Below are 95,062 nucleotides of genomic sequence, written 5' to 3'. Positions count from 1 at the left end.
AAGGGCTCTTGCCCCACCACTCGGCACCTCGCTTAGGCTCGGTGTGCCCGTAATCCGCCAGTGATTTGGGGGGCCGCCGCCACGCGCCATCCATGGCGCGGGGCGGCTAAACCGGCATCCCTGCCGGTTTACCCCCCAAATCCCTGTCGAATTTCGGCCAGCGTGGTTTAACGGGGCGCCTGAGATCAAAAGCAGATCAAGATCAAGAGCGGCTCGCTTCGCATCGTGGTTACGGTTGGTGACTACAAACCAGGCTCAACGGGGCGTGCCCCCTCTCATATTTAGTCCGCAGAGCAGCATCTGACATGACGTTCGACTCGCCCCTCATTGCCTACCAGCACGCTATCGCCCAGCAAGGCTTCGTCTCCGACGACGCCCAGCGTCGGGCGGTGCAGGCTTTGCAAGCCTGTCACGAGGGGTTGCATCAAGGCCATTCGCCAGTTGCCGGGGTCTATCTGTGGGGGCCGGTGGGGCGTGGCAAGACCTGGCTGATGGACCAGTTCCACCAAAGCCTGCGTGTGCCCGCGCGGCGTCAGCATTTTCATCACTTCATGGGGTGGGTGCATCAGCGCTTGTTCCAGCTCACCGGAACCCAGGATCCTTTGCGGGCGCTGGCTCAGGAGCTGAGCCAGGAAGTGCGCGTGCTGTGCTTCGATGAACTGTTTGTCAATGATATCGGCGACGCGATCATCCTCGGGCGGCTGTTCCAGGTGATGTTCGAGCAAGGCGTGGTAATGGTGTGCACCTCCAACCAGCCGCCTGATCAGTTGTATGCCGATGGCTTCAATCGCGAGCGTTTTCTGCCGGGCATCGACGCGCTCCAGCAGCATATGCAAGTGGTGGCGGTGGACGGTGGCGAAGATCATCGCCTGCATCCGGGGGTGGGGCAGCAACGCTATTGGGTGAATCAACCGAATGCACTGGCTGCGGTGTTCAAGCAATTGAGCCAAGGCCAGGCCGTAAGCAGCGGGGCGGTGAGCGTGGGGTACCGCTCCATTGTGGCGGTGCAGGCCAGTGATACGGTGCTCTGGTGTCGTTACGCCGAACTGTGCGAGCAACCCCTGGCCGCGATGGACTTCATGCTGCTGTGCGATCGCTTCGAGGCCATCCTCCTGGGTGAGGTCCCGAACCTCAGCGCCCAACAGCGCCCGGGGCGGATTGCCCGTGGCACCGAGGACGGCGCCGAGCGTGTGATGGCCGGGGACCGCCAATTGCCGCAACTGTCGGTTCATGATGACAGCGTGCGGCGCTTTATCGCCTTGGTGGACGAATGCTACGACCGTAAGGTGCCACTCTTTATCGAGGCCCGGGCACCCTTGGAGTGCCTGTACACCGAAGGCTACCTGGAGTTTCCATTTCGTCGCACCCTGAGCCGCTTGCAAGAGATGCAACTGCAGCGCTTTGCTGTCTAGGAAAAATCCCCACTCCAGGGGCTTTTGCGCGATTTGATGCGAGCAACCTTCGCAATTTCCGTCAGATATTTGTAGTTAATCTCCTTCATCTACTGCCGACTCCACGCTTACAATCGAGGCTCTCAAAGGGGAACGAATCCCTGGTTGTCGTTATCGAGGAAGGAAATGGACACCCCAGACATCCTGGTGCTGCAAGCCAGCTATACCAACGAGGTGCACGCCAACGCCATCGGCTTGCTGCTCAACCACTATGCGCAAGACCCGATGGGCGGCGGCCACGCCTTGTCAGCCGATCTGTTGCAGCAACTGCCGGCTGAACTGGCCAAGCGTCCTCATGCGTTCAGCGTGCTGGCATTTGTCGGTGGCGAACCGGCGGGGTTGGTCAATTGTTTTGAGGGCTTCTCGACGTTTGCTTGCCGCCCGCTGGTCAACGTTCACGATGTGATGGTGAGGGAACAGTTTCGTGGCTTGGGCTTGAGCCAGAAAATGCTGCAGAAGGTCGAAGAAATCGCCCGCCAGAGGGGCTGCTGCAAGATTACTCTGGAAGTGCTTGAGGGCAATGAACTGGCGCAATCGGCGTATCGCAAGTTCGGGTTCGATGATTCAGTATTTGATCCGAAGTATGGCCATATGTTGTTTTGGAGCAAATCGCTGTCATAAATGACTGGCGAAAAAAAGGCGCCATTAGATGGCGCCCAATAAACCTTTGCCAACGGAGCGGGATGGCGCAGGGTATTACGGATTAACTAAGCATTAAATCAACTGTTCGGTTGTTCCTGGCTGACGGTATCGACTTTCAACGTCTTCCCGTCGGCAGAGGCCATTCGTTGCTCTGCTGTGCCGTGAGTTTGCTGTTGAATAAAGCTGAAGTTGTCGTAGAACTCCTTCGAACGCTCTGAACCGCCCTCTGCGAAGGCAGCGGCGGAGGTCAGGGTCATCAGGCTGGCAAGCATCAACGTCGAGATTTTCATCGCGGTATTCCCATTAAGAGTGATAGGTGTCTGGCCGTTCCTTGATCAGAATCATGGAGCGACTATGGCGCTATCTTATTAAGTGGGAATTAACTGACAGGCACTGCGAAGTTAACGATTTTGTTAACTTCGCAGGGAGCGACTACAGCTTCCAGTCCAATGCAAGCGTGATAGATCGCGGGTCACCCCAATACACACCATTATAAAAGCCGACACGTTCGTAATATTTTTTATCAAATAGATTGTTAACGTTAACCGAGGCGGAAACCTGTTCGTCGAACTGGTAGCGTGACATCAGGTTGACCACGGTGTAACCCTGTTGCGTGATCTTCGCCCGCGTGGTTATCGGCCGACCTTCGCTATTGCGTGCCCCTGTGGGCCGGTTACCGAAATCGTAGATTTCGCTTTGCCAGTTCACCGCGCCACCGACGGTGAGGTTGCGCCATGCGCCCGGCAGGCGATAGGCGCTGGAAACCTTCAACAGGTTCAAGGGCTGGCCCGTATTGGTACGTTTGTCTGAGCCATTAAGCGAGTGGGTGTAGGTGTAGCCGGCGGTCAGTTTCCAGTCCGGCCGGATTTCGCCTGCGGCTTCCAATTCGAAGCCGTTGACCTTGTTACCCTTGCCGCCAGACTTGTAGTACTCCTCGCCAGTGACGGGGTTGGGAGGGACCGAGTCATCGCGCTCTGCAACGTTGTCCTGGGTGCTCCAGAAATAGGCGGCCGCCAGGTTCAGACGTTCATTGAGCAGGCTGCCCTTGAGCCCCACCTCATAATTGCTGCCCACCACCGGTTCCAAGTACTTCTTGTTGACGTCACGCCTGTCTTGCGGCTTGAAGATATCGGTGTAGCTTGCGTAAACGGTGTACTGCGGGGTGATGTCATAGAGCAGCCCGGCGTAGGGCGTCCACATGTCGTTGTGGGTCTGGCGTGTTTTGCCGGCAGCCGTCAGTTGATCATTGTCGTTGTATTCAGGCGTGGCGCTTTCCAGCTCCCAGCTGCCGTAGCGGCTACCCAGCACGGCGTGCAAGCGGTCTGTAAGGCTCAGTCGAGTGGCGAGGTAGCCGGCTTTCTGCTGTTTTTTGCTGTGTTCGCCCTTGAGGTCGGTGACCGTGTCGGCGAACTTGCCGATATCGCCCATGTGCTTCCAATCCTCGATGGGGTAGTAGCTGGCAGGCAGGTCGTTACGCATAAAGGGCGAGACGTCCCGTTGGGCGGCCTCGCCATAGCCCATCATCAACCCGTGTTCGCGGCCCAGCAGGGTGTAGCTGCCGGCCAGGTTGAAGTCGATGGCTTCCATCCGCGACGTACCGCGCATATGACTGGCCCAGGCCGTCATGCCGCTGCGGTCCGCATTGGGAAAACCGGTGCCGCCGTAGTAGACCTTGCCGTCGGTGTCACTTTGGCGATGGGTATAGGCAGCCTTCAAATGCCAGTCGCCGCCGAGCCGATGGTCGAGGGTGGCGAAGGTGGTCTTGTCAGTCAGCGGCCAGGAGCTCCAGTGCGCCGCCATATTGGTGGAGCGAGGCAACCTTGCCTTGCCGCCCTGGCTGTTCCAGTAGGGCACAGTGCCCCAGGAGGTGCCTTGTACCTGTTTGTCCTGGTAATCAAAACCTACAGCCAGCACCGTATCGTCTGAAAGGTCACCTTCGAGAATGCCGTAGCCAACTGCGCGCTGCAGCCCATAGTTATCGCGAAAGGATTTGCTGTCACGGTAGGCCAGGACGCTACGCCCGCGCAGCTTACCGTCGAACGCCAAAGGCCCACCTACGTCGATGTAGCTGTAGTAGTTGTCATGGCTGGCGCCACTCACACCGGTCTGTGCCTGCCATTGGGCAGTAGGGCGCTTGCGCACCATGTTTACGGTGGCCGATGGGTCGCCCGCGCCTGTGGTCAGGCCCGTGGCGCCGCGTACCACTTCGATACGGTCGTAGATGATGGTGTCGGCGTCGGACTTCATGTAGCCGAATGTGTTGAGCATCCCATCAACCTGGAAGTTGTTGATGCCGTAACCGCGGGAGGAGTAGTAGACACGGTCCGAATCGTTATGTTGAACGTTGATGCCGGTGGTCTGGCGCAGCACTTCGGTCAAGGTGTTGAGGTTGAAGTCATCCATCTGCTGGCGTGTGATCACCGAGATCGATTGCGGGGTTTCCTTGATGGAAAGGTTCAGGCGGGTGGCGGTATTCATCGAACCGGTGGTGTAGGCACCGGTGTGCTCGGTGGTGGACCCAAGGCCGTCGGCGCTGATAGTGGTCGCGCCCAGCTCCAGGGCTTTGCTGGAGGCTTGTCCGGGGTCGATTTCAGCCAGCAGATCCGGGCTCAGCGCAAGACTGAACAGACCGAAGGTAATGGTCATGGAACGGGTAAAAGGCGCGAACATTGCGGCAGACTCCTTGTCGTCTTTTAACCCTCCCGGGGTGGGAGGGCATGGTTCAAAGACGAAAGGAGGTGTGGAACTTTAGGCTTAAACGAGAATGATTGTTATCTTTGTGTTGCAGCGCCCCTGCTTACTTCGCCACCACTTCGGCGCCATTGGCCTTCTTCGGCTTGATCAGGCTGAAGTCGATCAGGGCCTTCTGCTTGGTTTCGTAAGGGTTGCCGATCAACAAGGGCCGAGGCTTGAAGCTGTCGCTGACCAGGCTCTTGCTGTGGTCCAGTTCGTCAAAACTCAAGCCTGCCATGTCGGCCCAGGTATGGATCAACTGCGAACTGCTGTAAGGCCGTTGCAGGTCGCCGGCGAAACTCCAGTCGTGGCTTTCGCGCCACTTCGGTGAGGCGTAGGCCATGAACGGGATGGTGTACATCGGTGCAGTCGGCTTGCCTTCGTTGCGGCCCAGGGTGTCGTGGCCGGCGGAGTCGAACACGTCTTCGCCGTGGTCCGAGAGGTACAGCAAAAAGCCGTTGGGGTCGGTCTTGGCGTAGTCCTTGATCAGGCTGGAGACCACGAAGTCGTTGTACAGCACTGCGTTGTCATAGCTGTTGTAAGTCGGCAACTGCGCGTCGCTGACACCGGCCGGCACGCCCTGGCGGTCGGTGAACTTGTCGAACGTCGGCGGGTAACGGTACTGGTAGCTCATGTGAGTACCCAGCAGGTGCACCACGATGAACTTGCGCTCGGCGGTATCGGCCAGGGCCTTGGAAAAAGGCGCCAGCACATCGCCGTCGTACTGGCGGGCGTTCTGGTTGCGGTTGTTGTTCAGGTACACCTGCTCGTCGGCCTGTTCGGAAAAGGTCGTGAGCATGGTGTTGCGCTTGGTCATGGTCTGCTGGTTGGTGATCCAGAAGGTCTTGTAGCCGGCCTGTTTCATCACGCTGACAATCGACGGCGTCTTGAGGTACAGGTCCGGGTTTTCTTCATCGGCAAAGGTCAGCACCTGTTGCAGCGCTTCAATGGTATAGGGGCGAGGGGTGATGACGTTATCGAACACGGCCAGTTGGTCGCGCAGCTTGTCCAGTTCCGGCGTGGTGTTGCGCGGATAACCGTACAGGCTCATGCGCTGGCGGTTGGTGGACTCGCCGATTACCAGTACCAGCGTGGACGGCTGGCCGGCCATGCTGTCCTTGAGGTTCTTCAATGGCGGGATCTGGCTTGCGCTGTTGAGCATGCCCTGCATATTGTCCAGCTGTTCGGTGTAGCGACGGTAGGCGACGATCATCTGCCAAGGCACGGCAGGCTCGATACGGGTTTCGAAACGATCAATGGCCAATTCCATGGTTTCGCTGGTGGCGATTTGCTTGACCAGCGGGTAGCCCACAACCGCCAGGACAATGGCGATGGCCGCCACGATCGACTGGCCGCGAGGCAGGTACACCGGGCGCAGGCGCGTCCAGAGGAAGATAGCGAAGGCGGTGTGGGCTATGAACGCCAACACGATCCACCAGGCAAAATATTGGGTCGCGTATTCGCCCGCTTCGGAGATGTTCGACTCGAACATGATGAAGATGACGCTCTGGGAGAACTCCTGCTGGTAAATGAAGAAGTAACCCAGGCTGGCCATGGAGCAGGCCCACAACACTACACCGATCAAGGCGGCAAGCAGGCGTGTCTTGCGCGGGAACAGCAACATCGGCGCCAGCCACAGTGCACTCATGAAGAATGCCTGGCGGAAACCACTGAAGCCGGACGTGCCGGTCAGTTGGATAAGAAGCTGGGTAATACCCGAGAAATACCAGAAAAACAGGAATAGCCAACCAAGGCCGGCCCAATCAAAGCCTTTCGCAGTCGTCGTGCTGCGTTTGAACATCGCCATCCAGCGCCCCATCAGTCAATGATCGTCGCGCAGAGTCGCGCGACATCGGGCCGCTCAGAACGTGAGCGGCATCGCGGGCGGGAGTATCAGGATAAGTGTGTGAAAACTTTGTGAGTTTTCCGTAGGTATTGCCTTACAAACTGACCAGGTGCGTTCAGCAGAGCGCCGGCTTGGCCTGGGATGGCAGCTCGAGCTGGGCTTGAAGGTGTGAACGCAGACGCAGGACTTCCTGTTGCAACTGATCGCGCTCGTCCTTCAACTGGCGCAATTCATCGCGACGGATGCTGACGTAGAGGGTCTGTGGCGGGCGGGTCATCTGTGCTGTGCTCATTGCTTACCTCGCAAATAGCCGGTAGATCGCGCTGCTCAAACAGGGTTTGGGCAACAGTCGGAAGCAAGTTTGAATTCTTTTTTGCGGCAATGGAACTTTTTTATTTTTGGCGGTCGTGTGACTTTTCAGGCGGTGATGGTGAAACGATGGCAACTTTTTTGTCATGAAACTACACGGATCCGCTCTGGACTAACCCTCATTAGCCTCATTGCGCTATAAACTATGTCACACATTTTTTAGAAGTTAGGAGCATCAGCACATGCAACTGGGGATTATCGGACTAGGCCGCATGGGCGGTAACATTGCGCGGCGCCTGATGCTCAATGGGCATACCACCGTTGTATACGACCGTAACGAAGCCTTCGTCAAAGCCTTGAGCGAGGAGGGCGCCACTGGCGTCGCCGACTTGAATGCCCTGGTGGCTGGCCTGCAAAAGCCCCGTGCGGTCTGGGTAATGTTGCCGGCGGGCGCGCCCACCGAAGACACCATCAATGCCTTGAGCGAGCTGCTCGAAGACGGCGATGTGATCATCGACGGCGGCAATACCAACTACAAGGATGATGTACGTCGCGGCAAGGCCCTGGCTGAAAAGGGCCTGCACTACGTTGACGTCGGCACTTCCGGCGGCGTCTGGGGCCTGGAGCGTGGCTATTGCATGATGATCGGCGGCGACGTCGAGACCGTGCAGCGCCTGGACCCGATCTTCAAGAGCCTGGCCCCCGGCCTTGGCAATATCCCGCGCACCAAGGACCGTTCGGCCGCAGCCGACCCACGCGCCGAGCACGGTTATATCCATGCAGGCCCGGCGGGTTCCGGTCACTTCGTCAAGATGATCCACAACGGCATTGAATACGGAATGATGCAGGCGTTCGCCGAAGGTTTTGACATCCTCAAGACCAAGAACTCGGAAAACCTGCCGGAGGATCAGCGCTTTGACCTCAACGTTGCCGATATCGCCGAAGTCTGGCGCCGTGGCAGCGTGGTGTCGTCGTGGCTGCTGGACTTGACCGCCGACGCCCTGGCCACCGACCCGAAACTCGATGGTTACTCCGGTTCCGTAGCGGACAGCGGCGAAGGCCGTTGGACCATCGAAGCGGCCATGGAACAAGCGGTGCCGGTACCGGTGCTGTCGACGTCGCTGTTTGCGCGTTTCCGCTCCCGCCAGCAGAGCACCTACGGCGACAAAATGCTGTCTGCCATGCGCTTCGGCTTTGGCGGCCATGTGGAGACCTCCAAAAAATGACCGCCAACGGCAAGAAACCCAAGGCCGAACCCGCTCCACCTACCACGTTGTTTCTGTTTGGCGCCCATGGCGACCTGGTCAAGCGCCTGCTCATGCCGGCGCTGTACAACCTGAGCCGCGACGGGTTGCTGGGCGATGGCCTGCGTATTGTCGGCGTTGATCACAACGCCATCAGCGACGCAGACTTCGCCAAGAAGCTTGAGGATTTCATTCGCACCGAAGCCGCCAGCAAGGTCCGGGGCAATGCTGAACATGCCCTGGACCCTGCGCTGTGGGCGCAACTGGCCAAGGGCATCAGCTATGTCGAGGGCGACTTCCTCGACGACGGCACCTACGCGGATATTGCGCAGAAGATCGCCGACAGCGGCACCGGCAACGCCGTGTTCTACCTCGCCACTGCGCCGCGCTTCTTCAGTGAAGTGGTGCAGCGCCTGGGCAGTGCCGGTTTGTTGAATGAAACGGACGATGGCTTTCGGCGTGTGGTTATCGAGAAGCCGTTCGGCTCCGACCTGGCCACCGCCGAGGCGCTGAACGCGTGCCTGCTCAAGGTGATGAGCGAGAAGCAGATCTACCGCATCGACCATTACCTGGGCAAGGAGACGGTGCAGAATATTCTGGTCAGCCGCTTCTCCAACGTGCTGTTCGAAGCGTTCTGGAACAACCATTACATCGATCACGTGCAAATCACCGCGGCTGAAACCGTCGGCGTTGAAACCCGAGGTAACTTTTTCGAAAAAACCGGCACACTGCGCGACATGGTGCCCAACCATCTGTTCCAGCTACTGGCGATGGTCGCCATGGAACCGCCGGCAGCCTTTGGTGCCGATGCGGTGCGCGGTGAGAAAGCCAAGGTGGTGGGTGCGATCCGTCCTTGGTCGCTGGAAGATGCGCGGGCCAACTCCGTGCGTGGTCAGTACACCGCTGGCGAAATCGCTGGCAAGCCATTGCCCGGTTATCGCGAAGAAGCCAACGTCGCACCCGACAGCAGCACCGAGACCTTCGTTGCGCTCAAAGTGATGATCGATAACTGGCGTTGGGTCGGTGTGCCGTTTTACTTGCGAACCGGCAAGCGCATGAGCATCCGCGACACCGAGATCGTGATCTGCTTCAAGCAGGCGCCTTATGCGCAATTTCGCGATACCGAAGTCGATGAGCTCAAGCCCACTTACTTGAAAATCCAGATCCAGCCGAACGAAGGCATGTGGTTCGACCTGCTGGCCAAGAAGCCTGGGCCGACTCTGGAGATGGCCAATATCGAGTTGGGTTTTGACTACAAGGACTTCTTCGAGATGCAGCCCTCGACAGGTTACGAAACCCTGATCTACGACTGTTTGACCGGCGATCAGACGTTGTTCCAGCGTGCCGACAACATCGAGAACGGTTGGCGCGCCGTGCAGCCGTTCCTGGATGCATGGAAGGAAGACGACGGTATCCAGGCCTACAAGGCTGGCGAAGATGGCCCGGTGGCAGCGGATGCGTTACTCGCTCGTGACGGCCGCACCTGGCACAGCCTCGGATGAGTGACGTAACGATTCATCCCATCCGCTTTGTCCTCAGTGATGTAGACGGGACGCTGTTGCACCCCGACCACAGCCTCAGTCAGCGCACCGCCGACGCAATTGCTGCGATGCGTGAAGCCGGGGTGCTGTTCAGCCTCGCCAGCGGGCGTCCGCCCAAGGCGATGCTGCATTTGATCGAGACGTTTGGCATCGATGTGCCGGTGGCCGGCTTCAACGGCGGCACGCTGGTCAACCCGGATGGCAGTATCCTGGTGGCTCACCATTTGCCGGCAGACGCGGCACTGGTCACGCTGGCGCTGTTTTCTGCCGAGCCGGACGTGGAGGTGTGGGTGTTTGCCGACGGCGATTGGCTGCGCCGCGACCCGCCAGGGCCAATGATGCAGCGCGAAGCTGATGGCTTGGGCTATGGCCCGGTGGTCGTGGAGAGTTTCGAGCCCTACCTGGACCGGGTCGACAAGATTGTCGCGGCCAGTAACAACACGCAGTTGCTGGTGGAGTTGGAAGCGCAGTTGCAGCCCAAGGTACAAGGTTTGGCTCAGGTATCGCGTTCGCAGCCGGTGTATCTGGACGTGACCGCAATGCTGGCTAACAAAGGCGAAGCCTTGAAAACCCTGGCCGAGCACCTTGGCGTGCCGCTGAACCAGACCGCCGCCATCGGCGACGGCGGCAACGATCCGGCGATGTTTCACGTGGCTGGGTTGTCGATTGCCATGGGTCAGGCTGAAGAAACCGTCAAGCGTCAGGCCAATGTGGTGACCGGCAGCAACGTCGAGGACGGGGCTGCCGAGGCATTCGAGCGGTTTATTCTCGCGTCATGCTAAGTACTTGAAGTGTTATTGCACAACTTCCAGCCGATGTTTGACGTTGGCTGGAAGTTGTCGCATTGAATTACTTCGGCATTGCCCAGGACTGTAACTGGTAGCCATCTTTGTCGAGCTCGGCGCGAGCCTGCAACAACAGGTCTTCCAGTTGAGCCGGGTCGGTATAGGCAGTCGACGATAGCTGTTTTCTGCCGATACGGGTGTTGGTCCGGTCGATGACGCTCAGGCTGAGGGCGCCATTGCCATCGTGCCAGGCCACGCACTGAAAGGGTTGGAAGGCACGGTCTGCAATCAAAAGAGCTTCGTTGATGCGCAGCGGAGCGTTCATTTGGGTCTTCTCTCTGTATGCCCATTCAAGTGAGTACCGGCGGTTGGGCTGACCGTACGGTGGGTTACTTGTACTGATGCACGATGATGGGGTGCGGGTCACATGCTAGAGCAAGAAATTTTAACTTTCCCTGACTAACGTCATGTAAGCGGCTGTTTTGAAAGCTGATTGAAAGTTTCGGCAGCAGCAAACTTTTTGCCCCCGATTAAACACACATGGCTTTTTGCCCGCACTTATAGCGAAATAGTACAAGGTGAGCGTCAAGATCTTGCTAGGGTTAGCGCCAGGCGCCCCAAATCCTTGTTTCTAAATAACTTTAATAATCTGGCGCCAAGGAATCGTCATGATTGTGACACCTGTTCAACGCCGCTTGCTGGTAGTCGAGCCCTGTGATGACTGTCACAGGCTACTACCCGGCTTGCGCACTGCCGGCTGGGAAGTTGACAGCTGTGCATTGCAGGCGGTGGGGGATCGTTCTTGCGATGTGGGCCTGCTCCGCTTGCAGCCCTGCCATCTGGAACGCCCCGAGGCGGTCAAGGAGTTGATTGGCCGCAGCGGTACCGAGTGGATCGCCGTGCTCAGTCCTGAAGTCCTGCGTTTGCAGAATGTCGCAGACTTTGTCTGCGAATGGTTCTTCGATTTTCATACCTTGCCGTTCGATGTGGCTCGGGTCCAGGTGACCATTGGGCGTGCGTTTGGCATGGCGCGACTGCGGGGCAAGGGTGTCGTGCCGGTAGATGAAGCCCACGAGTTGTTAGGCGACAGCCGCCCGATTCGTGAACTGCGCAAACTGTTGTCGAAGTTGGCGCCCACCGAATCGCCGGTACTGATTCGTGGCGACAGCGGCACCGGCAAAGAGCTGGTCGCCAAGACCCTTCATCGACAATCCCAGCGCCACGCCAAACCGTTTGTGGCGATTAACTGTGGGGCGATCCCTGAACATCTGATCCAGTCGGAACTGTTCGGCCATGAAAAGGGCGCCTTTACCGGCGCACATCAGCGCAAGGTCGGACGGATTGAGGCGGCCCACGGTGGCACGTTGTTTCTGGATGAAATCGGCGATTTGCCGATGGAGCTGCAAGCCAACCTGTTGCGCTTTCTTCAGGAAAAACATATCGAGCGCGTCGGCGGCAGCCAACCCATTTCGGTGGATGTGCGGGTGCTGGCAGCCACCCATGTGGATCTTGAAGCCGCGGTGGAGAAGGGCGCCTTTCGCGAAGACCTGTATTACCGCCTCAATGTCTTGCAAGTAGTCACGGCCCCATTGCGCGAGCGCCATGGTGACGTGGCGATGCTGGCCAATCATTTTTCGCGTTTCTACAGCCAGGAAACCGGCCGACGCCCGCGCAGCTTCAGCGAAGAGGCATTGGTGGCGATGGGGCAACACCCGTGGCCGGGCAATGTGCGTGAGCTGGCCAACCGTGTGCGCCGCGGTCTGGTGCTGGCCGAAGGGCGCCAGATCGAAGCCGTGGACCTGGGGCTGCAAGGCCAGCAGGTACTTTCGCCGCCGATGGCGACACTGGAAGACTACAAGCACCGCGCCGAACGCCAGGCGTTGTGCGATGTGCTCAATCGGCACAGCGATAATTTCAGTGTTGCAGCCCGTGTGCTGGGGATTTCCCGGCCGACGTTCTACCGGCTGCTGCACAAGCACCAGATCCGCTAAGGCGGGTTGTGGAGGGTAATGCCGGTCACTTAAGCGCAGATCCCCTGTGGGAGGGAGCTTGCTCCCGATGGCGGCCTCAGGACCGGCCGGGATGTTGGATTAGACCGAGTACATATCCGTTATTTGGGTAACGGCTGCTACTGGTTCCGCTCTTACAGCGGTTCACTTTTGAAAAGAAGAGCCCAAAAGTAACCAAAAGGCTCTTGCCCCACCACTCGGCACCTCGCCTGGGCTCGGTGTGCCCGTAATCCGCCAGGGATTTGGGGGCCCCCCGCCACGCGCCATCCATGGCGCGGGGCGGCTAAACCGGCATCCCTGCCGGTTTACCCCCCAAATCCCTGTCGAATTCCGGCCAGCGTGGTTTGACGGGGCGCCTAAGATCAAAAGCAGATCAAGATCAAGAACGGCTCGCTTCGCATCGTGGTTGCCATTGGCGACTGCAAAGTTGTGTAGATACCTATGCCCCGATAGCGGTGGATCAACCAACATCAATGTTTGCTGGGCCGACGTCTTCGCGGGCTTGCCCCTCCCACTTTTTCGCGGTCAGAAGTAGTACGGGAATTTCAGGCTGAACGTAAAGTCCGGCGCATCATCGGTCATCCCGATCGCCAGGTTCGGCACAATGGTCAGGTTATCCGAGGCGGCAATCGTCATGCCTACGTTGAAATAACCCGCGTTGGCATCGCTGGACACCACCGATTGCCAGTCGCCGCCGTCCGGCTTGAGCTTGCTCTTGCGCTGCACCAGATCGGAAACCGAGAACGACATGCTCATCTTCTCGTTCAAGGCGAACGCCACACCGACACCGAACTGGAAGCTGTCGCCCAGGCGTACTTTGCCCCCCACCTTCTGGTTGACTTCACTGCTGATGTCATCGAACGAGTCTTCGAAGTTGTGGGTATACGACAGCGAACCGAACAGCACCGCCGGGTCGAAGGTCTTGACCAGGGAAATGCCCGGTGTAACCGACCAGACCCCGTTGCCCGTAGGCAGGCTTTCCGGCAAGTAGAGGTTGTCGTTGTTGGGTTGCCTGACCAGCTTGATGCCGAACGGCTCTTTACCCGTGGGCGCCTTGACGCGCACAGACACTACCGCATCCGGCAAGGTCGGCGTTTCGTCGAGGAACTTGTAGGCCACGCCAAAGTTGACGTCACCGATGGTAGGGTCGCGGGTCACCGAGGCTTCCGAGGTAGCGGTGGCATCGTTGCCGGCGCCGCCGGACTGGTAGGTCGAATCGCGGTACACCACGGGGACGTTCAGATCGAACTGCCAGCGGTTGTCGACGTTGTAGCGCCCGGTAAGGTCCAGGGTCCAACTGTCGGACTTGATCCGGTCCAGGTTGATATTGCCCAGAAAGATCGAGTCCAGCGCCAGGAAGCCATTGAGGGTCAATTGGCGTGCGTCGTAACGGGCATAGGTGATGCCGGTTTCCACGCTGAACTTGCCATTGCCGAAAAAGCCGCTGGCCTCGTTGTACAGGTTGCTCACACTTTGCGCAGGGGCCGAGTCGTCCTTGAGGGATTGGCCGTAGGAGCTGCCGCCACCGCCTGCACCACCTGACGCTGCGGCTGCACCGGTACCCGTGGCGGCGACAGCGTTAGCGCCTTGCTTGAAGTCGGCAGGTGATTTGGCCAAGCGCTTGGGGGCGGGCGCTGCGGGTTGATCCTCTACCTGACGCACGCGTTGCTCCAGCACGGCCAAGGCTTTTTGCTGCACGTCATAGCGTTGCTTGAGTTCCAGCAGTTCCTTTTTCAGGGTTTCGATATCGGCGTCTGGCGCGGCATACAGCAAGGATGCGGGCAAGAGCGTACTTAAACAAATCACCGCGCGTAGCGATAACGATCGATGCATGAAATAAGCCGTCCTGTTCTAATGCGAAAGTGTCGAGGGTCAGCGTAGTTCAATAACCGAGCGTGCGTAGGCCTTTGAGTTGATCCAAATTGCAGTTCAACGCGCCGTTGTTCAAGCCGTTATTGTTCATCACGACGTTGAGTTGGGTGATGTTTCTGACAAGGTTGCTGTTGCCGGTCAGCACCGTTCCCTGCAGCACATTGCCGCCGCCGATCTGCTGCAGGCTGTTGCCCTGGTTGTGGTTGGCCTGGATCGCCATCTGTACGCCGCCGTTGTTGGCCGAAACGCTGACGCGGCCCGCCGCGCTGTCGCCGGTCACGGTGCCGCCGGCCATCAGCACTTGCCCCGTTTGCAGGTTACTGGCGGGGGCGACACCATTCTCGATGCTGATGCCCACATCGTTGTAGGCGGTGTTGCCATCGCCTGCGGTGCGCACGCTTTGGGTTACGCCCTGGCCGCTGCCGAGGCCGGCGCCACCGACCACATTACCGGTGCCGGTGTTTGGCAGGCTGCCGTTACCCGTGGAGCCGGTGGTTTGCACATAGAATTGCGGAGTAACGGTGGTCTTGTCGATCTGCATGTTAGCCGTGCCGGTAATGCGGTCACCGACGGCGTTGGTCCAGGTGCTGCTCATGACAATGCCGAAGCTGATGATGCGCCCCGGCATTACGTAACGGCCACGCAAGTCGGCCATCTGCGCATCATTGAGTTCGATCGGTTTGAAAGCCGATGAAGCATAGGCGGGCATAGAGGCTGCCAGACACAAGACCGTCAGCCAACGGAAAGTGTTCATCTGCTGCTCCTGGGGCGTCCTGCCCCTTATTGCGCTTCTAGAAGAAGTCGCTCTGGATAAAACCGAAATCCATCAACTCGGCATCGCCCACGGGCCGGAACGCGTTCAACTGGTTCTTGGCCGTCAGCGGAGTGGGCGGGTCAAGCAAGACGTTGGCCTTGTCGTAACCTTCACCCAGCACGGCAAACACAATGCCATTCCAGCCTTTGACGAAGTCGTCACGGGAATAGCGCTTGTGCCCCAGCACGGGATCGCCGATATACACCCAGTCCTTGTCGGCCCGCTGCATCACCACGAAGTGCTTGTAGCCACGAATCTCCAGCAGCACCACCACGGGAATCTTCACCGTCACCAGGGTATCGGGTGCGATCTTGTAGCCGCGGGCACGCATACCGATGCTTTCGAGGTAGCGCTTCATATCCAGCATGGAAAAGCCTTGGGTGCGCACCAGGTCCTGGTCGGCGGTTACCAGCATCCCTTTGATGATGTGGTCTTCGTCGACGTCCAGCCAATAGGCCTGGCGCAGGATGGTCGCGAGTGCCGCGGCACCGCAGCTGAAATCGGTTTTCTGTTCCACCAGGTTGGCGAACCGGCGCTCACGGATGCTCTCGACCTTCTTGAAGATCACCGCACCGCCGGGCATGGCGGAAATCGCCATGGTGCCTGCCCAGGTTGTGCCGGTGAGCAACATCAAGAGGGTGAGGGTCGCGATACGCATGATCGAATGACCTGTTGGGCACTGAAATAAAAAGGGCCTTGTTGCCAAGGCCCCGTTGGATCAGAAGCGCACGCCGCTAGGGCAGGCGGTGCAACCTTGACCGATCACCAGGCTGTTGCTGCCCTGGTTGCCCGCACCGGATTGCAGGTTGACGCCTACGTTGCCTGAGTTGCGGTTGACCGAGTTGTCGAGGCTGGAATTGTTCGACACGTATTGAGCTTTGCCACCATAGCCGTGGCTGCTGGCGGCGGTGCTGAGGAAGTTGTTGGCAAGCGAGTTTTGTTCGGTATTGGCTGCCGCCGCGATATTTTTCCCGTCAGCGGTCACGATAGCCAGGTTGTTTTTACCTTGGTTGCCTTGACCGGACTGGCCGTTGTAACCGACGTTGCCGGAGTTACCGTTAACAGCATTATCCAGGGAGGAGTTGTTTTGCGTGCCTTTGTTGATGAAGCTGTTCAGCCCGCTGTTTTGATTCACGTCGACCACGCCGAACACGGTCGCTGCATCGCCTTTGGCGCTGGAGATGGCGGCAGAGTTGTCGGCCTGGTTGCCACTGCCAGACTGCACGTTGACGCCGACGTTACCGCTGTTGCCATTGACGGAGTCATCGGCAGACGCGTTGTTTTCGGTTTTGGTGTCGTTGAATTTATTGCCTGCGCTGTTTTGTACATCCGTGACGACAGCAGCAATTACGCCCGTTGGCTGAGGCGCTGGGTGCCAGCCACCCGCTTGAGCAGCTGCTGCCATGAGTGCGGCGAGAGCGAAAACCAGAGGTTTCAGAGCCATTTGAGGTTTCATGGTGTTTCTCCTTGCTTCTAATTAGTTGGGTTAAGTGTTGGTACGGTCTAACTAACGTCTACCAAGCGGTTACTTGATAGTGATGCCCAGGGTGTTAGCCACTCGGTTCCCCACCCCGGCACTCTGGTTCACCTGAATCACTCCTCGGCTGCCGGTGAAGGCCTGGTCGCTGGTCGCGACCTGGCGGCTGCCAGTGGTGGGGGTGAGCCCTGAGTCGGTCAACTGCGTCGTGTTCTGTTGCAACAGGACGCTGTCATCGATGCTTTGCGGGCCAGGGTTGAGGCTGATCCGCACCGCGTTGATTGATTGGTTATTGGCCCCGGCCGACTGGTTAACGCCCAGCACGCCGTTGCCATTGATAAATGAAGCGCCCTGAATCGCCACCTTGGCACTCAAGGACGGGTCGACGTTGCCGTCGAGCCGCTGGATATTCACATTGGTGGCCTGGCCATCGAGCGCGATTGCGCGGCTGTTGGACATCTGTTGCTGGTTGCCGGCGGCCTGGTTGATCGACAGCACACCTTCGTACTGTTGGCCGCTGTTATTGATAACGGCGGTGTTGTCGGCCATTGCCGAGACGCTGCCCAGCAGGGCGATGGTCAACAGGATGCGCTTCATCATTTGCCCCCCAGCATGTTGCCCAGATTGTTCAAGGGCGCCATGCCGCGCTGGATCGAACCATTGATCTGCCCAGCCATGCTGCTGCCCGCGCCATGGCCGGCGGCTGCACCGGCGCCCTGGGTCGACAGGCTGTTTTGCGTGGCGCTCAGGCCAGACAGGTTGCCGTTGGGCTGGATGGATCGCGCAAGGCCAGAACCGCTGCGGATGCCGCCAATGTCCCGATCACTGAGTTCGCCGGAGGTGGCACTGATGATTTCTTTGCTGGGGTTGGCGTTGGCAGTGGTGGGGTATGGATCGGGGAGGGAGGTGCGCCCGTACATGTGACCCTGCACGGTTCGCCCTGTCACGATAACGCCATCGCCCGCATGGCTGATGCCGGCGCTGAGCACGCAGCTGATCAGCAGTACGGTTATCGAGGCGTGTGTGAGTGTGATCACGGCGGCAGTCCTTGTTCTGAACGCTGACCCTAAACAGCGTTATCAGGGAAAGAGCAGAACCCGTGCCGCTTTTTGTTTACGTAGAAAATTCAATGGGTTGCGGTTTTGCTGCGCGCATCAGCGATAGCAGTGTTTCAAGCATGAAACAGTCGCTGGGCGGCGCGATATGCCCGGCCACACTCTTCAACTGTGTCAGCGATGAAACAGTGTTCATGACAGATGCATGAATCCGCAGCCGCTGGGCGATTCAGCGTACCGAGGTGTTTCAAAAGTGGACACTGAAGTAAAAAAACGCGCCTCAACCCTTGGGCGTTTTACCCGGGATGGAGTTGAGTACGGGATTGCCATCCTGGTTGCGGGTCAGGTAGACCGGCAGGACCTTGGGCAGGGAAGGGATGAGGTTGTTGACCTCGCTGAGGTTATAGATGCCACCAATGCGAATGCTCCCGGTGCCAGCATCCGCCAGCATCACTGGCTTGTTCAGGTATCGGTTGATCAGCGGCAACGCATCGGCCAATGCAAGGTTATCAAGCACCAGCTTGCCCGTACGCCAGGCAAGCGCAGGGTCATTGGGTTTGATCGCGGCGACTTGCGGCGTGGCGTCGCCGCGGTGGTAGCTGGCCTGCATCCCCGGCGTCAACGGCACGCTGCCATGCACCGCGTCGCTGGTGATCTGCACCGAGCCTTCCAGCAACATTACCCGCACCTGGTCTTCATACTTCCACACATTGAACTGGGTGCCCGTCACCCGAACCTGGCCTTCGCCAGCCTGCACGATAAACGGGTGCTCGCTGTCGTGGGTGACGTTGAAAAACGCTTCGCCCTTGGCCAACTTCACCTGGCGACGATCCTTGTAGTGGCTGTAAACCAGCTCGGTGCCCAGGTTCAACTCCACCTCACTGCCGTCACCGAGGGTAACTTTGCGCAGCCCGTTGGTGGCGTCAAACCGCTCGTATGAGCTTGGCAACCAACCGGCTTCCCACCCCGTGAAGGCGGCCAGCGGCAGAGCAGCAAGGCAGATAGCGGCTGCCACCGCATAAGAGCGCCAGCGTTTACGAGGCTTGAGCGGCACCACAAGCGGTGCAGGCGCATTGCGGGGCAAATGATCGGCCACGTCCCAGATTTCCAACATCGCGGCATACTCGAAGGCGTGCAGCGGGTGGGCATCGTGCCAATGTTCGAAGGCCTGACGTTCAGCCGCCGTGCAGTCGCTGGCATGCACACGCATACACCAATGCGCAGCGGCGTCGGTGATGGCGTCGTATTCGGCTTCTGAAAGGGACTTTTCGCTCATTTATCCATCCTGATTTCCCCACATTCTACCCCCCCGAGCCTTACGGCGAGAACAGCATCATGGCGATTGCATATCAATTGGAACTTATTCTTGTTTAAACGCGCCTAAAAAATCAGGAAACACACTGTCATTCACCAAGGAGTACGAAAATGTTGAAGAAAACCTTAGCCGCCCTGTGTGCAACCACCGCGCTGTTGAGCGCCGGCGCTGCGCTGGCAGACAAGCCGGGTGCGGGCTGGATTCCGATTGAAAAAGCTATTGAAGTGGCGAAGACCAAGGCTGGGTATGTCGAGGTCTACGCCGCCGAAGCCGATAACGACGGCTACTGGGAAGTCAAAGGCCGTAAATCCGACGGCGTGGTGTATGAAGCACGAATCGACGGCGCCTCGGGCAATGTCCTGCGCGACCAGAAAGATTGATTCACGTGTTGGGGGCCTGCTCAGGCCCCCTCATCCAGCATTCTCCCCAGATGTGTAATCAGGTAACTGACTGAGTCGGCGTTGGATAGAATGACGTCAATACGCTTGTCGACATTGCTCATGAAAACTTCTCGGGCCTCATTCAGGGTCTTGGCACCCGTGATATTCAGGACTCTGCGTTTGAGGAAGCTGGTGGCGGTGAAAAAGCCGTAATCCTCCCAGGTATTGGATATGTCATCCCATGCCTTGAATAGCATAGTTGCCGGCGTCAACGTCGACAGCCCGCTCGTTTGCAAATCATCTTGGCGCGTCTTCACCGCCTGAGCACCCGGCTTTGCCGTATCGATCAGGTCTCGGAATGGCTCCAGGCTCCGCAGGTAGGCAATGTCCTCTGTCTTGAACCGCAGATGCGTCAGCTCATGGATCAGGGTAGAGGCTCTGGCATGGGCGAACATGTCGAAAGGTTCACTCAGTATGGTGGCGTATTCAGCCAGGTTTGGATGGAAGAACCTTTCGAACAAGTACACTTTGCGCTCGCTGTCACCGAGAAGCACCATCGCGTAATCAGTGGTGGGGGCTTTCACGCTTTCACCGCTGACAAAGCGCATTGAGTCAGGCCCGATCAAGGTGGGGTCGCTTAGCTCATCCAGTATTCCATCGATGATGTCCTCGATTTTCTTTACCTGGGCCGGGTTCAGATTGAGAGTGCCGAACAGGTCGCACAAGAACAGGCCTACCCGGCTATCAGGCTTGAGCAGCTCTGCAAAGTGATGGATGTTGCGCTTGCAGTTGACGGCGTAGTAAGTCGATACGTTCAAGGCTTCGTCGATGACTTGGGCTTTCCAGCTTGACACTGCAGCGATCGCCCTTATGCCCTGCGCTTCAATATTGATGTCGCGCCTTTCGGCTCGTCGCACTTTTTGCCGCGTCCAGGCCTGGCCGAAGCGGGGCTTGTGTATGCTCAGGTCCATTACCCATTTGCCATCAGCATTGCGACCGACGTAGGGGCCCTGCTGATCGTCGTTGTCCAGGCGCCAGTGCTCCTTGGTTTTCTTCACCGGATACACCTTGCCTGCCAGCGGCACGTAACTCTTGGCGCTCGCCTTATCCTTGTAGACATGGGTGGAGGTGTCCAGCTCAAGGTCCTCCAGGGCGATGTCGTAGCCCTCCAAGCGCTGCAACCGCGTTCGCGAAGTGGCGGTGACGTCCCGCAGGCCCGGGGCAGTGGCGGTGGGCAGGCCGCCTTCCGGCAGGTCGACCAGGTCAGCGTCATCAGGCGGTGGGGTTTCGCTGCCATCAAGCTCGCTGTACAGGGCGGCCATTTGCACCACGGCCAGGCTGAAGTCCTTCATCGCGGCTTTCCACTGGTGCAGTTGCAGCGCTTCAGCCGAGCGCTTGACTAACTGGTAGCTGCGCCAGACCACAAGTGGATAGGCGAGTTTACCCGCCATGAAGTGCACTGCCGCGGGTATGCCCTTGCCGAACACGCCCACCACTTTATCCCAAAGCAGCTTGGAGCCTTTTTCGAACTGGCAGGCGAGCATTTTTAGCAGGATCAGCGTGTTCTCACTGAATAAATAGTGCAGCAGGTTGCCGGTCACGGCAGATGAGGCCAGGCTCATATCCGAAGAGCGATGAAGGTTGTTTTGCAGCAAGCTGCGGTAAACGGCCTGGTGCGGATCTTCCAGGTGCTGAATGACCCAGTCCTGCAGTTCCCCTGGTCGCTCCACCTCATCCAGCAGCGCTTGCTCGTTGTCATATTGCTTGAGCACGTGGTTTTCACTGTAGGGCGCATAGAGCACTACCGGACCGGCCTCTTTACCTCCAGGGCTGATCAGGTACATGCCCAATACCTTGGCGGCAGTAGCGCCTGCAGTCGCCACCAGCTCAACGGGCCGGATCAGCGTCGATACGTCCTTCAACGCCGCACGTGCCAGGCCGTCAGGCATGTCGAACACCTGCTGGACCAAGCCCAAGGCCTTGTTTGACAGGCGTTCTTGCAGATGTTGCTCGTGGGCGTATTGCAACACCTGCCATGGCAGTTGCCGACAGAACAGGCGCCGGCGTTTGCGTGCAGCTTCTGTGCGGGTGTCCATCTCGGTTTGCAATCGCTTTTGGTACACCGATTTCAAGTCCAGTTGCCGCACCAGTTGAACCAGCGCATTGGCATCCAGGGTGTCCGGCAGCGGTGTGGCGGTGCGCGAGCGGGGGCGGATAGTCTGGTTGTTCAGGTCCGGCCAGTGACGCAAGGCAAAATCGGTCAGGCTGTAGTCATGGATGTCGAGGGCCTGGTGCACGGGAATCAGCACGTCATCGGGGCTGAGTGCGTGTTCGGGGAAGCGTGCCTGGAGCAGCTTGCTCAGGGCGCCAAAGGTGTGCTCGCGCAGGGACAGGATGCCCTGCAGGTAGTCTTCCTCTTCCGGGGCGCTGTTGTGGTATTGCTCAAGCAGTTCTGCATGGTAGATCTGCTCCTTGGCGGGCGCCATTGCCAGCCACACGGGCAGGGCCTGCTGGGTGACCATGGCATCGGCCAGCGCCTTGGCTCGTGCAAGGTTGGTGGGCGCCGGGATCTGCAGGATCTCATCCAGGCGGTCCTGCACGGCGCGCGCCGGCAAGTCCATGGCCAGCAGTCGGTCCACCGAGTCCATGACGTAATCGCCGTAGGTTTTCAGGCGATTGTCCAGCAGGTTATCGTCAATACGTTGCAGCGCAGCCAGGCGATACGCCTGATGAGGCACGCGCTGGGACAATGACAGATTCTCCAGTAGCGACAGTCGTTTGATCGGATGCGCCAGGCGCTGGGTGAGCGCCTCGCGCAGGGTCGAGACCGACGCAAAAACCTCATGACCACGCCGAGGCGTCCATAGGATCGCCTGGCCCGAATTCTTGGGGTCAAGGCCGCCACGTTCGGTCAGTACAAACAGATTGGCCAGCGGCAGCAGCGCGTCGGACGTACCTTTGTGCAATGCCAGCGCATAAGCATCCGGCAGAAACCCGTTGATCCCATGTCGGGTCAGGCGCGCCAGGCTGTCAGTTCGCAGGACCGCATCAAGAATGGCGTTGCTGCGGTGCGTCAGCGTTTTACCCAGCAGTCGCAGTTCAGCCTCGCTGCGCAAGCCCAACAGCATCGAGTGCGCGTGTTTATCGCGGATATTGTTCAGGAACAGGCGCGGGAGTTCACGCATCTCGTGGCCGGCAAACACCTTCAAGACCCGTTCGATCATGTTGTTGAAGGTTTTGAGGGGCATGTTATTGAGCTTCAGGGCGACACCCTGGTTGCGTTCTGCGTAAAACCCAGTTCTGGAAGACACTGGGAGCGGCTTGCTCTTCTGGCCGAGGCGCTCGATGAAATGTTCAACCATGCTCAGCGAAGACACAGGCGCGCGCTCCTCACGCTGCTCGGCGCGGGACGCGTAAGTGTTGACATAAATCTCGTCGGCCTTGAGGTCCAGTCGTTGGGTTTGCAGTTCTGTGTTCAGGGCCAGGGTGGCCATGCTGCGCAGTGTCGGGTGCTTAAGGCGCTCGATCTGCAATCCTTCTTGGGCAGCGCGCAGGCGTTGCAGGTGCAGCTTGGCGCGCTCGGCTTGCACCGTGGAGGGGCGGCCATTGCCGCTGCTGACGGGATGTATCGTCCAGCGCCCATCGGTGTCCAGGTCGGCCAGGCGACTGTCGAGCATGGTGCGGATGTCCAGGGCGTAATCGAGCAATGCTTCCAGGTCCACCTGGCCGGCGCTGCTGCGATAGAGGCTCAGGGCATGGTTCATATTACTGGTCTGCTTGGCGGCGATGTCTTCGATCATGTCGGTGAACACGTGCCCGGTGACGGGGTGTGCGGCAACGTTGATCTGGTCCAGGCCGATAAAGGTGTTGCGCTCGTCCAGAGAGAGGAAATTGAGCAGTTCATCTTCGTGCCCGGCGGCGGTGAGCATGGTCAATAGCGTGTCTTTGAGATTATCCAGATCCTTAAGTACCTGCAAGCCACGGGATTGGGTGTAAAGGTAGGCATGGCTGTCATGCAGCATCAGGGTACTGGCCAGTTCCACGTAGTGCTGGTAGGGCGCGTAGATGCGCACTTTTTCCACGCTCAGTTTGGCGGCGTAGGTGCTGCGAGCGCCCTGGTCGCTGAGGAACAGGGCCTGGAGCATATGGCTTTCGTCAGTACTGAGGATGCCGTTCTGGCGCTTGAGCAGCACATCGAGGCGGAACTTGTCAGCCAGGATTTGCGCGAACAGGTCAAGGCGTGAGGTGCCGCTGTCGATGTCTTCGTTCCAGTAGGTCTGTAGCAGGCTCTCGAGCAATTTGGACAGCGTACCGGAGGTTTGTTCGATGAGCGTGTCCCAATACTCGCGATCTTGTTGCAACTGGGGCTGGGTGAAGTGGCTGGTGACGTGCTTGGGGTTGATGAATTCGCGAGTTTGCCCCAAGGGCCAGGCATGTTTGACATAGAACTGCAATAACGCATCACGTAACGACAGGGAGTCGATCCAGCGTCGATCGGCATCCGTCGGGCTTTGGAGAAAGCAGTTCACTTGCGTTTGCCGCTGATCCAGGCCGGGGAAATGAGGGTGCGCCATGATGCCGAGCAATGTGTCGAGCATGGCGGACAAGGTCGGGGTCTTCTGCAAGTGCTCAAGCATTGCTTGCACGTTGGCCTGTTGGCAGGCCTGCAGGGTTTGTTCCTGGTCTTGCATGACCGCACCCAGGACCGGCGAAGTGGTCAGTGTCAGAGCGCTATCCGCTGGCAGACTGTTGCGCTGTGCAATCGACAGAAAACTCAGCAACTCCACGCGCTGTACCGAATCAGCCAACGCCTGACTGACCTCGGCAAGCAGCGAGGCATGGCTGTCAAACACCTGGATACCGCCATAAGGCGTGTACAGCAGAGCCTTGGCACCGTCGGGCGTGGAACTCATCACAAACGCGCCGGCCAGTGGGATCGCAACCTGCCCCGACACATTGATCATTAGCTTTTCTACACGCATGGGCGGGCTTTGCAGGCGGGTATCCTGACGGCTGGCGTCGCTGGCGTAATACACGCCGTGCAGCCATTCCAGATCCTTGACGGTGAACCCCAGGGCGCGTTCGCGCTCGCTCAATGTCGAGCGATTGACGGGTAGCAGGAACTCGTCGAAAAAATAGGGCGGGGTGACACGGGTCATCGCCTGTCTCCAGCGTGAATAGGAAGACACAGGGTAGGCAGGCACCGATGACTGGCGGGGGTAACTATTGAGTCTCGTCGTAAGTTGACAGTGAGCGCTGCAGGTGGTGTTTAATCGACGGCCTGGATGTCCATTCGTTGCCCCTTCCAATCATAAAAATGGAGCTTCAAATGTCTGCGCAGTCTCCGACAGTTGTCACGGCCTTCATCAGCTTCACTGAGTTGGTGGGGGTGCTCCAACAGATTTTCGTCAGGCACGGCACCTCGCCAGAAGTGGCGGCGATCCTTGCGCACAATTGCGCCAGCGCTGAACGTGATGGCGCTCATAGCCACGGTATTTTTCGTATCCCGGGTTACCTCTCGACCCTGGCCAGCGGTTGGGTCAATGGCGCCGCCGTGCCGATCGTGACCGACGTTGCGTCAGGCTTCGTACGGGTCGACGCCGCCAATGGGTTCGCCCAACCCGCTCTGGCGGCCGCGCGTGCGTTGCTGGTGAGCAAGGCCCGCAGCGCCGGCATTGCGTTACTGGCTATCCACAATTCCCATCACTTTGCGGCCTTATGGCCGGACGTCGAACCTTTCGCCGAAGAAGGACTGGTTGCACTCAGTGTGGTCAACAGCATGACCTGCGTGGTGCCCCATGGCGCTGATCGCCCGTTGTTCGGCACCAACCCCATCGCGTTTGCTGCGCCGCGGGCCGATGGCGCGCCGATTGTGTTCGACCTGGCCACCAGCGCCATCGCCCATGGCGACGTGCAGATCGCCGCGCGCAAAGGCGAACGGCTCCCACCAGGCATGGGCGTCGATAGCCTGGGCCAGCCGACCCAGGACCCGAAAGCCATTCTGGAGGGGGGCGCGCTGTTGCCATTTGGTGGGCATAAGGGGTCGGCGTTGTCGATGATGGTCGAGTTGCTGGCGGCGGCACTGACAGGCGGCAATTTTTCGTTCGAATTCAATTGGGCCGATCATCCGGGAGCGCGTACGCCCTGGACCGGCCAATTACTGATAGTGATCGATCCGCGCAAAACCGCCGGGCAAAGCTTTGCCGAGCGCAGCCAGGAACTGGTGCGGCAGATGCATGCGGCGGGGTTACGGCGATTACCGGGGGATCGGCGCCATCGCACACGGGCGGAGTCGCAGGAAGCAGGCATAGAGCTTGACGCGCAGGACCTTCGGCAACTGCGAGAACTGGCGGCGGGGTGAAACAGGCTGCGCCATGGGCGCAGCCCGTGCTGATCAGTTACGGCGACCCAGCAGCAGACCCACCACCAGGCCAAAGCCTGCGGAAATGGCCACGGTCTGCCATGGATGACCGCCGATGTAGGTCTCGGTGGCGTCCACGACTGGCTTGCTGCGCTCACGGACGCTGGACACCGAATCCAGGGCTTGCTTGAGTTTGATGGCAACCTGCTCGCGCAGGGTTTCACCTTCCTCGCCTACCAGGGATGCGCTGCTTTTGAGCAGTTTGTCCGATTCTTCGATCAGCGCGGTCAGTTCGCTGAAGGCTTGATCCTTGATTTGTTCTTCGACGGCTTGGGCGGCGGTTTTGCGGGCCATGTGTGACTCCTTGCAAGTGAATGTGACAGTGAACAATGGAGTATCGGGCAGCGGCAAAAGTTGCAGTTATTTTGCGAGCCGTCCATTTGCGGCACAATGGTGATCAGGCCCTTTGGGCCTACAGTGTAAGATGTCAGTCATTTGTGCAGCAGGTAATTCAACATGAGCTTCAATCTCGCCAACAAGACCCTCGCCGAACGCGCCGAGCTGGAAGACGAAAAGTCGCGCCTCTACGACCTTTGGCAAACCAACCTGGGCAAAGCCAAGGGCGAAGCGGCCCGTTTGTTCGGCGAGCGCGCCAAGCGCAAGGGAAAATGGGCCGAGTGGGTGCGCGCCGAACTTGACGGCATGTCGCCGCCGGAGTTTTCCAACATGGTGCGCAGTGAAGTCAACAAGCTGATGGCGGCGGCGAAATAAAGCACGCCACGATCGCCTCGCGAACCTTGAGCAACAGCGGATCAAGCTGGGCCTGGGTACGCCAGCCCAACTCCACCGGGTAGTGCGGCAGCGCCAGCGGGCAGGGCAGCACACGCAAGCCGGTCATCTGCGCAATCGCTTGGGCCGCATGACCGGGGATCGTCGCCACCGCCGCGCTGCCTTTGAGCAGGTACGGCAGCGCCGCAAAGTGGCTGGTGGACGCACATACCTGGCGGCTCAAGCCCTGCGCCGCCAACCCTTCATCGGTAATACCGATAAACCCGCCTGACGACACCAGCACATGGTCGCGTGCGATGAATTCTGCAAGCTCGATACCTTGCTGATCGGGCGCCAGGCTACCTGGGTCAACCAGGCAACGGTAGTCACCTTCGCCCAGCACTTGCCGACTCAGCCTGCGCTCGGCAAACCCGCCGGCGGTAATGGCCAGGTCCAGGTTGCGGTCGAGCAGGGCAGCCGCAACGATCTGGCTGTGGGTCTGGCGAAAGATCACCCGCAGTTTCGGCAGGCGCTGTGCAATGGCGTCCATCAGCTGCCGGCCGTAGGCGATTTCGAAATCGTCTGACAGACCTAACACCACCGATCGCCCCTGATAATGCGGGTTATCCGGGTGGATCATCGCCAGGCTTTGTCGGCAGCGGTCCAATGCCTCGCTGATCACCGGTTTCAACTGATTGGCCCGCAGGGTGGGCGCCAGGCCGCGACCGGTGCGTACGAAAAGTGGGTCGCCATATAGTTCGCGTAAACGCCGCAAACCGGCGCTGATTGCCGATTGCGTAACGCCCAGGCGCAAGGCAGCACGGCTGGCGCTGGACTCGTCGTGCAGGGCTTCGAAGGTTTTCAGCAGGTTCAGGTCAACCTGGGCGATATTCATTTGGCTCATATCATTTAGCACTGAGGTGGGCTTTATTCATGATCGAGTCTGGCGGGAGAATGGGCAACCCTTATTACCGGAGTGAGCACATGCCCGTATCGATCGTCGCAGCCCTGCAAATCGGCTCCTTGCCTGGCGGCAAAGCGCAAACCCTGGCGCAGATCCTGGCCTATGAAGATGAAATACAGCGCAGTGGCGCGCAGTTGGTGGTGATGCCTGAGGCGTTGCTGGGGGGATATCCCAAGGGCGAAAGCTTCGGCACGCAATTGGGCTATCGCCTGCCCGAAGGCCGTGAAGCCTTTGCGCGGTACTTTGCCAATGCCATCGACGTGCCGGGCGTGGAGACCGAGGCGCTGGCCGGGTTATCGGCGCGTACCGGTGCGAGCCTGGTGCTCGGCGTGATCGAGCGCAGTGGCAGCACGCTGTATTGCACCGTGCTGTATTTCGAACCGTCCAGCGGTTTGGTCGCCAAGCACCGCAAACTCATGCCGACCGGCACTGAGCGGCTGATCTGGGGCAAGGGCGACGGCTCAACCTTGCCGGTGATTGACGCGGCTGTCGGGCGTATCGGCGGGGCGGTGTGCTGGGAGAACATGATGCCGCTGTTGCGCACGGCGATGTATGCCAAGGGCGTGCAGGTGTGGTGTGCGCCCACAGTGGACGAGCGCGAGATGTGGCAGGTGAGCATGCGCCATATTGCCCATGAAGGCCGTTGCTTTGTGGTCAGCGCCTGCCAGGTGCAGGCATCACCGCAGGTCTTGGGTGTGGAGGTTGCCAACTGGCCGGCGGAGCGCCCGTTGATTGCCGGCGGTAGCGTGATCGTCGGGCCCATGGGCGATATTTTGGCGGGGCCGTTGCTGGGGGAGGCGGGTTTGTTGACGGCGCAGATCGATACAGATGATCTGGTGCGGGCACGCTACGACTACGACGTAGTGGGGCATTACGCTCGGCCGGATATTTTTGAATTGGTGGTGGACGAGCGCGCCAAGTCAGGCGTGCGCTACATCACTGATTGAACCGGGTCAACCCAAGGCTTTTGTAGGCGCGAGCTTGCATTTCGCAGATTTGGATCAGATCACTCGCGCATCACCAGGTGGCGGTATTGGGCAAATCCAGAGTGCCACGCTCTACAAAGCGCATGGTGCCGAACAATCCGCCCGCCAGTTTGCCGCGCAGCACATACGGCAGGTTATTCAGGCTTTGGGTCTGGCTCAGGCCCAGGGTCTGGCGCAACACCGAGAACGCCGAAACACTCACGGGGACCATCAGCACCGTCTCTGAAAAACGTGGGATGCTGCCGGCCTGGTCACTTACCCCGGACGCCAACGGCCGGCCATTGACTTCCAGATCCAGCGCCACGCCGTTGTAGTCGATTGCCGTTTCATTGGGGTTCTGCACCCGCAGCTTCACGGCAAAGCGCACTTCCAGATCCTGGCTTTGCAGGGGCTCGATGCCCACCACGTTGATATTCACCGGGTCGCGATTGGGGAACAGCGCGCAGGCGCTCAAGCTCAGCAACAACAACGAAAGAACCATGAGCTTGCGCATATAAAAGTGCTCCTACTGTTTCGTGACGTCCGGGTCCTGCATGACCTTGAGGGTAGAGGACTCCGGATCGAATTCATCTTCTTCCAGCTCTATGAACTCTTCGGGCAGGAAAATGTTCAGCAGGATTGCACAGAACGCACCCACAGTGATCGGCGATTCGAAGATGTTGTGCAGCGCCTTGGGCAAATCGCGCAGCACTTCCGGCACTGCGGCGACGCCCAGGCCCATCCCCAGGGAAATCGCCACGATCAGCACATTGCGCCGGTGCAGGCCGGCTTCGGCGAGGATCTTGATCCCGGCCACGGCTACGGTGCCGAACATGATCAGGGTCGCGCCGCCAAGTACTGGTTTGGGCATCAGTTGCAGCACCGCGCCGATCATCGGGAACAACCCCAGCAGCACCAGCAGCCCGGCGATAAAGTACGCCACGTAGCGGCTGGCCACGCCGGTCAGCTGGATCACGCCGTTGTTCTGGGCGAACGTCACCATCGGCAGGCTGTTGAAGGTAGCGGCCATCGCCGAGTTGAGGCCATCGGCCAGCAGGCCGGATTTGATGCGCTTGATATACAGCGGGCCCTTGACCGGTTGCTGGGAGATCATCGAATTGGCTGTCAGGTCTCCAGCCGCTTCCAGAGGCGAAATCAGGAAGATCACCGCCACCGGGATAAATGCCACCCAGTCAAACGAGAAGCCGTACTTGAACGGCACCGGCACGCTGATCAACGGCACCTGGGGCAGGGCGGCCATGTCGACGCGGCCCAGCCACCACGCCACCACAAAGCCCAACGTCAGGCCGATCACGATCGAACCCAGGCGCAGGAACGGGTTGTTGAAACGGTTGAGCACCACGATGGTCAGCAGCACCAGCGCCGCCAGGCCCATATTGCTGGCGGCGCCCAGGTCGCCAGCGCCATAGCCGCCGGCCATGTCGGTGACCGCCACCTTGATCAGTGACAGGCCCATCAAGGTAATGATGGTGCCAGTCACAACCGGGGTGATCAGCTTGCGCAGTTTGCCGATGAACTGGCTCAGCACTACTTCGATAAACGCGGCGAAAAAGCAGATGCCAAAGATCGTCGACAGGATTTCATCGGTGCCGCCGCCCCGGGCCTTAACCATAAAGCCCGCACTGAGAATCACGCTGATAAACGAAAAGCTGGTGCCTTGCAGGCACAACAGGCCCGAACCCACTGGCCCGAACGTGCGTGCCTGCACAAAGGTGCCGAGCCCCGAGACGAACAACGCCATGCTCACCAGGTAGGGCACTTCGCTTTCGAGGCCCAACACGCCGCCGACAATCAGGGTCGGGGTGATGATGCCGACGAAGCTGGCCAAGACGTGCTGCAGGGCGGCAAATATCGCGGCGGTGAAGTGCGGGCGGTCTTCCAGGCCGTAGATCAGGTCGGATTTATAGCGCGGGCGAGGGGCTTGAGCGTCAGACAAAATGATGGCTCGGGTCGGAAAATGGAGGCGAAGAATGCCAGAAACCGTCAGTCGTCAGAAGTGTAAAAAAATATTAATAAAGACCCTGCGCAAAAAAACTGTCCCGGCCGATAGTGAATATAGGCCCACATTACAACGACAACAGTGGTGACCAAGGTCTGGCCGGCGCGTTGACGCTGACAGATCGTTTCGCGACAGGGACGTTCGCAAACACTACTTCTGAGAGCAGCCCTATGTCCCTTCGTCACCTGAATATTGCGCCTCGAGCGTTTCTCGGTTTCGCCTTCATTGCAGTGTTAGTGGTCATCCTGGGGGTGTTTGCGGTCAACCGCATGACGCAGATCCGGCAGTCTTCCGTGGACATGAGCGCAACCCAGCTGCCCAGCGTGACGTCCCTGGGCAACATCACTGAAAACGTACTGCGCATGCGCATCCTGTCGTTCCGGGTGTTGGTCAACCGCGAACCGGCTGCCCTGCAGGAAGCCGAAACCCGCATCGGCGTGCTGACCGATAAGGTCAAGGCCGCCCAGGCCCATTACGCCCAGCTATCGATGGGCGAGCAAGAGGCGGTGATGTACAAGACCTTCAGCGTGACGCTGGATAATTACTTGAAGGCCCAGGCCGACATGCTGGTGTTGTCCAAGCAAGGCAAGGTCGATGAAATGCGCGCGCTGATCAACAGCCGCATCAAGGACGGCACCGACCAGATGGGCGAGCAGTTGAACAAGCTGATCGCCCTCAATGCCGCCGATGCTAAAACCGCCGACGCGGCGGCTGGGCAAAGTTATGAGGGCGCAATCACCGGTGTGGTGGCAGTGTCGGTGGTGGCCGCATTGCTCACGGTGCTGTTGGCTTGGCTGCTGACCCGCAGCATCGTTACGCCATTGCGCAAAGCCGTGGAAGTTGCCGAGACCATCGCCGCCGGCAACCTCAGCAAAACCTTCGCGGACGATGGCAAGGATGAACCTGCGCGCTTGCTCAGTGCCTTGTCGAGCATGCAGGCCAACCTGCGCCAGACCATCCAGCATATCGCCGGCTCGGCCACGCAGCTGGCTTCGGCGGCAGAAGAGCTGAGTGCGGTGACCGAGGAAGCCTCTCGTGGCCTGCAGCAACAGAACAATGAAATCGATCAAGCCGCCACGGCGGTCAACGAGATGACCGCAGCGGTAGAGGAAGTGGCGCGTAATGCTGTCTCCACCTCCGAGGCCTCCGGGCAGTCCAACCACGTGGCGCGCGAAGGCCGCGACCGGGTGATGGATACTGTCGGCGCGATCCAGACCATGACCCAGGATGTGCAAAACACCGCCGTGATGATCGAAGGCCTGGCGACTCAAGGACGGGATATCGGCAAGGTCCTCGACGTGATCCGTGCGATTGCCGAGCAGACCAACCTGTTGGCGCTTAACGCCGCGATTGAAGCCGCCCGTGCCGGCGAAGCCGGGCGCGGCTTTGCGGTGGTTGCCGACGAAGTGCGGGCCCTGGCCCATCGCACCGCGCAATCGACCCAGGAAATCGAGAAGATGGTCGCTGGCATCCAAAATGGCACCGGTGAAGCGGTGCAGTCCATGCAGCAAAGCAACCAACGCAGCCAGGCCACCCTGGAAATGGCCCGTGCTGCCGGCGTGGCCCTGGAGCAGATCACCCAGTCCATCAGCCTGATCAACGAACGCAACCTGGTGATTGCCAGCGCCTCGGAAGAACAGGCCCAGGTCTCCCGCGAAGTAGACCGCAACCTCGTCAACATCCGCGACCTGGCTACCCAGTCAGCGGCGGGCGCCAACCAGACCAGCGCGGCCAGCCATGAGCTGTCGAGGTTGGCGGTGGATTTGAATGGGATGGTGGCCAGGTTCGTTATCTAACCGCTCAGCGTGTTCTCATGTGGTTGTCTTCAAGGCCAGGCGCAGGAATGCGCCTTTGGAGTTAGGGCTTACTTGGCCGGAGGTGTTGGTGATGGTGTAATAGATCAGGTGAACACCGTCTGGAAAGGTACGTAGCACATCGCCAGTGATCGGGACAATTGCTGCGGTGGTTGTGCTGGTAATAACGTAAGGAACGATGGGTTCTTCGTCAGGCCCCCCGATCCGCATTCCTATCTTGCTTCCTACGACTTGCGTGGGATAAACGGGAACTGTCACCAGTAGTGTGTCGCCGTTGGCTTGCAGGTAGGCGGGGGTAACGCCATTGGCGACCTCCGCCGGTAACTCAGGTTTGACGGGAACCGGACCTGTGCTGTTTTCAGGCGTCATGACATTACTCTCCTTGAGTTAGTGCCCCTGCCTCAGTTGGGGCGCAAAGTCATTCCAGCGCTTTTCTGAGCACAGGGATACTGTCAAGGTTCACAGCTAGGCACCGCAGTTTTGGCGTGTTAAGAACGCTTCCACACATGTGGATTGACCAGATTCTGTGGCCGCTCGCCTGATAACGCCTGCAGCAGATTATCCACCGCACACTTGGCCATCGCCTCGCGCGTCTCATGAGTCGCCGAGCCGATATGCGGCGTCGCTACCACGTTGTTCAAGCGCAGCAACGGCGAGTCGTGGCTGAGCGGTTCCTTCTCGAACACATCCAACCCAGCCGCCCGGATGGTGCGTTGCTGCAACGCTTCGACCAGCGCAGCCTCGTCCACCACCTTGCCGCGGGAGATATTGATAAAGATCGTCTCCGGCCCCATCAGTGCGAACTCTTCGGCGCCGATCAGCTTCTCGGTTTCGGCGGTCAACGGCAGGGTCAGGCAGACAAAATCCGCCTCTTTGAGCAAGTCCTGGAGGCTTCGGTACTGCGCGCCAAAGCGCGCCTCCACCGCAGGCTTTGGCGAATGGCTGTGGTAGATCACCGGCATGCCGAAGCCAAAATGCCCACGCTGGGCCAAGGCTTCGCCGATGCGGCCCATGCCGATGATACCCAACGTCTTGCCATGCACATCGCTGCCAAAATGCGCCGGGCCGATGTTCTTGTTCCACTGGCCGGCACGCACCATGTCGGCCAACTCGACCACACGCCGGGCGGTCGCCAGGATCAGCGCAAAGCCGGTGTCGGCGGTGGTTTCGGTGAGCACATCCGGGGTGTTGCTGAGCAGAATGCCGCGTTGGGTCAGGTAGTCGATGTCGTAGTTGTCGACCCCGACCGAGACGCTGGCCACGGCTTCCAGCTTGGGTGCCAGGTCGAGCAACCGGGCATCCAGGCGCAGGCTTGCACCCAACAGACCATGGGCGCTGGGCAGCGCATCGCGCAGTTTGGCCAGGCCGGCCTCATCCAGTGCATCGATCAGCGTGACCTCGGCCTGCTCATGCAGGCGGGCCATCAGCGGCGCGGACAGTTTCTTGTACAACACAACGGACTTTTTCATGAGGTTTTTACCTTCAACTCCAGGGTTGGCACCGGCGAGCGGTCACTCGCGCCGGGCTTGAGGAAAATCGTCAGCACCACCGACAGCAGCAACGCGCCGCTCATCAACAGGTACGAAGCGCCAGGCGAGCCGGTGCTGCTGTTGAGGTAACCCACCAGGTACGAGCCACCGAACGAGCCCAGCGCGCCCATGCTGTTGATCAGCGCCATGGCGCCACCGGCGACGTTGGCTGGGAGGATTTCCGGGACAATGGCAAAGAACGGGCCGTAGGGTGCATACATGCATGCACCGGCGATCACCAGCAGGGTGTAGGACCACCAGAAATGTTCGGCACCCAACACGTAGGACGCGTAGAAGGCGATGGACGCAATCAGCAATGGTGGCCACACAAAGCGCTTACGCTTTTGCAGTTTGTCCGAGCCCCAGGACACCACCAGCATCCCGATCACCGCCGCCAGGTACGGCAGCGCCGAGAGCCAGCCGGCTTCGACCATGTCCATCTGCAAGCCGGCCTTGAGGATCGACGGCAGCCACAGCACAAAGCCATACACGCCGATGCTCCAGCAGAAGAATTGCAGGGCGAGGATGATCACCTTGGGCGAACGGAACGCCTCGGCGTAATTCTTCACCGCCTTGATACCCACCTGTTCGGCGGCGAGGGCGGTTTCCAGGTCTTTTTTGTGCTGTTCACTCAGCCACTTGGCGTCGGCGGGTTTTTCATCCGCCAGCTTCCACCAGATGAACGCCCACAGTACGGCCGGCAGGCCCTCGATGATAAACATCCAGCGCCAGCTGAAGTGCTGCACCAGGTAGCCCGAGACCACCGACATCCACAGCATGGTCACCGGGTTGCCGAGGATCAGGAAGGTATTGGCCCGCGAGCGTTCGGCACGGGTGAACCAATGGCACAGGTACACCAGCATGGCTGGCATCACCGCGGCTTCGACCACCCCGAGCATGAAGCGGATGGCGATCAGCATATAGGCGTTGGACACCACGCCGGTCAGCGTCGCCAGGCCGCCCCAGAGGATCAGGCTGACGAAGATCAGTTTTTTGACGCTGCGCTTTTGCGCATAGATTGCTCCCGGTACCTGGAAGAAAAAGTAGCCGAGGAAAAACAGCGCACCGAGCAGCGAAGACATGCCGGGCGTGATCATCAGGTCTTCGGCCATCCCGGAGGCGGCGGCAAAGCCGTAGTTGGCTCGGTCCAGGTAGGCCAGGCTGTAGGTGATAAACACGATAGGCATGATGTACCACCAACGACGGGTGGCGAGTTTCACGGTTTCCATGGGGTTGCTCCTGAGCTTGTTGTAGTTGTGGCAACAGGTAATGGGTTACGCAACGGATCGAGTGGGTAATTCGGCGCGGGTCGGCAAACCCTCCATATCGCCACGGCTCTGCACGGCGCGGCTGCCGATCCAGTTAGCGCGCTGGACGGCCTCGGGGAAGCTTGAGTTTTCCAGCAGGGCACTGATCATGCCCACGGCAAAACCATCGCCGGCGCCGACGGTGTCCACGACTTTTTCCACCTTGACTGCGGCGATAAAGCCCTGGTCCATGTGGGTGCGGTAATAGGCGCCTTCGGGGCCGAGTTTGATCGCCACGGCTTCGGCGCCCTGGTCGAGGTAGAACGCAGCGATATCCGCAGGATCCTCGAAACCGGTGAGCAGGCGGCCTTCACCCAGGCCCGGCAAAATCCAGTCGGCAAGAGCGGCCAAGGCGTTGATTTCGCGGATCATCTGCGCCTGGCTGGCCCAGAGCGAGGGACGCAGGTTCGGGTCGAACGACACGCTGCGCCCGGCGTTGCGCATCTGCGTCATCAGTTCGAAGGAGAGTTCACGGGTGGCATCGGACAATGCCGGTGGAATCCCGGTAGCGTGCAGATGGCGGGCTTGCAACAACGCAGGGCTGATATCGGCGATGGACAAATGGCTGGCCGCCGAGCCTTTGCGAAAGTACTCGACCTGGGGATCAGCGCCGGCCTCTTCGCGCGACTTGAGCTGAAACCCGGTGGGATGCAACGGGTCGACGGCCACATGGCGGCAATCAATGCCTTCCTTGCCCAGCGTGTCGACCACAAAGCGCCCGAGGGAGTCGTCACCTACTCGGCTCAGCCATGCCACGTTGAACCCCAGGCGCGACAAGCCGATGGCGACATTGCTGTCGGCGCCGGCAATGCGTTTGTGAAACTGCGCGACCTGGCCCAGATCGCCGGTCTGCTCGGCGACAAACATCGCCATGGTTTCACCAAACGACAGGATATCGATCTCAGACATGGGCGTTCTCCACGCGGGGTTGGCCAAGGCAGGCGAGGGTGGCGACCTGTTGTGCAGTGACCTCGACCAGGTCATCGCCCTGCAACGGAAATTCCACCGCCCGCGTAATACCTTGAGTCATGTGTTTGAGCAGTTGTTCCCACAGATGCAGGTCGGTGGCGCCCGGCGGCAAGGCCACGAGCTTGCCGTCGGCGCGACGGGCCACGGCCTTGCAGTGCAGGTAATCCACATGCCGGCCCAGCAACCGCGCAGCAGTGAGCGCGGACTGGTCTTGCCACTGCCAGTTACCGATATCGAAGGTCATTTTCACCGGAAGGCCCAGGCGTTCGACTTCGGTGAAAAACCGTTGCATGGGTTCAATGCGCCCACCGTGCAGGGTCTGGTCGTTTTCCACCAGCAGCTTGACCGGGTGGCGATTGAGCAGGGCGTGCAGGCTTTCCAGATCGTTGGTATCGGTGAAGTAACCGAGCGAGACCTTCAGCCATCCCGAGCCAAAGGCCTGGGCACGGTCCAGGGTGGAGGCCAGCTCGGCATTGGGCTGGGCACGGCCGGCGACCCACAGCTCCAAGGGCGAAGAAAATACTGATTCCAGGCCTTGTTCTGCAGCGGCCAGGGCCAGCTCGGCCGGTTGCTCGGTGGTGAGCAGTTCTTCACGCCATTCAATGCGCTGGGCACCGGCGGCGCTGAGCAGCGCGACAAAACTCAATTGACCCTGCTGGCGAACCAGGTCGGCGCCGTAGCTGGAAAGGCTGATGGAGACGGGGTATTTATGCATTGTTGTTTACCTCTGAAACCGGTTTCATTTTCATGCGCAGAACAAAAAATGTGGGAGCGGGCTTGCCCGCGAAAGCGGTGTGTCAGTCAGCTTGGAAGTGGCTGACCTATCGCTTTCGCGGGCAAGCCCGCTCCCACAGGGGATTGGGTAGAGCCGCGGATAATCAGCTCCGGTAAAAAATCCAGGGTGCGCGTGGGGGCGGTATCGCCGCGCAGGCGCTTGAGCAAACAGTCAAAAGCGCTGGCGCCAATCGCTTGCGTCGGTTGGGCGAGGGCGGTAATCCCATTACCCACCAGCGGGTACCAGTCCAGGTCATCCAGGGCGATCAAGCCCACCTCGCCGAACAGGTCGCAGCCCAGGGCCTTGAGTACACGGGTGCAGGCCAGTGCTGCCACGCCGTTGGCGCAGAACAGTGCCTTGGGGCCGGATTTGGCGAGAAAGGCTTGCAGACGCTTTTCCAGTTCGCCATCCAGTTCAACCACGGCACCTGTCAAAGCCGGGCGTTTGGCAATCTCGGTGTTGAAACTCTCCAAACGCTCCAAACGTGAACTGGTGCCATCGGTGGCCTCGCTCACCAGCAGCACGTCGCGATAACCCTGTTGCTCAAGATGCTCTACCGCAATACGCACCGCCGCCGGGTTGTCCAGGCCCACCAAGTCACTGTGCAACGGCTCGACCTTGCGGTCCACTAACACCAGGGGCATTTCCCGTTGCAGTTCCAGCAATTGGTCGAGGTGATGGCCCAGGGTGTTCACAATCAGCCCTTCGATGTTGTACGAGCGCAGCGCCGCCAAGTGCTGGCGCTCCTGCTCGTCATCGCGGTCGGTGTTGCACACCACCAGGCTGTAGCCGTGCTGGCGGCAGGCGGTTTCGACGCCGTGCATCACCGCGATGGAGTAGGGGTTGCGGATATCAGCCACCAGCATGCCGATCAGGCGCGTGCGCCCACGCTTGAGGCCACGGGCCATCTGGTTGGGGCGGTAGCCGAGTTCTGCGATGGCGTGTTCGATACGCAGGGCGATGGCATCGGAGAGCAGGGCGCGGTCATCGCCGATAAAGCGCGACACGCTGGCCTTGGACACGCGCGCTCGCTCGGCGACGTCGAGCATGGTCACGCGGCTGCGCTGGGCGGCGGAAAATGGAGTCACGGCAAAGCCTTTCTTATTGGAATGAGTAACGGGATGAAACCGGTTTCAGAAAACACTAGCCCATCGTCTTCGTCAAGAGAATCTTGGTCGTGTGAAGCCACTGGTCAGCGGGGAGATCCGACGAGCGGTGGTCCTACCTGTGAGTTTTGACAGTATCGGCTGGGCCAGAGGAGGTGTTCAATGGCGCCAACAGAACCTCTGGTATTGGCATGCTGAGAGCAGGGGGCGGTTTAGAAAATGCTTGAATGACGGGAGGTTTAAATGACTACTTCCACTACTGGCCAGAGTGCCAATGGGCCTACGGGCTCAGGAGGCATCCTTGTGCTTGAGGCGCCAACAGTCGTCGACGTATTACCAGATGGATTATTACCCGCTCGATTCAATTTCACTGATCTACGCATCTTGCTTGAGACACCTTGGGCGGTTTTGCCCGGCCCCGGAAGGTTTCAGTACGTGATTTTCGAATGGCATGTCCGAGGTGCCAGGTCCGTTGATACCCCGCCCTTTGAGCTGCGTGGCCCACTGACGGATGCCGACTTCCCTCTGCCCATGACGATTCCTCAGGCGTTCCTGCTGAGCAGTGCCATCGTTGACCTGCGCTACCGGATTCATAACACCCGGCCAGATAGCCCGAGTGTCGATACCTCGTCGCCCGTGACGATCAGAATCGACCGCGACGCTCCAGGCGTCGGCTCGTTACTGGCGCCTGCCATCTTCCCGATCGATCCGATCACCCAACCCTATCTGGATGCAAATCCCATGGTGCGCATGGAGATCCCCGAGAGCTATCTCGGACGTGAAGTCGGGGACAAGGTGCTGATGTACTTTTCGGATATGAATATGCTGCCAACCGGCCTACCCACTTGGGTTTCGCCACCGCTGACCAGTGATAGCGGCCGCATTTTTGTGGAGGTGCCTAATGACGTGTTCCGCGCCTACCCTGGCGCGCTATGGCTTTTCTGTTTTTATCGTTTGGAGGATCGCGCCGGTAATGTGAACCCGACCTTTTCATTGTTGGCGCGGGTCGGGTTGGCAACCGATCTTCCACCCATCCAGTTCACTCGGCCTGAATTTCCTCAGGCTTTGCTTCACCCAAACCGGTATTTGACCTGCAGCACCCAACCGCCAATCTGGTACGGAGTCGAGGTGGCAATCCCGGCAGACCCGAACATCCAGCACGGGGATTTGATCACGCTGAGGTTTCAGGGGTATGGCCAGTATCCGGACGTCGACCCAGATCCAAATGTTGTGGAAACCCTTGAGCATTACTGGGATGCAGTGGCGGATGCATCCGGCTACAACTTCTGGATTCGTGATGTCGAGCGTGTGATCCGGCCATTGAAAATGAATGCCGGTGGAGAGGCTCATTACCTTGTGACCAGGAATCGAACGCCCATTGGTCGTTCAGCTTCCAGGTATGTGCAGTTCGACCGCGTGGTGCCTACATCGCCACTACCGCCCAACCCGGTTTACTGCTGGGAAGGCGGCAATGGTCCCGAGCCCTGAGCCAGGGTGCGGGTTTAGTAGAACATTTTGAACTGAATGTAGTTGGTCGAAGAATCATTCGGCTGAAGAGAGTGTGTCCCGGTTTCAGTCTCCTGGCCGTAACTCAAGTGACTGAACGAGCGTTTGCGGCCCGCCAGTGCGCGCGGTGCCTATTCTAAAGCAGCAAGGAGAGACTGAAATGAGTAGAAAACGTGGTTCGACTACGACGCCAGCGCCTTTGGTTCTCAATGCACCCACGATTGACGAGGCGTTGGATGATGCGACTGGCCTTATCCCGGCGATGGTTGCCCCTGTTGGCATTAACGTCCAGTTACGGACCGGGACAGCATCAAGGGGCACGGACTGGATGGGCGTTGAAATCCGGGATATCACTGTGAGCCCGCCTACCTGGACCACCTTGGTGGCGCCTTATCAAATCAACCAGACGCCCGTTCCTCCGATAATCAGCAGGTTTATTCCCGCGCCGGTACCTGAGTATCGACATGGCTACTACGAGCTCAGGAATACTCAATACCGTAATCAGGCCGGCATACCAGGCCCCTCCCTTGACTCCTCCAACCCGGGTGCTTTTCGGGTTGATACCATTGCACCCTATGCCGTAGCGACTTCACGCGAGCAGCCGCTTGTTCCAGTCTTCGCAAATGTGCCGCCGGGCACGGTCATTAACGATGCCTTCCTGATCGATCAAGGCGGCGTGGAGATTGAGATCCCCCCGAATGACTTTGGTCCACAGACTGGGCGATTCGAAGCGGGGGATATGATTAACGTGTACTTCAGCCCGGTGATGGACCCGCGCCCCGAGTATCTGGTGAGTGGCTCAGGTGTGCCTATGTTGCCATCCCCTGATGTAAGCACTTTTTTCCTGCCCAGGAACCTGATTGTCCTGAGCGGGCTATATTATATTTTCTACACCATCACTGACCGGGCAGGTAACGTCAGCCGTCCCTCGTTCAATGATTTTCGAACAGTCTCGTTGTTGGACGATCCGCAGCCTTTGGAGCCGTTCCTGCCCTTGGCGCCGGCACCACGTGCCGGCAGCACGGATGATCTTCTCGATATTCAGGATTATCGTCAGGGGATTGAAGCCCACGTTGAAGATTATCCTGACCACGCCACTGGCCTGGACAAGTTCGAGATGCAATGGGAAGCACAGCCCTTTGGGCCGCAAACCGCTGAGCTGGTTGATTTTCCGGTGGTCTTCAGCAATATGAATGATGCGATTAAAGACGCATATACCGCAACGCTGGGGCCGCAGACGGTGACCCTGCGCTACCGTATCGAACGAAATGGCGTGTTTTTCCCTTCTCCTGATAAAACGGTGCGGCTTGACCTGTCGGTGGAGGGGCCTGTTCTTCCAGGCACTCTTGAACCCGGCGATGTAAACCCAGCGCTGAACCTGGCGCAGGTGTTCGGCGGGGGGCCCACTCCGGAGCTGAACACCCTGCGCATTGGCGATGCGAATCAACCCGTCACCATTGTGATCCCGCTCTGGACCATTGCAGCGCTGCCCCATGCGAATAACGAGTTTGTCCTGTTGTGGGGGGCTACGAAAGAGCGAGTAGGGCCTTTCCCGCTCAGCACGACAGTGCCCGGAGCTGACGCGACGTTCACCATTCCTTGGGAGGTCGTTGCCCGCCACGGCAATGAGCTGCAGCCCGTCAGCTATGTGGTCATTGGCCCCGGCACCACGAATGAAAACCCGTCGGGCGTTACCATGGTCGACGTGATCGATGCAGTGAGGGTCGTACTGCCGCCTGCTGAGTTCTTACACCTTGACGCCAACGACGAGTGGAGTTGCCAATCGCTGCGAACCCGCGCGCCCGGAGCACCACCGACGCTTTACGCCGAGCTCTTCATTCCAGGCGATCCGAGGTTGGAGGTAGGTAATAGCGTGACGGTAACCGTTACGATCTTCAGTGAAGCCTTTGGCTTTCCACCGGGTCCATTCACGCAGACCTTTACCCACCCATCATTGAGCCAAGGGGATAAGGACAATGGATTTGTCGTTGAAATCCCTTATCGTCCATTCCTGACCCAGTCCGTGCTTGGCCCTTGCGAGGTGACCTACTCAACGATCGTCAACACTGGGGCTACCGGTAACAGTGAATTGGCTGAGGTGTACACGGTATTTTCCAACCCTGAGACATACTGTGATGGGGTAACTATCGTAAGACCTTGAACTCAATGAAAAACGTTAAATACAAAAGGGAAGCACGGCTTCCCTTTTGTGTGTCTGACAGTTATGTATTGCTCCTTGTCGGAAAGACCTTCAGCTTCTTTGTTAAGTATGTTTTTCCAACACTCTAAAATATCAATCGCTACATCCATCTAAGATAAATCCTACAGCCATGGGTATGTTCGCTGCGTAACCTCTGCGCCGCACCGGTAAGGCTTCATTCCGAGGGAACGAGCCAAACCGTTTCGAAGGCTCCACCCAGAGGATGAACTCACATGCGACTGTTAACTGAATTCGAGCTCAAACCTTTGAGCAAGATGATGAAGGTTCCAACTATTACTTTTTTGATGTTTGCGGCTGTGCATTCCACCGCTCAGGCAGACCACCTGATTGGTGAGTCAAAAACCATTGAAAGCAACGAACTCAATAATGACTGGCAGCTGGATTTCAGATCTGAACTGACCGTCAATGGTGCTCGTGCCCAACATATCCTGGTCAACGATTCGGCACTGATTGTCAATGCGGGCAGCCGCATCAATGACATCCGAGCCACCCAAGGCTCTTTAGTGAGCCTCGACGGCGCCACCGTTGATTCAAGCCACGCAGTGTTTGGTGCGGTGCGTCTGGATGACAGCGATGCGCTTATTAACGGCAGCAACATCACCAGCCATACCACCATGGGTCTGCAAGCGTTCCAGAGTCACGACTCTGACAAGGGCGGGGTAGCCGAAGTATTCAATAGCACCATCCGTGGTCACATCGGTGGCGCAGTGGCGACTGGCAACAGCGAGCTGCACTTTAACGACCACACGTTGGTCGAAGGTACCGGCGTCGATAGTTTTGGCGTGTCGCTCGATGGTGCAACGGCAACTGCCAGCCAAAAAAGCAGGATTATCGGTGGCAAGAACGGCGTGGTGTTCACCAATGACCTCAACAGCGCGAATACGGGCAAGTTGGTATTGGATAACTCCAGCGTCGAAGGCCGCAGCGGTGCCGCCATTGCCGTCAATGGTTTTCCCGGCGAGGCCATGGCCGTTGAGATCGATATACGCAACGGCTCGACCTTGATCGGCGGTAACGGCTCATTGCTGGAGGTCAACGGCGGCGCCGTGGCGAGCATGAATGTCGATAACAGCGACCTACGTGGCAACGTTATCGTCGAGGACGGCAGCACGGCGCATTTGAGCTTGCAAAACCGTGCCGGGCTGACGGGCCAACTGCAGAATGTCACCAGTCTAGCTGTCGGTGATCAGTCTTATTGGGCGTTGACAGGCGACAGCCAAGTGGGCGCCTTGAGCCTCGCCGGCGGTACGGTGAAGTTCGGTGATACCGATGCGTTCTACCAGTTGGACGTAGACAGCCTTGAGGGTAATGGCACCTTCGTCATGGGGACCGATTTCGCCCGTGGCATTACGGACTTCTTGAACGTCGAGGGCGAGGCCAAAGGCGACCACAAGCTGTTGCTCGCAGCCAGCGGTGCGGAACCGACCAACCCGCAAGATATCCGCGTCGTTCACACCGGCGGCGGTGATGCACAGTTTTCCCTGGTGGGCGATGTAGTCGATGTCGGCGCTTATTCCTATGGCCTGAAAAAGGAAGGTACCGACTGGTTCCTCGACCCGAACAACCGTGTGATCAGCCCCGGTACCCGCTCGGTATTGGCGCTGTTCAACACCGCACCGACCGTGTGGTACGGCGAGGCGACATCCCTGCGTTCGCGTATGGGCGAGCTGCGTTTCGAGCCTGGACAGGCGGGCGTGTGGATACGCGGTTATGGCAACAAGTACGAAGTGTCCGACAGCACCGGGATTGGCTACAGCCAGAACCAGCGGGGCTTTACCCTCGGTGCAGACACACCCTTGGCCGACAGTCAGTGGCTGGTGGGCGTAATGGCCGGTCACAGCACCTCTGACCTGAACCTCAAGCGCGGTACCTCGGGGAACGTGAAGAGTTACTACCTGGGTGCGTATGCGACCTGGCTGGACGAGGAGAGCGGCCTGTATTTCGATGCGGTGGCCAAGGTTAACCGCTTCCAGAATGAGTCCAAGGTGGGCCTGAGTGACGGCACCTCATCCAAGGGCAAGTACAACAATACCGGTGGCGGCCTGTCGGCTGAGTTCGGTCGTAACATCAAGCTGGACGACGGGTTCTTTATCGAACCTTACGCGCAAATGTCTACGGTGGTGATCCAGGGTGCCAATTACAGCCTGGATAATGGCTTGGAAGCCAAGGGTGAGCGTACGCGGTCGATCATGGCCAAGGCCGGCGCGACCGTCGGGCGGGATATACAGCTCGACTCCGGCAGTGTCGTGCAGCCTTATCTGCGCGCAGCGATGGTGCATGAGTTTGCCAACAACAATAAGGTCTCGGTGAACAACAATGTGTTCAACAACGACCTCTCTGGTTCTCGCGCCGAATTCGGGGCGGGTATGGCGGTGAAGCTCTCGCAGAACCTGCAGCTGCATGCCGACCTTGACCACAGCAGCGGCGGCCGGGTTGAACAGCCTTGGGGCGCTAACGTAGGGGTGCGTTACACCTGGTAAAGACGTAACACACAACAACGCCCGTATCGAAAGATGCGGGCGCTTTTTTTTGCGAATAACATCAACTGGTCAGGTCGAAGTCGACGTCCAGGACGTGCGCATGCCCGTTAACATCATGATCGGTTGTAGCATGCAGCGTACCTCTGATTTTAATGACGCCGGCCGCGAGTCCCCGAATGATCAAAGTACCCTCAATGGCGCTCACTGTATAATGATCCTGGGGTAACTTTACTGAATACCAGACCTTAACATTCGTGAACTCTTGTTTTGCGAGGTCGATCTCCTGGCCTACCCGAACGTTATCGGGTATCTGAATGAATATTTCTTTTATGGTCACTGAGTTATCGGCGTGTCGGCCATTGATTCTATAGACAGCTTGTTCGAAGTCGTGCACCACGGTGGTGGTTTGAAATTCGATGGGGGATAAATCGACCTTCGCCTCGAAGAGGCCAGTCGCAGTAATTTGTTTGGGACGTAATGCCTTTTGTTGCGCCAAGGTTAACGGTTGCGCTAGTACGGTCATGATCGCTTCTCCATCGCTGATGATTGTGCGAGTAACAGAGGTCGGTGGGGCTCTGCCTTGTTCATGTAACAGCAGTGCATCGACGCCGTAAACTGTCAAAACTAACAGTATACAAATCTTGCTGCGTGTGGCTCTCTGGCGCCCGGCTTGCTTGGGCGTACGATGTATTAGATGCTTCTTGACGGGCGTGTCTACTGTTAAGAATGACAGTCTGGAAATTTAACTCTGTTTAGATCCCCTACCGAAGAATCTCACATGATCGTACTTATCCAGGTTGAACTCATGAGCAACAACGCCATGCATTGATTGAAACGTCGCTGCGCATGGGGGGACGCCAGCCATCGATTAGAGCCTGCCCCCAAGACTGCCCAGGCGCTGAGGCAAGGCAGCGATATCAAAAAAAATATCAGTGACAAAGACAGTATCCGTTTTTGCTGCTCTGCACCGTTGCCGGCAAATACGCTGACCACAGCGAGTGCCATCATCCAGGTCTTGGGGTTTATCAGCTGCAAGCACGCTGAGCCGAACAGGCCGAGTCGCCTGTGCGCAGATTGCTCCCCTATGACATGTGGCGGTGCGCTGAAGATCTGCCAGGCCAGGTAACTTAGCCAGGCCATGCCGACCCACTGCATCGCCGTTTGCACTCTGGGCATCTGCGCCAGCGACTGGCCCACACCGGAACCCACCAGCAGCACAATCCCCGACGCCCCCACACCAGCCCCCAGAATAATGGGCAATGCAGCCTTGAAGCCGTAACGGGCGCTGTTGCTCAGCACCAGGATATTGGTCGGGCCGGGGGTGATGGAGGCGACAAAGGCGAACAGCATGAAAGGCACGAACGTGGACAGCATGACGGGGGACTCCGGCGAGCTCATTTAGAGCGCCCATCTTCACAAGCCCGGGCGTTACCGGTCTGGAAGATTTGTGCAGCGTTTGCGGTACGCGGCCGGTGTCAGCCCATAAGCCCGCATGAACCAGCGGCCCAAATGACTTTGATCGGCGAAACCCAGGGCCATCGCCACGTCTGCCGGTTGATCGCCCTTGGCCAATAGATACCGGGCACGGGCCAGGCGCAGTTGCACCAGATACGCGTGGGGCGGCAGGCCGAAGGCGCTCTTGAACGCGCGGCTCAGGCGAAAGCGGTCGACGCCGCAGGCCAGCCCGAGTTCATCCATGTCGACGTCCTGATGCAGATGGGCGTGCAGGTATTCCCGGGCCTTGTGCGCCACCTGCGGCAAACGTGGGTCATCGCGGTAGCGCATGCGCCAATAGAGCTGGCCGGTGAGGCGTTCCAGCAAGTAGTCCAGCGCGCTCTGCCGCACGATCCGCAGTTCGCCGTGGTGCAAACTCTCAAACGCCTGACTGGTGGCCAGGGCCAGGCGTGGATCGCTGGCCAAGGTGCGGGCGAAACTCAACTGATGATGGGCGGGTGCTTCCTCGAAGACACTGGCGATTTCCCGTTCCAGCCACTGCGGGTCAAGGTAGAGCATGCGGTAAGTGAAGCCGTCGACCGTCGGGGCATTGCCGTCGTGGAGTTCCCCAGGCTCAAGCAGGAATACCTGCCCCGGCACGCTGTCATGGCGCATGCGCCGGCAGTTGAATTGCTGCACGCCTTGTTCGGTGACGCCCACCAGGTAGCTGTCGTGCCAATGGGGGTCATACGCATGGCCTTCGAAATGCGCGCGCAGGGTCTCGATACCGGTGTCGGCGTCCTGGGACAAGTCGATCCAATTGTGCGCAGGCATACAACACCGAGGCGGAAAGTGAAGGGCTATTAGCGGCAACACCGGGGTGGGCGTCTAGAAGGTTTGTGCAGTCTAGCCAAACAACCCGGCGGCGATGTTGATCGAAAAGCCCAGAATAGCAGTGTTGAACAAAAAACCGATCAACGACTGCCCCAGCACCACCTTGCGCAGGCCACGGGTGGCGACGCCCACATCCGAGGTTTGTACCGCTACGCCGATGGTGAAGGAAAAGTACAGGAAGTCCCAATAGTTGGGCGTGAGCAAGCCTTCGGCAAAACGTAGGGCGGGCTCCTTGCCTGGCCAAGTGTAATAGAGCCTGGCGTAGTGCACGCTGAAAATCACCCCGATCAATAGCCACGAGCCGATCACCGTCAGCCCGGTAAAACCGTAGTGCAGCAGGCGCTCGGAAGCAGCCAGGTCCTTGCTGCCCACCAGTTCGAAGGTGATGGTCGCCAGGCTGGCGATGGCGGCAATGCACACCATGAACAGCACCAGGCCGGCGTTCTCGTCTTCGATTTCGGCGATGCGCTTGACGTCTTCGGCCTTGGCGCGAATGGTCAACCACAGCATCAGTATCAGGTAGGTCCAGACCCCGGCGTTCCAGCCGATCAGGATTTTGCTGGCAAGGGTGTCAGCCGGTACCAGAATGCCCACGGCAAGGCCCAGTACGGCGGCGGACGAGAGGCGAGGGTGGGTGCGGGCGAGGAAGGGCATGGTTGGTCACAGCTGGCGATAGTTGAGCAGACTGTACCTGATCCTGTGGGAGGGGGCTTGCTCCCGATGGCAGTGTATCAGTGCCAAATAGGCTGACTGAAACGCCGCCATCGGGAGCAAGCTCCCTCCCACATTGGATTAATCTTTGTTGTGTCGTTTGCGCACCAGCTTCATCACCACCACAAAGAACACCGGCACAAACACCACCGCCAAGGTCGCCGTGATCATCCCGCCAATCACACCGGTACCAATCGCCTGCTGGCTGGCCGAACTGGCTCCGGTGGCAATTGCCAGCGGCACCACGCCGAGGATAAACGCCAGCGAGGTCATGATGATCGGTCGCAGTCGCAACCGCGCAGCCTTCAAGGTGGCTTCGATCAAGTCCTCGCCCTGGTCATACAAGTCCTTGGCGAACTCGATGATCAGGATCGCGTTTTTCGCCGACAGGCCGATGATGGTGATCAGGCCGACCTTGAAGAACACGTCGTTGGGCATCCCGCGCAAGGACACCGCCAGCACCGCTCCCAGTACGCCCAGCGGCACCACCAGCAACACCGAGGTCGGGATCGACCAGCTTTCATACAGCGCGGCCAGGCACAGGAACACGATCAGCAATGACAGGCCCAACAGCAACGGTGCCTGGGAGCCGGACAAGCGCTCCTGCAAGGACAACCCGGTCCATTCCTGGCCCAGCCCGGCGGGCAACTGGCTGACCAGGCGCTGGATTTCTTCCATGGCCTCGCCGGTGCTGTGCCCCGGCGCCGCTTCACCGCTGATGGCGATGGCTGGGTAGCCGTTATAGCGGGTCAACTGCGTCGGGCCCTGGGTCCACTTGGCTTCGACAAAGGCCGACAGCGGCACCATCTTGCCTGCGTTGTTGCGCACGTTGATCTTCATCAGATCGGCCACCTGGCTGCGCTGGTCGCCTTCGGCCTGCACCACCACCCGCTGCATACGGCCCTGATTGGGGAAGTCATTGACATACGCAGAACCGATCGCCGAGGAGAGCACATTGCCGACGTCGGCAAACGACACGCCCAGGGCGTTGGCCTGCTTGCGGTCGACTTCCAGCTGCACTTGCGGTGCTTCGGCCAGGGCGCTTTCACGCACGTTGGCAAGAATCGGGCTTTTCGCCGCAGCGTCCAGGAGTTCGGTACGCGCGGCCATCAACCCGGCATGGCCGACGCCGCCACGGTCCTGCAAGCGGAACTCGAACCCGCTGGAGGTGCCGAGGCCGTCCACCGGCGGTGGCAGAATCGCGTAGGCAATCGCATCCTTGAGGTCGCCAAAGGCCATGTTGGCGCGGTCGGCAATCGACGCTGCCGAATCATCACTGCCGCGCTCCGACCAGTCCTTGAGCGTGGTAAATGCCAGCGCCGCGTTCTGTCCGGAGCCGGAGAAACTGAAGCCCATGATCATGGTGGTGTCACCCACCCCCGGCTCCTCGGCGTTATGCGCCTCGATCTGCTCGGCCACCTGCACCGTACGGTTCTTGCTGGCACCTGGCGGCAGCTGGATATCGGTGATGGTGTAGCCCTGATCTTCCACCGGCAGGAACGAGGAGGGCAGGCGGCTGCACAACAGCCCCATGCCGACCAGCAATACCAGGTAGATCAGCAGGAAGCGGCCGCTGCGCTTGAGGGCATAGGCCACCCAACCTTCATAGCGATTGGTGAGTTGGTCAAAGCGCTTGTTGAACCAGCCGAAGAAACCACCCTTGGCATGGTGCTCGCCCTTGGCAATCGGCTTGAGCAAGGTGGCGCACAGGGCCGGCGTCAAGGTCAGGGCCAGGAACGCCGAGAACAGGATCGAGGTGGCCATCGACAGCGAGAACTGCTGGTAGATCACCCCCACAGAACCGGGCATGAACGCCATCGGCAAGAACACCGCCACCAGCACCAGGGTAATACCGATGATGGCGCCGGTGATCTGGCCCATGGCTTTTTTCGTCGCGTCCTTGGGTGACAAGCCCTCGGTGGCCATGATGCGTTCGACGTTTTCCACCACCACAATGGCATCGTCCACCAGGATGCCGATGGCCAATACCATGCCGAACATGGTCAGCACGTTGATCGAGAAGCCCAGCAACAGCATGGTGGCAAAAGTGCCCATCAACGCAATTGGCACTACCAGCGTGGGGATCAGGGTGTAGCGCACGTTCTGCAGGAACAGGAACATCACCGCAAACACCAGCGCCATGGCCTCAAGCAAGGTGTAGACCACCTTGGTGATCGAGACCTTGACGAACGGCGAGGTGTCGTAGGGGATCTTGTATTCCACATTGGCCGGGAAGTAGCGCGACAGTTCGTCCATCTTCGCCCGCACCAGGGTCGCGGTGCTCAGCGCGTTGGCGCCCGGCGACAGCTGCACGCTGACGGCGGTGGAGGGCTTGCCGTTCAGACGGGTTGAGAACTGGTATTCCTGGCTGCCGACTTCCACGCGCGCCACATCGCCGATGCGCACGGTGGAGCCGTCGGGGTTGGCCTTGAGGACAATGTCGGCGAACTCCGCCGGGGTCGACAATTGCCCCTTGACCAGGATCGCCGCAGTGATTTCCTGGGTGTTGGTGCCCGGCAAGTCACCAATGCTGCCTGCCGAGACCTGGGCGTTCTGCGCACTGATTGCAGCGTTGACGTCCGCTGGCGTGAGGTTGAAACCGATCAGCTTCTGCGGGTCGATCCAGATACGCATCGCCCGCTCGGCGCCATACAGCTGGGCCTTGCCGACGCCGTCCAGGCGCTTGAGTTCGTTCATCACGTTGCGCGCCAGGTAGTCGCTGAGCGCAACGTCGTCGAGCTTGCCGTCGTTGGAGGTCAGGGTCACCAGCAGCAGGAAGCCGGCGGAGACCTTTTCCACCTGCAAGCCTTGCTGGGTCACGGCCTGGGGCAGGCGCGGCTCGACGACCTTGAGGCGGTTCTGCACATCCACCTGGGCCATTTCCGGATTGGTGCCCGGCTGGAAAGTCGCGGTAATGGTGGCCGAACCCAGGCTGCTCTGGGATTCGAAATACAGCAGGTGATCAGCGCCGTTGAGCTCTTGCTCGATCAGGCTGACCACGCTTTCATCCAGGGTCTGGGCCGAGGCGCCTGGGTACACCGCGTAGATTTCCACTTGCGGTGGCGCGACGTTGGGGTACTGGGCCACCGGTAACTGCGGGATGGCCAGGAAGCCGGCCAGCAGGATAAACAGGGCCACCACCCAGGCGAAAATCGGGCGGTCAATAAAGAACTGCGGCATGACGGGTTATTCCTTTACGAGCGGGCTGTCGTCCACTTCAACTTTTTCACCGGGGCGTGCATGTTGCAGGCCCTCGACGATGATGCGGTCGCCGGGCTTGAGGCCGCTGCTGACGATCCAGCGATCCTCGATCACCGCGCCCAACTCCACCGGCTGCTGGCTGACGGTCTGCTCGGCGTCCAGCAGCAACACCATCGGGATGCCGGCGCTGTCACGGGTGATGGCACGTTGCGGCACGCTGATGCCTTGCTTGTCCACTGCCTGCTCCAGGCGCACCCGTACAAAGCTGCCGGGCAACAGGTCCAGATCCGGGTTGGGGAACTCGCTGCGCAAAATGATCTGCCCGGTGCCCGGGTCAACGCTGATCTCGGCGAACAGCAGTTTGCCCGGCAACGGGTACAGGCTGCCGTCGTCCTGGATCAGGGTGGCCTTGGCCTGGTCCTGGCCGACCTGTTTCAGGCTGCCGGCACGAAAGGCGCGGCGCAGGTCGTTCAACTCGCGGGTGGACTGGGTGAGGTCGGCGTGGATCGGGTCCAGTTGCTGGATGATCGCCAGCGGCGTGGCTTCGTTCTGGCCGACCAGCGCGCCTTCGGTCACCAGGGCACGGCCGATGCGCCCGGAAATCGGCGCGGTCACGGTGGCATAGCCCAGGTTCAGCCTGGCGCGCTCGACGGCAGCCTTTTGCGCAGCAACCTCTGCGTTGGTCTGGCGCAGGGCGGCGCGGGCGTTGTCGTATTCCTGGCCGCTGATGGCGTTGCCTTCAACCAACTGGCTGTAGCGCTGCTCTTGCAGGCGGGCCTGGAACGCATTGGCTTCGGCCTTGCTCAGGTTGGCCTGGGCGCTGTCCAGGTCAGCCTTGAAGGGCGCCGGGTCGATGCGGAACAGCACGTCGCCCTGTTTCACATCGTGACCTTCCTTGAACACACGCTGCATGACCACACCGGCCACTCGGGCACGCACTTCGGCAATGCGCGGCGCGGCGATACGCCCGCTCAGTTCGCTGGTAATGGACAGGGGCTTGGCCTGCAGGGTTTCGATGCGCACTTTGGCCAGGGGCATTTCCGGCGCCTCGTCTGCAGACTGACCACACGCGCTCAGCGCCAGTGTGAGGGCCAACAGGCAAAACGGCGCAAATAGATTCTTCGACATGCTCTTATCCCAATATTGACTGGCGCATCCTAAAGTCACCTGCGCCGTGGTGCTGTGAAGCTGTGTAGGTCGTGTGTGAAGAAGTGTAAGGTACGGCGCGCGTGGCGTCGGGGGCGTATATCCTTGCACAACCTTGCTTACAATGAAGATCAAATGTGGGAGGGAGCAAGCCCCTTCCCACATGGGATTTGTGTACGACTTATCAGTGTATTTTCTGGAAACACCCTATGCCCAACATCCTTCTGGTCGAAGACGACGCCGCACTCTCCGAGCTGATCGCCAGCTACCTGGAACGCAATGGCTATCACGTCAGTGTGCTCAGCCGTGGCGACCACGTACGCGAACGTGCGCGTCTCAACCCGCCGGACCTGGTGATCCTCGACCTGATGTTGCCGGGCCTCGACGGCCTGCAAGTCTGCCGCCTGCTGCGCGCCGACTCGGCGGGCCTGCCGATCCTGATGCTGACCGCCCGCGACGACAGCCACGACCAGGTGCTGGGCCTGGAAATGGGGGCCGACGATTATGTGACCAAACCCTGCGAGCCGCGCGTGCTGCTGGCCCGGGTGCGCACGCTGCTGCGCCGTAGCAGTCTGTCCGAGCCCCAGGTGGCCAACGACCGGATCATCATGGGCAACCTGTGTATCGACCTGTCGGAACGCACCGTTACCTGGCGCGAGCAGGCGGTGGAGCTGTCCAGCGGCGAATACAACCTGCTGGTGGTACTGGCGCGCCACGCCGGTGAAGTGCTCAGCCGCGACCAGATCCTGCAACGCCTTCGCGGCATCGAGTTCAACGGTACCGATCGCTCGGTGGACGTAGCCATTTCCAAGTTGCGGCGCAAGTTCGACGACCACGCCGGCGAGGCGCGCAAGATCAAGACCGTGTGGGGCAAGGGTTATCTGTTCAGCCGCTCCGAGTGGGAATGCTGAACCATGTTCCGTGTGCTGCTACGCCTCTACCTGATCACTATCGTCACCTACAGCGCAGCCATCTTTCTGATTCCCAAGCTGGTGATCCAACTGTTCGAACACCGCTACATGGACTACAACATCGAGCAGTCCCGTGGCCTGCAAAAGCTGATGGTCAAGCAATACCAGCGCGCACCGGTGGAGCACTGGTCCCAGGTGACCGACCAGTTGAGCCGCGATTTTGCGCCATTGAAGGTTGAACTGTTGCTGCGCCAGGACGCTCGCTATACGCCGCAGGAAGAACAACTGCTGGAGCAAGGCAAGTCGGTGATCCGCCTGGGCGAGTGGGGCTGGATGGAAGAAATCAGCTCGCCGATCAACCAGCAGTTCGCGGTCAAGCTGACCATTCCGCCGGACCCGCTGGACATGAACCTGCTGTACTGGTCGATGAACGTGCTGATCGGCGCGGCGTTGCTGGCGTGCCTGCTGGTGTGGCTGCGCCCGCACTGGCGTGACCTGGAGCGCCTCAAAAGCACCGCCGCGCTGTTGGGCAAGGGCCACCTCGGAGAGCGCACGCGCCTTCCGCCCAGCTCCAGCATCGGCAGCCTGGCGACGGTGTTCGACACCATGGCCGACGATATCGAGCACCTGCTGAACCAGCAGCGCGATTTGCTCAATGCGGTCTCCCACGAACTGCGCACACCGCTCACCCGCCTGGATTTCGGCCTGGCGCTGGCGCTCTCCGAAGACTTGCCCCAGGCCAGTCGCGAGCGTCTGCAAAGCCTGGTGGCGCATATTCGCGAGCTGGATGAACTGGTGCTGGAATTGCTGTCCTACAGCCGCCTGCAAAATCCTGCGCAATTGCCCGAACGGGTCGAGGTGGCGCTCGATGAGTTTATCGACAGCGTGCTGGGCAGCGTCGACGACGAGCTGGAAAACCCCGAGATTGTCATCGACGTGGCGCTCGACTGCACCGTGGAGCGCTTCAGCCTCGACCCGCGCCTTACCGCCCGCGCCTTGCAGAACCTGCTGCGCAACGCGACGCGCTATTGCGACAAACGCATTCAGGTGGGGGTCAAGGTGTGTCCCAACGGCTGCGAAATCTGGGTGGACGACGACGGCATCGGCATACCGATGGACCAGCGCGAGCGCATCTTCGAACCGTTCTACCGCCTGGACCGCAGCCGCGACCGTGCCACCGGCGGCTTTGGCCTGGGCCTGGCGATCAGCCGACGTGCCCTGGAGGCCCAGGGCGGCACCTTGACAGCCCTGGCCTCGCCTCTGGGCGGCGCGCGGTTTCGGGTGTGGTTGCCCAGCGCAAGCTGATCAGAGCACTTTGACCGCGCGGCCGATGGCCTGGATCGGCCCGGTCGGTTTACCGGTCGGCGAGCCACGCGGGTCTTCCAGGGTCAGCTCGAACAGCTGGTTGGGCGCAAGCGGCGGCAGCTTGTCCAGCGGTACCGAGAGCGTTTGCCCTGGCTTGACCAGCCCCAACGACACCGGAGCCTGCCAGCCATCGCCTTTGGTCCAGAACTGCAGGGCTTTGTCGTTCGGTACTTCCATTACGCCTAGCGGAATCAGTTGGATCTGTTGGTCATGGCTGGCCTGGATCACCCAACCGGGTGTCTGGCTCTGTGGCGCAACCAACACCACCACAAACGTCGAGTCGGCTACGGGCGGGCGGGTCAGCAACAGTGCGGCCAACACCAGTGTGGTCACCAAACCTGCGCCAGCCAATCCACGCCAGAGCGACAGCAGGTTCCACCAAGGCACGCCGGCATCCTGGTTTGCCGTGCTGTGTTCAATGCGCCGCCACAGCTGTGCGGATGGCGGCACGGGCTCGGCCAAGGCGGTCAGTGGGAGCAGACGCTGTTCCCAGGCATCCACCGCCGCACGCAGCTCGCTGTCATGTTTCAAGCGTTGCTCGACCTCGGCGCGTTGGTTGGCGGGCAGGGTGCCCAGCACGTATTCGCTGGCGAGTTCATCCAGTGGGTTGCTCATGCCATGCACTCGCGCAGCGCGACGAGGCTCCGTTTGATCCAGGCTTTGACGGTGCCCAGGGGCGTGTCCAGTTTCCGGGCGATTTCGTTGTGGGAATAACCGTCGACATAGGCGTGAAGAATGCACGTGCGACGGGTCGGGTCGAGTTGTTCCAGGCAGTTGTACACCTGGCCTTCTCGGGCGCTGAATTCGAAGCTGTCATTGGCGGCGGCGAGCTGCTCGTGTTCATCGCTCAATGCCACTTCCCGGTAGTGATTGCGCACGGCATTGAGCGCCAGGTGCCGGGTGATGCTGAACACCCAGCCCCGTGCCGAACCGCGGCTTGGGTCGAAACTGCCAGCGCCGCGCCAGACCTTGATAAACGCGTCATGCACGACATCTTCGGCCAGGGCTTTGTCACGCACAATGCGCAACGCCACGCCGAGCAAGCGGCTGCTGTCCTCGGCATAGAGTTGGCGCAAGGCGCGTTGGTCGCCACGGGCACATGCCGCCAGGCAGGCTTGATAATCAAACAAACACGGCATCCTTAAAATGGCTGAGTCCTGTGGCGAGCGCACTCGCCACAGACAGCGTAGCCGAGTTTGCTCAGTTGGCCGCCCAGAAGATGTAGTCGGCCTGATACTTCACCACAGCCTGCTGGCCTTTGTTCGCCACCGTGCATTCGCTGCTAGGCGCCACACCGCCTTTGAGGGCGACCCGCTGGATGTAACTCACCCCGCTCATGGCACCTTTACCTTCAGCCGGGTTGGCCTTGACCAGTTGATAGGGCAGGTTGCCTGCACTTGAAGGTGCTACCGCCAGTTGGGTACCGGTGATTTTCGAGCCGTCCTGGGCTTGCCAGGTGGCGGGCGGGCCGAAGTAGCTGCCCACCGGCTTGCCGCTGCGGTCATTCAACACGGCTTTGGGGCCGACAAAGAACCACTCGGTCTGGCCGACGGCGTTGGCTTTGTCACGGCATTCGTAGGTGATTTCGCCGACCCCGGTGGTTTCCATCGTAATCTTGTGCCCGTCGGGCACCTTGATACTTTCAGGCAAGCCGGTCTGGGCGAAAACCGCAGGCGCGGCGGTGAGTGCAGCCGCGAAGCAGAACAGTGTTTTAGCGTTCATGGGTAGTGCTCCATTTGAGTAAAACAGCGGGGTGACTGCAAGGACTACACGCGACACGCCCGATTGGATGCACCGGTTAGAAAATAAACTTCAGAGGGCGCACACTGTGCGCCCGCACCCGCCCTATGAGGCGACACGCCGCGTTTTCATACAGGGCGTTGGCGCGAAGCCTTCACGGGTGAGTACTTTTCCGCACCTGAAATGAGCTGTTTTGCGTATCAGCATGTGGCAACCCCAGGAAGTGATCATGGAACGCTTCCTGTCGGTAAGCTTCATCGCGGCGCTACCAGCCGCGCAAAAGGCCACGGCGACCGAGCCATTGTGCGAGTTGATCGACACACACACAGCGCTGCGTGGGCGTGACACTGTAGCGTTCCGGTATCAGACCCAGCCCTATGTCTGCCATCGTCTGGCAGAAAAGGCATAAAGTCAGATCATATTGATATAAGTGGTTATAAGAAAAATCGCTATCCTGCGCCCAGAAATTTATAAGGCCGCAGGTAGCTGTAATGGATGTGGGTAATATTGGTTTCGTGGTTGCCGGCCTGATCGTTGGTTTTATCGTCGGCATGACCGGTGTCGGTGGAGGCTCCCTGATGACGCCGATTCTGTTGTGGTTCGGTATCAATCCGGCCACGGCGGTGGGCACTGACTTGCTGTATGCCGCCATCACCAAGTCCGGTGGTGTGCTGGTGCACAGCAAGAACCGCAACATCGACTGGACCATCACTGGCTGGCTGACCTTGGGCAGTGTGCCGGCGGTGCTTTTGACGTTGTGGTTCCTGGCCAGCCTGCACACCGACCCCAGCGCGATGAATGCGGTGATCAAGCAGGCGCTGGGCTTTGTGCTGTTGCTGACCGCATTGGCGATCCTGTTCAAGAAAAGCCTGTTGGCCTTTGCTCAGCGACATGCCGGTGATGACTACCACATGCGCCCGCGCAACCTGAACGCCCTGACCGTGGTGACCGGCGCGGTCCTTGGCACCATGGTAGCCCTGACGTCCATTGGCGCCGGCGCCCTCGGCACGGTGGCGCTGTTTATCCTGTATCCGTTCCTGGCCACGCGCCGTCTGGTGGGCACCGAAATTGCCCATGCCGTGCCCCTGACCCTGGTGGCGGGCCTGGGCCACGCGAGCATGGGCAATATGGACTGGCATCTGCTGGGCTTCTTGCTGATGGGCTCGTTGCCTGGGATCTACTTCGGCAGCCATATGACCGGCAAGATCTCCGACAGCGTCTTACGCCCGTGCCTGGCGGTGATGTTGATGGCGGTGGGGTACAAGCTGGCGTTCTGAGCCGCATGTGCTCCACATGTGGGAGGGGGCTTGCTCCCGATGGCTGCCTCAGGGCCGACCAGGATGTTGGATTAGACCGAGTACATATCCGTTATTTAGGTAACGGCTGATATTGGTTCCGCTTTTACAGCGGCTCACTTTTGAAAAGAGCGCAAAAGTAAGCAAAACGCTCTTGCCCCACCACTCGGCACCTCGCTTTGGCTCGGTGTGCCCGTAATCCGCCATGGATTTGGGGGGCCGCCGCCACGCGCCATCCATGGCGCGGGGCGGCTAAACCGGCATCCCTGCCGGTTTACCCCCCAAATCCCTGTCGAATTCCGGCCAGCGTGGTTTGACGGGGCGCCTAAGATCAAGATCAAGAGCGGCTCGCTTCGCATCGTGGTTACGGTCGGCAGCTACAAAGTTGTGTAGATACCTATGCCCCGATAGCGGTAGTTCAGCCAAGGAATTGGATACTGACCCACCGCTATTGGGAGCAAGCCCCCTCCCACAGTTTGACCCAGATCAACTTCAGGCCTTCGCCGGGCCGTTGCCGATTTGCCACACAAACGGTGGCTCTGTCCCGTTGATCACCCAGTCGCCCACGATCCGCGCCTTGTAGATCACCGGATTGTGCGAAGACACCGTCCGTGCGTTGCGCCAATGCCGGTCCAGCGCCTTGCCTTGGCGCACATCCGAGGCCCCTAAGGCGTTGAACAATTGGCTGGTGGCACGCTGGATCAAATCCGAAACCACCACTTGCGCCGTCGCCGACTCAATCTCAGCCGCCACATTGGCTTCGTGTTCGGCCACGTCATTGCCGCCAAAGCGCGCCAGATAAGCCTGTTGCGCCGGCACTGCGGCCTTCAACGCGCTGGCCTGGGCGGCGTATACCAACGCGGCGACTTCGCCCACCACCTGTTGCACCTGCGCATCCTGGCTGACGTGCGTTGCATTGCCATGGCTGTAGATGCGCTGGCGGTTGCGCACCTGGTGGCCCACGTCGATGAGCGCAGCGCGACCGATACCGGCCAGTGTCGCCAGCAACACCAGTTGGTAGAACGCAGTCTGGTATTTGAAGCGGGTGGCAAAGTCGATCAGGTTTTCAGTTTCCACCACCGCGTCGGTAAACCGAGAGGTGCCGCTGCCGGTGGTGCGCTGGCCAAAACCGTCCCAGTCATCGCTCTGCACCACGCCTGGCTGATGGGTGCGGGTGGCGGCAATCACGGCGGCGCCGGTGTCGCTGCGTTGGGCGTAAACATCGATCCAGTCCGAGAACAGGCTACCGGTGCTGTAGAACTTTTCGCCGTTGAGTTTCCAGCGGTCGCCGTCGGGGCTGACCTGGGTTACCACCTCACCGATGGCCACCGTGCCGATTTCGGTCCAGGCGCAGCCGACGATATCGCCATCGACAAAACGCTTGAACCACAGATCACGGCTTGCGCCGGGTGGCGCATTCAGGCGGTCTTCGGCAAATGCGAAGTGCCCGCGCAGGGCCTGGGGCACGTTGGAGTCGGCCGCTGCCAGATCGATCAACAGTTCAAACAACTGCGGCAGTGACGCGCCATCACCGCCGTATTCCACCGGCACCCGCACCGCGCCAAAACCAGCGTCCTTGAGCCATTGAATCGGTTCGTAGGGCAGTGTGCGGCTGTGCTCGCGCTCAACCGCACCCTCGGCGATGCGCTGGAAGATCGGCCGAAAACGTGCGGCCAGCGCAGGGTAATCGGCGCCGGTAGACAGCGGGTTGATGACCTGATGTTCAGTCATGGGTAGGGCTCCTGGCAGTGATCGAATGTGCTGGAGATTGCACAGTTCGTGCCGGGACTTTGCTCCCCTGTTTGCGGTGCGAGAGGGTGATTGGGTGTTGCTCCTGCAACAGCAGATCGACAAACCGCTGCGATCGGTGACATTGCCGGCAGGCTGATCAGATATCCGATTTTTTAACGCAGCGCCCATGGCGCGGGCATTTGCGGGTGACTGGCACGCTTGCTGCGTAAGCTACATGACATCCATTTGTGCGAGGTACCGTCCGATGAGTCAGCAAGCCGTGAAATTTGCCTATTGGGTGCCCAACGTCAGCGGTGGGCTGGTGGTCAGCAAGATCGAACAGCGCACTCACTGGGGCATCGACTACAACCGCAAACTGGCGCAGTTGGCCGAAGCCGCAGGCTTTGAATACGGCCTGACCCAGATTCGCTTCACCGCCGGTTATGGCGCCGAAAACCAGCATGAGTCCGTGGCGTTCAGCCATGCTTTGCTGGCGGCGACCACCACGCTCAAAGTGATCGCGGCGATCCTGCCAGGTCCCTGGCAACCGGCGCTGGCGGCCAAGCAATTGGCGACCATCGACCAGCTCACCAACGGCCGTATTGCGGTGAATATCGTCAGTGGCTGGTTCAAGGGCGAGTTCCAGGCCATTGGCGAACCCTGGCTGGAGCACGATGAGCGCTACCGTCGTTCAGAAGAATTCATCCGCGCCCTCAAAGGCATCTGGACCCAGGACGATTTCACCTTCAAGGGCGATTTCTATCGTTTCAACAACTACACCCTCAAGCCCAAGCCATTGGGCCAGCCAGAGGTTTTCCAGGGGGGTAGTTCACGGGCGGCACGGGACATGGCGGCGCGGGTCTCGGACTGGTACTTCACTAACGGCAACACCCCCGAAGGCATCAAGGCCCAGGTCGATGATATCCGCGCCAAGGCCGCTGCCAATCACCATTCGGTTAAGGTCGGCGTGAACGCCTTTGTGATCGCCCGCGACACCGAAGAAGAAGCCCGGGCCGTGCTGGCGGAAATCATCGACAAGGCCGACCCGGAAGCGGTCAACGCTTTTGGTGATGCCGCCAAGCAGGCGGGCAAGGCTTCGCCGGAAGGCGAGGGCAACTGGGCCAAGTCCAGCTTCGAAGACCTGGTGCAGTACAACGATGGCTTCAAGACCAACCTGATTGGCACCCCGCGGCAGATCGCCGAACGCATTGTCGCGCTCAAGGCCGTGGGCGTGGACCTGGTGCTCGCGGGCTTTCTGCATTTTCAGGAAGAGGTGGAGTACTTCGGCAAACGTGTTTTGCCGCTGGTGCGTGAGCTGGAAGCCACGGCCGATGCAGGCGCGAGCGGTTTTTCCAGGCACAAGGCAGCTGTGTGATCTTCGTAGTAGTCGTCGACCCAGGCAAAGCGCCGATAGCCATTGCGCTCATACAGGGAGAGTGCGCCGGGGTTGTCGGTGCGCACTTGCAGACGCAGGTACGCGCAATCGTTGGCCAGGGCGCAGGCTTCGATGTGCTCCAGTAACTGATGGCCCAGACCGATGCCTCGAGCGTGCTCGGCAATGGCGATGGAATACAAGCGCGCCAGCCGGGCGCCACGACGAAACAGCACCAGCCCATAGCCGAGCAGTTCACCGTGCTGTTGCACAAGCCACAACTGGCCATTGGCCCGGCTGATCATCCAGCGCAGACTGCGCGAAGACAGCCGATCACTGCTGAAACACTGCTGCTCCAACGCCACTAATGCAGGCACATCGTCGAGGGTTGCAACGCGAAAGAAAAGAGCCATAAGACCACCGTAAAAGTTGCGTAACGAAACGGGACTTCCCTAAAAGATCGTGCTTAATAGAAAAGGTCGAGTTCTCTAAAGCGGATCAACTATTATGTCGGCGGTACAAGGTCATTGGCGTCAAGTATCCGAGCAAACAGTTGCGGCGACAATAACGTCCAACGGTTATTTTTCCGCGCCACCCCGAAGTTCGAGCCAAGTGGTGATTATTGTCGAGCGCAAGGAAGATTGGGCCTCCTATTTTCCCAGCGAGGATATCGTCACCGCCCAGGAGTACCTGGAGCAGACCCGGGAAAACGAAACAGGCAAGCGCGTACAGGTAATCAACCTGTGCCGCAGCTACAAGTACCTGGGGCACGGCTACTACTGCTCGTTGCTGGCCGAGGCACGTGGGCACAAGGTGATTCCATCGGTGCGCACCATCAGTGAACTGACCAGGAAAGCCCTGTATGGCCTGTCTCTGGATGATCTGGACAAAAGCCTGGAAAAGGCCCTGAGTCATCATCTCTACAGCAATACCGAAGGCTTTACCCTGACACTGTATTTCGGTCGGACCACGATAGAACCTTTGCAGGAGTTAGCGCGCCAGTTGTTTGAAACCTTTCCCTGTCCGATCTTGTTAGTTGAATTCCGTCAACATAACGGCTGGCATATCGAAGGCGTTAAGTCTGGCGTATTGCACAAGTTACGCGACGATCAGGAAGACCAATTCGCCCACGCCCTCGACAACTTCAGTCGCAAGGTCTGGCGTCAGCCGCGCTCACGTCGGTTGGCCCGTTATGACCTGGCAATTCTTCACGATCCTCAGGAGCAACTGCCTCCGTCCAACCCCCGCGCCCTGGAAAATTTCATACGGGTCGGCAAGGGCCTGGGCATTGATGTGGAGTTGATCGAGCGCAAGGATTACGCGCGCCTGGCCGAGTACGACGCCTTGCTCATCCGTGAGACTACCAGCGTCGATAACCATACCTACCGTTTCGCCAAGAAAGCCGAAAGCGAGGGGCTGGTGGTGATGGATGACCCCGCATCGATCCTGCGCTGCACCAACAAGGTCTACCTCACCGACCTGCTGAACAGCCATCAACTGGGCATGCCGGCCACCGAGATTCTTTACAAGGAGCGGCCGGAAGATTTCGAGCGCGTCGGCGAGCGCCTGGGTTTCCCACTGGTGTTGAAGATCCCCGATGGCTGTTTCTCCCGAGGGGTGATAAAGGTCGAAAGCCAGGCGGCGTTGCTCAAGGCCACGGCCGAGCTGTTCGAGCATTCGGTACTGCTGCTGGCCCAAGAGTTCTTCTACACCGAATACGACTGGCGCATCGGCGTGCTCAACCGTAAACCGATTTTCGCCTGCCAGTACTTCATGTCCAAGGGGCATTGGCAGATCTACAACCACAAGGCCATTGGCCAGGCCGTCAACGGTGAGTGTCGCACCCTGGCGGTCCACGAAGCGCCAAAAGCCGTGGTGGAACTGGCAGTGAAGACTGCCAACCTGATCGGCGACGGCCTCTATGGCGTGGACCTCAAGCAGTCCGGCGACAAAGTGGTGGTGATTGAGGTCAACGACAACCCCAACCTGGATGCGGGCATCGAAGATGCCTACCTGCAGGACGATCTGTATGGCTTGGTGCTGGAGGAGTTTGTGCGCCGCCTGGAGCTTAAACGCCAGGGTCAGGTGTGGTAACAATCAAGCAGATCGCTGAAACTCGCGGTTGCCAGGGCAGGAAGGCGAGCAACCTTTACCTGCCGTCGGACGGTTGATTCGATGCCAGTTAAACCGACATCCGGTTATGTTCAGGTTGTCCGCCGGAGTCTATAAATACCGTTCCCAGATGGGAATATAACGACGTTCATGATTCAGGCTCGCAACGTTGGGCCTGAAGCAGTTCCGTTGATGGAGCAGTTCAGCGTCACATTTGTGAGTGCACGTCTCTTTAATGGATTTAAGGAGACACGACATGACTGACTTAATAACGTTTGCCCTGCCTGAAGCTGTAACTGATAGCAAGGCCGATCGCCAATTGGGCCGAGCGCTCATAGATGCTTGGCGCAAAGACGGTATTTTTCAGATCAGCATCCATGACGAACAGGACCAGAAGGTCAAGCGCGCCATGGCAGCCAGCAAGGCTTTTTTCAAACTGCCCCGGGAAGAGAAGTCGCGCTTAGTCAGCAGTCTTACCTATGCAGGGTATGTTGCTTCTGGCGAAGAGGTCACGGCTGGCGAGCAGGATCAATCGGAAATTTTCACCATTTGCAAAGATCTGCCACTGGAGGATCAGCGCGTCGTAGACGGCTGGCCGTGCCACGGTCCCGTGCCATGGCCCAATGACGAATACCGCGACAGCATGAAAGCCTTCCTGGAGGAATTGGGTGACACGGGCGAAAAGTTGTTGAAGCTGGTGGCACTCGGACTGGGATTGGAAATAAATGCTTTGACGCAGCTTAGCGAGGATGGCTGGCACCATATGCGTGTTCTGCGTTTCCCTGCCGAGTCGGCGCAAACCTGCCGAGGTATTGGGGCCCATACCGACTACGGCATGCTGGTGATCGCTACTCAGGATGAGGTGGGAGGTTTGTATATTCGGCCTCCGGTCGACGGCGAACATCGCAAGCGCAACTGGTTGCCTGACGAAAGCACTGCAGGTTTATTCGAAAACGACGAGCCCTGGACGTTCGTGAAACCGGTACCGCGCGTGTTCACAGTGTTTCCGGGTGATATTTTGCAATTCATGACCGATGGACTTCTGCTCTCGACGCCTCACAAGGTCAAGCTAAACTCACGTGAGCGTTTTGCCATGGCCTACTTTCACGAGCCGAGTTTCAGCGTTTCAGCCAAGCCATTATTCAGTCAGAGCTGTACTGAACGTATTCATTACGGCACACGTTTCACCAACATGTTTATGCGTTGCTATCCGCAACGGATAACGACCCAGTGCATTCTCAAGGAGAATCGCTTGAGCCACCTGGAAGGTATTAGTCTGGCCCACGCGCACCCTTGAGTTCGTTACTCTCCCGAGCGGGTAGGCCGCTCGGGAGACTTTTCAATGGCCGATCAGCGCCCATTGCTCAAGGTAGTGATTCCACCGGTTCTGCATCAGTTTGTTTTTGCAACGTGAGCACCTCAAACCCGTCCGCCGTCACTGCCACAGTATGTTCCCACTGCGCCGACAGACTGTTGTCCTTGGTCACCACCGTCCAGCCATCCTTGAGACTGCGCGTCTTGGCGCCGCCCTGGTTGAGCATGGGCTCCACGGTAAACACCATACCTTCGCGCAGAACGAGGCCGGTGCCAGGGCGGCCGAAGTGCAGGATCTGTGGCTCTTCATGCATCTGTTTGCCGATGCCATGGCCGCAGTATTCACGCACCACGCTGTAGCCGTTGGCCTGGGCGTGACTCTGAATCGCATGACCGATATCACCCAGGCGAGCGCCGGGCTTGACCTGGCGGATGCCGGCCCACATCGCCTCGAAGGTCATTTCTACCAGGCGTTTGGCCTTGGGCGCCACGTTACCGATCATGTACATCTTGCTGGAGTCGGCAATGAAACCGCCTTTTTCCAGGGTGATGTCGATGTTGATGATGTCGCCGTCCTTGAGGAACTGCGTGGCGCTGGGCATGCCATGGCACACCACTTCGTTGATCGAGGTGTTGATGCAAAAGGGGTAGTCGTACTGACCCAGGCTGGCGGGGCGGGCCTTGAGTTCGTGGCGGATGAAGGCTTCGACGGCGCTGTCCAGCTCAAGAGTGGAGAGGCCGGCGGCGACATAACCGTCGAGCATGTCGAACACCTGGGCCAGCAGGCGCCCCGACTCTCGCATCACGGCCAGTTGGGCGGTAGTCTTGATCATCAGATGCGCCCCCGGATCAGGTCGGGCTTGTCCAGCAACAACTTGTTGATCAGCTCGTTGTAGGGCAGGTGCGGGTTGAGCTCGGCGAGCAGGCCGATCTTGATCCAGAACTCGGCCTGGGCGTTGATGGAGCGGTCCATGGCGGCGCTGGCCAGGCGAAGCTGTTCGTGCAGTTGGTCGGTGATTTTGACGATGCCCATGAGGTTCACTGTGTAGGTTTGATATACAAAGCGTATACGTTTCGTATGCTTTGCGTAAGCCCCTGGTTCAAATCAGGCGCGCGATAGTTGCGACATGTTGCCGAAAAGAGCGTCGACACAGGTTGCTGTTTGAACTGACATGCAGGGTTAAACGTTTAATCGCAGTGGTTCGACGATTATTTAAAGGCTGCAATCGGCTTCATATTAATCGGCAGGTCGCTTATGAAGAAAAGTTACAACAATGCTGAGATTTGCCGAGTAGGCTGGGTGAGTACAGGCGTCTGCCAGGGTTGGCAAGACGGGGCAGGCTAGCGCCTGCCAGCCCATAAAAACTGATTGGCAGTCTCAAAAAAGGAGAGGTTGGCCATGCTTTCGGAACTGGAACTTCGCAGCATTATTGAAGGAAGTTTTCTGCCTAAACGGTGCGAATGCACCAAAGCCGAGGATGCTTCGTTGACGATCAAGGTGTATGACGACCGCGACCGTGACCGGGTGGACTTGGAAGTCAAAGGTATAAACGCCGACAAACTCGACAGCAGTCGAGCCATTTGCAACCTGATCGCCGGTTTGCGTGAAGACCTCAAGCACACCCAGACCCACACCCTGCGTCGAGCAGGAGGGCGCGGTTATTTCTAGTTAAGCCTTGAATTCAAGTTGACCCAGGGCCTGGCATTCGCCAGGCCCATTGTTATGTGCGTCAGCCCAGCTGATGACGGTACGGCAGGTCGGGGCCGGTCTTGGTACAGGTCAACGCGGCAGCCCGAATCGCAAAGCCGAGCATGTTATCAATCTGCACGCGCGTGAGCTGTTGCAGGCCAGTCACTGAGTCAAGCTGATGCTCGGTCAGCCAGGCAATCAACGCGGCCTGGAAGGTGTCGCCGGCGCCCACAGTGTCAGCCATCACCACCTTGACTGCCGGCGCCGACCAGTTGCCGTGCTGACGGCTGAATACGCTGGCGCCATCGCCGCCGCGGGTGAGGAACACCAGTTGGCAGCGGTGTTGCAGCCAACCGTGCAGCACACTTTCGGGTGACTGGTCGGGGTAGAGCAGGTGCAGGTCTTCATCGCTGACCTTGATCAGGTCGGCATGTGTGACCAGCTCGGCGACGCGATCACGCCATAGTTGGATGTCCGGCTGCGGGTTAAGGCGCACGTTAGGGTCCAGGCTGATCAGGCGCTTGCCGCTTTCGCGCTTGACCAGCGCCAGCAGGGTGTCGCCAATCGGTTGCACCACCAGTGAGAACGAGCCGATATGCAGCCCGCGCACCTCATCGCCGAGTACCGGCAAATGCGCGACTTCCAGCAACCGATCCGCACAGCCTTCGCCACGGAAGTTGTACTGCGGTGAGCCATTGGCGCCCACAGCGACCATCGACAACGTGGTCGGCGCGGAAAATTCCACCAGGAACTGCTCGCTGACCCCTTCATTTTTCAGCACCTGCAACAAGCGCCGGCCGAGGAAGTCGCTGGACAGGCCGCCGAACAACCCGGCTTCAATACCCAGGCGGCGCAGGCCCACGGCCACATTGAATGGCGAGCCCCCGGCAATCGCCTTGTAATTGACTTTGGCGGCCTGCCCGCTGGCATCCTCCTCGCTGAAAAAATCAAACAGCGCCTCACCACACACCAGATACATAGTCGTTCGCTCTTAAAGGGATGCCACGTGCTGTTGATAACGCTCATACGCCTGTTGATAGGCGCTGACACTCTCGGTTGCCGGCAAGGTACGGCTGGCCGGGTCGACGCTCACACATTTGTCGCACAGGCTGGCCAAGGGTTCGCCGCTCTGGCACCAGGCGGCCTGGATTGCCGCGCCCAGGGCGGCGGCTTCGCTCTGTTCGGTGCACACCACTTCGGTGTGCATGATATCGGCGACCATCTGCCGCCACACCGGGCTTTTCGAGCCGCCGCCGATCAGGCGGATGCTCTGGCTTTGCAGGCCGGTCTGGCGCAGCAGGTCAAGGCCATAGCGCAGGCCGAAGGTGGTGCCCTCAACCACGGCGCGGCACAGGTTGGCGCGGGTCAGGTTGGTCATGGTCAGGCCGTGCAGGCTGCCGGTGGCGTGGGGCAGGGCAGGCACGCGTTCGCCATTGAGAAACGGCAGCATGCAAACCCCGTCGGCGCCAATGGGGGCTTGTTCGACCAAGGCGTTGAACGCCTGCAAGTCGAGTTCGAACAGCTCGCGAATTACCCCGGTAGCGTTGGTCAGGTTCATGGTGCAGATCAGCGGCAGCCAGCCGCCACTGGACGAGCAAAAGGTCGCTACCGACGCCTGCGGGCTGACGTTGGGCTGGTCGGCAAACGCATACACGGTGCCTGATGAGCCCAGGCTCATGGTGATCACGCCGGGAGCGATATTGCCGGTGCCGATGGCGCCCATCATATTGTCGCCGCCGCCGCTGGACACCACGGCGTTGGGGTTGATGCCCAGGCGCTCGGCAATGGCCGGCAGGATCGTGCCCACCGCCTGGTCGGCTTCGATCAACTGCGGCAGCGCTGCCTCCAGGCGGCCGCCGGGGTCGATGTGCCTGAGCAGCGCCACATCCCAGGTGCGGCTGCGCACGTCAAAGTAACCGGTGCCCGAGGCGTCGCCGTACTCGGCGCAGGCGCGACCGGTGAGCCAGTAGTTGAGGTAGTCGTGGGGCAGCAGGATATGGGCGATGCGGGCAAATACGTCCGGGTGCTGTTCACGGGTCCAGAGCAGTTTGGAGACGGTGTAGCCCGGCGCGATGGCTACGCCCAGGCGTTCCAGGGAGCCGCTTTCGCCGCCCAGGTGTGCCAGCAGGCGCTCGTTCTCCGGCGCGGTTTCGGTGTCGCACCATAACTTGGCCGGGCGCAGCACTTCACCTTGTTCGTCCAGCAGCACCAGGCCGTGCTGCTGGCCGGAAACGCCGATGCCAAGGATGTCCTGGCCGTCCACCCCGGCTTGTTGCAGGGCGCGGTGGGTGGCTTCGGTGAAGGCGTCCAGCCATTCCTGGGTGTGTTGCTCGCGCCGGCCGTTGGCGCCGCTGATCAAGGTATGCGCGGCGGCGCCCAGGCCCAGCACCTTGCCGCTGGAGGCGTCGAGGACGATGGCCTTGGTGCCTTGAGTGCCGCAGTCGATTCCGAGGAACAGGTTTTGCTGGGTCATGATGGAGTGCTCAGCAGTATTATTTTTGGATTGGTAACCCGGTCAAGTGTGGGAGGGGGCTTGCTCCCGATGAGGGAGTGTCAGTCAAATACCTTTCTCTGACCTACCGCTATCGGGAGCAAGCCCCCTCCCACAGTTTTAATCCGGTTTGTTCAGGAGTTGTTGCAGGGTTTGGGTGACGCCTTTGTCGCGCAGGCTTGCATAGCACCGCTCAAACGCTGCCACAAACTCAGCGGACTTGGGAATAGCCGTGCCAAAAATCTCCTCTACCCCCAGCAACCGCTGGCTGATCAGTGTGTCATCACTCACCAGCCCCTGGCAGAACTCGGCCCTTGGATCGGGGATCTTGTAGCTCACGCCATTCTCATCCACCCCTTTCAAATACAAGGCCCAGGCCGCCACTACCAGCGCTGCACGCTCAGTCTCGCGGCCATCGGCAATCAAGCGATTGATGGTCGGCACGGTGAACTTGGGAAACTTCGACGAACCATCGGAACACACCCGTTCCAACTGGTCGGCAATCGCCTGGTTGGAAAAGCGCTCCACCAGCGTCTGCTTGTACGCCGTCAGGTCGATGCCCGGCACCGGCGCCAGGTTCGGCGTAACGTCCAGGTCCATGTACGCACGCATATACGCCACAAACAGCGGGTCGTTCATGGTCTCGTGGACAAACCGATAACCCTTGAGAAACCCCAGGTAGGTGAGGGCCAGGTGACTGCCGTTGAGCAAGCCGATCTTCATCTCTTCGTAAGGCGTGACGTCATCGGTGAACTGCACGCCGACCTTCTCCCAGGCCGGGCGACCGTTGACGAACTTGTCTTCCAGTACCCACTGCACAAACGGTTCGCACACCACCGGCCAGGCATCGTCGACGCCATGTTCATCATGCAGTTGCAGGCGGTGGGCGGTGCTGGTCATTGGCGTGATGCGGTCGACCATGGCGTTCGGGAAGCTCACGTTGGTTTTGATCCAGTCATGCAGCTCGGCGTTGTGTAGCGCGGCGAAGGCCAGGAGTGCCTTGCGCGTGACGGCGCCGTTGTGCGGCAGGTTATCGCAGGACATGACGGTAAATGCCGCAGTGCCGGCGGCGCGGCGTTGGGTGAGCGCTGCGCAGATAAAACCGAACACGGTTTTGGGTGTCTTGGGGTGCGCCAGGTCATGCTGGATCTGTGGCAGGTGGGCCATGAATTCGCCGTTGCTGTCATCAATGCAGTAGCCGCCCTCGGTGATGGTCAACGAGACGATGCGGATAGCCGGGTCAGCCAGTTTGTCGATCAACGCCTGGGCGCCGTCTTCGGCCAGCAGCATATCGCTGAGGGCGCCGATGACGCGTACTTCGGTGTCGTCGGTGTCACCTAGCTCATACAGGGTAAACAAGTAATCCTGGCCGGCCAGGTCGTCGCGAGCCTTGCGGTCCTCGGCGCGCAGGCCCACGCCACAAATGCCCCAGTCCAGGCCCTCGCCGGTATTCATCAAGGCGTCGGTGTAATACGCCTGGTGTGCGCGGTGAAAGCCACCGACGCCGATATGGGCGATGCCCTGGCGGGTGTCGGCAAGCGCATAAGCCGGGATTTTCACTTGCGGCGCCAACTGCGTGAGATTGTGTTTATTCAGTTTCATCTAAAAATACTCGCGGAGTCAGGCGGCTGCGCGCAGTGGGCGGGCCACCGCTACGCCGTCAGTGTCGAACAGATGGCAGTGCGCCGGGTCCAGGTGCAGGTGCAACGTCTCGCCGTACTGGCTGGCCATGTCGCCGCGAATCCGCATGGTCAGCGGTTCGCCATTGGCGGTGATGACGTGGCAGAAGGTGTCGCTGCCCAGGCGCTCTCCAACGTCAGCGGTGACGGTCAGGGTGGTTTGCCCTGGCGCGGCGATTTCCAGATGCTCGGGACGAATGCCCAGGGTCACCGCGCTGCCGACGCTCAAGGTCGCGCCACTCAACGGCAGGCTGACCAGGGTGCCAGCGTCCAATTGCACGTCGCAGCCATGGCCTTCGACACGCGTGACCTTGCCCTTGAGAAAGCCCATCTTCGGCGTGCCGAGAAAGCCGGCCACAAACAGGTTGGCCGGTTGGTGATACAGCTCCAACGGCGAGCCGACCTGCTCGATACGGCCACTGTTGAGCACCACCACCTTGTCGGCCAGGGTCATGGCTTCGACCTGGTCGTGGGTCACGTAGATCATGGTGGCTTGCAGTTCTTTATGCAGGCGCGCCAGTTCCAGGCGCATCTGCACGCGCAGCGCCGCGTCGAGGTTGGACAGCGGCTCGTCGAACAGGAAGATCTTCGGGTTACGCACAATCGCCCGGCCAATCGCCACGCGCTGGCGCTGGCCGCCGGACAGTTGCTTGGGCTTGCGCTCCAGCAGCGGCCCCAGTTCCAGGATGCGCGCCGCTTCGCTGACCTTGCTCTCGACCAGCTTCTTGTCGACACCGGCCAGGTCCAGGGCAAACGACATGTTCTTGCGCACGCTCATGTGCGGGTACAGCGCGTAGGTCTGGAACACCATGGCCAGGTCGCGCTTGGCCGGGGTCACTTCGGTGATGTCGCGGCCATCCAGTTCGATGGTGCCTTCCGTGACTTCTTCCAGGCCGGCGATCAGGCGTAGCAGGGTGGATTTGCCGCAGCCCGACGGGCCGACGAACACCACGAATTCCTTGTCGTTCACTTCAAGGTCAATGCCCTTGATGATCGAGAAACCTTCGAAGCCTTTTTGCAGATTCTTGATTTTCAGGTTGGCCATGATGGGCCTCCTTTTCGAATTATTATTTGACGGCGCCGAAGGACAAACCGCGCACCAGCTGTTTCTGGCTGATCCAGCCAAAGATCAGGATCGGCGCGCAGGCCAGGGTCGAGACGGCGGACAACTTGGCCCAGAACAAACCTTCGGGGCTGGAGTAGGAGGCGATCAGTGCGGTCAACGGCGCAGCGCTCGACGAGGTCAGGTTCAGCGACCAGAACGCCTCGTTCCAGCACAGGATCAGCGACAGCAACACCGTGGAGGCCAGGCCACCCTTGGCGATCGGCAACAGCACGCGGACCATTTCCTGCCACAGAGTGGCGCCGTCCAGGCGGGCGGCTTCGAGGATGTCCTTGGGGATGTCCTTGAAGTAGGTGTACACCATCCACACCACGATCGGCAGGTTGATCAGGGTGTAGATGATGATCAGCGCGATACGCGTATCCAGCAGGCCAAGGCTCTTGGCCAACAGATAGATCGGCATCAGCACGCCCACCGGTGGCAGCATCTTGGTCGACAGCATCCACAGCAGCGTGCCCTTGGTGCGCTGGGTTTCGTAGAACGCCATGGAGTAGGCGGCCGGCACCGAGATCAGTAGGCACAGGGCAGTGGCGCTGAACGAAATCACCACCGAGTTCCAGGCGTAGGCGAAGTAGTTGCTGCGTTCGTTGATGTGCAGGTAGTTCTCCAGCGTCGGCGTGAAGATGAACTGCGGCGGGGTGGCGAACGCATCGATTTCAGTCTTGAAGCTGGTCAGCACCATCCAGAAGATCGGGAAGAAAATCAGGATCGCGATCGCCCAGGCCAACGTACCGAGTAGCAGGCTTTGCAGGCGGCGGGATTGTTGAAGTGTCATGGCGCGGCCCTCAAGGCTTGTCAGTCAGGTTTTTGCCGATCATCCGCACCAGGATGATCGCCGCGATATTGGCGATGACCACGGCAATCAAGCCACCGGCCGAGGCCATGCCCACGTCGAACTGCACCAGCGCCTGGTTGTAGATCAGGTAGGCGAGGTTGGTCGAGGCGTAACCCGGGCCACCGTTGGTGGTGGTGAAGATTTCGGCGAACACCGAGAGCAGGAAGATGGTTTCGATCATCACCACCACGGCAATCGGGCGGGCCAGATGGGGCAGGGTCAGGTGCCAGAAGATCGCAATGGCGCCGGCACCGTCCAGACGTGCAGCTTCCTTTTGCTCCTGGTCCAGGGACTGCATAGCGGTCATCAGCAGTAGGATCGCGAAGGGCAGCCACTGCCACGACACAATGATGATGATCGACAGCAGCGGGTAGTGCGCCAGCCAATCCACCGGCTCGGCGCCGAAGAACTTCCACACGGCGGCGAGGATCCCCGACACCGGGTGGAAAATCAGGTTTTTCCAGATCAGCGCGCCGACGGTGGGCATGATGAAGAATGGCGAAATCAACAGCACCCGCACGATGCCACGCCCCAGGAACTCACTGGCCTCCAGCAGCGCGCTGATCAACACGCCGAACACCACACTGATCAGCAACACGCTGCCCACCAGCAACAGGGTATTGGTAGCGCCGGGCAGGAAACCCGAGTCGGTGATGAAGTAGCTGAAGTTTTCCAACCCCACGAATTGGTTTTCGCCGGGGTAGAGCAGGTTGTAGCGGATCAGCGAAAAGTACAGGGTCATGCCCAGAGGCACGATCATCCACAGCAGCAACAAGGCCACCGAGGGGCTGACAAGGAACCAGCCGGGGTTGGCCAGGCGGTTTTTGGCGGGTGTATTCATTAGAATCAAGACCAGTCAGATACGAATCGGAGCGCGGTCAGTGTGGGAGGGGGCTTGCTCCCGATAGCGGTGTATCAGTCACACAATCATCAACTGGTAGATTGCTATCGGGAGCAAGCCCCCTCCCACATTTGACTGTGGTGAGGGCAGGGGTTACTTGGGGTAACCAGCCCGCTTCATTTCCCGCTCGGTGGTGGTCTGCGCGGCGGTCAATGCGGCATCCACCGTCTGCTGACCGGTCAACGCACCGGAGAAGAACTTGCCCACCTGAGTACCAATCGCCTGGAACTCCGGAATGGTCACCAACTGGATGCCGATATATGGCACCGGCTTCTCTGTCGGCTTGGTCGGGTCGGCCACTTTCAGTGATTCCAGGGTCACCTTGGCGAACGGCGCGGCCTTCATGTACTCGTCGCTGTAGGTGGATTGGCGCGTACCTGGCGGCACATTGGCAATGCCGTCGGTCTTGGCCACGAGCTGGCCGTATTCCTTGGAGGTGGCCCAACTGGTGAACACCTTGGCGGCGTCCTTGGCCTTGGAACTGGTAGGGATCGCCAGGCTCCAGGAGTACAGCCACGAGGTGCCCTTGTCGGTCTTCTCGTGTGGCGCAAAAGTGAAACCGACATGCTCGGCGACCTTGCTCTGGCTCTTGTCGGTGACAAACGAACCGGCGACGCTGGCGTCTACCCAGATCGCGCATTTGCCGCTGTTGAACAGCGCCAGGTTCTCGTTGAAACCGTTGCTGGACGCACCCGGCGGGCCGGATTTCTTCATGTTGTCGACGTAGAAGTTCAGCGCGTCCTTCCACTCGGGGCCATTGAATTGCGGTTGCCACTTCTCATCGAACCAGCGCGCACCGAAGCCGTTGGCCAGGGTGGTGATCAGCGCCATGTTCTCACCCCAACCGGCTTTGCCGCGCAGGCACAGGCCGTATTGCTCTTTGGACTTATCAGTAAGTTTGGCCGCAAATTCGCCGATCTGGCTCCAGGTCGGGTGCTCGGGCATGGTCAGCCCGGCGTCTTTGAACAGGTCGGTGCGGTAATAGGTGATCGAGCTTTCGGCGTAGAACGGCAGGGCGTACAGCGAACCCTTGACGGACAAGCCATCACGTACCGAAGGGAACACATCATCAAGGTCGTAGGAGGCCGGCAGGTCCTTCATCGGCTCCAGCCAACCCTTGGCGCCCCACAGTGCGGCTTCGTACATGCCGATGGTCAGCACGTCGAACTGCCCGCCCTGGGTGGCGATGTCGGTGGTGAGGCGTTGGCGCAGCACGTTTTCTTCGAGCACCACCCAGTTCAACTTGATCTCCGGGTGCTCGGCCTCGAAGGTTTTCGAGAGCTTCTGCATACGGATCATGTCGCTGTTGTTGACGGTGGCAATGGTCAGGGTTTGCGCGCCAAGGCTGACGGCGCTGAGGGTCATGCATGCAGTCATGCAGGAACAGGCAAGCAGAGCTTTTGCTGTGAACTTCATCGCGCACTCCATTTCCGCGCCCAGGGGGCTACAGAAGGACGGTTATTGTTGTTGTGTCTTCCTACAGGTAGCCAGGAAGAGTGTGCGTCGATTACAGCCTTGAAATGGGGTTGTGACAAATCCTTGGGCGCACGCGCACTGATACTTTTTTGCACTCGATGATCGTCCCCGTGGTGCGTGGGGACGATCGATGCCGTATTTAACGCTCGATATCAGCCAGTGCTCGCTCAGCCAGCAAGCGAGATACCTCGACCAACTGGGCAATCCCCAGCGCGCCTTCGCGCCGTGAGCCGTCGAGATCAAAGGCGAAATCGCAGGTGAGGGCGTGGGCAGAGGCGAGGGATTCGCTGAGGTTGACCAGTAGGTCTTGCGTGGAGATGCCGTCTTTTACGGTGAACAGCACGCTGGGTGTTGGATCGATTGGGGGATTTGGGGTGGGCTTGATCATGGTGGAACTCCTGATTTAAGTGGAGCTACCACTGATCGCCGCGACGCGATCGGGTGGTAGCTGTACGCAGGTTCGCGGACCGGAATCAGGAAACCGGCATACCCGAAGGTATCCCGCGCACAGCCACCATAAGGGCGCACAGTAGACGATAAAAAGACGTCAACTGAAAGCGGAAATGGCACTTTGCGTCTGATTAAACCGGGCCGCGACGCCCGACCGCTGCGTGTGCAGCGGTGTACGGAGACTAGAGATTGAGTGTCCTAGGGACAACCTCAAAACTGCGTAAGACGTTTCTGCTTTTCCCAATATCTGGGGCAATCGGTTCAAACCAAATTCTGCTCAGTCAACCGCTGCGCCCTCAACCGTCGATAGTGCGAAGGCGTCATGCCTCTAAGCATATTCATACTTTTTTACCCGATGATAGCAAAAGGAGTCGCCGACTTTTTCATGGGCGGTGAAGTCCGCTTGAATGCCTGGGCCGCAGCATGATCAACAACCAGGCTGCGCGACACTGTCAGAGTTGACCGTCCTGACCAACGGAAGTCTTGCTTGAGCCAGGTTTTGCTCAGTCAAGCGCTGCACCGCCAAGCGCCGGTTGAAGTTGGAAATATTGTTGAACACCGAAGCACACATCTCTCACGGCCTTATCGCCATCGGCCAGCAATTCGCAGTACTTGTTGATACGCAAGCGATTAAAGAACTCAATAAAAGTACTCCCGATCGCACGCTTGAACACCCGGGAAAAATATCTCAAGAAGATCAATCGAGAAACCCCGAGCATCTTCAACTGCACTTGATCGTCGACAATTACGCCACCCACAAGCATTCAAAAATGGAGGGGGGCTGGAGAAGCATAAACGCTTTCACATGCATTTCACTCCGAGCTTCCAGCTCGTGGATGAACAGGGTTCAGCTTTTTCGGGACATCACGGTGTATTTGCGTGAGGGCAGTTTCAGTTCAGCGCGCGAGCTGGAGGCCTCGGTTACCACGTTCCTGGCCCTGCGAAACGTGCAACCGACTTGATACGTCTGGAACGCCAAAGGCGAAGATATCTTGAACATAGTTCAGCAAGCCCGCGAGGCATTGGCCTCACAGGCTAATGGGTAATTATTTTGAGAATGGCGCGTTGGGACAAAGCACTGCCGCACAATGAAGATGCGGCGTGCCCAGTCGCCAATGGGCTGTCCAGCAGCCCGGGTTTACTCGGCGTAGAGCGGCCTCTTTTCAAAGGTCATCAACTCGGTCCTCCATTTTGGGTACAAAGGGCTACGCCAGTCTCCATTGATGTAGATCTCCAGGCCCGATGATTCCCATTGGGTCATCTTTTTCTCTAGCAAGGCAGTGTAATTTGACGCCTTACAAGAGATATCAGCCCAAGGATCTACAATCCAGGCGTCTTTCCATTCGGCTTCTGCAAAATTGACTGTGCTTTTACCTGCGCTTGCTGGTCCTCCCACCACTGTAAACGCATGGTCTCCGCCGTGGACGTACCATGTCTCAGCACTTCCTCCACTTTTTTTGATGATTTGAGTGGCTGCTTCCGCCATTTCCCCGCAATTGCCAGCGCCAAACTTCAATACGGAGTTGACGTAATTCGGCGATTTGACCTTGATATCTTGAATCCAACCGACGAGTGCTTCTGCGACCTCCTCTCTGTAAATATCATTAGGTTTATTTGGGATTCTTTTATTTGACGATCCGATACCCGTTGCCTTGACCTGTGTGTTGACTGAGTTCTTCGCGCCTTCTGCATAAAATTTATTTTGTTTCTCAGCAGCCAGGTTGGCGAAATCTGCAGTTTTATCCAGCGGTTCGAGAGACGCTGATTTGAGTACAAGTTCGTCGCTTGAACTGGTCAGTTTGTTGATGAGCTGATAAACAAATTCGCGTTTTTTCTCTGCGTTAAATGGCGCAATAGTGGCTTTCAGTTCGTTAACTTGAGCAGGCGTATAACCCGCGGCTTCAAGTTTTGAGAACGCCGAATCCAGGCTGGGTAGTGACACGAAGTCTTTGCGCAATGGCGCACCGGCCATCTCAAGAAGACCTTCCATTTCCTGGATATGGTTGCTGACAAGTTCTAATTCGAATTCCGATGCGGACTCGCCGATCCGTTTGAAAGTGAGTTCCGTCGACTTCGCGTCAAATTTGCTGTAGTAAAATGTCAAACTGTCGGCTTCTACCACGATATAACGCTGGGTTGCCCCGCTTGTTGTTGTTGTCTGGGCGATGGTTCCGCGCAATTCACGTTGGTCTTTGCTCAGGCTGCTGATAGCGTCAAGTTTGACAATTCGCGAATTTTGCTCAAGGTTGGGCAGTGTATCAGCGCCGGATAGACCAAAATGTGGATCCTTAACGATCGTACCACGCGTGGTTGGCAGGTAATCGACAGGGGCCACCAGGTCTCGTTGCACTGTCTTATAGACGCCATCCTTTTCCACGACATCGAATAGGCGCCGCTCGTAAACAAGCGTTGAATTGAGTCCGGCACCCCCAGATGATGGGTACAACCGCGTGTGCTCAAGGCCTTGCACCATCTTGGCCGTATTGCCGCTGAAGTCCGACACGACCTTGGCGAAACACACGCCGTCAGTTTGTCGCTTTACTCTGGGACCTGCCGGGCAAAAGGCTTCAAGGCCGTGTGTATCGTTGAAGTGATCGGCTGACTCAAGGTCAGTCAGGACATCTGGTTCCTTGGGGTCATAGCGGTATACCTTGTTTCCGATTTTTACGTCAGAGTAGGTCGATCGGTTAATTACTTGGGCGTCTTCGGGTAGTAACCGGTCGGGTATCTGCTTGCTTGTGCCGTCAGGGAGGGTTTCGGTTTTTAAGCCGATGGAGGTATCCGAGCGAAAACCTTCCAGCGCTGGCCCATATGCGGCGTCTGCTTCGGCGTCGTAGGCGTACCAGTTGCCCGCCCGGTTTACAGCGGTGACCTTGACCTGCTCCTGGGTGCCGGCACGCACCACAGTGCCATTGGCCATTTCGGCTGTTTGCTCAGCAATGTGGCTGCCCTGCATTCGGCTCGATGAAGCGAGCGACTGCGAAACGCTGGTATTGGTCATGTCCCTGAGGGCAATACTTTCAGCGTCTTTAGCGCCAAACCTCTCGATAAAACCCGCTTCAATCTTGGCGGCTGCCCAAGAAGCGCCGGATTTCGCCAGCGTCCATAGCTCGCCGGCGCCCGCGGCGGCTGCGTAGATCGCGACATCAATGGCCAGGTCGACGCCGGCCTTGAGAAACTGACCGTGATAAAGGTCTTCCAGGCTGCTGGTGCCCGGTAGGGCGTGCCAGATAGCTTTGAAGAAATCACTGGGTTCTGTCGCGGTTTCAAGCGTATTGCTCGACCAATTGCGGTGCAGGTTAAGAAACTGCGTTTTGTTCAGGTAGGTGGAGTCGACCATGACGTTTGCCAGCTTGGATAGTCGCCCTCTGGCGTAGTTAGGGGAAAATCGGTCATTGGCACTATGGGCTGGGAAGGTGACTTCCAAAGGCCACGGCTCATCGTTGTCATCCAGCAGGTGTTGGTCAGTAACCCTCAGTACAACGTCGGATTTAACCCCGGGTTTCGGGAAAGTGCCATTTTTGAAGGCCTCGGCGTCGATCTCCAGACTGACTTTTTGCCCCATAGGGGTTGATGGGTCAATGTCGGCAATTCTTACGATCAGACCACTTGCTGGGTACACCGCAAAATCCCTTCTGACGCCGTTATAGACAGACGTCATCACCATACCGCTGCCGGCACCCTCAACGTTCAAAAACTCCACATCGCCATAGAGCAGGCTTTTTTGCTCCTCCACTGGCAGCTTTCTGAGCATGTTTTCGAACAGCGTTACGGTGTGGCGTCTGCGCAGGTGGAAGTCTTGTTTGATGGCCTTGTCGAATTGATCATTGACCACCGGTAAATCCGGTTCATTCGCTCTTTTACGCAGGCGTTCGAAGTCCACATGTTTGCCTTCCTGAAGCCAGTTTTCACCCAGTCTACCTGTTTCATAGATTTCGGCGAGGCTGTAGTGACGGCCGCTGTTTATTCCGAAGCCTTCGTCCTCTATCATGTAGCGGCTTTCATAATCAATGTCGGGGCCGAACTCCTTCCTTAATATTTCAAGCGTCATGGCCCTTCTATTCGGAGGGTCGGACTTGCTCAACCAACTGATACTTTCTGCGGTCTTCTTCGTTTGAGCCTGAAATTTGACCTGGCTGTCTTTGAGCTGTTCCAGTGTGTAGTTGTCTTTATTGACGTTGTTATTGAGGGCTGCCCAATCAAGCAATGGGTTCATCTGCGCATAGTTCTGGATCTGCGCTTCCAATGCTGAAATGGGTTTGATGTTGTTGTAATTCATGACCTGCTGGTAAGTCATGCCTTGAGTAGCGCCGGGGGCGGTCCACTCAATCCGGTTCACTGCGGTCGTAAAGTTGACCCATTCCGGGGAACCGAGTGTTACATTCTGGGGTACCTCTTTTACCAGTAGTTGTGGCGCCATCCCCGACATCATCAACCGCGAGATTGCAGGCGCAAGATTGGCGGGGATGCCTTTTTTAGCGGCCAAGTCTCGGCCGAACTGCTCACGGATAGACTCGACGCTGTGCCCTGAATAAGCAGCGCCCATCAAGTCAATACCGGCGACAGTCTTGTGTTGCGCGCCGGCCGTTCGATCAATCTCCAGCACCAGCGCGGTCAACAACCATTGTTTCCGGCTGGTCGCGGTGGGAGCGCCCTTCATCTGGCTTTCCAGCTTGGCGGCGAGTTCAAGCGCTGCGTCGCTGGAGACGAGTTGATCCAACGCTTGTTCGGGGTCGGTACTAAGGTCGGTAACGTTGGCGCTCAGATAACTGAGAAGGCTGTCATGCGCGCCAATGGACGTTTTTACGAATTCTCCCACCGTCACACGCTGCTCTGTACTCAGCGATAGTTGCGTGGACAGAAACCCCCAGCGATTGCCCAGGGGAGGGGACTGGGGGGCGGGGGTTTGAATGGCCGCGAGCAAGTTATCGTTGTCTGCCTTGGTGACCGTTGGGTTCCAGTCTTTGCGGGAAAGGAATGCTGCAACCGTGGTCACGCCTTTAGGCTGGAGGGAGGAGGCCGGGTCGACAATAAAGCGTCTTGAGCCGCTGTCGGAATTCCAGTTTCTCAACTGATCAATCAACGAGTACCGGTCGTTGCTGTCGCCCAGTTCTGTTTTTTTTCGGTTCAGCCAGGTCACGACTTTTTGTGGATCGGCGGAGGGTCGAGGGAACTGTTGAGTGCGTCCCGGCAGCGAAGTCTGTTGTTCGAACGTCGGGCCGCTGGGGTCGTCACTGATACCATAAAAGTTGGCCACCCACTGGTATGGCACGTTGCTGTTACCCACCTGCGCCAGTGAGATCTGTTGTCCATGGGCGGCAAATTCCTGAGCGGCCGTCAACACAGGCTCGATAACGTCAAAAAAAGCGGGGTATTTTTGCGCGAAGTCGGTGGCGGTGTAGCGCTGTTCAACGCCATTGACTTTGGCTATCAGCGCATGGCCTGTGCGGTCATAGCGCAGCGATGCCAGATCAATATTGTGTTGGCTGGCCCATTCAATAAAACCATGTCCCTTGAGCGCTTTGCCCAGGTAATCCCACCATTGGCCAAACAGGCTGTTGGGCGGGATCGGTTGTATGGTTTTTGAGGCGGCCAGGGTCGGGTTGGTTTTTAGCTCAAGCATTGTGCGGTGCACTGTGGTTGCCAGTTCACTGTCGCCTGTTGCCAAGAGGTCTGTGTGCGTCTGTTCGGTTTCCACTGGCGTGTGGATGTTTGTTTTGACGGCGGCGGCCAGGGTTTCAAGCGGTGAGGGCACAAGCGGTACGTTTGCAAGTTGTTGTATCACTGACTGCTGGCGTTGCTGTACGGCAATGTGTGCGGGGTCGCTGGGGGATGCGTCGGTCAACGCCTTGAAACCTTTGTTTTGGCTTATTTCATCTATGCGGCCCAGCGTGGCTACAAGCTGGCGCTGCTCCCAGCCTTTTTATCGAGTGTCCTCTTGGTGAGGAGGCGGTTCGTTGTAAAACGCCATGACGTCGTACAGGCGTGCAGAGTTGTTGGCGGGGTAGACAACGTCATCGTCAGAATCGGTGGCCATCTGTTGCACTGCATCCTTTATCTCGTCCCAGACGTCGGTCCAACCGGAGACATCGTTCAAGGTGAACGTGGTGTTGATACCATTCACTTTGCCCGTGAGGACACCACTGACTGGGTTGATGCGCACGCTGGTGGGGTCAAGGTTGTTATCTTGGGCAAAGGCGGTAAAAGTGCTGCCGGTCAGGGCGGTCAACAGATTTTTGCGTACCAGGTTGAAGGTTGAGTACTCCGGGATGTCCTGCAGAGAGATCGAAGTCTCGTAGTCACTCGTTTCTGGTAGCAGTTTCATCATTGCGCGGCTGACCAGCTGTGACAGTGCCTGGTCGGCTTCCTTGACTTTTTGAGCCCCCGTAGGCGGCGAAAACTGTGCAAGCCGTTGGTTGAGCTGATGCGGTGGCAGCTCCTCGATATGCTGGCGGGTTTCTTTTTGTCGTTGTTTGATGGCAGCGTAGCACGGCTCGCTGCTGTCCAGCGTGCTGAACTTTCCCTCGCGCAACAGTTGCCCGATGAAGGACAGTTGGTCGTTGCTTGTGCGGTTGCCTGGCTGCAGACCGTAAAACCGCGCCACTGTAGTGGGTAATGCGCGATCCGGGCCCAAGTACACAACCGCAGCAGTGCTATCCACTTTTTTTGCAGCTGCCAGGACCGCAGCAGACGCGGCGGCCCACTCAGGGTCCTTGTCGAGGTCGAAATCGACCGGTTTGTTATCTTTTACCGCGCTGAGTCTTCCACTGCTGTTGATCACTAGCTTAAGAGGATCAATGTTTTTTGCGTATGCAAACGATCTGAAAGGCTCTGAGTTTATGGCATCGGCCAGCTCCCCCCAGGTCTTGCCGAAGGTCGAGGCAGGTGGCACGTCAATCGTGTCTAGACGAACTGAGCTGTTTTTACTGTCGTCGAGCCGGTTGCGGATCAAACCCATACCGACATTAACCGCTAATTGCCTGTCGCTCTGCTCCACCAAAGCCTCGGCGAACTGGCGGACCGACGGGTTGGATGAGGCTGATGGGTTGGCAGGATTTTGCAAGTCCCGGCGTGAGCGTGACAGGACGGGGCGAAAACTCGATTTGTCGTGCGACAAGCTTTCTGGGGGGGGCGCGTCGGTTTTGTGCGACGAGGCTGTGCTTGTCTGCGCGGCTCCCATGAGCGCGGTGTGAATGAGGGATGGCTGAACGTTGATCATGGAGTCGCCCTTTCGCTTGCGTATCAGAAAAAGCTTCACCCGACGCCTGAAAAAGAGAGGGTGATGCGTACGCTGAGTGACAGAAGGGGCGGTGAGGTTCCTTTCGTTTTGGCTGGATGTGTTTTTCACCATGTGTCGCTGCACATCGCTCAAGCCAGGTTTTGCTCAGTAAGGCGTTGTACGGCCAGGCGCCGATAGTGGGACGGCGTCATCCCCTTAAGCTGCTGAAACCGCCGGTTGAAGTTGGAAATATTGTTGAACCCCGACTCAAAACACACATCCGTCACCGCCTTGTCCCCATCGGCCAGCAACTCGCAGGACTTGCTGATGCGCAGCCGATTGACGAATTCAATAAAAGTCCGCCCGGTGGCCTGCTTGAATACACGGGAAAAATACGTCGGCTTCATCCCCAGGTACTCCGCGACTTCCTCCAGCGGCAGCTCGCGGGCGTAGTGGGCAAAGATGTAGTCCACCGCACGGTTGGTGCGGTCGATGCTGTGTTCATCGGCTTGCTGTGGCGTGGTTACGCCGGACAGCAGCTGGTAGTCCTCACAGGCGCTCAATACCTCCAGCAGGATAAAGAAATGCCCCAGGCGCGCCATGCCGTGGGCGTCTTCAATGTGCTGCATGAGGGTCATGGCGTGGGCAATGGTCTTTTTGCAGCGGAATTCGATGCCGTACTGCGCGCGTTCGAGCAGCGGCGCCAGGCGTTTGAGTTCGGTGAAGATATGGCTGCCGTGTTCGAACAACTCGTCGGTGAAGTTCACCAGCATGTCGCGCTTGGGGACCACTTCGCCTTCTTCCACCTGGCTGATCCAGTTGTGGGGCAGGTTGGGGCCGGTGAGGAACAGGCTTTCCGGGTAGAAGTTGCCGATGTAGTCACCGATAAACACCTTGCCGGAGCTGGCGACGATCAGGTGCAGCTCGTATTCCTTGTGGAAGTGCCAGCGCACCAGCGGGCAGGGGAAGCCGTGCTGGCGATAGATGATGGACAGACCGTTGTGATCGTCCATCAGCTCGTAGGAGGGATCGGTGATGCGCGTTGCTCGGGTCATGCTGCCGTCGCTTTATTGTGGTCGCTGCGTAGGATAATGCCCCGTCGCGCACGACCTCGCCAGCAGCAGTGTTTACAGGTTGCGGTTTTTTGCCTCGATCCACTGGGACATGTACTGGGTACTCTTGTGCGCGTGATGGCGCAGCATACTGCCGGTGAAGTTGTCCCGGCGATGGGCAGCGAGGTTGCGGCGGCATTGCTCCAGGCAGTCCACCAAGGCTGGCCCGTGCAGAGTCTGGTCATAGCGCCGGGCCAGCAGTTGGCGCCCGTGTTCCTGGGCCTGGGTCCAGCGCTCGTGGTCCTGGTAGAGGGCCACAGCAGCGGCGGCCAGGGCCGGGGCGTCGTGTTCGATCACGCCGGGCCAGGGTTGATCATCGCCCATGGCCTCGGCGCCGATCGGGGTGGTGACATTGGGGGTGCCGCAGAGCATGGCGTCGATCAACTTGCCCTTGATGCCCGCGCCAAAGCGCAACGGTGCCAGGCAGATGCGTGCGGCGGTCATGACTTGCAGCGCGTCTTCGGCCCAGTTCATCACATGAAAACCCTGTGCCGGGTTGTGCAGGGCGGTGGCCTTGGGTGGGGTGTAGGCGCCATAGATATGCAGCTGCGCGCCCGGCAACTGTTGGCGAATCAGCGGCCACAGGCTTTGCTTCATCCACAGCACCGCATCCCAGTTGGGCGCGTGGCGGAAGTTGCCGATGCTGAGAAAGTGCGCACGGTCTTCAAACGGCGCAAACGCGGCGTTGGGCGGTTGCAACATCAGCGGGCACCAATGGAGCAGAGCGGCGGGCACCTTGAACTGCTCGGTGAGCAGGCGGATTTCCACGTCGGAGATCATCAGGCTGATGTCACAGCGGTAAATCGCGGCGATTTCGCGCTTGGCCAGGTCGGTATCGGCCATGCGCTGGAACTCGTCCTCCAGCGCCGGCGCGAACAGGGCGCTGAAGTCGTCGCTGTCGGGGTTTGCTTTCACCTGCTCCTTGAAACGCTGGTGGCGGGCATCGCGCAGGCTTTGCAGGTCGGAGGTTTCCAGCACGCGCAGGGCGTTGGGGCAGCATTGCTCCACGCGCCAGCCGAATTGCTCCTCCATCATGAAACGGTCGAACAGTACGATATCCGGGGCCAGTTCGCGGATAAAGTCATCGAAACTGCTGTTATTCAGTTCGATGGCGCATTCGGCGATGCCAAGTGCCGGCAAGTCGGCCTTGTGTTCGCCGATGGTCGCAGGGCTGCTGAAGGTAATGTCCCAACCTTGCGTAAGAAAACTCTCAAGGATCTGCATCATATGCCCCCCCGCAGCCGAGGAGCGGGGCTCTGGCCAGACGTAACCAATGACCAGAACTTTGGTGGCAGGCTGATTCATCGACGACGGTTTCCTTGAAGGGCAGGCGAAAAGCGCGCAATTAAACCACAACCTGGCGACATGACAATTTGTGTCTGGCGGTAGGTAGCATCGGCACTTTGTGGTTAACTTCGGCCTCTCGAATTCGTTTAACCAAAAACCAGCATAAGGATTCCGTTCATGGCTCAAGTCACCCTCAAAGGCAACACGGTCCAGGTTGAAGGCGAACTGCCGAAAGTCGGCGCCAAAGCCGCAGATTTCACCCTGACCGCCGGCGACCTGTCCGACGCCACCCTGGCCACCTTTGCCGGCAAGCGCAAAGTGCTGAACATCTTCCCAAGCGTTGATACCCCAACCTGCGCCACTTCCGTGCGCAAGTTCAATGCCCAGGCCAACGATGTGGCCAACACCGTGGTGCTGTGCATCTCCACCGACCTGCCATTCGCCCAAGCGCGCTTCTGTGGTTCCGAAGGCCTGGAAAACGTTAAGAACCTGTCGGACTTCCGTGATTCGGATTTCGCCGTTGATTATGGTGTGGCGATTGCCGACGGCCCGCTCAAAGGCCTGACCGCTCGCGCTGTCGTGGTACTGGACGAAAACGACAATGTGCTGCACAGCGAGTTGGTCAAGGAAATCGCTGAAGAGCCAAACTACGATGCGGCCCTGGCTGTATTGAAGTAACTGTTTCTGCGCGTAACTGTCGTTTGGCAGTAACACGTATGATGCATGATTGCGGCCTGGCCTAGTCCAGGCCGTTTTTATTTGAGTGTCAGCGGTTTAGCGAAATAGCTGGCGGACTAAGATCAGACGTTAAAAGTTGTAAGCCCAAGGTAAATAGCCGGTAAAGGTGCTTTTCTAAACGCCCCCCAGTGCTTATCTTTCAGCCTCCCGAAGAAGAAGCTCTCATCCCCAATGGTTGATCACTCCATGCAATCCTCCTCCCGCAACTCCCGCCGCTGGCTGTTTGGCCTGCTTGTGCTGCTGGTTATCGCCGGCCTGTGCTGGAAATTCTGGCCCGGCGGCGCGGCTCACAAGGACGCTCCTGCGGGGCACACCGGCAAGACCGGCATGGCGCGCCCGGGCTTTGGCGGTTCCACCGGCCCGGTGCCGGTGCGCGTGGCGCCGGTGGTGCAGGGGGAGTTTGCGGTGTACTACAAGGCGCTGGGCACGGTCACCGCGCTCAACACCATTAATGTGCGCAGCCGGGTGGGCGGTGAGCTGGTGAAGATCGCCTTTGAAGAAGGCCAGATGGTCAAGGCCGGCGACCTGCTGGCAGAAATCGACCCGCGCAGCTACCAGAACGCCTTGCTCCAGGCCCAGGGCACATTGCTGCAGAACCAGGCGCAGTTGAAAAACGCCCAGGTCGATGTGGAGCGTTATCGCGGCCTGTACGCCCAGGACAGTATCGCCAAGCAGACCCTGGACACCGCCGAAGCGCTGGTCCTGCAATACCAGGGCACGGTCAAGACCAACCAGGGCGCGGTCGACGATGCCAAGCTCAACCTTGAATTCACCAGGATCCGTGCGCCGATCAGCGGCCGCGTTGGCCTGCGCCAGCTCGATGTCGGCAACCTGGTCGCAGCCAATGACACCACCGCCCTGGCGGTCATCACCCAGACCCAGCCGATCAGCGTGGCGTTCACCCTGCCGGAAAATACCCTGGAAACCGTACTCGCCCGTTATCACGCCGGCAACAAACTGCCCGTAGAAGCCTGGGACCGTAGCGACGTGAAAAAACAGGCGATCGGCGTGCTGCAGAGCCTGGATAACCAGATCGACGTCACCACCGGTACTTTGAAGTTCAAGGCGCGCTTTGATAACAAGGACCAGGCGTTGTTTCCCAACCAGTTCGTCAATGTGCACTTGCTTGCCGACACCTTGCATAACGTGGTGTTGGCGCCGTCGGCGGCGGTCCAGTTCGGCAACACCGGCACCTTTGTCTACAAGCTTGACGGTGACAACAAGGTCAAGGTCCAGCCCCTGGTGCTGGGTGACACCGACGGTGAGAACACCGTGGTCAAGGAGGGCCTGGTCGCAGGCGATCGCGTGGTGCTGGAAGGCACTGACCGTCTCAAGGACGGCAGCGAAATCGAAGTGGTCAACGAAAGCAAGGAAGTGCCGACCACGCCGACCGAACACCTGCAAGGCAAGCCCGCGGCAAAAGGGGAGACCGGCGCTGACGCCGGCAAGGCGCAAAAGGTCGGTTCATGAACCTGTCACGCCTGTTTATCCTGCGCCCGGTCGCCACCACGCTGAGTATGCTGGCGATTGTATTGGCCGGGATCATTTCGTACCGCTTGTTGCCGGTATCGGCCTTGCCCCAGGTGGACTACCCGACGATCCGGGTGATGACCCTGTACCCCGGCGCCAGCCCAGACGTGATGACCAGTGCGGTCACTGCGCCGCTGGAGCGTCAGTTCGGGCAGATGCCCGGGCTGACCCAGATGGCGTCCACCAGCTCGGGCGGTGCGTCGGTGCTGACCCTGCGTTTCAACCTCGACGTCAATATGGATGTCGCCGAGCAACAGGTGCAGGCCGCAATCAACGCCGCCACCAACCTGTTGCCCAAGGATTTGCCGGCGCCGCCGGTGTACAACAAGGTCAACCCTGCCGACACCCCGGTGCTGACCCTGGCGATTACTTCCAAGACCATGCTGCTGCCCAAGCTCAATGACCTGGTCGATACGCGCATGGCGCAGAAAATCGCCCAGATCAGCGGCGTCGGCATGGTCAGTATTGCCGGTGGCCAGCGCCAGGCCGTGCGTATCAAGGTCAACCCCGAGGCCCTGGCGGCCAATGGCTTGAACCTGTCGGATGTGCGTGCGCTGATCGCCGCCTCCAACGTCAACCAGCCCAAGGGTAACTTCGACGGCCCCACCCGCGTGTCGATGCTCGATGCCAACGACCAGTTGGTCTCACCCCAGCAATATGCCGAGCTGATCCTGGCCTACAACAATGGCGCACCGTTGCGCCTCAAGGATGTGGCGCAGATCGTCGACGGCGCCGAAAACGAACGCCTCGCGGCCTGGGCCAACGAAAACCAGGCGGTACTGCTCAACATCCAGCGCCAGCCGGGCGCCAACGTGATCGAGGTAGTCGACCGTATCAAGGCGCTGCTGCCGAGCATCACCGACAACCTGCCGGCCGGCCTGGACGTAACGGTGCTTACCGACCGAACCCAGACCATCCGCGCCTCGGTGAAAGACGTACAACACGAGCTTCTGATTGCCATCGCCCTGGTGGTGATGGTGACGTTCCTGTTCCTGCGTCGGGTCAGCGCCACGATCATTCCGTCCATTGCCGTGCCGCTGTCTCTGGTGGGTACCTTTGGCGTGATGTACCTGGCGGGGTTCTCCATCAATAACCTGACGCTGATGGCCCTGACCATCGCCACGGGGTTCGTGGTGGATGACGCCATCGTTATGCTGGAGAACATTTCTCGCTATATCGAGGAGGGCGAGACGCCGATGGCGGCGGCGCTCAAGGGCGCCAAGCAGATCGGCTTCACCCTGATTTCCCTGACCTTGTCGCTGATTGCGGTACTGATCCCACTGCTGTTCATGGCTGACGTGGTCGGGCGGCTGTTCCGCGAGTTCGCCATCACCCTGGCGGTGGCGATCCTGATTTCGCTGGTTGTGTCCCTGACCCTTACGCCGATGATGTGCGCGCGCTTGCTCAAGCGCGAACCGAAGGAAGAAGAGCAGGGACGTTTCTACAAGGCCAGCGGCGCCTGGATCGATTGGCTGATCCAGGCCTATGGCCGCAAGTTGCAGTGGGTGCTCAAGCACCAGCCGCTGACCCTGCTGGTGGCCATCGCTACCCTGGGGCTTACGGTGGTGCTGTACCTGGTGGTGCCCAAGGGCTTTTTTCCGGTGCAGGACACCGGGGTGATCCAGGGTATTTCCGAAGCGCCGCAGTCGATTTCCTTTGCGGCGATGAGCCAGCGTCAGCAGGAGCTGGCGAAGATCATCCTTGCTGATCCCGCGGTCCAGAGCCTGTCGTCCTACATCGGTGTGGACGGCGATAACGCCACCCTCAATAGTGGCCGCTTGCTGATCAACCTCAAGGCCCACGGCCAGCGCGACTTGAGCGCAGCCGAGGTGATCACCCGCTTGCAACCGCAAATCGACAAGCTGGTGGGCATCCGCCTGTTCATGCAGCCGGTGCAGGACCTCACCATCGAGGACCGCGTCAGCCGTACCCAGTACCAGTTCAGCATGTCGTCGCCGGACGCCGAGTTGCTGGCACTGTGGAGTGGCAAGCTGGTGCACGCCCTCAGTCAACAGCCGGAACTCACCGACGTTGCCAGCGACTTGCAGGACAAAGGCTTGCAGGTGTACCTGGTGATCGACCGCGACGCGGCCTCGCGCCTGGGTGTGAGTGTCTCGACCATTACCGACGCGTTGTATGACGCCTTTGGCCAACGGCAGATCTCTACCATCTATACCCAGGCCAGCCAATATCGCGTGGTGCTGCAGGCTCAGTCCGGCGAAACCCTCGGCCCGGCCGCGCTCAACCAGATCCATGTGAAGACCACCGACGGCGGCCAGGTGCGGCTGTCGAGCCTGGCCCATGTCGAGCAGCGCCAGGCGCAGTTGGCGATTGCCCATATCGGCCAGTTCCCGGCGGTGATGATGTCGTTCAACCTGGCCCCCGGCGTCGCCCTGGGCAAGGGTGTGGAGCTGATCAACCAGACCCAGAAGGACATTGGCATGCCGGTGGGCGTGCAAACCCAGTTCCAGGGTGCCGCCCAGGCGTTCGAGGCGTCCCTGTCGAGCACCTTGCTGCTGATCCTGGCCGCGGTGGTCACCATGTACATCGTGCTGGGCGTGCTTTACGAGAGCTATATCCACCCGATCACTATCCTTTCGACCTTGCCGTCGGCGGCGGTGGGGGCCTTGCTGGCCCTGCTGCTCAGTGGCAATGACCTGGGCATGATCGCGATCATCGGCATCATCCTGCTGATCGGTATCGTGAAAAAGAACGCGATCATGATGATCGACTTCGCCCTCGACGCCGAGCGTAATCAGGGCCTGGACCCACAGACGGCGATTTACCAGGCGGCGCTGTTGCGTTTCCGGCCGATCCTGATGACTACCCTGGCTGCGTTGTTCGGTGCGGTACCGCTGATGCTTGCCAGCGGTTCCGGCGCGGAGTTGCGCCAACCGCTGGGTTTGGTGATGGTCGGTGGCTTGCTGGTGAGCCAGGTGTTGACGCTGTTCACCACGCCGGTGATCTACCTGTACTTCGATCGCCTTGGCCGGCGCTGGCGCAAAGAGCCGCAACGCCTGGAGCCGGTTGAGCCATGAACCTGTCCGGACCTTTCATTCGCCGGCCGGTAGCGACCATGCTGCTGAGCCTGGCGATCATGCTGCTCGGTGGCGTCAGCTTCAACCTGTTGCCGGTGTCGCCGCTGCCGCAGATCGACTTTCCGGTGATCGTGGTGTCGGCCAGCCTGCCCGGCGCCAGCCCCGAGGTGATGGCGTCCAGCGTGGCGACGCCATTGGAGCGTTCATTCGGTTCGATTGCCGGTATCACCACCATGAGCAGTTCGTCGAGCCAGGGCTCGACTCGGGTGATCCTGGCCTTTGATTCCGACCGCGATATCAACGGTGCGGCGCGGGAAGTGCAGGCGGCGATCAATGCCTCGCGCAACCTGTTGCCCAGCGGTATGCGCAGCATGCCCACCTACAAGAAGATCAACCCGTCCCAGGCACCGATCATGGTGTTGTCGCTGACCTCCGACGTGCTGCAGAAGGGCCAGCTGTATGACCTGGCGTCGACCATCTTGTCCCAGAGCCTGTCCCAGGTGCCAGGCGTGGGTGAAGTGCAGATCGGCGGCAGCTCCCTGCCGGCAGTGCGCATCGAGTTGGAACCCAAGGCCCTCGACCAGTACGGCGTGGCCCTGGACGATGTGCGCAATACCATCGCCAATGCCAACCAGCGCCGGCCCAAGGGCTCCCTGGAAGACGCTGAGCGCAATTGGCAGATCCAGGCCAACGACCAGCTGGAAAAAGCCAAGGACTACGCGCCGCTATTGATCCGCTACCAGGACGGTGCGGCCCTGCGCCTGGGCGATGTGGCGAAGATCACCGATGGTGTGGAAGACCGCTACAACAGTGGCTTCTTCAATAATGATTCGGCGGTGCTGCTGGTGATCAACCGCCAGTCCGGCGCCAACATCATTGAAACGGTCAGGCAGATCAAGGCCCAGTTGCCGGCGTTGCAGGCAGTGCTGCCGTCCAGCGTCAAGCTCAGCCTGGCGATGGACCGCTCGCCAGTGATCACTGCCACCCTGCATGAAGCGGAAATGACCCTGCTGATTGCCGTGGGCCTGGTGATCCTGGTGGTGTACCTGTTCCTGGGCAACTTCCGTGCTTCGCTGATCCCGACCCTGGCGGTGCCGGTGTCGCTGGTGGGCACCTTTGCGGTGATGTACCTGTACGGGTTTTCGCTGAACAACTTTTCGTTGATGGCGCTGATCCTGGCCACCGGGCTGGTGGTGGACGATGCCATCGTGGTGCTGGAGAACATTTCCCGGCACATCGACGAGGGTGTGCCGCCGATGAAGGCGGCGTACCTGGGGGCCGAAGAGGTCGGCTTTACCTTGTTGTCGATGAACGTGTCGCTGGTGGCGGTGTTCCTGTCGATCCTGTTCATGGGCGGGATTGTCACCAACCTGTTTCGCGAGTTTTCCATCACCTTGTCGGCGGCGATCATCATCTCGCTGATTGTCTCGCTGACCTTGACGCCGATGCTCTGCGCCCGCTGGCTCAAGCCTCATGACAAGACCCGGCAGACCGGTTTGCAGCGCTGGAGCCAGAAGGTCAACGACCGCATGGTCGCCGGCTATGCCACCAGCCTGGACTGGGTGTTGCGGCACCGGCGCCTGACCTTGCTCAGCCTGTTGATTACCGTGGGGGTGAATGTCGCGCTGTATGTGGTGGTGCCAAAAACCTTCATGCCTCAGCAGGACACCGGCCAATTGATCGGGTTTGTGCGCGGTGACGATGGCCTGTCGTTCAGCGTGATGCAGCCGAAGATGGAAGTCTTCCGCCAGGCGGTGCTCAAGGACCCGGCGGTGCTCAGCGTGGCGGGCTTTATCGGTGGCAACCAAGGCACTAACAACGCAGTGATGCTGGTGCGCCTAAAACCCATCAGTGAACGCAAGATCTCTGCCCAGGCGGTGATCGAGCGTCTGCGCAAAGAGGTGCCGTTGGTACCGGGCGGGCGCCTGTTCCTGATGGCCGACCAGGACCTGCAGTTCGGCGGCAGCCGCGACCAGACCAGTGCGCAATATTCCTACATCCTGCAAAGCGGCGACCTGGCCGCGTTGCGCCTGTGGTACCCGAAAGTGGTCGCGGCGATGCGTGAGTTGCCCGAGCTGACTGCCATCGACGCTCGCGAAGGCCGGGGCGCGGCGCAGGTCACGCTGATCGTCGATCGGGACCAGGCCAAGCGTCTGGGCATCGACATGGACATGGTCACGTCGGTACTCAACAACGCCTACAGCCAGCGGCAGATTTCCACCATCTACGATAGCCTCAACCAGTATCAGGTGGTGATGGAGGTCAACCCCAAGTATGCCCAGGACCCGATCACCCTGAACCAGGTCCAGGTGATTACTGCCGATGGTGCGCGGGTGCCGTTGTCGACCATTGCCCATTACGAGAACAGCCTGGCCGACGATCGCGTCAGCCATGAAGGCCAGTTCGCTTCCGAAAACATCGCCTTCGATATGGCGCCCGGGGTGACGGTAGAGCAGGGCACCGCGGCCATCGAGCGAGCGATTGCCAAGGTCGGCCTGCCTGAAGATGTGATCGCCAAGATGGCCGGCACCGCCGACGCCTTTGCGGCCACGCAGAAGGGCCAGCCGTTCATGATTCTCGGTGCGCTGGTGGCGGTGTACCTGGTGCTGGGCATTCTGTATGAAAGCTATATCCACCCGCTGACCATTCTCTCGACCCTGCCGTCGGCGGGTGTTGGCGCGTTGCTGGCGATCTACCTGCTGGGCGGCGAGTTCAGTCTGATTTCGTTGCTGGGCTTGTTCCTGCTGATCGGTGTGGTGAAGAAAAACGCGATCCTGATGATCGACCTGGCGCTGCAACTGGAGCGCAACGACGGCATGAGCCCGCTGGAATCGATCCGCAGCGCCTGTCTGCTGCGCCTGCGACCCATTTTGATGACCACCCTGGCCGCCATCCTCGGCGCCTTGCCGTTGCTGCTCGGCACCGGCGATGGCGCGGAAATGCGCCATCCGTTGGGCCTGACCATTATTGGTGGCCTGGTCTTCAGCCAGATCCTGACCCTTTACACCACCCCGGTGGTCTACCTCTATCTCGACCGCGCGCGCCACCGCTTCAATGCCTGGCGCGGCGTGCGTACCGATGCTGCCCTGGACACTGCGCTATGACCGATTCAACCAAATTATTGTGGCGAGGGAGCAAGCACCCTCGCCACAACAACACAATGAAGTTATTGGCCGTGATGATGTGTGGGGTGTTGCTCAGCGCCTGCGCCATTGGCCCTGACTACAAGCGCCCGGAGGTCATCGAACCGGTGCAGTTCAAAGAAGCCCAGGGCTGGCGCCAGGCCAACCCCAGCGATTCCCTGGCCCGTGGCGCCTGGTGGGAGCTGTATGGCGACCGCCAACTCAATGAGCTGGTAGAGCGCCTCAACACGTCCAACCAGACCGTTGCCCAGGCCGAAGCGCGCTTTCGCCAGGCCAAGGCGCTGGTGCGCAGTTCCCGCGGGGCGTTTTACCCCAGCGTCGACCTGAGCGTGGGTAAAACCCGCGCCAGCCAGGGTACCGGCAGCAGCAGCGCCAGCCTCAGCAGTTCCAGCAGTGGTATCCGCGACACCCTCAATGCGCAGTTGGGCGTGAGTTGGGAAGCCGATATCTGGGGCAAGTTGCGCCGTGGACTAGAGGCCAATGAAGCCAGCGCCGAGGCCAGCTCGGCAGACCTGGCCGCGATGCGCCTGAGCCAACAGTCGGAACTGGTGCAGAGCTACCTGCAACTGCGGGTCATGGACGAACAGACGCGCCTGTTGCAAGCCACCCTGGACACCTACCAGCGTTCATTGAAAATGACCGAAAACCAGTACCGTGCCGGGGTGGCCGGCAAGGATGCCATCGCCCAGGCGCAAACTCAGCTCAAGACCACTCAGGCCAGCCTGATCGACCTGATCTGGCAGCGGGCCCAACTGGAAAACGCCATTGCCGTGCTGATCGGCGAAGCCCCGGCCAACTTCAACCTGGTGGTGAGCAAAGACATTCCGGCGCTGCCGCAAATACCGGTGAGCCTGCCGTCCCAGTTGCTGGAACGTCGCCCCGATATTGCCTCGGCCGAACGCTCGGTGATCGCCGCCAACGCCAACATCGGCGTGGCCAAGGCGGCCTATTACCCGGATCTCAGCCTGAGCTTGCAGGGCGGCTACTCCAGCAGCACCTATGAAGATTGGATCAGCCTGCCGAACCGCTTCTGGTCGGTGGGGCCGAAACTGGCGATGACCCTGTTCGATGGCGGCCAGCGCTCGGCGGAAGTCGACCGCACCGTGGCCAGCTATGACGAGACCGTGGCCAAGTACCGCCAGACCGTACTGGATGGGTTCCGTGAAGTGGAAAACTACATGGTGCAACTCAAGGTGCTGGCGGACGAAGCTGTGGTCAGCAATGAAGCGCTGGAATCGGCGCGTGAGTCGTTGCGCTTGACCGAGAACCAGTACAAGGCGGGTCTGATCGCTTACCTGGATGTGGTGACTGTGCAGGCGACGGCCCTGAGCAACGAGCGCACCGTGTTGACCTTGTTGCAGTCGCGGCTGGTGGCGAGTGTGCAGTTGATTGCGGCGTTGGGTGGTGGCTGGGACGGCCAGACGTCTCTGGCCGAGAAGGAGTGAGCGAATACCTGGGCATCCTGTAGGAGCGAGCTTGCTCGCGAAGAACACACAGACACCGCGTTTCCCCCGGTTTCGCACGTCATCGTTGACGATCTTCGCGAGCAAGCTCGCTCCTACAGTGGGGAGGCCCCTTTCCACAGGTATTGAAAAATACCCGCATTAAGCCAGCAGATTGACGCCAAAAAATGACTAATGGCTATCTGCTTAATTAATCACCTGCCCCAGAATCATTCTCGCTACAATCGCCCGCTTTGCCACCCGGCATGGGCTTTTACGCCCTGTTGCCTGCGAGAAGCCCCATGTTGATCGGTAGCTATTCAACCTCCCTGGTCGTGATTTCCCTGTGCGTTGCAATGCTGGCGTCCTACACCGCGTTGGACCTGGCCGGGCGTATCGCTACGACGAAGGGGCGTGCCGTTTACTTATGGATTACCGGCGGCGCAGCAGCCATGGGCGTGGGCATCTGGTCCATGCACTTTATCGGCATGTTGGCCCTGCGCCTGCCGTTTGCCCTCGGGTTTGACCTGGGCATCACTGCGCTGTCGCTGTTGATCGCTGTGTTATCCAGTGGCTTCGCCTTATGGCTGGTCAGCCAGCCACGTCTGCCGGCCTGGCAACTGGCGTTCGGTGCGCTGGTGATGGGTGCCGGTATCGCCAGCATGCACTACACCGGCATGGCAGCGATGCGCATGACCCCGGGTATCGACTACGACCCGACCTTGTTCGGCGCTTCGTTGTTGATCGCGGTAATGGCCTCCGGCGCCGCGCTGTGGATCGCCTTCAACCTGCGTCGCAATACGCCTTACGTGCGCCTGGCGCGGGGTGCGGCGGCGGTCGTGATGGGCGTGGCCATTGTCGGCATGCACTACACCGGGATGGCCGCGGCGCAGTTTGCCGATGACAGTTTCTGCGGTGCCGCGCTAACGGGCTTGAGCGGCAAGGGCCTGGATAACCTGGTCTTGGTGACCTCCCTTGCGGTGTTGGTCATAGCGTTGTTGACCTCCTTGCTGGATGCCCGCCTGGAGGCGCGCACCGCTGTACTCGCCGATTCCTTGACCCTGGCCAACCAGGAACTGACCCACCTGGCACTGCACGACATGCTCACCGGCTTGCCCAATCGCACACTGCTGGCGGATCGCATTCAACAAGGCATTCAGGCGGTGTACGAGCAGGGCGGTTGCTTTGCGCTGATGTTTATCGACCTGGACGGCTTCAAGCCGGTCAACGATGCCTTCGGTCATCACATGGGCGATCAACTGCTGCGCGAGGTTGGCCTGCGTCTGCGCGAGGACTTGCGCAGCCAGGACACCCTGGCCCGTATTGGCGGTGACGAGTTCGTGTTGCTGGTGCAATTGACCCAGCCGGACGATGCCATGGGCCTGGCCGAGCGTCAGGTCGGTCTGATCAACCGCGCTTTCACG

General features: G+C 59.4%; 74 protein-coding genes and 4 pseudogenes (1 of these 78 only partly in view). 29 read left to right on the top strand and 49 right to left on the bottom strand.

Annotation, left to right across the window (positions count from 1 at the left end; translation table 11 throughout):
• Window positions 1-305 precede the first annotated feature (305 nt).
• Window positions 306-1,412 (top strand): cell division protein ZapE, encoded by a 1,107-nt coding sequence (gene zapE / locus TK42_RS12400; RefSeq protein WP_103734324.1) that lies wholly within the window; start codon window positions 306-308, stop codon window positions 1,410-1,412.
• A gap of 165 nt (window positions 1,413-1,577) precedes the next feature.
• Window positions 1,578-2,072 (top strand): N-acetyltransferase, encoded by a 495-nt coding sequence (locus TK42_RS12395; RefSeq protein ID WP_032875912.1) that lies wholly within the window; start codon window positions 1,578-1,580, stop codon window positions 2,070-2,072.
• Between the two features lie 98 nt (window positions 2,073-2,170).
• Here the strand turns inward: TK42_RS12395 and TK42_RS12390 are convergent, their stop codons facing one another.
• The 4 genes from TK42_RS12390 to TK42_RS26885 form a co-directional block, all read right to left on the bottom strand.
• On the bottom strand, window positions 2,171-2,383 hold the full coding sequence (locus TK42_RS12390; protein WP_032875909.1) for a hypothetical protein: 213 nt from the start codon (window positions 2,381-2,383) through the stop codon (window positions 2,171-2,173).
• 142 nt (window positions 2,384-2,525) lie between these two features.
• Complete coding sequence (locus TK42_RS12385; RefSeq protein WP_103734323.1) at window positions 2,526-4,763, bottom strand: TonB-dependent siderophore receptor; 2,238 nt, start codon at window positions 4,761-4,763, stop codon at window positions 2,526-2,528.
• Window positions 4,764-4,890: 127 nt separating this feature from the next.
• The gene (locus TK42_RS12380) at window positions 4,891-6,633 is read right to left on the bottom strand and encodes a phosphoethanolamine transferase CptA (protein WP_103734322.1); all 1,743 of its coding nucleotides are present in this window, start codon (window positions 6,631-6,633) and stop codon (window positions 4,891-4,893) included.
• Window positions 6,634-6,787: 154 nt separating this feature from the next.
• Complete coding sequence (locus tag TK42_RS26885) at window positions 6,788-6,964, bottom strand: DUF6026 family protein (protein ID WP_157243918.1); 177 nt, start codon at window positions 6,962-6,964, stop codon at window positions 6,788-6,790.
• A 259-nt stretch (window positions 6,965-7,223) separates the two neighbouring features.
• Between TK42_RS26885 and gnd the strand changes: the two genes are divergently transcribed.
• From gnd to TK42_RS12365, 3 genes are read left to right on the top strand one after another with little or no spacing between them, the layout of a single operon-like run.
• Window positions 7,224-8,207 carry a phosphogluconate dehydrogenase (NAD(+)-dependent, decarboxylating) gene (gene gnd / locus TK42_RS12375; protein WP_032875901.1) on the top strand — a complete coding sequence of 328 codons (984 nt, stop codon included), beginning with the start codon at window positions 7,224-7,226 and terminating at the stop codon, window positions 8,205-8,207.
• The gene (zwf, locus tag TK42_RS12370; RefSeq protein WP_005788671.1) at window positions 8,204-9,727 is read left to right on the top strand and encodes a glucose-6-phosphate dehydrogenase; all 1,524 of its coding nucleotides are present in this window, start codon (window positions 8,204-8,206) and stop codon (window positions 9,725-9,727) included. The genes gnd and zwf overlap by 4 nt, the downstream gene beginning before the upstream one ends.
• On the top strand, window positions 9,724-10,548 hold the full coding sequence (locus TK42_RS12365) for an HAD family hydrolase (RefSeq protein WP_103734321.1): 825 nt from the start codon (window positions 9,724-9,726) through the stop codon (window positions 10,546-10,548). The genes zwf and TK42_RS12365 overlap by 4 nt, the downstream gene beginning before the upstream one ends.
• A 67-nt stretch (window positions 10,549-10,615) precedes the next feature.
• Here the strand turns inward: TK42_RS12365 and TK42_RS12360 are convergent, their stop codons facing one another.
• Window positions 10,616-10,876 carry a hypothetical protein gene (locus tag TK42_RS12360; RefSeq protein WP_032875895.1) on the bottom strand — a complete coding sequence of 87 codons (261 nt, stop codon included), beginning with the start codon at window positions 10,874-10,876 and terminating at the stop codon, window positions 10,616-10,618.
• 343 nt (window positions 10,877-11,219) lie between these two features.
• Here TK42_RS12360 and TK42_RS12355 point away from each other — a divergent pair, with 343 nt between their 5' ends.
• Window positions 11,220-12,542, top strand: a complete 1,323-nt coding sequence (locus TK42_RS12355) for a sigma-54 dependent transcriptional regulator (RefSeq protein ID WP_078821498.1) — start codon at window positions 11,220-11,222, stop codon at window positions 12,540-12,542.
• A 543-nt stretch (window positions 12,543-13,085) separates the two neighbouring features.
• Here the strand turns inward: TK42_RS12355 and TK42_RS12345 are convergent.
• The 7 genes from TK42_RS12345 to TK42_RS12315 all read right to left on the bottom strand — a co-directional run bounded on the left by TK42_RS12345 (window position 13,086) and on the right by TK42_RS12315 (window position 19,054).
• Window positions 13,086-14,393: an autotransporter outer membrane beta-barrel domain-containing protein gene (locus tag TK42_RS12345; RefSeq protein WP_032875889.1), complete on the bottom strand. Its 1,308-nt coding sequence runs from the start codon at window positions 14,391-14,393 to the stop codon at window positions 13,086-13,088.
• A 49-nt stretch (window positions 14,394-14,442) separates the two neighbouring features.
• Window positions 14,443-15,186: a hypothetical protein gene (locus tag TK42_RS12340; RefSeq protein ID WP_032875886.1), complete on the bottom strand. Its 744-nt coding sequence runs from the start codon at window positions 15,184-15,186 to the stop codon at window positions 14,443-14,445.
• A gap of 37 nt (window positions 15,187-15,223) precedes the next feature.
• A complete protein-coding gene (locus TK42_RS12335) occupies window positions 15,224-15,904 on the bottom strand; it encodes a C39 family peptidase (RefSeq protein WP_103734319.1) in 681 nt (226 codons plus the stop codon).
• A gap of 60 nt (window positions 15,905-15,964) precedes the next feature.
• Window positions 15,965-16,702 (bottom strand): hypothetical protein, encoded by a 738-nt coding sequence (locus TK42_RS12330; RefSeq protein WP_103734318.1) that lies wholly within the window; start codon window positions 16,700-16,702, stop codon window positions 15,965-15,967.
• Window positions 16,703-16,771: 69 nt separating this feature from the next.
• Window positions 16,772-17,320 (bottom strand): hypothetical protein, encoded by a 549-nt coding sequence (locus TK42_RS12325; protein WP_032875877.1) that lies wholly within the window; start codon window positions 17,318-17,320, stop codon window positions 16,772-16,774.
• Entirely contained in the window at window positions 17,320-17,760 is a 441-nt protein-coding gene (locus TK42_RS12320; protein ID WP_005788654.1) for a hypothetical protein, read from the bottom strand. The genes TK42_RS12325 and TK42_RS12320 overlap by 1 nt, the downstream gene beginning before the upstream one ends.
• A gap of 298 nt (window positions 17,761-18,058) precedes the next feature.
• The gene (locus tag TK42_RS12315; protein WP_032875872.1) at window positions 18,059-19,054 is read right to left on the bottom strand and encodes a FecR family protein; all 996 of its coding nucleotides are present in this window, start codon (window positions 19,052-19,054) and stop codon (window positions 18,059-18,061) included.
• 149 nt (window positions 19,055-19,203) lie between these two features.
• Between TK42_RS12315 and TK42_RS12310 the strand changes: the two genes are divergently transcribed.
• Window positions 19,204-19,473, top strand: coding sequence for a PepSY domain-containing protein (locus tag TK42_RS12310; RefSeq protein ID WP_032875869.1), 270 nt, complete (start codon window positions 19,204-19,206; stop codon window positions 19,471-19,473).
• 20 nt (window positions 19,474-19,493) lie between these two features.
• Here the strand turns inward: TK42_RS12310 and TK42_RS12305 are convergent, their stop codons facing one another.
• Window positions 19,494-24,632, bottom strand: coding sequence for a dermonecrotic toxin domain-containing protein (locus TK42_RS12305; RefSeq protein WP_103734317.1), 5,139 nt, complete (start codon window positions 24,630-24,632; stop codon window positions 19,494-19,496).
• Window positions 24,633-24,802: 170 nt separating this feature from the next.
• Between TK42_RS12305 and TK42_RS12300 the strand changes: the two genes are divergently transcribed.
• The gene (locus TK42_RS12300) at window positions 24,803-25,834 is read left to right on the top strand and encodes an Ldh family oxidoreductase (RefSeq protein ID WP_078821494.1); all 1,032 of its coding nucleotides are present in this window, start codon (window positions 24,803-24,805) and stop codon (window positions 25,832-25,834) included.
• 33 nt (window positions 25,835-25,867) lie between these two features.
• Here the strand turns inward: TK42_RS12300 and TK42_RS12295 are convergent, their stop codons facing one another.
• A complete protein-coding gene (locus tag TK42_RS12295; RefSeq protein WP_032875861.1) occupies window positions 25,868-26,188 on the bottom strand; it encodes a YqjD family protein in 321 nt (106 codons plus the stop codon).
• 162 nt (window positions 26,189-26,350) lie between these two features.
• On the opposite strand from TK42_RS12295, the gene TK42_RS12290 reads away from it, so the two are divergent.
• Window positions 26,351-26,605 carry a hypothetical protein gene (locus TK42_RS12290; RefSeq protein ID WP_003190904.1) on the top strand — a complete coding sequence of 85 codons (255 nt, stop codon included), beginning with the start codon at window positions 26,351-26,353 and terminating at the stop codon, window positions 26,603-26,605.
• Here the strand turns inward: TK42_RS12290 and TK42_RS12285 are convergent.
• Entirely contained in the window at window positions 26,577-27,497 is a 921-nt protein-coding gene (locus TK42_RS12285) for a LysR family transcriptional regulator (RefSeq protein WP_103734316.1), read from the bottom strand. The genes TK42_RS12290 and TK42_RS12285 overlap by 29 nt on opposite strands.
• Before the next feature lie 89 nt (window positions 27,498-27,586).
• Between TK42_RS12285 and TK42_RS12280 the strand changes: the two genes are divergently transcribed.
• Window positions 27,587-28,513 (top strand): carbon-nitrogen hydrolase family protein, encoded by a 927-nt coding sequence (locus TK42_RS12280; RefSeq protein ID WP_103734315.1) that lies wholly within the window; start codon window positions 27,587-27,589, stop codon window positions 28,511-28,513.
• 70 nt (window positions 28,514-28,583) lie between these two features.
• Here TK42_RS12280 and TK42_RS12275 read toward each other — a convergent pair whose 3' ends face one another.
• A complete protein-coding gene (locus TK42_RS12275) occupies window positions 28,584-29,045 on the bottom strand; it encodes an LEA type 2 family protein (RefSeq protein WP_005788636.1) in 462 nt (153 codons plus the stop codon).
• Between the two features lie 12 nt (window positions 29,046-29,057).
• Entirely contained in the window at window positions 29,058-30,488 is a 1,431-nt protein-coding gene (locus TK42_RS12270; protein ID WP_103734314.1) for a nucleobase:cation symporter-2 family protein, read from the bottom strand.
• 233 nt (window positions 30,489-30,721) lie between these two features.
• Here TK42_RS12270 and TK42_RS12265 point away from each other — a divergent pair, with 233 nt between their 5' ends.
• Window positions 30,722-32,347 carry a methyl-accepting chemotaxis protein gene (locus tag TK42_RS12265; protein ID WP_103734313.1) on the top strand — a complete coding sequence of 542 codons (1,626 nt, stop codon included), beginning with the start codon at window positions 30,722-30,724 and terminating at the stop codon, window positions 32,345-32,347.
• A gap of 15 nt (window positions 32,348-32,362) precedes the next feature.
• On the opposite strand, the gene TK42_RS12260 is transcribed toward TK42_RS12265, so the two are convergent.
• The 6 genes from TK42_RS12260 to TK42_RS12235 form a co-directional block, all read right to left on the bottom strand.
• Entirely contained in the window at window positions 32,363-32,734 is a 372-nt protein-coding gene (locus tag TK42_RS12260; RefSeq protein ID WP_078821490.1) for a hypothetical protein, read from the bottom strand.
• Window positions 32,735-32,853: 119 nt separating this feature from the next.
• Window positions 32,854-33,834 (bottom strand): NAD(P)-dependent oxidoreductase, encoded by a 981-nt coding sequence (locus tag TK42_RS12255; protein WP_032875844.1) that lies wholly within the window; start codon window positions 33,832-33,834, stop codon window positions 32,854-32,856.
• Complete coding sequence (locus TK42_RS12250) at window positions 33,831-35,123, bottom strand: MFS transporter (protein ID WP_032875841.1); 1,293 nt, start codon at window positions 35,121-35,123, stop codon at window positions 33,831-33,833. The genes TK42_RS12255 and TK42_RS12250 overlap by 4 nt, the downstream gene beginning before the upstream one ends.
• A gap of 45 nt (window positions 35,124-35,168) precedes the next feature.
• Complete coding sequence (locus TK42_RS12245; protein WP_103734312.1) at window positions 35,169-36,110, bottom strand: sugar kinase; 942 nt, start codon at window positions 36,108-36,110, stop codon at window positions 35,169-35,171.
• Window positions 36,103-36,885, bottom strand: coding sequence for a sugar phosphate isomerase/epimerase (locus TK42_RS12240; RefSeq protein WP_103734311.1), 783 nt, complete (start codon window positions 36,883-36,885; stop codon window positions 36,103-36,105). Before TK42_RS12240 ends, TK42_RS12245 begins: the two co-directional genes overlap by 8 nt.
• Before the next feature lie 86 nt (window positions 36,886-36,971).
• Window positions 36,972-38,033, bottom strand: a complete 1,062-nt coding sequence (locus TK42_RS12235) for a LacI family DNA-binding transcriptional regulator (protein ID WP_078821486.1) — start codon at window positions 38,031-38,033, stop codon at window positions 36,972-36,974.
• Window positions 38,034-38,294: 261 nt separating this feature from the next.
• Between TK42_RS12235 and TK42_RS12230 the strand changes: the two genes are divergently transcribed.
• The 3 genes from TK42_RS12230 to TK42_RS12220 all read left to right on the top strand — a co-directional run bounded on the left by TK42_RS12230 (window position 38,295) and on the right by TK42_RS12220 (window position 44,258).
• The gene (locus TK42_RS12230; RefSeq protein ID WP_103734310.1) at window positions 38,295-39,539 is read left to right on the top strand and encodes a hypothetical protein; all 1,245 of its coding nucleotides are present in this window, start codon (window positions 38,295-38,297) and stop codon (window positions 39,537-39,539) included.
• Between the two features lie 178 nt (window positions 39,540-39,717).
• Complete coding sequence (locus tag TK42_RS12225) at window positions 39,718-41,718, top strand: hypothetical protein (RefSeq protein ID WP_103734309.1); 2,001 nt, start codon at window positions 39,718-39,720, stop codon at window positions 41,716-41,718.
• Between the two features lie 272 nt (window positions 41,719-41,990).
• Entirely contained in the window at window positions 41,991-44,258 is a 2,268-nt protein-coding gene (locus TK42_RS12220) for an autotransporter outer membrane beta-barrel domain-containing protein (RefSeq protein ID WP_103734308.1), read from the top strand.
• A gap of 61 nt (window positions 44,259-44,319) precedes the next feature.
• Here TK42_RS12220 and TK42_RS12215 read toward each other — a convergent pair whose 3' ends face one another.
• From TK42_RS12215 to TK42_RS12190, 6 genes are all read right to left on the bottom strand, one after another.
• Window positions 44,320-44,781, bottom strand: coding sequence for a hypothetical protein (locus tag TK42_RS12215; RefSeq protein WP_103734307.1), 462 nt, complete (start codon window positions 44,779-44,781; stop codon window positions 44,320-44,322).
• A 251-nt stretch (window positions 44,782-45,032) separates the two neighbouring features.
• Window positions 45,033-45,632, bottom strand: coding sequence for a LysE family translocator (locus TK42_RS12210; protein ID WP_032875818.1), 600 nt, complete (start codon window positions 45,630-45,632; stop codon window positions 45,033-45,035).
• 54 nt (window positions 45,633-45,686) lie between these two features.
• Window positions 45,687-46,526 (bottom strand): AraC family transcriptional regulator, encoded by an 840-nt coding sequence (locus TK42_RS12205; protein ID WP_103734306.1) that lies wholly within the window; start codon window positions 46,524-46,526, stop codon window positions 45,687-45,689.
• 72 nt (window positions 46,527-46,598) lie between these two features.
• Window positions 46,599-47,240 carry a DUF1345 domain-containing protein gene (locus tag TK42_RS12200; protein WP_032875813.1) on the bottom strand — a complete coding sequence of 214 codons (642 nt, stop codon included), beginning with the start codon at window positions 47,238-47,240 and terminating at the stop codon, window positions 46,599-46,601.
• A 138-nt stretch (window positions 47,241-47,378) separates the two neighbouring features.
• On the bottom strand, window positions 47,379-50,477 hold the full coding sequence (locus TK42_RS12195) for an efflux RND transporter permease subunit (protein WP_103734305.1): 3,099 nt from the start codon (window positions 50,475-50,477) through the stop codon (window positions 47,379-47,381).
• Between the two features lie 6 nt (window positions 50,478-50,483).
• Window positions 50,484-51,626 carry an efflux RND transporter periplasmic adaptor subunit gene (locus tag TK42_RS12190; RefSeq protein WP_103734304.1) on the bottom strand — a complete coding sequence of 381 codons (1,143 nt, stop codon included), beginning with the start codon at window positions 51,624-51,626 and terminating at the stop codon, window positions 50,484-50,486.
• A gap of 227 nt (window positions 51,627-51,853) precedes the next feature.
• On the opposite strand from TK42_RS12190, the gene TK42_RS12185 reads away from it, so the two are divergent.
• Together TK42_RS12185 and TK42_RS12180 are read left to right on the top strand one after the other, a co-directional pair.
• The gene (locus tag TK42_RS12185; RefSeq protein ID WP_005788610.1) at window positions 51,854-52,555 is read left to right on the top strand and encodes a response regulator transcription factor; all 702 of its coding nucleotides are present in this window, start codon (window positions 51,854-51,856) and stop codon (window positions 52,553-52,555) included.
• 3 nt (window positions 52,556-52,558) lie between these two features.
• The gene (locus TK42_RS12180; protein ID WP_078821478.1) at window positions 52,559-53,860 is read left to right on the top strand and encodes an ATP-binding protein; all 1,302 of its coding nucleotides are present in this window, start codon (window positions 52,559-52,561) and stop codon (window positions 53,858-53,860) included.
• Here the strand turns inward: TK42_RS12180 and TK42_RS12175 are convergent, their stop codons facing one another.
• The 3 genes from TK42_RS12175 to TK42_RS12165 form a co-directional block, all read right to left on the bottom strand.
• A complete protein-coding gene (locus TK42_RS12175; protein WP_078821477.1) occupies window positions 53,861-54,535 on the bottom strand; it encodes an anti-sigma factor domain-containing protein in 675 nt (224 codons plus the stop codon). It lies immediately after the preceding gene.
• Window positions 54,532-55,059, bottom strand: coding sequence for a sigma-70 family RNA polymerase sigma factor (locus TK42_RS12170; protein ID WP_103734303.1), 528 nt, complete (start codon window positions 55,057-55,059; stop codon window positions 54,532-54,534). Before TK42_RS12170 ends, TK42_RS12175 begins: the two co-directional genes overlap by 4 nt.
• A 61-nt stretch (window positions 55,060-55,120) precedes the next feature.
• Window positions 55,121-55,642 carry a DUF3455 domain-containing protein gene (locus TK42_RS12165; protein WP_103734302.1) on the bottom strand — a complete coding sequence of 174 codons (522 nt, stop codon included), beginning with the start codon at window positions 55,640-55,642 and terminating at the stop codon, window positions 55,121-55,123.
• Between the two features lie 129 nt (window positions 55,643-55,771).
• Here TK42_RS12165 and TK42_RS12160 point away from each other — a divergent pair.
• Window positions 55,772-56,069, top strand: a pseudogene (locus TK42_RS12160) (SAM-dependent methyltransferase); the annotation flags it as partial.
• An 82-nt stretch (window positions 56,070-56,151) separates the two neighbouring features.
• Window positions 56,152-56,937 (top strand): sulfite exporter TauE/SafE family protein, encoded by a 786-nt coding sequence (locus tag TK42_RS12155; protein ID WP_078821474.1) that lies wholly within the window; start codon window positions 56,152-56,154, stop codon window positions 56,935-56,937.
• Window positions 56,938-57,447: 510 nt separating this feature from the next.
• On the opposite strand, the gene TK42_RS12150 is transcribed toward TK42_RS12155, so the two are convergent.
• The gene (locus tag TK42_RS12150) at window positions 57,448-58,686 is read right to left on the bottom strand and encodes an acyl-CoA dehydrogenase family protein (protein ID WP_103734301.1); all 1,239 of its coding nucleotides are present in this window, start codon (window positions 58,684-58,686) and stop codon (window positions 57,448-57,450) included.
• 265 nt (window positions 58,687-58,951) lie between these two features.
• On the opposite strand from TK42_RS12150, the gene sfnG reads away from it, so the two are divergent.
• A complete protein-coding gene (gene sfnG / locus TK42_RS12145; RefSeq protein WP_103734300.1) occupies window positions 58,952-60,061 on the top strand; it encodes a dimethylsulfone monooxygenase SfnG in 1,110 nt (369 codons plus the stop codon).
• Here sfnG and TK42_RS12140 read toward each other — a convergent pair.
• Window positions 60,034-60,471: pseudogene (locus TK42_RS12140) on the bottom strand (GNAT family N-acetyltransferase); the annotation flags it as partial. The gene sfnG and the pseudogene TK42_RS12140 sit on opposite strands and share 28 nt — an antisense overlap.
• Window positions 60,472-60,565: 94 nt before the next feature.
• On the opposite strand from TK42_RS12140, the gene TK42_RS12135 reads away from it, so the two are divergent.
• Together TK42_RS12135 and TK42_RS12130 are read left to right on the top strand one after the other, a co-directional pair.
• Window positions 60,566-62,152: a RimK family protein gene (locus TK42_RS12135; RefSeq protein WP_078821472.1), complete on the top strand. Its 1,587-nt coding sequence runs from the start codon at window positions 60,566-60,568 to the stop codon at window positions 62,150-62,152.
• Window positions 62,153-62,426: 274 nt separating this feature from the next.
• A complete protein-coding gene (locus TK42_RS12130) occupies window positions 62,427-63,467 on the top strand; it encodes a 2-oxoglutarate and iron-dependent oxygenase domain-containing protein (RefSeq protein WP_103734299.1) in 1,041 nt (346 codons plus the stop codon).
• Between the two features lie 67 nt (window positions 63,468-63,534).
• Here the strand turns inward: TK42_RS12130 and map are convergent, their stop codons facing one another.
• Window positions 63,535-64,317 (bottom strand): type I methionyl aminopeptidase, encoded by a 783-nt coding sequence (gene map / locus TK42_RS12125; protein WP_103734298.1) that lies wholly within the window; start codon window positions 64,315-64,317, stop codon window positions 63,535-63,537.
• Complete coding sequence (locus TK42_RS12120; protein ID WP_103734297.1) at window positions 64,317-64,517, bottom strand: ParD-like family protein; 201 nt, start codon at window positions 64,515-64,517, stop codon at window positions 64,317-64,319. The genes map and TK42_RS12120 overlap by 1 nt, the downstream gene beginning before the upstream one ends.
• Window positions 64,518-64,883: 366 nt before the next feature.
• Here TK42_RS12120 and TK42_RS12115 point away from each other — a divergent pair, with 366 nt between their 5' ends.
• On the top strand, window positions 64,884-65,153 hold the full coding sequence (locus TK42_RS12115) for a DUF1652 domain-containing protein (protein ID WP_032875782.1): 270 nt from the start codon (window positions 64,884-64,886) through the stop codon (window positions 65,151-65,153).
• Window positions 65,154-65,214: 61 nt separating this feature from the next.
• On the opposite strand, the gene TK42_RS12110 is transcribed toward TK42_RS12115, so the two are convergent.
• The 9 genes and pseudogenes from TK42_RS12110 to TK42_RS27320 form a co-directional block, all read right to left on the bottom strand.
• Complete coding sequence (locus tag TK42_RS12110) at window positions 65,215-66,153, bottom strand: carbohydrate kinase (RefSeq protein WP_103734296.1); 939 nt, start codon at window positions 66,151-66,153, stop codon at window positions 65,215-65,217.
• A gap of 12 nt (window positions 66,154-66,165) precedes the next feature.
• The gene (gene xylB / locus TK42_RS12105; RefSeq protein ID WP_103734295.1) at window positions 66,166-67,647 is read right to left on the bottom strand and encodes a xylulokinase; all 1,482 of its coding nucleotides are present in this window, start codon (window positions 67,645-67,647) and stop codon (window positions 66,166-66,168) included.
• 138 nt (window positions 67,648-67,785) lie between these two features.
• The gene (locus tag TK42_RS12100; RefSeq protein WP_103734294.1) at window positions 67,786-69,267 is read right to left on the bottom strand and encodes a mannitol dehydrogenase family protein; all 1,482 of its coding nucleotides are present in this window, start codon (window positions 69,265-69,267) and stop codon (window positions 67,786-67,788) included.
• 18 nt (window positions 69,268-69,285) lie between these two features.
• Window positions 69,286-70,389: an ABC transporter ATP-binding protein gene (locus tag TK42_RS12095; protein ID WP_103734293.1), complete on the bottom strand. Its 1,104-nt coding sequence runs from the start codon at window positions 70,387-70,389 to the stop codon at window positions 69,286-69,288.
• Between the two features lie 22 nt (window positions 70,390-70,411).
• Window positions 70,412-71,242 (bottom strand): carbohydrate ABC transporter permease, encoded by an 831-nt coding sequence (locus tag TK42_RS12090; protein WP_032875774.1) that lies wholly within the window; start codon window positions 71,240-71,242, stop codon window positions 70,412-70,414.
• A 10-nt stretch (window positions 71,243-71,252) separates the two neighbouring features.
• Window positions 71,253-72,143: a carbohydrate ABC transporter permease gene (locus tag TK42_RS12085; protein ID WP_005788581.1), complete on the bottom strand. Its 891-nt coding sequence runs from the start codon at window positions 72,141-72,143 to the stop codon at window positions 71,253-71,255.
• 153 nt (window positions 72,144-72,296) lie between these two features.
• Window positions 72,297-73,619 (bottom strand): sugar ABC transporter substrate-binding protein, encoded by a 1,323-nt coding sequence (locus TK42_RS12080; protein WP_103734292.1) that lies wholly within the window; start codon window positions 73,617-73,619, stop codon window positions 72,297-72,299.
• Window positions 73,620-73,818: 199 nt separating this feature from the next.
• Window positions 73,819-74,067: a DUF6124 family protein gene (locus TK42_RS12075; RefSeq protein WP_103734291.1), complete on the bottom strand. Its 249-nt coding sequence runs from the start codon at window positions 74,065-74,067 to the stop codon at window positions 73,819-73,821.
• 489 nt (window positions 74,068-74,556) lie between these two features.
• A pseudogene (locus tag TK42_RS27320) lies at window positions 74,557-74,815 on the bottom strand (helix-turn-helix domain-containing protein); the annotation flags it as partial.
• Here TK42_RS27320 and TK42_RS12065 point away from each other — a divergent pair.
• Window positions 74,814-75,175 (top strand): annotated as a pseudogene (locus tag TK42_RS12065) (transposase); the annotation flags it as partial. The pseudogenes TK42_RS27320 and TK42_RS12065 overlap by 2 nt on opposite strands.
• A gap of 92 nt (window positions 75,176-75,267) precedes the next feature.
• On the opposite strand, the gene TK42_RS12060 reads toward TK42_RS12065, so the two are convergent.
• From TK42_RS12060 to TK42_RS12040, 4 genes are all read right to left on the bottom strand, one after another.
• Window positions 75,268-79,974 (bottom strand): hypothetical protein, encoded by a 4,707-nt coding sequence (locus TK42_RS12060; RefSeq protein WP_103734290.1) that lies wholly within the window; start codon window positions 79,972-79,974, stop codon window positions 75,268-75,270.
• 78 nt (window positions 79,975-80,052) lie between these two features.
• A complete protein-coding gene (locus TK42_RS12055) occupies window positions 80,053-81,348 on the bottom strand; it encodes a hypothetical protein (protein WP_146097874.1) in 1,296 nt (431 codons plus the stop codon).
• A 149-nt stretch (window positions 81,349-81,497) separates the two neighbouring features.
• Window positions 81,498-82,403, bottom strand: a complete 906-nt coding sequence (locus TK42_RS12045) for an AraC family transcriptional regulator (RefSeq protein ID WP_103734287.1) — start codon at window positions 82,401-82,403, stop codon at window positions 81,498-81,500.
• Between the two features lie 72 nt (window positions 82,404-82,475).
• Window positions 82,476-83,765 carry a glycosyltransferase family 4 protein gene (locus TK42_RS12040; RefSeq protein ID WP_103734286.1) on the bottom strand — a complete coding sequence of 430 codons (1,290 nt, stop codon included), beginning with the start codon at window positions 83,763-83,765 and terminating at the stop codon, window positions 82,476-82,478.
• Window positions 83,766-83,924: 159 nt separating this feature from the next.
• Here TK42_RS12040 and tpx point away from each other — a divergent pair, with 159 nt between their 5' ends.
• The 6 genes from tpx to TK42_RS12010 all read left to right on the top strand — a co-directional run.
• Window positions 83,925-84,425 carry a thiol peroxidase gene (gene tpx, locus TK42_RS12035; protein WP_032875762.1) on the top strand — a complete coding sequence of 167 codons (501 nt, stop codon included), beginning with the start codon at window positions 83,925-83,927 and terminating at the stop codon, window positions 84,423-84,425.
• Window positions 84,426-84,656: 231 nt separating this feature from the next.
• On the top strand, window positions 84,657-85,955 hold the full coding sequence (locus TK42_RS12030) for an MdtA/MuxA family multidrug efflux RND transporter periplasmic adaptor subunit (protein WP_032875759.1): 1,299 nt from the start codon (window positions 84,657-84,659) through the stop codon (window positions 85,953-85,955).
• Window positions 85,952-89,053: an MdtB/MuxB family multidrug efflux RND transporter permease subunit gene (locus TK42_RS12025; protein WP_032875755.1), complete on the top strand. Its 3,102-nt coding sequence runs from the start codon at window positions 85,952-85,954 to the stop codon at window positions 89,051-89,053. Before TK42_RS12030 ends, TK42_RS12025 begins: the two co-directional genes overlap by 4 nt.
• Complete coding sequence (locus TK42_RS12020; RefSeq protein WP_103734285.1) at window positions 89,050-92,157, top strand: efflux RND transporter permease subunit; 3,108 nt, start codon at window positions 89,050-89,052, stop codon at window positions 92,155-92,157. The genes TK42_RS12025 and TK42_RS12020 overlap by 4 nt, the downstream gene beginning before the upstream one ends.
• The gene (locus TK42_RS12015; RefSeq protein WP_146097873.1) at window positions 92,154-93,641 is read left to right on the top strand and encodes an efflux transporter outer membrane subunit; all 1,488 of its coding nucleotides are present in this window, start codon (window positions 92,154-92,156) and stop codon (window positions 93,639-93,641) included. The genes TK42_RS12020 and TK42_RS12015 overlap by 4 nt, the downstream gene beginning before the upstream one ends.
• Window positions 93,642-93,940: 299 nt before the next feature.
• Window positions 93,941-95,062: the 5' portion of a bifunctional diguanylate cyclase/phosphodiesterase gene (locus TK42_RS12010; RefSeq protein WP_032875746.1), read on the top strand. 975 nt of this gene lie beyond the right edge of the window; the window shows 1,122 of its 2,097 coding nt (coding positions 1-1,122); the start codon lies at window positions 93,941-93,943; the stop codon falls past the right edge of the window.

Source organism: Pseudomonas sp. GZJR-8, from assembly GCF_002916705.1.
Classification (GTDB): domain Bacteria; phylum Pseudomonadota; class Gammaproteobacteria; order Pseudomonadales; family Pseudomonadaceae; genus Aquipseudomonas; species Aquipseudomonas synxantha_A.
The sequence above is the reverse complement of the archived record's forward strand: the minus strand, read 5'-3'. Positions and strand labels throughout refer to the sequence as shown.

Coding starts and splice junctions, on each gene's coding strand:
- TK42_RS12175 (WP_078821477.1), bottom strand. CDS start 54,535: ATGAGCAACCCACTGGATGAACTCGCCAGCGAATACGTGCTGGGCACC.
- TK42_RS12185 (WP_005788610.1), top strand. CDS start 51,854: ATGCCCAACATCCTTCTGGTCGAAGACGACGCCGCACTCTCCGAGCTG.
- TK42_RS12170 (WP_103734303.1), bottom strand. CDS start 55,059: ATGCCGTGTTTGTTTGATTATCAAGCCTGCCTGGCGGCATGTGCCCGT.
- TK42_RS12080 (WP_103734292.1), bottom strand. CDS start 73,619: ATGAAGTTCACAGCAAAAGCTCTGCTTGCCTGTTCCTGCATGACTGCA.
- TK42_RS12155 (WP_078821474.1), top strand. CDS start 56,152: ATGGATGTGGGTAATATTGGTTTCGTGGTTGCCGGCCTGATCGTTGGT.
- TK42_RS12180 (WP_078821478.1), top strand. CDS start 52,559: ATGTTCCGTGTGCTGCTACGCCTCTACCTGATCACTATCGTCACCTAC.
- TK42_RS12360 (WP_032875895.1), bottom strand. CDS start 10,876: ATGAACGCTCCGCTGCGCATCAACGAAGCTCTTTTGATTGCAGACCGT.
- TK42_RS12250 (WP_032875841.1), bottom strand. CDS start 35,123: ATGGAAACCGTGAAACTCGCCACCCGTCGTTGGTGGTACATCATGCCT.
- TK42_RS12030 (WP_032875759.1), top strand. CDS start 84,657: ATGGTTGATCACTCCATGCAATCCTCCTCCCGCAACTCCCGCCGCTGG.
- TK42_RS12025 (WP_032875755.1), top strand. CDS start 85,952: ATGAACCTGTCACGCCTGTTTATCCTGCGCCCGGTCGCCACCACGCTG.
- TK42_RS12345 (WP_032875889.1), bottom strand. CDS start 14,393: ATGCATCGATCGTTATCGCTACGCGCGGTGATTTGTTTAAGTACGCTC.
- TK42_RS12305 (WP_103734317.1), bottom strand. CDS start 24,632: ATGACCCGTGTCACCCCGCCCTATTTTTTCGACGAGTTCCTGCTACCC.
- TK42_RS12335 (WP_103734319.1), bottom strand. CDS start 15,904: ATGCGTATCGCGACCCTCACCCTCTTGATGTTGCTCACCGGCACAACC.
- TK42_RS12325 (WP_032875877.1), bottom strand. CDS start 17,320: ATGAAGCGCATCCTGTTGACCATCGCCCTGCTGGGCAGCGTCTCGGCA.
- TK42_RS12290 (WP_003190904.1), top strand. CDS start 26,351: ATGAGCTTCAATCTCGCCAACAAGACCCTCGCCGAACGCGCCGAGCTG.
- TK42_RS12095 (WP_103734293.1), bottom strand. CDS start 70,389: ATGGCCAACCTGAAAATCAAGAATCTGCAAAAAGGCTTCGAAGGTTTC.
- TK42_RS12090 (WP_032875774.1), bottom strand. CDS start 71,242: ATGACACTTCAACAATCCCGCCGCCTGCAAAGCCTGCTACTCGGTACG.
- TK42_RS12260 (WP_078821490.1), bottom strand. CDS start 32,734: ATGACGCCTGAAAACAGCACAGGTCCGGTTCCCGTCAAACCTGAGTTA.
- TK42_RS12390 (WP_032875909.1), bottom strand. CDS start 2,383: ATGAAAATCTCGACGTTGATGCTTGCCAGCCTGATGACCCTGACCTCC.
- TK42_RS12385 (WP_103734323.1), bottom strand. CDS start 4,763: ATGTTCGCGCCTTTTACCCGTTCCATGACCATTACCTTCGGTCTGTTC.
- TK42_RS12120 (WP_103734297.1), bottom strand. CDS start 64,517: ATGGGCATCGTCAAAATCACCGACCAACTGCACGAACAGCTTCGCCTG.
- TK42_RS12040 (WP_103734286.1), bottom strand. CDS start 83,765: ATGAATCAGCCTGCCACCAAAGTTCTGGTCATTGGTTACGTCTGGCCA.
- TK42_RS12220 (WP_103734308.1), top strand. CDS start 41,991: ATGCGACTGTTAACTGAATTCGAGCTCAAACCTTTGAGCAAGATGATG.
- TK42_RS12225 (WP_103734309.1), top strand. CDS start 39,718: ATGAGTAGAAAACGTGGTTCGACTACGACGCCAGCGCCTTTGGTTCTC.
- TK42_RS26885 (WP_157243918.1), bottom strand. CDS start 6,964: ATGAGCACAGCACAGATGACCCGCCCGCCACAGACCCTCTACGTCAGC.
- TK42_RS12165 (WP_103734302.1), bottom strand. CDS start 55,642: ATGAACGCTAAAACACTGTTCTGCTTCGCGGCTGCACTCACCGCCGCG.
- TK42_RS12015 (WP_146097873.1), top strand. CDS start 92,154: ATGACCGATTCAACCAAATTATTGTGGCGAGGGAGCAAGCACCCTCGC.
- TK42_RS12195 (WP_103734305.1), bottom strand. CDS start 50,477: ATGCCGCAGTTCTTTATTGACCGCCCGATTTTCGCCTGGGTGGTGGCC.
- TK42_RS12210 (WP_032875818.1), bottom strand. CDS start 45,632: ATGCTGTCCACGTTCGTGCCTTTCATGCTGTTCGCCTTTGTCGCCTCC.
- TK42_RS12295 (WP_032875861.1), bottom strand. CDS start 26,188: ATGGCCCGCAAAACCGCCGCCCAAGCCGTCGAAGAACAAATCAAGGAT.
- TK42_RS12150 (WP_103734301.1), bottom strand. CDS start 58,686: ATGACTGAACATCAGGTCATCAACCCGCTGTCTACCGGCGCCGATTAC.
- TK42_RS12395 (WP_032875912.1), top strand. CDS start 1,578: ATGGACACCCCAGACATCCTGGTGCTGCAAGCCAGCTATACCAACGAG.
- sfnG (WP_103734300.1), top strand. CDS start 58,952: ATGAGTCAGCAAGCCGTGAAATTTGCCTATTGGGTGCCCAACGTCAGC.
- TK42_RS12355 (WP_078821498.1), top strand. CDS start 11,220: ATGATTGTGACACCTGTTCAACGCCGCTTGCTGGTAGTCGAGCCCTGT.
- TK42_RS12075 (WP_103734291.1), bottom strand. CDS start 74,067: ATGATCAAGCCCACCCCAAATCCCCCAATCGATCCAACACCCAGCGTG.
- zapE (WP_103734324.1), top strand. CDS start 306: ATGACGTTCGACTCGCCCCTCATTGCCTACCAGCACGCTATCGCCCAG.
- TK42_RS12115 (WP_032875782.1), top strand. CDS start 64,884: ATGCTTTCGGAACTGGAACTTCGCAGCATTATTGAAGGAAGTTTTCTG.
- TK42_RS12275 (WP_005788636.1), bottom strand. CDS start 29,045: ATGCGCAAGCTCATGGTTCTTTCGTTGTTGTTGCTGAGCTTGAGCGCC.
- TK42_RS12245 (WP_103734312.1), bottom strand. CDS start 36,110: ATGTCTGAGATCGATATCCTGTCGTTTGGTGAAACCATGGCGATGTTT.
- TK42_RS12130 (WP_103734299.1), top strand. CDS start 62,427: ATGACTGACTTAATAACGTTTGCCCTGCCTGAAGCTGTAACTGATAGC.
- TK42_RS12310 (WP_032875869.1), top strand. CDS start 19,204: ATGTTGAAGAAAACCTTAGCCGCCCTGTGTGCAACCACCGCGCTGTTG.
- TK42_RS12135 (WP_078821472.1), top strand. CDS start 60,566: ATGTCGGCGGTACAAGGTCATTGGCGTCAAGTATCCGAGCAAACAGTT.
- TK42_RS12215 (WP_103734307.1), bottom strand. CDS start 44,781: ATGACCGTACTAGCGCAACCGTTAACCTTGGCGCAACAAAAGGCATTA.
- TK42_RS12300 (WP_078821494.1), top strand. CDS start 24,803: ATGTCTGCGCAGTCTCCGACAGTTGTCACGGCCTTCATCAGCTTCACT.
- TK42_RS12085 (WP_005788581.1), bottom strand. CDS start 72,143: ATGAATACACCCGCCAAAAACCGCCTGGCCAACCCCGGCTGGTTCCTT.
- TK42_RS12110 (WP_103734296.1), bottom strand. CDS start 66,153: ATGTATCTGGTGTGTGGTGAGGCGCTGTTTGATTTTTTCAGCGAGGAG.
- TK42_RS12285 (WP_103734316.1), bottom strand. CDS start 27,497: ATGAATATCGCCCAGGTTGACCTGAACCTGCTGAAAACCTTCGAAGCC.
- TK42_RS12340 (WP_032875886.1), bottom strand. CDS start 15,186: ATGAACACTTTCCGTTGGCTGACGGTCTTGTGTCTGGCAGCCTCTATG.
- TK42_RS12365 (WP_103734321.1), top strand. CDS start 9,724: ATGAGTGACGTAACGATTCATCCCATCCGCTTTGTCCTCAGTGATGTA.
- TK42_RS12230 (WP_103734310.1), top strand. CDS start 38,295: ATGACTACTTCCACTACTGGCCAGAGTGCCAATGGGCCTACGGGCTCA.
- zwf (WP_005788671.1), top strand. CDS start 8,204: ATGACCGCCAACGGCAAGAAACCCAAGGCCGAACCCGCTCCACCTACC.
- TK42_RS12205 (WP_103734306.1), bottom strand. CDS start 46,526: ATGCCTGCGCACAATTGGATCGACTTGTCCCAGGACGCCGACACCGGT.
- TK42_RS12190 (WP_103734304.1), bottom strand. CDS start 51,626: ATGTCGAAGAATCTATTTGCGCCGTTTTGCCTGTTGGCCCTCACACTG.
- TK42_RS12265 (WP_103734313.1), top strand. CDS start 30,722: ATGTCCCTTCGTCACCTGAATATTGCGCCTCGAGCGTTTCTCGGTTTC.
- TK42_RS12200 (WP_032875813.1), bottom strand. CDS start 47,240: ATGCCCTTCCTCGCCCGCACCCACCCTCGCCTCTCGTCCGCCGCCGTA.
- gnd (WP_032875901.1), top strand. CDS start 7,224: ATGCAACTGGGGATTATCGGACTAGGCCGCATGGGCGGTAACATTGCG.
- xylB (WP_103734295.1), bottom strand. CDS start 67,647: ATGACCCAGCAAAACCTGTTCCTCGGAATCGACTGCGGCACTCAAGGC.
- TK42_RS12045 (WP_103734287.1), bottom strand. CDS start 82,403: ATGACCCGAGCAACGCGCATCACCGATCCCTCCTACGAGCTGATGGAC.
- TK42_RS12255 (WP_032875844.1), bottom strand. CDS start 33,834: ATGAAAAAGTCCGTTGTGTTGTACAAGAAACTGTCCGCGCCGCTGATG.
- map (WP_103734298.1), bottom strand. CDS start 64,317: ATGATCAAGACTACCGCCCAACTGGCCGTGATGCGAGAGTCGGGGCGC.
- TK42_RS12055 (WP_146097874.1), bottom strand. CDS start 81,348: ATGATCAACGTTCAGCCATCCCTCATTCACACCGCGCTCATGGGAGCC.
- TK42_RS12240 (WP_103734311.1), bottom strand. CDS start 36,885: ATGCATAAATACCCCGTCTCCATCAGCCTTTCCAGCTACGGCGCCGAC.
- TK42_RS12280 (WP_103734315.1), top strand. CDS start 27,587: ATGCCCGTATCGATCGTCGCAGCCCTGCAAATCGGCTCCTTGCCTGGC.
- TK42_RS12380 (WP_103734322.1), bottom strand. CDS start 6,633: ATGGCGATGTTCAAACGCAGCACGACGACTGCGAAAGGCTTTGATTGG.
- TK42_RS12330 (WP_103734318.1), bottom strand. CDS start 16,702: ATGAAACCTCAAATGGCTCTGAAACCTCTGGTTTTCGCTCTCGCCGCA.
- TK42_RS12100 (WP_103734294.1), bottom strand. CDS start 69,267: ATGAAACTGAATAAACACAATCTCACGCAGTTGGCGCCGCAAGTGAAA.
- TK42_RS12315 (WP_032875872.1), bottom strand. CDS start 19,054: ATGAGCGAAAAGTCCCTTTCAGAAGCCGAATACGACGCCATCACCGAC.
- tpx (WP_032875762.1), top strand. CDS start 83,925: ATGGCTCAAGTCACCCTCAAAGGCAACACGGTCCAGGTTGAAGGCGAA.
- TK42_RS12020 (WP_103734285.1), top strand. CDS start 89,050: ATGAACCTGTCCGGACCTTTCATTCGCCGGCCGGTAGCGACCATGCTG.